This window comes from Streptomyces sp. NPDC085931, assembly GCF_044540565.1.
In the GTDB taxonomy this organism is placed as follows: Bacteria; Actinomycetota; Actinomycetes; order Streptomycetales; family Streptomycetaceae; genus Streptomyces.
This window is the reverse complement of sequence record NZ_JBITSK010000002.1, coordinates 402,492-515,846: the sequence shown is the minus strand read 5'-3', so window position 1 is coordinate 515,846 and position 113,355 is coordinate 402,492. Positions and strand designations below refer to the sequence as shown.

The following is a 113,355-nucleotide window of genomic DNA, read 5'->3' as shown; positions in this document are numbered from 1 at the left end:
ATCCGGAGCCGCTGCCCACCGGCCCGTGCGGGCGGGAGCGGTTCCGTGCGCGCGCCACATCACGGTGAGCGGCACACGAAAGTCCGCGGCCCTCCGTCCGGTGCGGCACGGCCGAGCGCCCCGGCCGGACCGGCTGGTCGACCAGGGCGCTCGGGGGAAGTTCCGGCCGGGGCAGGGCGCCGGCCGGGTGCGCGTCAGCGGGTGGCGAGGAACTCGAGCGTGTCGATCACGCGGTGGGAGAAGCCCCACTCGTTGTCGTACCACGCGACGACCTTGACGTGGCGGCCGTCGACGCGGGTGAGCGCCGAGTCGAAGATCGACGAAGCGGGGTTGCCCACGATGTCGGACGACACCAGCGCATCCTCCGAGTACTCGAGGACACCGGCGAGCGGACCCTCGGCCGCGGCACGGTACGCCGTCAGCACGTCCTCCCGCGTCACGTCCCGCGCGACCGTCGTGTTCAGTTCGACGATCGAGCCCACCGGCACCGGAACGCGGATCGAGTCGCCCGACAGCTTGCCGTCCAGGTTCGGCAGCACCAGCCCGATCGCCTTGGCGGCGCCGGTCGTGGTCGGCACGATGTTGACCCCGGCGGCCCGGGCGCGACGGGCGTCGCGGTGCGGACCGTCCTGCAGGTTCTGCTCCTGCGTGTAGGCGTGCACCGTCGTCATGAACCCGTGCTCGATACCGGCGAGTTCGTCCAGCACCTTGGCCAGCGGCGCGAGCGCGTTGGTGGTGCAGGAGGCGTTCGAGACGATCGTGTGCAGCTCCGGGTCGTAGGCGTCGGTGTTCACGCCGAACGCGAGCGTGACGTCCGCGCCGTCCGACGGTGCGCTGACGAGCACCTTCTTCGCGCCGGCGTCCAGGTGGGCCCGGGCGGCCTTCGCCGAGGTGAAGCGGCCGGTGGCCTCCAGGACGATGTCCACGCCGAGTCCGGCCCACGGCAGCTGCGCCGGCTCGCGCTCGGCCAGCACCTTGATCCGGCGGCCGTCGACGACGAGGGTGTCCCCGTCGACACTCACCGGGCGTCCCAGCCGGCCGGCCGTGCTGTCGAAGGCGAGCAGCCGGGCGAGCGCGGCGGGCTCCGTCAGGTCGTTGACGGCCACGATCTCCAGGGAGCTGTCACGCTCCAGCAGGGCGCGCAGCACATTGCGTCCGATGCGGCCGAATCCGTTGATGGCGATGCGAGTCATGAATGAGGTCCCTTCCCTTCGCACCACCCATGCTCGTCCGCGGCCCGCACCCCGGACAGTGGCGGTATCGCCACGGTTCGCAAGGATCCCGCCACGCCGGGTGGACGGCGTCACACGCCGCGGGTGAAGGTGCGCCGGTACTCGCTCGGTGTGGTGCCGAGGATGCGCTGGAAGTGCAGGCGCAGGTTGGCGCCGGTGCCGAGGCCCACGTCGTCGGCGATCTGCTCGACGCTGCGCTCGGAGCGTTCCAGCAGTTCGCGGGCCAGGTCGATGCGGGCGCGCATCACCCACTGCATCGGCGTGTAGCCGGTCTCCTCGACGAAGCGCCGGGAGAACGTCCGCGCCGACACCCCCGCCTGCTGCGCGAGCACGTCGAGGGTGAGGGGCTCGCCGAGCCGGTGCAGCGCCCACTCGCGGGTGGCGGCGAACCGCTCGCCGAGCGGCTCGGGGACGCTGCGCGGCACGTACTGGGCCTGGCCGCCGCTGCGGTAGGGGGCCGCGACCAGGCGCCGGGCGGCGTGGTTGGAGGCGGCCACTCCGAGATCGCCGCGCAGGATGTGCAGGCACAGGTCGATGCCGGAGGCGGCACCGGCCGAGGTGAGCACGCTGCCCTCGTCGACGAACAGCACGTTCTCGTCGACCCGCACGAGCGGGTGCCGGGCCGCGAGGGCCCGGGTGTAGTGCCAGTGCGTCGTGGCACGCCGGCCGTCGAGCAGGCCCGTGGCGGCGAGCGCGAAGGCGCCCGTGGAGATGGCGGCGAGCCGCGCGCCCCGGCCGTGTGCGGCGATCAGCGCGTCGACGACGGCCCGCGGCGGGTCGTCGCGGTCCGGATGCCGGTAGCCCGGGACGAAGACGAGGTCGGCCCACGCGAGCGCGTCCAGCCCGTGGGCGACGTGATAGGCCAGCCCGTCACCGCCGGTCACCAGACCCGGGGCCGCCCCGCACACCCGCACCTCGTACGGCATGCTCGCGCGGGTCGTGAACACCTGCGCGGGAATCCCGACGTCGAGCGGCTTCGCGCCTTCGAGCACGAGGACGGCGACGCGATGCAGGCGGGAGGCTGACACAGGAAGAGATTACGTGCCGGGCGACGCCGGTACGCCCGCCGCACGCACCGGACGGGGGCGGCGCGCGGAGCTACCGCAGGGCCGCCGCCACCAGCCCGTGGATCTCCCGCTCCGCCACGGCCCCGCCCCCCACCAGGCGGTCGAAGACCAGTCCGTCCACACAGGCCAGCAGGGTGACCGTACGGCCGTCCGGGTCCGCGACGCCCTGCGCGGCCAGGAAGGCGCGGACGAGGTCCCGCCCCGCGTTCCGGCGCGGCAGGAGGATCTCCCGCAGCTCCGGGTGGTGCACGCTCTCGATGGCGCAGGCGTAGCGGGCGAGGGAGCGGCGCCGTCCCTCCCCGGTGAGCCGTCGCTCGGCGAGCACGGCGATGCCCGCCGCGAGTTCCCCGGCGTTCCGCGGCACCGGCATCCGTTCCCCGGCCTCCTGGAGCTCTGCCTGGTCGAGGGTGACCAGACGGCGGACCAGGGCACCGAGCAGCGCCTGACGGGTGCGGAAGTAAGCGGAGGTGGTACCGGACGGCAGCTGCGCGGCCCGGTCCACGGCGCGATGGGTCAGGCCCCGCAGCCCCGCCTCGGCGAGCACGTCGATGGCCGCGTCGGCCAGGACGGTACGTCGGTCTGTGGACATCCCCCCTTTCTACACCTGTAGAGGCACCGACTACTCTTCTACACCTGTAGAAGCAGGCGACGGCGGGGCGGACGGGAGAGGACCGGTATGGGTGGCAGTGCGGTCGTGGTGGGCGGCGGAATCGGCGGAACGGCGGCGGCCATCGGCCTGCGCCGGATCGGCTGGCGGGTGACCGTCCTCGAACGCGCCCCCGTCCTCGCCGACGCGGGCGCCGGCATCTCCCTGCACGCCAACGGCATGCGCGCCCTGGACGCCCTCGGCGTCGGCGCGGCGGTGCGGGCGGCCGCCCGGCCCCAGTACACCGGCGGCACCCGTGTCCCCGGCGGCGGCTGGCTGGCCCGGATGGACGGGACTGCCCTCGAACGGCAGTTGGGGACACCGATCCTCGGGATCCCCCGGGCCGCACTGCACCGGGTGCTGCGCGCGGCGCTGCCCGCCGCGTCCTTGCGGGTCGGGGCCGAGGTGACCTCCGTCGACCGCTCCGACCCCACCCGGCCACGCATATCCCTCGCCGACGGCGACCTGGAAGCGGACCTGGTGGTGGCCGCCGACGGAGTGGGCAGCCGGCTGCGCGCCCGGTTGTTCCCGTGCCACCCCGGCCCGGTCCACAGCGGCTCGACCGTACTGCGGGCCATCACCGAGCGTCCGGTGCGGTTGGACACCGACTTCGAACTGACCTGGGGGAGGGGCGCGGAGTTCGGCCACATCGCGTTCGCCGACGGCCGGGCCGAGTGGCACGCGGTCCTCACCGCACCGCCCGGCGCCCGGCCCGCCGACGCCCTCGCCGCGCTGCGCCGCCGCTTCGGCCACTGGCACGATCCGATCCCGGCGCTGCTGGAGGCGACCCGGCCCGGCGCCGTCCTGCACCACGACATCCACGAACTGGCCACGGTGCTGCCCGCCTTCACCAGCGGCCGGATCGCCCTGCTCGGCGACGCGGCCCACGCCATGACCCCGCATCTCGGCCAAGGCGCCTGCCAGGCACTGGAGGACGCGGTCGTCCTGGCCGCCGCGCTCACCACCGAACCCACCGTCGAGTCGGCCCTGGCCCGCTACGACACGCAGCGCCGTCCCCGCGTCCGGTCCGTCGCCCGTGACGCCCGGCGGGCCGGCCGGCTGGGCCAGCGACTCACCCATCCCCTGGCCGTGGCAGCGCGGAACACCGCCCTGCGACTGGCCCCCTCCCAGGTGACCCTGCGCACGATCCTGCGCCACGCGGCCTGGACACCACCGTCCCTCGGCTGACGCCACCCGGCAGCCTCCGCCCGGCCCGCGGCGACGGCCCGCCAGGTCACGACGGACCCGCCCGCCGTGTGATCGCCACGACCGGCCGGTCGTCGCGTGGCCGTCTCCCGCGGTGTCTCGCGGCGCGCGCAGTGGGCAGGCGTACGAGGAGCAGACGTAACCTCACGATGGAGAGCCGGTGATGACGACTTCCCGTGCCCAGCGGTCCCAGCCCGAGGCCAGGGAGGATGCCGCGCCGACCCGCCTGGAGCGGGAGAACGCCCAGTTGCGGCAGGCGGTCGATTCCCACGCCACGGTCGATCAGGCCATCGGTGTCCTGGTCGCGGTCCACCGGCTGGCGCCGACCGCGGGGTTCGAAGTGCTGCGCGAGGTGTCCCAGCACGCGAACGTCAAACTGCACGCCGTGGCCGAGACGGTGATCGACTGGGCGCTGGGCGACCCGCTGCCGCCACCGGTGGGCCGGCAACTGGACGCGGCCGTGCAGCGGCACCTGCGTCCGCCGGACGACACGGGTGAGCCCGGGTGACCGGCCGGACGCCCCCGACGGCGACCCGGTCCACCGCCGGGCGGAGCGCGCCCGCAGCTCACCCGGAGCCCGCACCGCGACGAACACGCGTTCACCCCGCGGTGGAGACCGCGAGGAGCTTGTGAGGCATAGTGCGGGGGTACGCGCAGGCGGTGAACGGGGGTACGGAAGTGGAACCGGCTGAAGCAGTCCCCGGGGGCGAGGGCCACGTGCAGCCGGGCACCGCCCCTCTCATCCAGGACACGGTCGCCCTCGACGGCGACGGACACGTCATAGCCGAAGCACGCCACCGGGCGGCCGGCTTCCTCACCCGGGTCCAGGCCGAACACGGCATTCCGGTGTCCGCGCGCGCCATGGACCTGACCCGGTTGGTGGTCAGCGAACTGGTCACCAACGCCCGCAAGTACGCTCCCGGTCCCGTACTGATGGACCTGCGCGTCTCCGGCGACGCGGTGCAGGTGAGCGTGTGGGACAGCGACCCGGTCCTGCCGGTGGCCCGGGCCGCCGACGCGGGCCGGGTCGGGCAGCACGGCCTGGAGATCGTCATGGCCGTCGCGCAGGGCTTCGAGGTCCGGCGGGAGCCGGTCGGCAAACGCGTCAGCGTCCGCATCGCCCTGCTGGACGACCCCGGTGGTGACATCGCCGGACGCAATCCGGTGTAGCGCCGGCGGGCGGCCTACTCCCGGCCCGTGTCCGGCCGAAGGAAGTCCGCGAGGGCCAAGGCCAGTGCTTCGGGCGCCTCCTCGGCGACATGGTGGCCGGAGTCGATGCCGTGACCGCGGACATCACGGGCCCAGTCGCGCCAGATCGCCCGGGGGTCCCCGTACAGGTCCTCCAGGTCGTCTCGCAGCGACCACAGGACGAGCGTCGGGCAGTCGATCCGCGCCCCGGCGGCGCGGTCGGCCTCCTCGTGCCGCCGGTCGACGGTGAGACCGGCGCGGTAGTCCTCGAGCATCGCCCGTACGACGTCGGGGTCGCGGATGGCTCGTCGCCACTCCTCGTGGTTCTCCCGGCCCATCGACTCGGGGTCGCCGCTGTACCAGGCGTCGGGATCGGCGGTGATGACGCGCTCGGGGATGTCCGGCTGGGCGAAGAAGAACCAGTGCCACCACTGGGTGGCGAAGTCCACCGTGATCCGCGACAGGTGCTCGGTGAGCGGCACGCAGTCCGCGAAGGCCACCCGGGAGACGCTCTCGGGATGGTCGAGGGCGAGGCGCAGCGCCACATAGCCCCCGCGGTCGTGTCCGAGGAGCGCGAAGCGACGATGGCCCAGGTGGCGCATCACGGCCACCACGTCCCCGGCGACGGCGCGTTTGGAATAGCCGGTGTGATCGGCGGTGAAGCGCGGTCCCCTGGAGCGCCCGTACCCTCTCAGGTCCGGGCACACGACCGTGTGACCGGCTGCCACGAGCAGCGGAGCGACCCGGTGCCACGTCGCGGAGGTACGGGGATGGCCGTGCAGCAGCACCACCGGCGGGCCCTCCCCGCCGTAGCGGACGAAGACGGACGCCGGACCGACATCGATCTGCGCCGTCTCGAACCCCTCGAACACCCCGGCCTCCCCAGGCTCGACCGGCGTACCGCGCGTACCGTCGGCGCGGCGCCGCCCTACCGTCTGCCCGGCCTCGCGGCGACCATGTCCCCGGGGCCGGGCCCGGGTACGGCGCACGCCGCCGTCCCTCCGGGCAGCCGGCCGCGGTTGACGGCCACGAGACGGTAGACGCCGTGGGCGGCCCGGCGTACGAGCGGCAGGGTGAGGATCGCCCCCGGGACGGCCCACACCCCGCCCGCGCTCAGCAGGATCTTCGCCACGGCCTGCGCACCGCCGTACACCCGGCCGGTCGGGGTCACCCACAGGGCCTCGTGCCGGGCCCGCTCCTCGGTGACGCGGAGCGACGCGAGATCCGCGCGCTGCCACGGCACGATCTCGCACCGGGGCCGCACCACACGTCGGACGACACCCACGGACGTGGTGCAGAAGCCGCAGTCCCCGTCGAAGATCAGCACTGGTCGCCTCCGCATCCCTCCATCCTGCCGCACTCGTGCCCGGAGGGCCGGTGGCCACGGCCACCGGCCCTCCGGGCGTCCACCGGGGCGGAGGCCGCTCCCGGTGACGGAGTCCTACAGGGGTCGCACCTCGACAGCGCGGAAGCGGACCTTGTTGCCGTGATCCTGCAGCCGTATCGCTCCCGCCGCCGGCGTCTCGGACCGGCCCGAGGCGGTCGGACCGTCGAGAGCGACGTCGTCGTGGACCGTCCGGCCGTTCCACACGACCGTCACCCGGGCGTCGGCGGTCTTGTTGCCCCGGTCGTCGAAGCGGGCGGCACGGAAGACGATGTCGTAGGTCTGCCAGGTCTCCGGCCGCTTCGCCATGTTGGCGTCCGGCGCCTTCTTCAGATAGATCGCCCCGGCCTCGTTGGTGTCCAGGGTGGTGTCACCGTAGGAGTCGAGGATCTGCAGTTCGTAGCGGTCCTGGAGGAAGATGCCGCTGTTCCCGCGGTCCTGGCCGGTGACGTCCGGCGGCAGCAGGGGCACGCGGTACTCGACGTGCAGGGCGAAGTCCTGGTAGGCGTCCTTGGTGCGGATGTCACCGCAGCACACCTCCATCGACTTCTCGTCCGTCAACGGCCAGGCCACCTTGCGCCCGTCCGTGTGCTGCCACTGCGCCTGCGCGGCGGCGGTGCCGTCGAAGAGCGTCACCTCGGCGCCGTGCGGACGCACGGTGATCAGGTCGAGGTTGACGTGCCCGGTGTCGCCGGCGTCGAACCGGTAGGAGATCTCGTTGCGGCCGGCGCGCAGGGCCAGTTGCTCGGTCCGGGTGGACCACGTGTCCCAGTCCCCGGTGGAGGGCAGCGGGGTCTGCCGGATCTTCTTCCCGTTGGCGTACACGGACAGGGACTTGGTGCCGGCGAACGGGTTCGGGCCGTTGGAGTAGCGGAGGTTCACGTCGTACGTGCCGCTCCTCGGGACGGTCACGTCGAACGTCGTGGCGACCTTGCCCTCGGTGGCGTACCGGTCGACGAAACCGCTGCCGGAGTAACCGGGGTGGTCGGTGTTGATCCCGGCCGTACCGGTCAGCCGTGCCTCCTCCGCCTCGTACAGGGTGGCGGCCGGCGGCTGCTTCCCGGGCAGCTCGTTGAGCGTGTACCAGGCCTCGGTGCTCCACAGTGCCTCCCCGGAGGCCGAGGTGAAGGGGCGCGGGGAGCGCACGTGCACCACGTGACCGGGCTTCAGGCCGTCCGTCCGCAGCCGGACGGTGCGGCCGTCGCCGGAGAGTGTCGCCGAACGCACGGCGAGCCTCTCCTCGCCGATCTTCGGGCCGCCGTAGTCCCTGGTCGGGGTGTAGCGCCACTGCTCGATCCGGTAGCGCGCGGCGAGTTCCGCGGCGGTCTGCTCCGACACCGGCTGGGTGTACGTCAGGTCGAAGCCGCCCGGGACGGCACGCATCGTCTTGATGTCGAACGTGTTGCCGCCGTTGGGTGTCAGCTTCTGCAGACCGAACCGGAGTTTGCCCTCCTGGCCCCAGTTGCCGTCGGCGCCCAGTCCGCCGGCGTAGACGGCGCCGTCGGGGCCGAGGGTGATGCGGTTGACCCCGGCCTCCAGGCCCTGGGTGTAGCGGAACACCGCGCCCTGGTACTGGCCCTTCACCTTCTCCAGGTAGGCGCGCTGGAGCCCGCCGTAGGTCACGTCGCCGATGAGCATCTGGCCCGCGAACCGCCCCTTCTTCAAGTACAGCGGTGTCGAGGGGGAGTTGGCGATCTCGTTCTGCGGCAGCCAGAGCACCGGCGCGGTGACGGGGGAGGACTCGAAGGGGCCGGCGGGCTCGGTGTAGTGGTTGAAGAAGCGGTCCTGCTTGATCTGGACCAGCTTCGACGAGGGGAGCCAGCCGCCCTGGTTGTCGGTGGTGAACAGGCCGCCGTCCGGGCCCCAGCCGATCCCGTTGGGCGTCCGCAGCCCGCCCGCGACCGGGCTGATCCGGCCGGTCTTCTTGCTGATCTTGTAGGTGGTGCCGCGGCCCGGAGCGGGTTGCGGAGTGGTGGTCGCGCCGCCGTAGTCGATGGCGACGGACAGGTTCACGTAGAAGTACCCGTCGCGGTAGAGCAGACCGAAGGCGAACTCGTGGAAGTTGCCGCCGTAGGGCCAGGTGGCGACCGTGCGGTAGGTGTCGGTGACGTCGTCGCCGTCGTCGTCCACCAGCCGGGTCAGCTCGTGCTTCTGCGAGACGTACAGGGAGCCGTCGACGTACTTGATCCCCATGGGCTCGCGCAGCCCTTCGGCGACCTTCTTGACGGTGACCTTGTCGCGACTGGTTTCGCCGGTGACGTTGTCGAGCAGGTACACCTCCCCGGCAACGTTGTCACTGCCGCCCCAGGTGCTGATGGCCAGGCGTCCGTCGGGCAGCCAGTCCATGCCGCTGACCTGCGGCTCGAAACCCTCGGGGCGCAGGTCCGTCAGGTCGAGGTCGGGACGTACGGAGGTGAGGGGCAGCCCGTCGCCGGGGGAGTCGCCGCTCGCCTCGCACTCCTTGCGGCCCGGCGCCGTCACCCGGACCACGCCGGCGTCGGTGCTCAGCGCCTCGCGGGGCACGACGGTGAACTCGCTCTCGCCCGGCGGCTTCCAGGACAGCTGCACCTGCTGCCCGCCGTCGCGTTCGAAGTGGTCGACGCGCAAGGGGTGGGACCCGGCGGTGAGATGCACGGTGCCGTCCTTCGGCTCGGCGCCGTGCAGACCGTCGTGGTCGATCACCGTGGAACCGTCCAGCGACAGCCGGGAGCCGTCGTCGCTGGTGAGGCGGAACACGTACGAACCGTCGCGGGGGGCGATCAGATAGCCGGTCGCCTCGGAGACGAAGCGGTCCTCCAGCCCGCCGAAGTCGGCGGCCGAGGACCAGTCCACGGTGGGCATGAGCCTGTCGTGGTTGGGGGTCTGCCCCGGCTTGAGGGTGCACAGCTTGCTGAGCGGGGTCTGGACGTCGTACACGCGCAGGGTGACGCCGGGTTCCTGCGGCGGTATGTCGGCGGCTGCCGCCGGGGCGGGGCTCGCGGGCGCCGGGGCGGGATCGGCTGCCGCCGCCGGCGTGGCCAGGGCACCGCCGGCCAGGACGGTGGACGTGAGCACGGCGACGAGGTGTCTTCGGGCTCGGGGGAAGGGTCGTTGGCGCATTGGTCCTCCTGTGCTGGGGACCGGACCGTGCCGGATCGTTCCGGTCGTTCACGGGGGTGGAGCGCGGGGTTGCGCCGCAAAGGTAAGAGACTTTCGCTTGTCATGTCCATACTTTGTCATCAGTGTGTTCAAAGTCGGTGGCACGTGGCGCGGGTTCGGGGCGTGCCGGAGTGTTCACGACCGCCCGAATGGTGGAACTGATCATGGGTGGGCCCTTCCGGAAACGGGCCCGGGGGAGAGGCGGTGACGAAAGGTGAGTGAACAGGGCGGCCGCGACTGGGTGCGCATGACTCCCGACGACTTCGACCGTGAGGCGCCGCCACCCCCGGAGGTGGACGGACGGATCCCGGCCGAGCTGGACGAGTGCGGTACGGCTCCGCTCTTCGGCGACGACCCGGCTCCGGCAGGCACGTGCCGCTCGTCCCCGCACCCCGCCCGACGAGGCTCGCAGGGGCGGCTGTTCTGATCCTGCCCGGGCCGGGGCGGGCGGTGCCCGGCGGTTCCGGGGCGGAGGCGACCGCCGGGACGCGGCGCCCCGGTTCGCGCCGGTGACGCCGTGTCGGCAGGATGGGGGCATGACCGAGATCCGCACGCCCCGCCTCCTGCTGCGCCGATGGTTCGACGACGACCTCGTCGCCCTGGCCGAGATCCACGCCGACCCGGCGGTGATGCGGTACGTCGGGGACGGAAAGCCGCGCTCCCTCGAACAGACCGCCCAGGACATCGAGGCATGGGAGGAGGAGTGGGACGAGGAGGGCTTCGGGACGTTCGCGGTCGAACTGCTGGGCTCCGGTGAGCTGGCCGGCGCCGTCGGCCTGACCGTGGCCGCCGCCCCCGACGCGATCGCCGGCCAGGTGGCGATCGGGTGGCGTCTGGGACGGGTGTTCTGGGGGCAGGGGTACGCGTCCGAAGCCGCGCACGCCACCCTGGAGTTCGCGCTGCAGGACCGAGGGCTGGACCGGGTTGTCGCGGTCTGCCGCGCGGACGACCGGGCCTCGGCGAACGTACTCGGGAAACTCGGCATGCACCCGGAGGGCGTCGCGCAGGACCCGCTCGACGGCCACGACCTGCGGCTGTACGGCATCGACCTGACGCAGTACCAGGACTAGGGCCTGTCGTCCGGACCCGTCAGTCCTTCCTCAGTTCCTGCGCGAGCATGACGAGGATGCCGCTGGGGCCGCGCAGATACGTGAGCTTGTAGAGGTCCTGGTAGGTCGCCACTCCGCGCAGCGGACGGCATCCGTGCCTCGCGGCCGTTTCGAGGGCCGCGTCGAGGTCGTCGACCGCGAAGGCGACGCGGTGCATGCCGATCTCGTTGGGCAGCGTGGGCTCCGTCTCGATCGCCTCGGGGTGGATGTACTCGAAGAGCTCCAGGCGCCCCTGCCCGTCCGGCGTCTGGAGCATCGCGATCCTGGCGTGGTTGCCGTCCAGGCCGACGGCGGTGTCGGTCCACTCCCCGCTGACCGTGTCACGGCCGACGACCGTCAGACCGAGGTCGGTGAAGAAGGAGATCGTCGCTTCGAGGTCGCGCACCGCGATGCCGACGTTCTCGAGTCTGATGGCCATGCGCCGCATGCTAGCGAGCCGGCGCCCGGCCGGGCGCCGGCCCGAGGGGCATGTCCGGCGACGGGATGCGGCCGTCACGCCGGCCACACCCCGTCGCGCACGACGACTCGCCCCCGCAGCGCCCCTTCACCCCGCCGGGCACGCCCCACACGTCGCTCCGGTGACGTCAGCCCACCCTCCGCTGGACGTACGGCACCAGGCGCACCGGCCCGGTCAGGCCGTGCGCCTGGCGGGCCGCGGTGCCGAAGACGGACGGCTGGACGACGCGCAGGCGGTTGATCAGCGGGGTCGCCACCTCCACCTCGATGACGTTGTCACCGGGGCGCAGGTGCCCGCCGAGGTCGACGACCGGGTGCAGCCGGTCGGCGGGGGCCAGGCGGGTGCCGTTGACGGTGACCCGGAAGGTGTCGCTGACTGTGCCGAGTTCGAGGTAGGCGCCGTGGGACGCGGTCCACTCGGCGGGCAGCGACACCGTGGTGCGGTAGCGGCCGACGCCGGCGGAGTCGGCCAGTTCCGGTATCTGCGACCACGGCAGCAGGGCGTCCAGCGTCACGGTCTGCCGGACGACGGTGGTGCTGGTCGCGTCGGCGCCGGGGCGGAAGTCCTCGACGTCGAGCCGCCAGCGGGACGGGGTGACGGGCGGGGGAACGGCGGCCACGGTGGTCGTCGCCGTGCTGCCGTCGGAGAGCCGCGTGGTGTACGTCCCCGCGCTGGAGACGCGCACGGCCGTGCCCCGGCCGGTGAACACCACCCGGTCGGCGTCGCTGTCCACGGCGTGCGGGCGGTTGCCGTCGCGGTCACCGAAGAGTCCGGGCCGGCCGAGCGCGACGACGGTGGCCTGGCCGGGCTGGAGGGCGACGCGCACGGTGATGCCGTCGCCGGTCTCGGTGTACCGGGCGATGCGGGTGACCTCGCCCGTCCACGGGTCGAGCCGGTAGGGGACGGTGGCACCGCGCCGGGTGCGGCGCAGGGTGACCTCGTGGTCGACGGCGGTCACGGGCGGCTTGACGGTCTCGGCGTGCTTGCCGTTGCAGAGGTAGTAGAAGTCCGTGTCGCCGCTGACCCGGTGGAAGTTCAGCAGCGTGGAGGCGGTGGCGTAGCGGGCGTCGGGGCGGACGCCGAGGGACGCGAGGGCGTCGCCGACGGCCGCCTTGTCGGTGACGCGTCGGACGCTCGGCAGGGCCAGCAGGCTCGCCATGACCGTGCGCAGCCGCTCGGTCTCGCCCGGCTCCGGCACGCCCGGGGTGAGCGCCTGGTCGAAGGCGCCGAGCAGGACGACGGGCAGTCCCTCCCGGGCCAGCCGCAGCAGCTTCCGCGCGTCGTCGAGGGCGAGGGTGGGGGTGGAGCCGTAGAAGAAGTCGCCCTCGACGAACAGGGCCTTGTACGCGGGCCCGTCGGGTGCGAGCCGTCCCTCGGAGACGCGGGCGGAGGGCAGGTCGAGGAGGGGTCCGCTGAGGAACTGGTGGGTCCAGCCGAGCGGCACTCCGGTCGCGGTGAACCAGGAGGCGCCGATGCCGGTCGCGGTGTAGCCGGTCTGCCGGAAGACGGCCACGTCGGCACGCGGGGTACCGGTCTGCAGGACCTGGTGGACGCGGCCGAGGTAGCCGGCGATGTCCGCCATGTGCCGCCAGGTGGGCTGCCTCGGCCCCCAGGACTCCCCGTAGCCGGAAGCGCCGTTGTACGGGCTGAACGCGGCGAAGCCGGGCCAGGCCACACCGGGGGCTGTGGCGTAGGAGAAGCCGTGCACCACCGTCTGGTTGACACCGGCCGCGTAGGCGCCGCCCATGGTGCGCAGGAAACGGTCCCAGGTGGTGCTGTAGGCGGAGCCGTTGTAGGCGCCCGACTCGCAGGACAGGACCGTGTGCCCGGCCATGTCGCGGCCGCCGGCCAGGCAGCGGTAGTCGTCGAGGTTCTTGAAGCCGAGCGACTCGCCCTCGGGGATGTCGAGGAGCGCGGCGGAGGCGATGGAGTCGGTCTGCAGCCCGTAGGGCTGGGAGCGCAGCCGCATGCCCAGCGCGTGCGCCCAGTCGCGCAGGGCGGTGACGTGGTGGGTGTGGAACAGGTGGGAGACGGTGGCCCAGAAGTCGTGGCGGATCTGCCGGGTGAGCTGGGCGTCGAAGGCGAAGACCTGGTTGCTGTCGTCCAGGACGAGGACGGGCAGGTACGGCAGCAGGGGGCGGCCGGTGCGCTCCTCGAAGGTCGCCGGCAGGGCGGACGTCCACACCAGGGCCTCGGTCTCCAGCTCGATGGAGTCCTCGAAGAAGGCGCCTCCGGCGGCCCTGAGCAGGCGGCGCACGGTGCCCGTCAGGACGGTGCGCTCCCAGAATGCCGTGACGGCCTTGGTGCCGGCGGGGCTGAAGTGGTCGACGACGTAAGCGGCGGGGGAGGAGTGCGGGCCGGACTCCGGCTGCTGTGCGCTGCCGCGCTGCCAGTAGGACAGGAGCACCCAGTCGCCGTCCTCGGGCGCGGTCCAGGTCAGGGTGCCGTCGCGAACGTCGGAGGTGAGGTCCCGGACGCCGGCGGGGTCGAGGCCGGTCTCCTTGCGGGTGGCGTTGGCCGGTTCGACACGGGCGGCCTGGACGGCGAGCAGGGTGCGCCGGGTGACGCCGGGGGCGGCCGCGTGCACGGGCTCGGGGACCGGGCCCCGGTAGGTGGTGCCGGCCGCCACGGAGACGCGGCCGTAGGCGAGTTCCTGGGCGGCGGCCTCGTCGTCGGGGGTGACGCCCGGGACGGCGACGGGCCAGCTGGGGCCGAGCGTGAGGTCGACGGTCAGACCGCGGCGGGCGGCCTGGCGCAGGGCCGCCTCGACGCCGTCGCGCCAGGGGGCGCTGCCCCAGCCGTGGTGCGCGGTGTCCAGGACGGACTTGTCCTTGACGCTGTGGTGGACGGCGGCGATCTCGGCGCCGCCGAAACCGGCGTCGGCGATCTGGTCGATCTCGCGGGCGATCTCCGCCGGATCGACCAGGCCGTCCGGCCACCACCAGCGGAACTTGGGGCGCACCGCGCGCGGCGGCGTCGCGAACCAGTCGCCGGACAGGTTCCGGGGACCGGTCGGCGCGGTGGCGGAGGCCGCCGGGCCCGCCGCGGTGAGGGCGGCGGCGGTGCCGGCGGCCAGGGAGGCGGCCAGGACCGCGCGCCGGGTCATCCCGTCGGGCCGGGGTATGGGCTTGTGCATGTCGTGCCCCAGATTCTGGTTCGCGGAATTGAATCGTTTCAATCTGCTGTAAACGCCGGAACGTTAAGCCGGAGATCGCGGGAGGGTCAAGGGTGGTGCGCCACTTACCGGAATGAGCCGACCGGAAACCGCGACGGACACCTGCCCGGCCCACGCGGGCCGGCGGCCCGGCCCCGCGAGCAGCGCGCGGGCGTGACGCGTCGGTAGGCTGCGGCGGTGCGCACGGTCGAGCTGTTGGTGGACGAGGTGGCGGAGCGGGCTGTGCGGGAGGCCTGGCGGCGGCTCGCGGACGCGGGGCTGCCCAGTCAGGCGCGCCACCGCTCACCGACCAACGCCCCGCACCTCACCCTCGCCGTCTGCCCGGAGCTGACCGCCCCGATCCGCTGGGAGCTCGCGGAGGTGGCCGCCGCCCTGCCGCTGCCGGTGCGGTGCACCGGCCTGGTCCGTTTCGAGCGCCCCACCTCCGTCCTGGCCTGGGCGCTGGATCCCGACTCGGCGCTGGCCGGGCTGCACCGCCGGGTGTGGGAGGCGGTGGCCTCGGACAGCCCGCCGGAGACCCTCAACCCCTTCCACGAACCCGGGCGTTGGGCCCCGCACATCACCCTGGGCCGGACCCGGCGGGCCGGTGCCTTCGCCGACCGGCGGATCCCCGGCCTGCTGCCGGCGCCACCGCCGTCGGTCCGGCTCACCACCCTGCGCAGCTACGACACCCGGACCGGCGCGCTGGAGGTGCTGGACCCGCGCCCCTGAGCCGCCCGCTGCCGGTGCGGGCGAACCGCGTTTCCTGGGCAGGCCGTTCAGCGCCGGGCCGGCGGCCGGGCAGCGCACGGCGCGAGGGGCGCTCCCCGCGCGGTGAGCCGGCTCGTACCCGTCTGACCAGGCAACACGGGCAGATGAGGTGATGTCCCGGAAACTCGGGGAAAAAGGTGCGGCAGCCGACGGGAGGTTGTCGTGGAACGTGGAGATCTGGAACTGGGCCATGTGCTCGCCGCCGCGGAGGCGGCGCCGCCCGGCGAGTCCGTGAACGTCGTCGCACGGGACCTGCAGAAGCGGTTCGGCGCGACACGCGTGTCCTTCCTGTTCGCGGATCTCATCGGCCAGCGACTGGTACGCCTCGCCGCGGCCGGCGGCGACCCGGCCGACCACCCGGGGCCGATCGATCTGCGGGGCAGCGTCTACGACAGCGTGCTGCAGAGTCAGCGCCAGCACGCGGAACCGGACGGCCAGGGCGGACTGCGCGTCATCACGCCGGTCACCAACCGCGGCGACTGCATCGGCGTTCTGGAGGCGACCCTGCAGTCCGCCGACGACACCGTGCTCCGGCAGGTCCGCGACGCGGCACACGCGCTGGCGTACATCATCGTCACGGACCGCCGCTTCACGGACCTGTACCACCTGGGGCGGCGCACCACCGAGACCAGCCTGGCCGCGGAGATCCAGCACCAGTTGCTTCCCTCGGCCTCCTGCTGCGAGGCACCCCAGTTCACCCTCGCCGCCGGTCTGGTCCCGGCCGACGACATCGGGGGCGACACCTACGACTACACCCTCGACCACGACACCCTGCACCTGTCCGTCACCGATGCCATGGGCCACGACACGAACTCCGCTCTGCTGGCGACGTTGCTGGTCAGCGCGTTGCGCCGGGCGCGCCGCAGCGGCTGCGACGCCCTGAAGCAGGCCCACCACGCCCACCAGGCCCTGCTCAGCCACAGCCGGGGCCTGGCCACCGGGCAGCTGCTGTGCGTCGATCTGCGCACGGGGCTGTGCGAGTTGGTCAACGCGGGCCATCCGTGGCCCCTGCGGCTGCGCGACGGCGTCGTGGAGGAGGTCAGGCTCGCGGTCAACCTGCCGTTCGGCGTGGCGGCACCCACCTCCTACCGCGTGCAGGAACTGCCCCTGCTCCCGGGCGACCGCCTGATCCTGCTCACCGACGGGATGCAGGACCGCGGTGCCGCGGCGGTCGACCTGGCCTCGGTCGTGCACGACACCCGGGCGCTGCATCCGCGCGAGGCCGTCCGGGGCCTGACCTCGGCGGTGCTCGCCGCCTGCCACGGCAACCTGCGCGACGACGCCACGGCCGTGATCCTCGACTGGCACGGCAGCCGAGGCCGTCCGGCGGAGAGGGGACCGGACGCGGAGTGACGAGGAGGATGCCCAAGCCGCCGACAGGGACGACGCGTTCGCCGGGCAGGACCGGCCCGCCGGGGGCGAGGAAGCCGGGTCGAGCCCCCGTGGTCGCGGTCACGACGCGGGACGGGCGGCTTCCCTCCCGGTCAGGGCGCGGCCGGGGCCGCCCCGGTGCACGAGGGGATGCGGCGGTGGACGTCCGCCCAGAGGTCCCGCATCGCCATGCGGTAGATCTCGGCCTGGTGCTCGCCGATGAAGGACGTGTGGCCGAAGGCCTCCAGGACGACCATGCCGTGCATATGGCCCCAGGCGCTCATGAGGAGCGCCGCAGCGGGGGCCGGCAGGGTCTGCCGGCCGTGCGGGAACTGCGTGGCGAGGTGCGCCTGGAGCGCCGGTGACAGCGTGCGGGTGTCGGCGGCGGCCAGTTGTGCGGTGGTGAACCCGTCGAACAGCTCGCGCTGGAAGGCCTCGCCCATCCGCCGCATGGCCCGCGTGGTCGGCCCCTCGGCGGGCGCCGCGTAGTGCCGCAGGGGCGCTCCGTACAGCAGCTGGAATCGCTCGGGATGGGTGACGGCCCATCGGCGATAGCCGTCGGTGGCGGCCAGGAACCGCAGCTCGGCCGGTTCGCCCGCCGCGTCCCCGACGGCTGCCGTCACGGCATCGGCCAGCTCCTCGTAGGCCTTGGCGACGAGCACCGTGACGAGGGCGTCCCGGTTCGGAAAGTAGTGGTAGAGGGCCTGCACGGTCATGCCGAGGCCGCGGGCGACCGCTCTCAGCGACAGGGCGTGCAGTCCGTTCTCGGCGAGGTGGCCCTCGGCGGCGTCCACGATCTCCTGGGTGGCGACGGCACGCCGGCGCTGGCGCAGGGACGGCGGGACCGTCGCGTACTGGTGTGCGGACATGCGCCGATCCTAGGGCGAGCGATCCGGGCCGGGCACCCGTCGACCGCGTCTCGTTCGAAAAATCTGACAGTGTCAGATAAATCTTCCGCTACTCAAACAGCCGCCGTCTCCGTAGCGTCGTGCCCGGCGGCGAAGAGTCCGGGCCCGCGCCCCGCCTGACCCGGCGAAGGGGCTCCGCCGCGCCTCGGCACCGGCCTCCTTCCGGCCGGAACGTCCTTGCCTTTTCCGCAGCCCTCGAAGGAGATCACCTCGTGTTCGAACGTATGGCCGAATTGGCGATCCGCCGGTCCCGGCTGGTCCTGATCGTCGCCGGTCTCGCCGTGGCCCTCATGGCCGTGGTGGGCGCCGGCGCCTTCGACAAGCTGAAAGGGGGCGGCTTCGACGACCCCGCCTCCCCGTCCACCCGAGCCGCGCGGATCATCGACGAGAAGTTCGGCGGAGAGACCAACCTCGTCCTGCTGGTCCGCTCACCCGGTGGCCGCGTCGACACCCCGGCCGCCCGGAGCAGCGGCCGAGACCTGGTCACCGACCTCAAGCGGGACGAGCGACTCGGCAACGTCGTGTCGTACTGGGAGACCAACAGCCCCGACCTGCGCTCCGAGGACGGCCGTCAGGCCATGGTGCTCGCCCATGTGAAGGGCGACACCACCCAGCAGCGGGAGAACGCCCGCGGCATCCTCGACACCTACACCGGCACCTACCGGGGCGACCTCACCGTGCAGGCCGGGGGAGGGGCCGCCGTGGGCGCCGACCTGTCCAACCAGGTGGTCGACGACCTGATCCTGGCCGAAGCGATCGCCATACCCCTGACCCTCGTCCTGCTCCTGATCGTCTTCGGCAGCGTGGTCGCGGCCCTCCTGCCGCTGATCATCGCGATCATCGCCATCATGGGCTCCTTCGCCCAGCTCTTCCTGCTCGGCAGCGTCACCGACGTCGCCGACACCGCCACCAACCTCACCACCGCCCTGGGCCTCGGACTGGGCATCGACTACGCCCTGTTGATGGTCAGCCGCTTCCGCGAGCAGCTCGCCGCCGGGGCGAGCGTCGACGACGCCGTACGGCGCACGGTGCACACCGCCGGCCGCACCGTCGCCTTCTCCGCCGCGACCGTGGCGGCAGCCCTGGCGGCGCTGCTGGTCTTCCCGCAGTACTTCCTGCGCTCCTTCGGCTTCGCCGGAGTCGGGGTCGTCGCCATCGCCGCCCTGAGCACCCTGTTCGTGATGCCGGCCCTGCTGAAGGTCCTCGGACACCGGGTCAACAGCGGCCGACTGCCGTGGGCGAAGGCGAGGAGCGCGGCGAAGCCGGCGAACGCCCAGGCCCGCACCCCCCTGTGGGGACGGCTGGCGCGCACCGTCATGCGGCGGCCCGCCCTCACGGCGCTGCCGGTCCTCGCCGTGCTGCTGTTCGCGGCGAGCCCGCTGCTGAACATCAGCTTCGGCACACCCGACGAGCGCGTGCTGCCGAAGGACGCCCAGAGCCGCCAGGTCTCGCAGGTGCTGCGCGAGGAGTTCGGCGGCAGCGCGGACTCCGCCCTGCACATCGTCATCGACCAGCCCGTGGACCGGGCGTCCCTCGTGTCGTACGCCGACCGGCTGTCCGCGCTCCGGGGCGTCGAGCGGGTCGAGACCAGCGCGGGGACCCGCAGCGCCGGGCAGCCCGTGACGACCGGCCGGGCCGACGCCGCCCTCGGCCGCCCCGACGCACAGCGGATCACCCTGGTGAGCGGCCTGACGCCCAAGTCGGACGCGGCCCAGGACCTCGTCGGGCAGGTGCGCTCGCTCGCCCCGCCCGAGGGGACGCGTCCCCTGGTCGGCGGCACGGACGCGGTACTCGTCGACGCCAAGCAGTCCATCGCCGACCGGCTGCCCCTGGCCGTGGCCCTGGTCGTCCTCACCACCTTCCTGCTGCTCTTCCTGTTCACCGGCAGCGTCGTGCAGCCGGTGCGCGCACTGCTGCTGAACCTGATCAGCCTGGTGGCCACCCTCGGCGTGATGACGTGGATCTTCCAGGACGGCAACCTCTCCTCGCTGCTCGGCTTCACCGCCCAGCCGATGGAGGTGTCGATGACCGTGCTGATGTTCTGCATCGCCTTCGGCCTGTCCATGGACTACGAGGTCTTCGTCACCAGCCGCATCAAGGAACTCCACGACCGGGGAGCGGACAACGAGACCGCCGTGGTCGACGGCCTCGGCCACACCGGACGCATCGTCAGCGCCGCCGCCCTCCTCCTCGCGGTGAGCTTCTTCGCCTTCGGCACCGCCCAGCTCAGCTTCATGCAGATGTTCGGCCTCGGCAGCGGACTGGCCGTCCTCCTCGACGCCCTCGCCGTGCGCGGTGTCCTCGTCCCCGCTGCGATGCGCCTGCTCGGCCGCTCGGCCTGGTACGCCCCCGGCTTCCTGCGCAGGCTCCACACGCGCTACGGCCTGAGCGAGAGCGGCCCGGAGCCGGCGCCCGGGACGGCCGCGGCGGTCCCGGTGGACGCGGAGCGCGCGACCCGGGTGTGACCGCGGCACCGGGGCGGGGACCGGCGCGGTGGCTGAGGCTCCGCGCACGTCCCCGCCCGGCGGCGGGAATCAGGGCCTCCATCCGACCGGGAGGGCGGGGGGAACGGCTTGCGTCCGACCCGTTTACATCGATGTACATCCGGCTCTAGCCTGACGCGCGTCTCCCCACCCCGGAAGGAACACCATGGTGATCCTGCGACTTCGGCATGCCCTGCGACGGCACCGACTCCTCGCGCTCGCGCTGGCCGGCATCCTGAGCATCTCCGCGGCCGCCCCGGCCGCCACCTCCCCCACGACGAACGCCACGACGCCCTCCGCGCCCACCCCCACGGCGACCGGAACGCCCCTGCGCGACGGAACGGGGCTGTATCCGCGGGCCGTCCGGCTCGCGCACAACGGCACCGCCAACGGCCGGATCCTCGCCGGCGTCGTCACCTTCGACGGCGACAACGGCATCGGGGCCATCCACGAGAGCACGGACTCCGGGGCGACCTTCCGCGAGGTCGGCAGGATCGCCGACCCCGAGTCCGCGACGGGCCAGGGCCTCTGCTGCGCCACCCTGTTCGAACTGCCCCGCCCGGTGGGAGGGTTGCGGGCCGGCACCCTGCTGTGGGCCTCCTCCGCCGGACAGGACGAGCCGGACCGCCGTATGGCGCTGCGGATCTGGCGGAGCGACGACGTGGGCCGCACCTGGTCCTACCTGTCGTCCTGCGCCGTCGCGAGCGGCACGGGCGGGCTGTGGGAACCGGAGTTCTCCGTGGCCGCCGACGGCGCCCTGGTCTGCCACTACTCCGACGAGACCGACCCCGCGCACAGCCAGAAGCTCGTCGCGGCGCGCAGCTACGACGGAGTGCGCTGGCAGGACCACCACGACACCGTGGCCGGCACCTGGGCACCCGACCGGCCCGGCATGCCGGTGGTGCGGCGCCTGCCGAACGGCACCTACTTCATGAGCTACGAGATCTGCAACCCCGGCGGCCAGTACCAGTGCGTCGTGCACTACCGCACCTCCGCCGACGGCTGGAACTGGGGCGACCCGGCCGACCTCGGCATCCGCCCCGAGACGGCGGACGGCAGGTACTTCCGCGCCGCGCCGACCGTCGCGTGGGCGCCCACCCCGGGCGGGGGCGACGGGCGCCTCCTGCTGATCGGGCAGCGCCTGCTCAACCGGGACGGCACGGTCGCCGCCGGGAGCGGACGGACGATCCTCACCAACACGCGCAACGGCAGCGGACCCTGGTCGGCGATCACCTCACCGGTGGCCGTGCCGAACCCCGAAGTGAACTACTGCCAGAACTACAGCTCACCGCTGCTGCCGTCGGCGGACGGCAGGCGGCTGCTGCAGCTGGCCACCGACTTCGAGGGGTCGGTGTGCCGTGCGTACTACGCCACGGCCTCCCTGCCCTAGCCGGTGACCGTGCCGCGCGGGGGCCCCCGTCCCGATCCTCGGCCGGGTCGCCGTCGAGGTGGGGCAAGGGCTCCCGCGCCGGGCCGGGCCCCGGCGGTCAGTCCTGTGCCGCCTCCTCGATCGCCGCCGGGCGCAGCTGCGCGGCGCGGACGCGGCCGATGTCCAGCTTGGCACTGCGGTCGAAGCGGTAGACGCCGTTGCGTTCCTGGAAGACGTCGGTCAGCTGGGTGTAGCAGTAGCCGAACATGTCCCGGTCGCCGAGGAGCACACCGGTGAGGCCGGCGAAGCGGGCGTGGAACTCCTCCTCGTCACGGACGCGTTCGCCGTAGCCCCAGGACTCGGTGCGGTCGTCGCCGGACTGGGCGGCGGCCGCCTCGGGGTCCCACCAGATGCCGCCGAACTCGCTGACGAAGTAGGGCTGTCCGCGGTACGGCACCGACCAGGGGGCGCCGCTCTCATGGGCGTTGACGAACGGGGCGTCCTTCGCCAGGCCCGACATCAGCTCGCGGAACGCCTCGGGGTCCTGTTCGTAGTGGTGGGAGTCGTAGACGTCGGTCTCGGCGACGCGATGGGAGTAGCCGGAGGCGTCGATCACCGGGCGGGTGGTGTCCAGCGCCTTCGTGGCCAGGAACATCGCCCGGGTCACGGCGTCGAGCTGGGTGAGGCGGTCGTGCAGCTTCTGGTAGGTCTCGTTGAGGGGGCACCAGCCGATGATCGAGGGGTGGGAGTAGTCGCGCTCGACGGCTTCCAGCCACTGGGCCACGTAACTGGCGTCGGGCTGCTGGTTGTCGCCCGAGGAGCCGCCCACCTCGCAGCCCCAGTCGCCGAACTCGCCCCACACGAGGTAGCCGAGACGGTCGGCGTGGTGGAGGAAGCGCTCCTCGAACACCTTCTGGTGCAGCCTGGCCCCGTTGAATCCGGCTTCCAGGGCCAGTTCGATGTCCCGGACCAGGGCCTCGTCGGTCGGGGCGGTCATCAGCCCGTCCGGGTACCAGCCCTGGTCCAGGACCAGACGCTGGAAGACCGGCCGGCCGTTGAGCAGGACGGCCTTTCCGCTCACGGCGACGGCACGCAGGCCCGCGTAGCTCTCCAATGCGTCGACGACCCGGCCGTCCGCGTCGAGGAGTTCCAGCCGCAGGTCGTACAGGTACGGGTCCTGCGGGCTCCACTCCCGGCGCCGCCCGTCGGGGACCGGCAGGTACAGGCGCGGGGCCAGGTCCAGGTCGGCGCGTGCCTCGGCGCGGCTCACCTCGCCGGCGCCGTCGCCGAGAACCCCGCGCACCCGGTGGCCGGGACGGTTGCCGGACAGCGGCAGTTCGACGTGGAAGGCCGAACCGGCCAGGTCGGGGGTGATGCGCGGGCGCCGCAGGTGCGTCTCGGGGACGGGCTCCAGCCATACGGTCTGCCAGATGCCGGTCACCCGCGTGTAATTGCAGTCGTGGTTGGCGTACTGGATCGCCTGCTTGCCGCGTGCCTGCGGGCCGGACTTCGGGTCGCGGGCCCGGACAGTGAGGACGACCTGCTCGCCGCTGCCCGCGATGTCGCCGAGGTCGGCGGTGAAGGGGGTGAAGCCGCCGCGGTGCCGGGCGACCTCCTTGCCGTCGGCCCACACGGTGGTGTCGTGGTCGACGGCGCCGAAGTGCAGCAGCACCCGCCGTCCGGCCCATGCGGGGGGCAGGGTGACGGCGCGCCGGTACCAGACGGCGTTCAGGAAGTCGGTGTCGCCGATGCCCGACAGCTCGGACTCGGGCGGGAACGGCACGAGGATCTCGTCACGCAACTCGCGTTCCAGCAGACCGCGTTCGAGCCCGCTGTCCCCGCGGTCGGTCTCGAACTGCCAGACGCCGTTGAGGTTGAGCCAGTCGCGCCGCACGAACTGCGGTCGCGGATACTCCGGGCGCGGTACGGAGTGAGTGGGCACACATGCTCCTGTCATCGAGGGCCGGCGCGATGTCGCCGGCTGGGTGCGAAAAGCCGGGGGAGGGAGGTCAGGAGCCGCCGAGGCCGGTGGTGGCGACCGAGTCGACGATGCGGCGCTGGAAGAAGAGAAACACCACGATCAGCGGCAGCGCCGCCAGCAGCGCGGAGGCCATCGACTGGGCGTACTGGATGCCGAAGGCGTCCTTGACGGTGGCCAGGCCGACGGGGAGGGTCATCAGGTCCGGGTCGTTGGTGACGATGAACGGCCACAGGAAGTTGTTCCACGCCCCGATGAAGACGAAGATCGCCACGGCGGCGACGATCGGCCGGGACAGCGGCAGCACGATCGACAGGAAGACCCGCAGCTCGGAGGCGCCGTCCATCCGCGCCGCGTCCTGAAGCTCCCGGGGGACGGCGTCGAAGAAGCGCTTGAGGATGAAGACCATCATGGGGGCGACGACCTGCGGCAGGACGACCGCCGCGTAGGTGTCCACCAGGCCGAACAGCAGCATCTGCTCGAACAGCGGCACGATGAGCAGTTGCGGTGGGACGAGGATCGCGGCGAGGGTCGCCGCCAGCAGGACCCGGCGACCGCGGAACGTGCCGCGCGAGAAGCCGTAGGCCGCCAGCGTCGAGACCACGACCGTGATCAGTGTGACGAGCCCGGCGATCAGGAAGCTGTTGAAGGCCCAGACGGTGACGTTCCCGCGTTCCAGGATCTGCCGGTACGCCTCCGTCGTGAACGCGCCCTTGACCGGGGACAGTCCGGGTGAGGCCGCGTCCTGCTCGCTCTGCAGCGAGGTCGCGACCGCCCAGACGAACGGCAGCAGCCACACGGCGGTCAGGACGGCCAGTGCGCCGCCGGCCAGGACGCGCGGCAGCCGGCCGGCCCCGAGGAGGAGGGAGGGGGCGCCGGCTGCCCGGGGGACACGGCGCCGCGGACGAAGGGGGGTTGCGGTGGCGGACACGGTCAGTCCTCCTGGCGGAAGAGGCGCAGTTGCACGAGCGAGACGACGATCACGAGGGCGAAGAAGAGGTAGGAGACGGCGGAGGCGTAGCCGAGCCGGTAGCCGGTGAACCCGACGTCGTAGACGTACTCCAGGACCGGGCGCGTCGAACCGTTGGGGCCGCCCTTGGTGAGGATGTAGATCTGGTCGAACACCTTGAGCGAGGCGAGGATCTGGAGCATCGCCACCAGCGCGGTGGTGCGGCGCAGCTGCGGCAGGGTGATGGACCACAGGCGCCGCCAGGCCCCGGCGCCGTCCAGCGCGGCGGCCTCGTGGTAGGTGGAGGGCAGGCACTGGAGCGCGGCGAGGTAGAGCAGGAAGTTGAAACCGACCGTCCACCAGACGGTGAGGGCGGCGATCGACCACATGGCGACGGACTCGTCGGAGAGCCAGCCGACCGGTCCCATGCCGAGGGTGTCGAGGAACTGGTTCGCCAGTCCCAGCTCCGGCTGGTAGAGCCAGGTCCAGATCAGCGTCACCACGGTCACGGGCAGCAGATAGGGGGCGAAGAAGGCCAGTCGCCACACCCACTGCCCGGCGATCCCGGTGTGCACCAGCAGGGCCATCGCCAGGGCGAGCAGCACCAGCGGGACACTGGACAGGGCGGTGAAGACCATCGTGTTGCCGAGGCTGCTCCAGACGTCCGGATCGCCGAACGCCTCGGCGTAGTTGTCGAAGCCGACGAAGGCCGTGTCGCGCAGCGCCAGCGAACTGTCGGTGAAACTCAGCCAGAAGCCGTGCACGACGGGCCACACCAGGAACACGACGAAGACGAGCAGGAACGGCAGGACGAAGACGAGGCCCGGGCCGTGGGACGGCCGGCCGCCTGCGCGGCCGCTGCGGCCGAGGCTCAGGCGGCGGAGGCCGCCGGGGCGGTCGGCGGCCGGGCCGGTCGCGGCATCGGCCCCGGGGGGTGCGGTGGTGGTCACGTGGGTCACTTCCTCTGCTCGTCAGGCGACCGGGTTGGGCTGCCGGAGCAGCGCGTCCGCCTCGCGGACCATCTGGCGCACCGCCTTCTCGGCGGACGTGTTGCCGAGCAGCGCCGACTGGAGCGGCTGGCACATCCGGTTCTGGAAGTTCGAACCGGCCCCGGCGAACCAGTTCGGCGGGTCGAGGACCGAGACCTCGGCCGCCTTCGCGTACGAGGACTGCGGGTCGAGTGCGGCGTACTCGGGTTCGGCGAGCACGGGCTGGTAGGCGGGGATGTGGCCGGCGCTCGCCCAGGTCAGGCTCTGCTTGACCATCTCCGCGACGTACCGGTGGGCCTGGCGGCGCCGGGCCGGGTCGGGGTTCTGCTGGTGCGGCAGGACGAAAGCGTGGCTGTCCGTGTAGACGGCCGGTTCGCCGAATACCTGCGGGAACGGCGCGGCGCCGAGGGGGATGCCGGACTTCTTCAGCGTCGGCAGTTCCCACTCGCCGAGCATCACCATGCCGCCGCGGCCACCGAGGAATCCGGCCAGGGCGCCGTTGTAGTCCAGGTTGTTGGGGTTGGTGCGGCCGTCGAACAGCTGCTGCATGAAGGTGACCACGCGGACGGCGGCGTCGACGTCGATCCGCGGCGGGCCGCCGTCTGGCAGGGTGAAGGCGGCGCCGGTCTGGGCGTAGAGGGCGGCGAACTGCCGCCAGCTCTGGGCCGTGTCGGTGACGTGGCCGAACAGGATGCCTTTCTGCCCGGTCGCCCCGGCGAGCGCCCTGCCGGCGTCGAGCAGCGCGTCCGGGGAGCCCATCGGGGCCAGCTCGCCCGAGGAATCGAGGAGGCCGGCCTTGTCCGCGGCCTCCTTGTCGTAGAAGACGATGAAGGGGTGCACGTCGAGCGGGATGGCGTAGACGGTCCCGTCGTGCTGCGTCCGCGACCAGACGGCCGGGGCGAAGTCCCGCTGCCCGACGCCGAATTCGGCGAGCAGATCCAGGTCGAAGGGGTCGAGGAGGCCGCCGGGCGCGTAACCGGCCAGCCGCGAGAGGTGCATGATCGCCACGTCCGAGGCCCGGCCGCCGGCGGCCGACATGGCCAGCTTGGTGTAGTACGACGGCCCCCAGTCCAGGATCGTGCGCTGCACCTCGAACCCGCGCGGGCCCGTGGAGACGGCCTCGATCATGTCGTTCATGAGCATGCCGTCGCCGCCTTGGAACAGGTCCCAGACGCTCAGTGCCGAGGCGTCCGCCGCGGCCGGTGACGCACAGCCGGACAGCGGACCGGCCGCGAGCAGCGCGCCGGCCGCGGCCGTGCCGTGACGCAGGAGCCGGCGGCGGGTGAGAGCGGCGCCCGCACCGGGGGCGGGCGCCGGGGGTGAGGCAGAGGAGCGGGTGAACATCGCGGACCTTCCGACGGCCGGACACGCATGCCGGACCGGCGGGAGGCGCCCGGAGGGGTGCCGCACCGCACGGGTCAGGCGTGGGGCGCACCGGACGCGCCGATGCGATGGCTCGTTTTTACATCGATGTACATGGGCTGTAAAGAGCCACGATGCGCGCCGAAATCGAGGAGGCCGGGTCGCGGAGTTCGCCGGGGGAGCCGTGACCGGCCGGAACATATACTCGGCAGCCCGGTGGGGCAGGGAGGTTCCGGTGGCACGACCCAGGATCAAGGACGTCGCGCGTCTGGCAGGCGTGTCGGAGAAGACGGTGTCCAACGTCATCAACGACTACGCCCATGTCTCCGACCGGACCAGGCGCGTCGTCCGCGACGCCATCGAGGAACTCGGCTACAAGGTGAACCTGGCAGGCCGCCATCTGCGCCAGGGCCGCACCGGCATCATCGCTCTCGTCGTCCCGGAACTGGACGTGCCGTACTTCGCCGAACTCGCCCGGCACGTCATCCGCGAGGCGGAGCGGCGCTCCCTCACGGTGCTGATCCACCAGACATCCGCGGACCGCGATCACGAACTGGCGGCGCTGACCGGGTTCGGCTCCAGTTTCGTCGACGGGGTGATCCTCAGTCCGCTCGCCCTGACCGCCGACGATCTGCGCGAGCGCGCCGGTGCCCCGCCCACCGTGCTCATCGGCGAACTGCTGGAGGAAGGCGCCGATCACGTCGCCATCGACAACGAGAAGGCGGCGCGCGAAGCCACCGAGCACCTGCTCCGCATGGGACGCCGCTCCCTCCTCGTCGTCGGCGGACGCGACGACGAGGGTCTGGGCACGGCCGAGGCCCGCACCCGCGGCTACCGGGCCGCGCTGGCGGCGGCGGGCATCGCCCACGACCCGGCCGCCCTCCTGCCGGTCGCGTCGTTCCGCATGCCCGACGGTGCCGAGGCGGTGGCCCGCGTGCTGCGCGCGGGCGGCCGGCCCGACGCCCTGCTGTGCCTCAACGACCAACTGGCGCTGGGCGCGTTGCGCGCCCTGCACGAACACGGCGTCCGCGTTCCGGAGGAGGTCGCCGTCATCGGCTTCGACGATGTCGAGGCCGGACGCTTCAGCGTCCCCACGCTGAGCACCGTGGCCCCCGACAAGGCCGCGGTCGCCCGGGTCGCCGTCGCGCTGCTCCAACGCCGGATGGACGAGGCGGCGGGCACCGCCGCTGCGGACGCCGGTGCGGCCGACGTGCGCTCACCGCAGGACCTGGTGGTGGCGCATCGGCTGGTCCTGCGCGAGAGCACGGAGGGCACCGGCGGGGCGCTGCCGGCGGACTCCCGGCCGACGCCGGCCTGAGCACAGCCCCGGCGTCGGCCGGCGACGGCACCGGCCCTGAGGAGGCAGGTTCTGAGGGGGCCGGGCCCTGAGAGGGCCGGGTCCTGAGGGGGCCGGGCCCTGGCATGCCGGGCCGGAAGAGGCCGGGATCCGAAGAGGCCGGCCCAGGTGAAGTCAGGCTTCGAAGGAGTCGCGTGACGTCCCTCGCGCGGCGTCCGGTCGGCCCGGCTCCCGGCGTGGGGTGGTCAGCCGGACGAGACCGGGAAGAGCATGCAGCTGCTGGTGGCGTGGGCCAGCAACCGGTCGTCGGAGTCGAGGAGTTCGGCCTGGGCGAGCGCCGTGCGGCGACCGAGGTTGAGGATCGTGCCGACCGCGCGGACCTTGCCGGTGTCGACGGTGACCGGACGGAGGAACTTCAGCGTCAGGTCGAGCGAGGTGTATCCCGTGCCACGGGGCAGCGCGGACTGCACCGCGCAGCCGGCCGCCGAGTCCAGGAGCGTGGCGTAGACACCGCCGTGGACGCTGCCGATCGGGTTGTAGTGCTCCTCGCCCGGTACCAGGGCGAAGACCGCCCGGCCGGGCTCGGCCTCTTCGAGGGTGAACCCCAGAGCGGCGGCGATCGGCGGAGCGGGCAGCCGGCCGTCCAGGATCTCCCAGAGGAATTCGATGCCGCTGTGGTGCGCGACGGCGCCGGCGGAGACACGGGGGTCTTCCCATTCGAACGTGCGTGACCTGCCCATTCCGCTCCCTGATGCATCTGGCTTCTTTCTGCGAAGCTAGCTGTGCCGGATCTGGCTGTCAATGCTGAAGTCAGCCTAGGATGGGCGCATGAGGTGGTTGGAGACGAGCACGGCGAACTGCACGGTCCAGCGAACCCTGGACCTGGTCGGTGAGAAATGGTCGCTGCTGCTGTTGCGCGACGCCATGAACGGCGTCCGGCGCTTCGACGACTTCCGCCGGCATGTCGGGCTGTCCGAGGCCGTCCTGGCGGACCGGCTGCGCAAGCTCGTCGCCGCCGGGATCCTGGAGACCGTCGCCTATCGTGAACCGGGCAGCCGCACGCGGCACGAGTACCGCCTCACCCGCAAGGGCTGGGACCTGTGGCCCGCGATGATCGCGCTCAAGCAGTGGGGCGACCAGTACACCGCGGACCCCGAGGGCCCGCCCCTGGCGGTCCACCACGCGGAGTGCGGAGAAGACGTGCGAGCGGTCGTCGTCTGCGGGGAGGGGCACGGGCCCCTGACCCCCCGTCAAGCCGGCATCAGCCCGGGCCCGTCCGCACGGCGGGCCGACTGACCCGCGGGCGCCGCCCGAGCGCGATCCGTGTGCGGACGTCAACCGGCCGCTCTAGGACGGTGGTTGGCCGGGAGCCGCTGATCTCACCTTGCCGACAAGTGCACAGGTCTTACGCGCTCCTGCCAGCCGTGCCGCGAGGCCACCGTTCGGTCCTACGACCGTCGGCTATGGCCGTCAACCGGCCGCCGACAGAAGCAATTGGCCCGCACCCGCTCCTGCCGGCCGCGCCGCGAGGCCACCGGCCGGACCTGCGACCTCCGACTATGCCCGTCAACCAGCCACCAGCTAAAGGCGCTTGACCCGCACCCGCTCCAGCTCGCCGCGCCCGCGAAAGCATCGCGCGGTCCTGCGGCCCCGGCAGCGCGCCCGTCCGGCGCGCTGTCCCACCCCCGCCACAACGGAACCCCACCCCCGCCACAACGAACCCCACCCGCGACTCGGCGGGCCCGGCCGGTCAGGAGGACTCGCGTACCACCAGCTCCGTCGGCAGCGTGACCTGCTGCCGGGCGGCGCCGTGCTGCGTGATGTCGGTGAGGATGCGCGCCATGGTCCGGCCGAGTTCCTCCACCGGCTGACGCACCGTCGTCAGCGGCGGGTTGGTGTGGCGGGCGAGGAGGGAGTCCTCGAAGCCGACGACGGCGACATCGCCGGGCACCTGCCGCTTCTGCCGCCGCAGTTCGGCCAGGGCGCCGACCGCCATCAGGTCGGACGCGACGAAGACGGCGTCCAGGTCCGGGGCGCGTTCAAGAAGCAAACGCATGGCCCGCGCCCCGCCCTCCTCGGTGAAGTCGCCTCCTTCGATCATGCGGTCGGAGACGGCAACACCGGCCTCCTCGTGCGCGGTGCGCCAGCCGGCGAGCCGGCTGCGGCCGACGTCCATGTCCAGCGGACCGGTGATCGTGGCGATCCGCCGCCGTCCGCGCTCCAGCAGATGCCGCACCGCCGCCGCGGCGCCGCCGGCGTTGTCGGAGTTGACGTAGCTCAGGCGCTCGCCGGCGTCACGGCGGCCGGCCAGCACGGTGGGCAGCCCCATCTCCTCCAGCATCCCCGGCAGCCGGTCCTCGGAGTGCACCGAGACGAGCAGCACACCGTCCACCCGGCGGGTCGCCACCGACTCCGTCAGCTGGTCCCGCTCGGCCTGGTCCCGGACGAGCATCAGCTGCAACTGGATGCTGCTGTCGGCGAACGCGCTGCTGACACCCCGGATGAGGGCCGCGAAGAACGGCTCGGAACCGAGTCGGCTCTCCGACTCGGGGATCACCAGCGCCACGGAGTCGGTGCGGCTGGTCACCAGCCCGCGGGCGACCGAGTTGGGAACGTAGTTCAGTTCCTTGATCGCCGCCAGAACCCTGGCGCGGGCGTCCGCGCTGACCAGGGCCGAGCCGTTGACGACACGGGACACCGTGGTCCGGCCGACACCGGCGCGGGCGGCGACCGTTTTGATCGTGGGACGGCGGTTGCCGCTCATGTGCTCCCCCCTCGGCGCCGCGGAGGCAGGACCTGCCGCGGAGGTGACCTGCGGCAATTCTTGCAGACTCGGCGGTCGGCGCAGCACCCCCCGGCTCCGGGGCAGCGGGGCGCCGACCGGAACGGCTGCGACGAGTTGCGTTCAAGTCATTGACAGATCCGCCCCCTCCTACGAGTCTTCGATGCGCGATGGGAACGTGCCCACCCACAAATGGGCACGTTCCCAATCTGTGGAGCCGTTATGGAACGTCATCGCTGTAGCCATCGCAGTAGTGCGCAGAACTCGTCACTCCGATGTGTCAGCGCGGTCGCTAGGAGGAGATCAATGGGCACTTCCGGTTCGTTGCGCAGGAGGGCGGTGGCGGCGGCCGCGACCGTCGGCGCGCTGGCGCTCGTCGTCGGCTGCGGCGGCAGCGACAGCTCCGCCACCGGGGGCGGCAAGAAGGACGGCAAGGTCACCATCACCATGGGCCTGTACGGAGTGATGGGCATCAAGGAGACGGGCCTCCTCGAGCAGTACGAGAAGGAGAACCCCGGGGTCGACATCAAAGCGGAGATCGCCGGCGACGAGCAGACCTACTACACCGCGCTGCAGACCAGGCTCGCCGCCGGCAAGGGCCTGAAGGACATCCAGGGCATCGAGATCGGCCGGGCCAAGGAGATCACCGACACCCAGGCGGACAAGTTCGCCGACTTCAGCGATGTGTCGGGCACCGACCACTTCCTGCCGTGGAAGGAGTCGCAGATCAGTACCGGGGACGGCAAGGTGCTCGGCCTGGGCACCGACATCGGCCCCATGGCGGTCTGTTACCGCAAGGACTACTTCGAGAAGGCCGGCCTGCCCACCGACCGTGAGGAGGTCGCGAAGCTCTGGGAGGGCGACTGGAAGAAGTACGTCGAGGTCGGCCGCACCTTCAAGAAGGACTTCAAGGGTGACGGCGTCGCCTACATGGACGCGGCCAGCGGCCTGTTCAACGCCATGATCTACGGCCACCCCGAGCAGTTCTACGACGAGAAGGGCGAGCTGATCTACGACAGCAACCCCGTCGTCAAGGAGGCCTGGGGTCTCGCCGCCGACGCGGCGGAGGACGGCCTGACGGCCAAGCTCCGCCAGTTCCAGCCCGGTTGGGACCCCGGCCTGGCCAACGGCACGTTCGCCACGGCCGTGTGCCCCGCGTGGATGCTCAGCCACATCAGCGAGAAGGCCGGCCCGGCGAACAAGGGCAAGTGGGACGTGGCCAAGGCCCCCAAGGGCGCCAACTGGGGCGGCTCCTTCCTCGGCGTGGTGGAGCAGAGCCCGGTCAAGGAGGAGGCCAAGAAGCTCGTCGCCTGGCTGACCGCCCCGGCGCAGCAGACCCACATCTTCAAGGAGATCGGCAACATCCCCTCCTCGCGCCAGGCCCTGGACAGCGCGGATGTGAAGGGTGCCAAGTCGGAGTACTTCAGCGACGCGCCGATCGGCCAGATCTTCGGTGCCGCCGCCCAGGAGATACCGGACAAGCAGGTCCTCGGCCGCAAGGACGGCACGATCAAGGACACCTTCTCCCAGGGCCTGACCCTGATCGAGCAGCAGGGCACCGCGCGTGACAAGGCGTGGGAGACCACCGCGGAGCGCATCGAGAAGGCGGTCGGCTGACCGTCCTCCCCGCGGCCGTGGGGGGCCCCCCCCCCCCCCCCCCCGGGGGGCGGGGCGGCCCCCGCCCCCCCCCCCCCCCCGGCGGGGGGGGGCGGGGGGCCCCCCCCCCCCCCCCCCCCCCCCCGCCCCCCCCCCCCCCCCCCCCCCCCCCCCCCCCCCCCCCCCCCCCGGCTCCACCATCCGCTCTCAGGAAGGATTTCCGGTGGCCACCTCCACCACCAAGGCCCTGACCGGGGACGCGCCCCGGGGGCCTTCCCCGGACGACCGCACCGCCCGGCGGCGCGGGGCGCTGCTGCACCGGCTCGACATCAAGGGCGCCCCGTACGTGTTCGTCGCGCCGTTCTTCGTGATCTTCGCCGCGTTCAGCTTCTACCCGCTCGTGTACACGTCGTGGATCTCCCTGCACGACGTGGAACTGGCCACCCTCGACGTCATGGAGTGGGTGGCGTTCGACAACTACGTCGAGCTGTGGGGCGACTCCAGGTTCTGGAACGCGCTGCAGAACACCATCACCATCGGTGTCATCTCCACGGTGCCGCAGCTGCTGATGGCCCTGGGGCTGGCGCACCTGCTCAACTACCGCATGCGCGCCTCGCTGTTCTTCCGCGTCGCCTCGCTCGTGCCGTACGCGACCTCCGTCGCCGCGGCCGCCCTCGTCTTCACGATGATCTTCGAGCGGGACTTCGGGATGATCAACTGGGCGCTCGGCTCGGTCGGTGTCGACCCCGTCGACTGGGAGGCCGACAAGTGGCCCGCCCAGGTCGCCATCTCCACCATCGTCATCTGGCGCTGGACCGGCTACAACGCGCTGCTGTACCTCGCCGCGATGCAGGCCATTCCCGCGGAACGCTACGAGGCGGCCTCCCTCGACGGGGCCTCCCGGTGGCAGCAGTTCACCCACGTCACCGTCCCCGGCATCCGCTCCACCATCGTGTTCACCATCGTGCTCTCCACGATCGGCGCCACCCAGCTCTTCGGCGAGCCGCTGATCTTCGGCCAGGGCCCCAACGGCGTCAGCGGCGGCGCGGACAACCAGTACCAGACGCTGGGCCTGCTGCTGTACGAGGAGGGCTGGAAGAACTACCAGATGGGCCGCTCGGCGACCGTGGCCTGGGCGATGTTCCTGCTGCTCGTCGCTGTCTTCCTCGTGCAGCGCCTCGTCAAGCGCGCACGCTCGCGTACGTCCTGACCTGGAGTCACCATGACCACCAACAGCCTCCCGGTCCGGACGGACACCCCGGCCCGGACCCCCGCGGAGAAGCCGGCCGCCCCCGGCCGGCGCCGGCTGCTGCGCCAGCGCGCCGGCCGCCAGCACCACGCCGGCCCCCTCTCCTACGTCCTGCTCGGCATCATGGCGCTGCTGTCGATCTTCCCGCTGTACTGGACGATGGTGGCCGCCTCCACCGACAACACCCGGGTCAGCCAGACACCGCCGCCCTTCCTGCCCGGCCCCAACCTGTTCAGCAATCTCGCCCGCGCCTGGGACGAGGCGGCGATGGGCAAGGCCATGATCAACAGCCTGATCGTGGCCGGAGTGATCGCCCTGTCCACGGTGCTGTTCGCGACGCTCGCCGGCTTCGCCTTCGCCAAGCTGCGGTTCAAGGGACGCAACGTGCTGCTCATGCTGGTGATCGGCACCATGATGGTGCCGCCGCAGCTCGGCGTCGTACCGCTGTTCATGATGATGGCGGAGCTGGGCTGGTCGCAGCAGCTGCCCGCCGTCATCTTCCCGACGCTGGTGAGCGCGGTGGGCGTGTTCTTCATGCGGCAGTACCTGTCGGAGGCGCTGCCGGACGAACTCGTCGAGGCCGGACGCGTGGACGGGGCGCACTCGCTGCGGATCTTCTGGAGCATCGTGCTGCCCGTGGCCCGGCCCGCGATGGCCGTCCTGTTCATGATCACGTTCGTGCACGCCTGGAACGACTTCTTCTGGCCCTTCGTGGTCCTCGACATGACCAATCCGACCGTCCCCGTCGCCCTCACCCAGCTCAGCGCGGGGTACGTCCGCGACCAGTCGCTGATCATGGCCGGCGCCCTGCTCGGCACCCTGCCGCTGCTGGCGATGTTCATCGTCTTCGGCCGGCAGATCGTCAGCGGCATCATGGCCGGCGCCGTCAAGGGCTGACCCGCCGCCCCGCAGAGCAGGCCGCACCGCCACCCCGCCGTGAGGGCAGCACCACCTCCCTCACCCCCGCCGCAGCACTCCGCACCCCCCTTCCCGAAAGGACTTACGTGGTCACCGCAGCACAGCAGGCCGCCGCATCCACGCCGGACGCACCGCGCACCTTCCCCAAGGGCTTCCTCTGGGGCTCCGCCACCGCCGCCTACCAGATCGAGGGCGCCGCCACGGAGGACGGCCGCACGCCGTCCATCTGGGACACCTACGCGCGCACCCCCGGCCGGGTCCGCAACGGCGACACCGGTGACATCGCCACCGACCACTACCACCGCCGCAGCGAGGACGTCGCCCTCATGGCCGAACTCGGCCTGGGCGCCTACCGCTTCTCCCTCGCCTGGCCCCGCATCCAGCCCACCGGCCGCGGCCCCGCCGTGCAGAAGGGCCTGGACTTCTACCGCCGCCTCGTCGACGAGCTGCTGGAGAAGGGCATCCAGCCCGTCGCCACCCTCTACCACTGGGACCTCCCGCAGGAGCTGGAGGACGCCGGCGGCTGGCCCGAGCGGGCCACGGCCGAGCGCTTCGCCGAGTACGCGGCCCTCGCTGCGGACGCCCTCGGTGACCGGGTGAAGACCTGGACCACGCTCAACGAGCCGTGGTGCAGCGCCTTCCTCGGCTACGGCTCCGGTGTGCACGCCCCCGGCCGCACCGACCCGGTCGCCGCCCTGCGCGCGGCGCATCACCTCAACCTGGGCCACGGTCTCGCCGTCCGGGCGCTGCGCGACCGCCTCCGCGCCGACGCCCAGGTCTCGGTCACCCTCAACATCCACCACGTCCGCCCGCTCACCGGCTCGGAGGGCGACGCCGACGCCGTCCGCCGCATCGACGCGCTCGCCAACCGGGTCTTCACCGGCCCGATGCTGAACGGCGTTTACCCCGAGGACCTGTTCAAGGACACCGCCGAGCTGACCGACTGGTCCTTCGTCCAGGACGGCGACCTGCCGCTGATCAACCAGCCGCTGGACTTCCTCGGCATCAACTACTACGCCCCCACGGTGGTCTCCGAGACCGACGGCACCGGCACGCACACCTCCGACGGGCACGGCAACAGCCCGCACAGCCCCTGGCCGGGTGCCGACCGGGTCGCCTTCCACCAGCCGCCCGGCGACACCACGGCCATGGGCTGGGCCATCGACCCCAGCGGCCTCTACGACCTGCTGCGCCGGCTCTCCTCCGACCACCCCGGCCTGCCGCTGGTCATCACCGAGAACGGCGCCGCCTTCGACGACTACGCCGACCCCTCCGGACAGGTCAACGACCCGGCCCGGATCGCCTATGTGCGCGGCCACCTGGCCGCCGTCCACCAGGCGATCCTGGACGGCGCGGACGTGCGCGGCTACTTCCTGTGGTCCCTGCTGGACAACTTCGAATGGGCCCACGGCTACAGCAAGCGCTTCGGCGCGGTGTACGTCGACTACCCGACCGGCACCCGCATCCCCAAGGCCAGTGCCCGGTGGTACTCCGAGGTCGCCCGCACCGGCGTACTCCCCGGCGCCTGACCACCCCGGTGCGGCACACCCGTCGCCCGGCGGGGTGCCGCACCAGGTGTCTGCGGACGGACCGCATCCCGCAGTATCGTCCAGACGGCACCCGGCCGACGCGGGACGTTCGAGGGGGGAACGCATGGACGACTCGGTGAGACCCTCCGCACCGCGCTTCGTCATCGACGTCCACCAGAACGAGTTCCTCCCGGAAGGCGGCCGGGAGGTCGACGCGATCGTCACGGTCACGGCGACCGGTGCCGGCGGCCGCGCCACCGCGGCGCACCCGCACGCGCCGGTGCCCGCCGGGCGCACGGCGGTGGTGATCATGGTCGACTGCTCCGGGTCCATGGCCCGTCCGCCGGCCAAGCTGCAGGCCGCCCGGGCGGCGACGGCCGCCGCGATCGACGCCCTGCGCGACGGCGCCCACTTCGCCGTCGTGGGCGGTACGCACCAGGCCACGCAGGTGTACCCGGGCGGTGACACGCTCGCGGTGGCGGACGCCCGCACCCGGGACGAGGCCAAAGGGGCGCTGCACACGCTCGCCGCGGACGGCGGCACGGCGATCGGCACCTGGTTGCGGCTCGCCGACCGGCTGCTGCACTCCGCCGACGTCGACATCCGGCACGGGATCCTGCTCACGGACGGGCGGGACGAGCACGAGTCGCCCGAGGAGCTGCGGGCCGCCCTGGACGCCTGCTCGGGCCGGTTCACCTGCGATGTGCGCGGGGTGGGCACGGACTGGGCGGTGCCCGAGGCCAGGAGCATCGCCGCGGCTCTGCTGGGCAGCGCCGACATCGTGGCCGATCCGGCCGGTCTGGTCGACGACTTCAGCCGGCTGGTGGCACAGGCGATGGGCAAGGCGGTCGGCGATGTCGCCCTGCGCCTGCGCACGCCCGTCGGCACCCGGATCGTGTTCGTCAGACAGGTCTCACCCACGGTCGTGGACCTCACCGGCCGGCGCACCGAGGTGGGCCCGCGCACCGGCGACTATCCCACGGGATCCTGGGGGTACGAATCCCGCGACTATCACATCCGGGTCCGCGTTCCCGCGGCGGACATCGGCCAGGAGATGCTGGCCGCCCGCATCTCGCTGGCCGTCCGCACGGGCGACGGCAGCGCGCACCCCACGGGCCAGGGGCTGATCCGTGCGGTGTGGACCGACGAGCCCACGGCCTTCACCGCCATCAGCCCGACGGTCGCCCACTACACCGGGCAGGAGGAGCTGGCCACGGCCATCCAGCAGGGCCTCGACGCCCGCAGGGCCGGTGACAGCGACGGAGCCGTCACCAAGCTGGGCCGCGCCGTGCAGCTCGCCGGGGCGCTGGGCCACGAGGACACGGCCCGGCTCCTGGCCAGGGTGGTGGACGTGGTCGATGCCGCGACGGGCACGGTCCGGCTGAAGACGCAGGTCACGGACGCGGACGAGATGACCCTGGAGACCCGGTCGACCAAGTCGGTCGCCATGATCCGGCACTCCGGGACACCGGCTCCCGCCGGCACCCCCGCCCAGCACGGCCCGCCCAGCCACGGATCACCCGGCCACGGCCCGCCCGGCCACGGCCCGCCCGGCCACGAACCGCCCGGGCGACGGGACGGGGGTGGAGACGGAGACGGGGACGGGATCAGCCGGGAACCGCGTTTCCTGGAGGCCGAGTTGGTGGAGCAGGCGCCTCCCGGGCGGGAGGTGCCCCTGCATGTGCGGGTCACCAGGGACTCCGCCGGCCCCGGCGTCGCCCTGCGCGGTTTTCCCCTCCCGGCGCAGGGGGCGCGGCTCCTCATCACCGTGCACGCTCCCGGGCTGCTGGCCCTGGGGGACCTGCAGCAAGTGCTGACCGTTCCGCCCGGCCGGGACTCGCACTGGCTGCAGTTCGGCCTGCGCACCATGACTCCCGGCCTGCACACCGTCACCGTGCGGGCCTTCCACCAAGGCACCTTCCTCGGCGAACTGCGCGCGCAGATCTCCGTACAGCCCGGCACTCCCGCGCGGGACGGCCCGCCGCGCACGGCGCCCCTCACCTCGCTCGCGTTCGACCCGGGGGAGGTGACGTTGCAGGTCCTCAAGGGCGCGGACGGCGCCTACAGCTTCCAGCTCCTCAGCGAGACCACCTACGCTCCCGAGTCCTTCCGCCTCCTGGCAGGCGACTCCCACGCCGCACGGGAACGGATCTACGACGAGCTGCGGCGCATGGCGGCCGCCGCCGGGCAGGCGGGTGGCGGCGAGCAGCACAGGGCCCGCCGCCGGCTGGTCAACCTCGGGGTGCAGCTGTGGGCGACGGCGGTGCCCGACGCCGTGCGGCAGCAGTTCTGGGAGGAGGTCGGGCACGTCACCGCCCTGACCGTCCTCGGTGACCACGACGTCGTTCCCTGGGAGCTGTTGTACCCCCTCGACGGGCGGCGGGAGGGTGACGGCTTCCTCGCCGAGTGGCTGCCCGTGGTCCGCCGGGTCTTCGGACAGGACCGCGTGCGCGAACTGCCCCTGGACTCCGCCGCCTTCGTGGTCCCGCCGGGTTCGCCTCCCGAGGCGGAACGTGAAGTGCTCGCGCTGCGGGCCAGACTCGGCGCCTCCGTGACCGACGGCGGCACCCTCACCCACCGCGCCGCCGTGAGCGACCTGATCGACGCAGGGCTCCACGGGGTGCTGCACTTCGCCTGCCACAACTCCTTCACCGGCGCCGGCTCCCACGTCACCATGGCGGACGGCCCCTTCGACCCGATCGACCTCGCCTACGCCACCCACTCCGGAGCCCTGCGCTCCACCCATCCGCTGGTCTTCTTCAACGCCTGCCGCAGCGCCGGCCAGATCGACTGGTTCTCGACCAGCCTCGGCTGGGCACCGCAGTTCCTCCAGGCCGGGGCGGGCGCGTTCATCGGCACCCTGTGGCCCGTGCGGTCCGACTCCGCGCTCCTGTTCGCCGACACTTTCTACGACCACCTGGTCACCGGGGGACAGAGCCTGGGACAGGCCTCCCTGCACGCACGCCGGGCACTGCGCGACCACGGCGGCGACCCCACCTGGCTGGCCTACGCCGTGTACGGCAGCCCCGCGGCCCGCACCGCGCCCCCATGACCTCGCCACGGACGGCCACGCCACCGGCGATCACAGTTTCGCGTGACGAAAGAAGCAGGCCCGATGGACCCCCGCATACCCCGCGTGCGACGCAAGCTGGCCGCCGTGCCGTTCGAGCCGCTGCGCAGCCACTCCTTCGGAGAGGAGCACCACCGGTTCCGCCTCGGCCCGCGGTCGAGCGAGGCGCGCATCGCGGCGTTCGAGTCCGAGCACCGCGTGGCCCTTCCGGAGCCGTACCGTCAGTTCCTCCTGCACATCGGCGGGTCCGGAGCGGGACCCTTCTACGGCCTTCGCGGCCTGAGCGCCGCCCTGTTCACCCTGCGCGAGCGCAGGGCTCCGGGCGTGCCGCGCGGGTTCGACCGGGCGAGCGGCACGGAGGAGGGGGACCTGTATCTGCACATCGTCGAGATGGGCTGCGCAGACGTCTGCCTCCTGGCCCTCACCGGCTCCCTCGCCGGCCGCGTCGTCATCGGGAACAAGGACGGCTACTGGGGACCCAACGTCTCCTCGGCCCGGGACTTCCTGGCCTGGTACGAACGCTGGCTCGACCACATGGCCCGAGGCTGGGACAACCGGGCCCTCGAACTCACCTCGCCGCGCCTCCACTGCCATCCGAACAGTCATCGGCTGGCACCGAGGATCTGAGCCGCCCGGTGGCCCGGCCGATGAGTTCGGCCTCCTCGAACGGTCCGCGGCGCGCAGACGGTTTTCCGGGAACCGGTGCCGCGCCACGGACCCTGCTCGGCATCGAGGTTGACGACGTCGACGAGACGCCCGGCCGCCTGCCGCGCAGGCCATGTGCCGCCCGTGGCCGGATCGTTCTCACCCCTTCACCGATCCCGATGTGAGTCCCTGGACGATGTGACGGCTGGCGAAGGCGAACAGGAGCATCGTGGGGGCGATCGTCAACACGGCCGCCGCGGACATCGAACCCCAGTCGATGTTGAAGCTGGAGATGAAGCCGTTCAGGGCGGTGGGGACGGTCTTGTTGCTGTCGCTGTTCATGAGCGTCACCGACAGGAACAGCTCGTTCCAGCAGTTGACGAAGTTGAAGATGAACGCGGCGATGATGCCCGGACGCATCACCGGCAGCAGCACCCGGAACAGCGCCGCGAAGCGCGACAGGCCGTCGATCATGGCGGCCTCCTCCAGCGCGTCCGGGATGTTCTCGAAGAACCCGCGGAGCATGACCGTGCAGAAGGGGATGCACACCGCGATGTAGACGAGGATCAGACCGAAGCGGTTGTCGACCAGCTTCAGGTCGGTCATCAGCAGGTAGAGCGGCCCCAGCGCGATGAAGGACGGGATCATCTGAGTGACCAGCGCCGCCATGAGCAGCGCGGACTTGGTGCGGAACTCGAAGCGGGCCAGCACGTACGCCGAGAGCATCGAGATCGCCGTGGCGGTCACGCCGGCCACGGCCGAGACGACAAGGCTGTTGGTGAGGTACGTCCCGAAGTCGGCCGTGCCGAACAGGCCGCGGTAGTTCTCCAGCGAGAAGCGCTCGGGCCAGTACGCCAGGGGGAAGTGGAAGATGTCCCCGGGCGCCTTCAGCGAGGTGATGGTGATCCAGTAGAGCGGGAAGACGGTGAAGAGCAGCCACACGCCGAGGAAGGTGAACTTCACGGCCCGGCCGGCCGCGGACCCCTTGCCGGTCACGACCTCACCCCTTTCCTCTCGCGCGTGGCCATGAGGAAGAACACCGCGAACACCAGCAGCGCGGCCACCACCAGCAGACCGAGCGCGGACGCCCTGCCGTAGTCGCCCTGCTGAGTGATCTTGATCATCCACGTGGTCACGATGTGCGTCTCGTTGTTGGGTCCGCCTCCGGTCATGCCGAAGATCAGATCCGGGAAGTTGAAGATCCAGATGACCCGGAGCAGCACGGTCAGGGCCAGCGTGGTGCGGATGTAGGGGATGGTGATCTGGAAGAGCGTGCGGGTCCTGCCCGCGCCGTCCAGCGCCGCCGCCTCGTAGAGCTCGTCGGGGATCGACTGGAGCGCGGCCAGGATCATGATCGTGAAGAAGGTGACGCCGTACCAGATGTTGGCGATGAGCACGGCCACCATCGCGGTCTTCGGATCGGCCAGCCAGGCGATCGGCTCGTCGATCAGACCGGCCTTCTGCAGCAGGTCGTTGACGACGCCGAACTCGCTGTTGAACAGCCAGCGGAAGAGGATGCCGATGAGGAATCCGGAGATCGCCCAGGGGAAGAAGATCAGCGCCTGGTAGAGGCCGCGGAGGCGGAAGCGCCGGCGCAGCCACAGCGCGAGAGCGAAGCCGATCACCAGCTGCGGGACGATCGAGCCGACGACCCACACCGCCGTGTTGCCCAGCACGGTGCCCCAGGCGGGGTCGGCGAAGACGTCGCCGAAGTTCCTCAGGCCGACCCAGGAGGTGTCGGTCAGGTCGGTCAGCTTCCAGTTGCGGAAGGCCATCTGGCCGCCCGCGATCACGGGGTAGTACGTGAAGATCGCCACGAAGACCGCGGCCGGCGCCATGAAGGCGGCGATGGTGAGGCCGTGCCGCGTGGTGAACTCGCGCTTGCGCCTGCCCCGGTGGGGGAGGCCCCTCCTGCCGGAGGCCTCCCCCGCGCCGGGCGCCGTCGTCTTCGACGTGGTCGTGGAGGTGACGGACATGCCTACTGCTCCTGCTGCCACTTCTCGGACCAGTACGCGTCCCAGCCCGCGAGCAGCTTCTTCGGCGTCGTCTTGCCGAGGATCAGCTTCTGCACGTCGGTGTCCGCCCTCTGCTGCCACTCGGCCCACCAGCTCACGCCGCGCGGCTGGGTGACGACCAGGTACTTGTCCGGCTGCTCGGTCATGGTGACGTAGCTCGACCAGGGACCGGTCTGGTAGAAGGGGTCGCTGACCGCGGACTTGAGGATGGGCACCAGGCTGTTCTTCTTCGTGAACGACGTCGACGCCTCGCCCTGGGAGAGGAACTGGACCAGCTTCACGGCCTCGGGCTTGTGTCCGCTGCCCTGGGCGACGCCCCACCCGGCGGTGGCCAGCGGCTGCACGGTCTTGCCGCCGGGTCCGGCCACCAGCGGAGCGGTGGACCACTGCTCCTTCGACACCGACTTCGACTCCGAGACGGTGGCGATCACTTCGGGGTCCTGGAGCAGGAACGCCGTGGAGCCGTTGGAGAAGGCCTCCACCATCTCCGGGTAGCCCCAGGAGACGGACGACTTCGGGGACGCCTGCCTGAAGAGCTTCAGGTAGGTCTCGATCGCGTCCTCGGCCTCGGGGGCGGAGAAGATCGTACGGCCGTTCTTCAGCTTGAAGCCGTTGGCCGGGTCGACCTGGTCGGCGAGGTAGGCCTCGATGGCGGCGGTGGCGTTGCTGTGGGAGTTGGCGCCGCCGCGGAAGGCGTAGCCGTAACGGCGTGCGGCCGGGTCGTGGACGGCGGACGCCTGCTCCAGCAGTTCCTGCCAGGTCGCCGGCGGCTTGTCGAAGCCCGCCTTCTCGATGAGGTCGGTGCGGTAGAAGAGGCTCAGGCCGTAGAAGCCGTACGGGACGAAGTAGGTGCGGCCCTTCGCGTCCTTGGCGGCGTCGACGGCGTTCTCCGTCATCGCCTGCCAGCCCTTCCAGCCGTCCAGGTCCTTCCTCATGTCGTACAGCCAGCCGTTGTTGGACCAGGGCCCGACGGTGATGTCCCGCACCTCCAGGACGTCCACGCCGCTGCCGGACTGGAGCATCTGCTGGAGCTTCTGGTCGGCCTGCTCGGTGGGCGGGGAGACCAGGTTGACCTTGATCTTGGGGTTCTGCTGTTCGAAGTCGGCTATGAGGTCCTTGAGCAGGTCGGTACGGGTCGGGTTCGTCAGGCTCTCGACCATGTTGAGGGTGACCGTTCCGCTCGCCTCGGGGCTCATGGTGGAACAGCCGGTGAGGAGCGTCGCGGCGGCGGTGCCGAGCGCGAGAACTGCCGTCCTTCTTCTCATTGTGCTGACCTCTTTCCTGAGTTCGCGCGTGCCCATGTGCTGAGGACCGGGACGCAGTCCTCGGCGAAGTACTCGTAGTCGGCGGCGGTGTTGTAGACATGGGCGGACAAGCGCATGTAGCCGGTGCCGCCGAAGCTGGTGAAGGCCGCCTCCACGCCCAGTTCGCGGGCCACGCGGTCCCGCAGGGCGTCGGCCTCGATCCGGTCGGCGGCCAGTCCGTCCGGCAGGCGCACCAGGCGCATGCCGGGCACGGGCATCCCGACGTCGACCGAGGGGTTCACCCCGGTCGCCTCGGCGAGCGCGGTGCCGATGACACGGGCGCCGTAGCCGACCAGGTCGTCCATGTAGCGGCGGGCGGCCGGCCAGCCCCAGGTGCGCTCGACGAAGGCGAGGGACGTCGGCGCGGTCAGATGGGCGGTGGCGTCGACGGTGCCCTGCTGGTCGAAGCGGTCGGGGAAGGGGTCGGCCGCGGCCCAGGAGTCGATCAGGGGGTACAGGCGCTCGCGCAGCGGACCCCGGGCGACCAGCGCCGCGGTGCCGCGCGGGGCGCATCCCCACTTGTGCAGGTTCCCGGTCCAGAAGTCGTACGTGGCGCCGGCGAGGGGAGCTTCGAGCAGCCCGGGCGCGTGTGCGCCGTCGACGAGGACGGGGACGCCCCGCCGCCGGGCCTCCGCGCCGATGCGCTCCACGGGGAGCCGGCGCGCTGTCGCCGAGGTGATCTGGTCGACGACGACGAGCCCGGTGGCGTCGCCGAGCTCGGCGACGACCGCTTCGTAGGCCTGGTCCTCGTCCGCGTCCAGGGGCACCCGGGCGGTACGGACCCGGCCGCCCCACCGGCGGGCCAGCCGCTCGGCCCCCATCGTCACGGCGCCGTAGCCGTGGTCGGTGACGAGGATCTCGCCGCCGGGCGGGAGGGTGAGGGCGGCGTAGACGACACTCGCGCCGGCGCTGGCGTTCGGCACGAGGGCGAGATCGCCGGCGTCGACCCGCAGGAAGTCGGCGAGCTCCACGCGGGTGGCGGCCAGGCGCTGGGGCAGCGCTGGGAACCACACGACGGGCGAGCGCTCCATCTCCGCGCGCAGCAGTTCCTGTCGCTCCTGGGCCACCAGCGGAACGGCCCCGAAGGAGCCGTGGTTCAGGTGCTTGAGGGCAGGGTCCAGCGACCAGGCCCGGTCGGCCGGCCTGCCGTCCGCCAGCAGCAGGGGGCACGGTGCGGTGGTCACCTCGGTCTCGCTCACATGACTCCACATCTGGGCAGGGCGGGTCTGCGGAGGATCAGACTCCGCCAGACACATCTGATGACTGGGCATCCTGCCCACGTTCTGGAGCGGAAACAAGGGTCGTACAGTGAAAGTCATCAGATGACTTTCCGTCGATACGTACCCGACACGATCGACGACTCGGCGGGCCTCGCTACAGTGCTCCCAGGGACGCGCCCCGGTCGCGGCCCGGCAGAGCGGGAAGAAGGGGACGGATGTCCGCAGTCGAGAAGGCCTTCCACGGCCTGCGGCACATGATCGGGACGGGGCGCCTCGGCCCGGGCGAGCGCATCCCGCCCGAGGGCGACCTGTGCGAGGAACTGGGCGTCTCGCGGGGGTCGCTGCGCGAGGCGGTACGGATGCTCGCGGCCCTGGGCGTCATCGAACCGCGGCACGGCTCGGGCACGTACGTCTCCCAGCTGAGGCCCCAGGACGTGATCGGCAGCCTCTCCCTGACCCTCGAACTGCTGCCGCTGTCAGGCCTGTTGGAGGTCTACGAGATCCGCCGCGTACTGGAGGCGCACGTCGCGGCCCAGGCGGCGGCCCGCTGCACGCCCGAGACGGTGGACACGCTCTTCTCCCTCATCGACGACATGGAGGCCACGAGCGACCCCACCAAGGCGTCGGAACTGGACCACCGCTTCCACGCGGAGATCGCCCGCGTGGGCGGCAACCCGACCCTCGCCACGCTCTTGGAGGTCTTCCGCTCCCGGTCCCGCAAGTACCAGGTCTTCACCCTGCCCGAAGGACCCGAACTGCGCAGGAAGAGCGACGACGACCACCGCGTCCTGGCCACCGCCATCGCCGACCACGACCCGGTCGCGGCGGCCGGTGCGGCGCAGGCCCATGTCGCCCAGACGGAACGGTGGCTGCGGGCGTTCATGCCACCGGTGGAGGAGACGAACGGGGCGGACTGAGCGTCTCTCGCAGCGCGCGTCCGCCACGCGGCTTCAAGGAACGCAAGACTCCCGCGGGACTCCCGCAGGACACCCGTCCTGCCTCGGCCGCGAACCGTCCGTTCCGGTCCGCGCCGGAGGGTGCCGCGCGGGTGTCTTCACCCGACCGGGCCGGGTGTTGGTGACCCGGTCGCCGGGTCCGTCGCGTGAAGATGGAGCCCGGCTCACCAGCAAGGACGGGCGAACGTGCACGACCATCCCGAGACGGCCGGTGACGGCCAGGACGCACCCCCGGCAGCAGGGGGCCGCTGGGGCCGCTTCCGCGGCACGCCGTGGTGGCCGGCGACCGTGCTGGTGTTCATCCTCGCCGCGGCGGCCGGACTGTTCGCCTGGTCGTACACGTACACCATGGCCGATCCGACGCCGCACCAGCTCCCGACGGCCGTCGTCGGGTCGTACGACGAGAAGCAGGGACGGGCGTTCCTGGCGGGGCTGGGCGCGGCGCTCAACTCCTCGATGAGCACCCGGGCCTACGACTCGCGGGCGGCGGCCCTGGAGGCCGTCGAGGAGCAGCGGGTCTTCGCGGTGTTCGAACTGCGCGACGACGGGCGGCGCGTGCTGCTGGACGTGTCGGCGGCCTCCGGTGCCTCGGTCGCGGAGCTGCTGGCGCAGGCCGCGCCCGCGGTGGGGCGGTCGGCCGGGGTGGCGGTGACCGTCCGGGACGTCAATCCGCTGCAGAAGGGCGATCCGCGCGGTCTGGCCCTCTTCTACATCTCCCTCGCCGCGGTGATCATCGGCTTCGTGGGCGCCATCCAGCTCAGCGTGCACGCGCGCTCGCTCACCCCACTGGAGCGCATCGCCTTCACCGCCGCCTACGCGCTGCTCGGCGGCTTCGCCATCGCGGCCGCCGTGGACTGGCTGCTAGGTGCGCTCGATCTGCCGTTCGTGGAGTCGTGGCTGATCCTGGCGCTCACGATGTTCGCCGCCGGCATGACCTTCACCATGTTCAACACCCTGGTGGGCCGCTGGGCGATGCTGCCGACCTGGGGCGTGATGGTCCTGCTGGGCAACCCCTCCTCGGGCGGGGCGGTCTCCTGGCCGCTGCTGCCGTCGGCGCTGGGCGTCATCGGACGGTGGCTGCCGCCCGGCGCGTCGGTCAACGCCCAGCACACGGCGGTGTACTTCCCCCGGCACCAGCACGCCTTCCCGTTCCTGGTGCTGGCCGGCTGGGCCCTGGTGTCCTGCGCGGTGTTCTGGATCTGGCGGCACCGCCACCCGGGCGGGAGGGAACGGCAGCCGGCCGACGAGCCGGCACCCGACGGCGGCGGGGCGTGATCGATCCGTGGCGGTGGGGCGTGAAGCCGGTCCACGCCCCACGTGGCGGGGCCTGAGACGCGTGCGCCCCCGACCGGCACCGTCACCCGGCCGGCACCGTCATCCGGCCGGCACCGTCACCTCGCCGACGCCCTCCGCGCGCGCCCCGCCGGCCACCTGGACGGTGAACGGCCGGTCCGTCCCCGCGGCCGTCACCCGCAGGGTGTCGCCCTCACGGTGTACCCGGAAGGTCGCGGCCGGGTCGCCCGCCAGGTCGGGCACGATGACCTCCGCGGTGTACGCGGCCGAGGCCGGCGGATGGACGAGCAGGGTCGGACGGTCCAGCCAGTCCGCGTCGGGCCGCTGGTCGTCCGCGGCCAGCGGCAGGACGGCGCCCTCCCGGACGTACAGCGGCAGACTGTCGTAGCCGTGCCGTTCGGTGCGCCAGGCCGGGCCGCTGACGCGCTCCCCGGTGAGGAGGTGGGTCCATGTGCCCGCGGGGAGATAGACCTCCACCTCGCCGTCCTCGGTGAGGACCGGTGCGACCAGCAGGTCGGGGCCGAGCATGTACTGGCGGTCCAGCGGACGGCAGGCCGGGTCGCCGGGGAACTCCAGGACCATCGGCCGCATCATCGGCACGCCGGTGCGGTGGGCCTCGGCGGCGACGCCGTAGAGGTAGGGCATCAGCCGGTGCTTGAGCAGGGTGAACCGGCGGGCGACGTCGACGGCCTCCTCGCCGAACTCCCAGGGCACGCGGTAGGACGACGAGCCGTGCAGGCGGCTGTGCGAGGAGAGCAGGCCGAAGGCGAGCCAGCGCTTGAAGACGGACGGCTCGGGGGTGCCCTCGAAACCGCCGATGTCGTGGCTCCAGAAGCCGAAGCCGCTCAGCGACAGGGACAGACCGCCGCGCAGCGACTCGGCCATGGCCTCGAAGGAGGACCAGCAGTCGCCGCCCCAGTGGACCGGGAACTGCTGGCCGCCGGCGGTCGCCGACCGGGCGAACACCACGGCCTCGCCCTGGCCGCGCTCCTTCTCCAGGAGTTCGAAGACGGTCCGGTTGTACAGGTGGCTGTAGTAGTTGTGCATCCGCTCGGGGTCGGAACCGTCGTGCCACACCACGTCGGTGGGGATCCGCTCGCCGAAGTCGGTCTTGAAGCAGTCCACGCCCTGGTCGAGCAGTGGCTTGAGCTTCGACTGGAACCAGGCGCGGGCCTCGGGGCTGGTGAAGTCGACCAGCGCCATGCCGGCCTGCCACAGGTCCCACTGCCAGATGTCGCCGTTCGGGCGGCGCACCAGGTGCCCCCGTTCCGCGGCCTCCTCGAACAGCGGGGACTTCTGGCCGATGTAGGGGTTGATCCAGACGCTGACCCTGAGGCCCTTGTCCTTCAGCCGGGCGAGCATGCCCTCCGGGTCGGGGAACACGTCCGGGTCCCACGCGAAGTCGCACCACTGGTACTCGCGCATCCAGAAGCAGTCGAAGTGGAAGACGGACAGCGGGATGCCGCGCTCGGCCATGCCGTCCACGAACGAGGTCACGGTCGCCTCGTCGTAGTCGGTGGTGAACGAGGTGCTCAGCCACAGGCCGAACGACCAGGCGGGCGGCAGGGCGGGGCGGCCGGTGAGGGCCGTGTAGCGGGCCAGGACGTCCTTGGGGGTGGGCCCGGCGACGACGAAGTACTCCAGCGTCTGGTCCTCGACGCTGAACTGCACCTGCCCCACCGACTCGGAGCCGATCTCGAAGGAGACCTTGCCGGGATGGTTGACGAAGACGCCGTAGCCGCGTGAGGTCAGGTAGAAGGGGATGTTCTTGTACGCCTGCTCGCTGCTGGTGCCGCCGTCGGCCTGCCAGACGTCCACGACCTGGCCGTTCTTGACGAACGGAGTGAAGCGCTCGCCCAGGCCGTAGATCTGCTCGCCGACGCCGAGCGAGAGCCGGGAGAGCATGTGGTGGGCGCCGTCGCCGGTGGTGGCGAAGGCGGTGCTCTTGGCGTTCGCCCGGGTCAGCTCGCGCCCGCCGGCGTCGTGGAAGGTGAGGGTCCAGGGGCCGGACCGGTCCAGGCGCACGGTGAGCGGGCCGCTGGTCAGCTCCGTGACCGGGCCCTGCTGGCGCACCTCGCCGGTGCCGCCGTCGGGGCCCGTGAGGGCGAAGTCGGGGCCGGGTCGCCGCTTGCCGGCGTGGTGGGTGACCCGGACGCCGATCACGCCCTCGGCGGGGGAGAAGCACTCGGTCGTGATCAGCGGCGCGTTGAGGGTGTCGCCCCGGTGGGCCACCCGCTTGACGGAGGCATGAGTGGTGAAGCGCTTCGATAGAACGCGCACGTCACGCACCTCAGTGGCGTAGGAGAGCTGCACACCGTCGCGGACGAGCCAGAAGCCGTCGGTGAACTTCATGATCTTCCTTGGGTGGGGGCGAGGGCGGTCGGATGGGGAGGGCGGACGTCTCGGATGCTTTTTGATCGTACACAAAACACCTGCGTCCGCCAGGGGTCGTGCCATCGATTTTCCTGCTCTGAACAGCGGTTATGGCGGGCCGGGATGACGTCTTCGGATGGTGGGCGGCGGAGTCGCGAGACGTCGGGGGCTAGCGCGGGGACCGGATCGTGGCGTATTAGTCATCCCGTCAAACAAAACCGACCGGCGAAGGAGCCGGCAGTGCACCAGCAAGAGCCGCAGGGTGTTGAAGCGCTTCAACAACGACGTCACGGACGGCGCCGCCACGCCGTCACCTCGCTCGCCGCCGTCACCGTCCTGGTCGCCGGGACGGCGCTGACGGGCTGCGGACAGCAACGCGACGCCGGCGTGTACACGGTGATGAACTCCTCGACCGACGAGTCGTACCACCGGTGGGACGCGGAGGCGATGGACCGCTGCGGCAAGCGGCTGGGCGTCACCATCGAGCAGCAGAGCGTCCCCGCGGCGCAGGTGATGACCAAGGCGCTGCGCATGGCGTCCTCGAAGTCGCTCCCGGACATCGTCCAGTTCGACGCGTCCGAGATGCCGACCTTCGCCGAGGCCGGCGGCCTCGTCGACCTCAGGACCCTCGGCCTGAGCACCGAGAACATCCCCGAGGGCATCGTCGACTTCGGCTCCTACCGGGGCACCTACTACGGTGCCGCGCGGTCCGTGAACACCCTCGCGCTCTTCTACGACAAGGACGTCCTCGACCGGGCGGGCGTGCAGGTGCCCACCACCTGGGCGGAGCTGCGCCGGGCGGCGAAGAAGCTCACCCAGGGCAAGCGCTACGGCCTCGCCCTCAGCGCGGGCGGTGCCGAGGACGGCGTCTTCCAGTTCACGCCCTTCATGTGGTCCAACGGCGGCGACGAGACCAAGCTCGACGGCCCCCGGGTCGTCGAGGCGCTGGACTACTGGAAGGACCTGCTGGCGGACGGCTCCCTGTCGAAGTCGACCGTCAACTGGACGCAGGCGGACGTCAACGACCAGTTCATGGCCGGCAACGCGGCGATGATGATCAACGGCCCGTGGCAGGTCGAGACGCTCAACACCAAGAAGTCGCTGCACTGGGGTATCGCACGGATCCCGGTGCCCCGGCCGGGCGCGGACTCGGTCGGCCCGCTCGGCGGAGCGGTGCTCACCGTCCCCAACACGGGCGACCGGACGCGGGAGAGGACGGCCGGCCGGATCGTCGCCTGCCTGGCCGGGGAGAAGGAGCAGCTCACCTACGCGCTCAACAGCTGGATGGTGCCCGCCGACTCCGAGGCCGCCGCCGTGTGGCGCGAGCGGGTGCCGGAACTGGACGCGCTGGCCGGCCAGGTGGCCGCCGCCCGGTCACGGACCGCGAAGCTCGGCGCCGGCTGGTCGAGCGTGTCGCTCGCCCTGCAGAGCGCCTTCCAGTCCGCCCTGACCGGGCAGTCCAGCAGGGCCGCCCTCACGCGCGCCCAGCAGCGGGCGACGAGCGGGAACTGAGGTACGCGCACATGACCACGTCCACCGTCACCGCCCCGGCCGCCGGCGAGACCCCCAAGCCGGCCACCGCACCCGACCCCGCCCGGCTGCGGCGCAGGCGCCGGCTCGCCCAGTGGGGGTTCGTCGCCCCCGCGGTCGTCTTCATGCTGCTGTTCTTCGGCTACCCGCTCGTCCGCAACGTCGTGATGAGCTTCCAGGAGTACACACCGAAGACGTTCTTCACCGGCGAAGCGCCGTTCAACGGCACCGACAACTGGGCCGACGTCTTCCAGGACGCCCTGTTCGGCAAGGCGCTGTGGCACACGCTGGTGTTCACCGCCGGGTCGCTGCTCGGCCAGTTCTGCATCGGCCTGGCCCTCGCGGTGTTCTTCAGCCGCCGCTTCCCCCTCAACGGGGTGCTGCGGTCGCTGATCCTGCTGCCCTGGCTGGTGCCCATGGTGGTGTCGGGCATGGTGTGGCGCCGCATCCTCGACCAGGACACGGGCGTGCTGAACTCGTTCCTGGACACGCTGGGCCTGGGCGGTCACACGCCCTGGCTGACCGACCCGCAGACGGCCCTGCTGTCGGTGATCCTGGTCAACATCTGGATCGGCATCCCGTTCAACATGGTCATCCTCTACGGCGGCCTCCAGGAGATCCCGAAGGAGCTGTACGAGGCGGCCTCCCTGGACGGGGCGTCCGCCTGGCGGGCGTTCCGCTCCGTCACCCTGCCGATGCTCAGGCCGGTCATCACGGTCGTGCTGGTGCTGGGCTTCATGTCGACGGTGAAGATCCTCGACCTGATCCTCGCCCTCACCGACGGCGGCCCGGCCGACGCCACCCAGACCCTGGGCACGCTCACCTACCAGAACTCCTTCGTCCAACTGGACTTCGGGGCGGGCGCGGTCGTCGGCAACGTACTCATCCTGATCTCCGCGGTGTTCGCGGTGTTCTACCTGCGGGCCAACCGCACCGAGGGGAAGTGACGTCCATGGCCTCCCACACGCCCACCGCCGCACGGCGCCGCTGGGGCTCCACCGTCGCCGGTGCGCTGATCCTGTGCGTCATGCTCTTCCCGCTGTACTGGATGCTCAACACCGCGCTCCAGCCCGAGTCGGGCCTGCTGGAGGTCGACCCGGTGCCCGGCGGCCTCGATCTGTCCGGCTTCTCCAAGGCCCTCGGCGACCAGGGCGGCAACCTGCTGACCTCACTGACGGTGTCGCTCGGGGCGGTCGCGATCTGCCTGGCGATCGCGGCGCCGGCGGCGTACGGGCTGGCGCGCTTCGGGCTGCGCGGCTCGCGGACCATCGTGTTCGGCACGCTGATCACCCAGATGGTGCCGGGCATCGTCATCGCCAACGCGCTGTACAACTCCTACGTCGACCTGGGCCTGGTCAACTCCTACTTCGGCCTGATGCTGGCCGACGCCTCGCTCGGCATTCCGTTCTCCATCGTGCTGATGCGCTCCTTCATGGTGTCCATCCCCGGCGAGGTGATCGAGGCGGCGCAGATGGACGGGGCCGGACCGCTGCGCACCTTCCTCACGGTGGTGCTGCCGATGAGCCGCAACGCGCTGATCACCTCCGGGCTGTTCGCGTTCCTGTTCTCCTGGAGCGACTTCATGTTCGCGCTCACCCTGAACACCACCGACGACGTCAAACCCGTCACGCTGGGCATCTACCAGTACATCGGCGCGCACGTCGGGGACTGGGGCTCGGTGATGGCCGCGTCCGTGCTGTCCGCGGTGCCGGCGGCCGTCCTGCTCGTCCTCGCCCAGAAGTACATCGCCGCCGGCATCACCGGCGGCTCCGTCAAGTGACCCGCACCGGACAGAAGATGGGCCTTTCCCGCATGACCGACTTCCCCTCCTTCCCGCCCGGGTTCGTCTTCGGCGCAGCGACGGCCTCGTACCAGATCGAGGGCGCGGTGCACGAGGACGGCCGCGGCCCGTCGATCTGGGACACCTACAGCCACACCCCGGGACGGACGGCGGGCGGCGACACCGGTGACGTGGCCTGCGACCACTACCACCGCTACCCGGAGGACGTGGCACTGCTGCGGGACCTGGGCGTGGACTCGTACCGCTTCTCGATCGCGTGGCCGCGCGTCCTGCCGGGCGGCGGCGGCCCGGTGAACCAAAAAGGGCTCGACTTCTATGCGCGGCTCGTCGACGAGCTGCTCGCGGCGGGCATCGAGCCGGCCGTCACCCTCTACCACTGGGACCTGCCCCAGGCGCTGGAGGACCGCGGCGGCTGGCGCGTGCGGGAGACGGCCGAACGGTTCGCCGCGTACACGGCCGTCGTCGCCGAGCACCTCGGGGACCGGGTGCCGCGCTGGATCACCCTGAACGAACCGTGGTGCAGCGCCTTCCTCGGCTACTCCGTCGGCCGGCACGCACCCGGCGCCCGCGAGGGGCGGGGCGCGCTGGCCGCCGCCCACCACCTGCTGGTCGGTCACGGCCTCGCCGTCCAGGCCCTGCGCGCGGCCGGGGCGCGCGAGGTCGGCATCACGCTCAACCTGGACCGCAACCTGCCCGCCACCGCATCCGGCGCGGACCGCGCGGCCGTCGTCCGCGCGGACACCCGGCACAACCTGGTGTGGACCGAGCCGATCCTCGCCGGCCGCTACCCGGCGACGGAGGAGGAGACCTGGGGCGAGCTGATCACCGGCCAGGACTTCCGGCGGGACGGCGACCTGGAACTGATCTCCCGGCCGCTGGACTTCCTCGGCGTCAACTACTACCGGCCGATCGTGGTAGCCGACGCCCCGTACCGCGAGACCGATCCCGCGCGCCGGGTGGCCACGGACAACCGCTACGAGGAGGTGCCGCTGCCCGGCGTGCGGCACACCGCGATGGGGTGGCCGGTGGTGCCCGAGTCCCTCACGGACCTGCTGGTACGGCTCAAGGAGCAGTACGGCGACGCCCTGCCGCCCCTCCACATCACCGAGAACGGCTCGGCGGAGGAGGACGCGGTCGCCGCCGACGGGTCGGTGCACGACACCGACCGGGTGGCCTACCTGCGCGACCACCTCACCGCGCTGCGGGCGGCGATGGACGCGGGCGTGGACGTGCGCGGCTACTACGTGTGGTCGCTGCTGGACAACTTCGAGTGGGCCTTCGGCTACGGCAAGCGGTTCGGCATCGTCCGGGTCGACTACGCCACGCAGCGGCGCACCCCGAAGGACAGCTACCACTGGTACCGGGAGCTGATCGCCGCCCACCGGGGCTGACGGGCACGGCTCCGCCGGCCGCACCGCCCGAGCGGTGACCCGCGACGGCAGGCGGCCGCCTCACCCGGTCAGGTGGGCGACCACCGAGCGCATCGCCCGCCGCATGGCGGGGCGCGTCTCCTCCGGCGCGTCGAGGGTCTCGAACCCGTGGTGCCCGCGGGGCACGTCGACCAGCTCCAGCCGGGCCGCGCCCGCGCCGGCCGCGGCCACGAACGCCTCGACGGTCGCGGCGATCTCGGGCGACTCCAGCCCGGCGCGGAGGAGGACCACGGGCAGGCCACCCGCCCCGGCGACCGCGCGGGCCGGGTGGAAGCGGCTCCCGGCCATCCCCCAGACCGGCAGGGGCGCCAGGACGGGGTAGGCGGCGGCCAGGCAGCGCAGCCAGGCCGGCGGCCGCGCCAGCCAGTCGGTGGCGAGCAGTCCGCCGCCGGAGAAGAACCACAGGGCGATCCGGTCCGCGTCCACCCGGGGATCGGCCCGGACGAGTTCCACCCCGGCGGCCACGTCCTCGGCGGCGCGCTCGTAGTCCGTGATGTCGTGCAGGCGGTGCTCGACGGTGGCACCGACGAGGCCCTCGGCGGCGGCCAGACGGGCGTAGCCCACCAGGGTCGGCCACTCCCGCGGACCCGGCCGGGCCCCGGCGGGCACCGGTCCACCGTGCACGAACACCACGGCCGGTCGCGGGCCCTCCCCGTCCGGGACGTACAGATCGACATGGTCCCGGCGGTCGCGCGGCAGCTCGGGCACGTCCCAGGGGAACGGGCGCAGGTGGGCGGGCAGCGGCGCGTCGTCGCCGGGCGCCCGCAGGCGGTGCCCCGCACCGGACGCGGCCCGCAGCAGCACCTCCGCGAGGCCGGCGGGACAGGACAGCATCGGCCAGTGCCCGGTGGGGAGCTCGAAGAAGGTGACCTGGGGCCGGGTCAGGGCGGCGAGCGCGGGATCGCCGAAGTCGACGAGCCGCTGCACCGCGTCGATGCCCGCCCCGTTCCGGGTGCACAGCACGCCGCTGACCGGCACCGCGGCGACCGGCCCGGCCAGCCGCAACGGCTGGAGCAGGGTGCCCAGCGGCTGCGGCGCCGCGAGGGCGGTCAGGCGCTCCAGCGCCGCCTCGCCGAGGCCGGCCGTGCTGCCCCAGCGCTCCCACTCGCCGCGGGCCGGTGGCGCCAGGACGCCCGCGCGCTCGCCCGCCGCGGCACGCTCGGCCAGCTGCGCGCGCAGCGCCTGGTCCGGCACGGCGGCCAGCGCCGGGACACCGTTTCGCGGCATCCCGCAGTCCAGGTACACCACGCGGGCCACGCGACCGGCCCGCCGGTCGGCGGCACCGAGCACCGGGTGGATGCCGTAGTCGTGGCCGACCAGCACGATCTCCCGCCCGGACGCCGGGTCCACCGCGTCGATCGCCGCGATCACGTCCTCGATGTGCGTCTCCAGACCGACGCGCTCCGCCGGCGCGGGCCGGGCCGCGTCGACCCCCGTCAGCGGCACCGCGTGCGCCTCACCGCCCGCGGCGACCAGCCGCCGGGCCGTCTCCTCCCACACCTGGGCGCCGGTGAACACACCCGCCACCAGGATGAACACATGCACGACAAACCCCTCCCCGGACATGTCACAGGACGCCGCGCCGGTCGCGTACGCCCTCGATCCGCGGCCCGGACCGACCGCCCGGACCACGTGCCGGTACCGTAGGAACTCCCCCTGAGGGAGGTTCAACTGTCCGCGCCGCACGAGCCGTTGTGGAGCATCGGGGAGCTCGCCGAGCGAGCCGGTGCCACCGTGAAGACCGTCCGCTTCTACTCGGACCGGGGCCTGCTCCCCGAAGCCGCCCGCAGCAGCGGCGGACACCGCCGCTACGGCCCCCCTGCGCTGGAGCGTCTGCGGCTGATCCGCTCCCTGCGCGGCCTCGGCCTGCCCCTGCCCGCCGTACGCCGCGTCCTGGAGGACGAGGACGCGGCCGGCCCGGTCCTGGAGACCGCGGTCGACAGCCGGCTGCGCGAGCTGGGCGACGAGCTGAGGACCCTGCGCTGGCGGGCAGCGGCACTCGAACTGGTACGGGACTGCCCACCGGACCGGCGCGCCGGCCGGCTGAGGCTGCTCGGCGCGCTGAGCACCCCGCCGAGCACCGCGCCCCTGGCCAGGTTCTGGCGCGCCTGGCTGCCGGCCCGGATGCCGGCGCGCGCGACCGCCGCCTTCCTGGAGGTCGCCGTCCCCCAGCCGCCCGACGCACCGCGCCCGGACCAGGTGCTCGCCTTCGCCCGGCTGCACGCGATGACGACGGCTCCCTGCCCGGACGGCCGCCGCCCCCAGCCGGACGTGCACCGCGTGGCGGGGGCGCGCGGCGCGGCCCTGCTCTACGCGGGCCTCGCCGAGGCCTTCGCCCTCGCGGCCGCACCGGTGCGCCGGGCGCAGGGCCCGCGTCCGGGCGAGGCCCTGGATGCCTACGTCGCGGCGTACGCGAGCGCCTACGGCAGCCGCGACACCCGCGGCTTCCGCCGTCTGCTGGCCGACCGGCTCGCGGCCGAGGCGCGTCTGGACCGGTACTGGGAACTCGCCGCCGTCGTCCTGAGCGAGCCGGGCGGCCCCGCGCAGCCGACCCCGGGCTCGGCGGACGACTGGCTGCGCGCGGCCCTGCGCCAGGACAACGCCGCAGCGGCATGAGCCGCCTCCCACCAGCACGGTCCGGACGGCGGCGACCGGCCCGGCGGCCCGGGGGCGCGCGGCCCGGGCGTGTCGCTCGCATCACCGCCGCGGACAGGGTTAGGTGCGCGACAAGGGGTTACACGCGTGCGTGTTCGTGTGGGAACGGCCTGGGGGGCGGTCGTACGAGGGGGCGGGGAGCGCGTGGAGGAAACAGACGTGACTGAGCCGGGACCGCGGCTCGCGACGGCCGGCGGTGACGTGTTCGCCGCCGACCGCGAGGTGGGCGGCGATCTCGCCCTGGTGGACTGGGCGGCCACGCCGCTCGGGCCGCCGGCGCAGTGGCCGCAGAGCCTGCAGACGGCCGTCAGCATCCTGCTGTCCTCCCGTTTCCCCATGTGGATGGCCTGGGGCGAGCAGCTCACGTTCTTCTGCAACGCCGCCTACCGGCGCGACACCCTCGGCCGGAAGTACCCCTGGGCGCTGGGACGGCCCGCCAACGAGGTCTGGGCCGAGATCTGGGACGACATCGGCCCGCGCATCGAGACCGTGCTCCGCACCGGCGAGGCCACGTGGGACGAGGGCCTGCTGCTCTTCCTGGAGCGCTCCGGCTACAGCGAGGAGACGTACCACACCTTCTCCTACAGCCCGCTGCGCGACGACTCCGGAGCCGTGGTGGGCATGCTGTGCGTCGTCAGCGAGGACACCGACCGGGTGATCGGGGAGCGGCGCATGGCCACGCTGCGCGACCTGGGCTCCGACCCGAGCGTGATCCGCACCGAGCAGGAGGTGCTGTCCTTCACCGGCCGGCAACTGGAGCGCAACCGCAAGGACCTGCCCTTCACCCTGACCTACCTCTTCGACGAGGGCACCGCCCGGCTGTCCGCCGCCACCGGCCTGCCCGCGGGCCACCCCGCCGCGCCCGCCGTCCTCCCGGTCGACGACCCGGACGGGGTGTGGCCGGTCGCGGCCCCCGCCCGGGGCGAGACGGTCCTGGTGCCGCTGGAGGGCGGTGCCTTCGCCGACCTGCCCGCCGGGGACTGGCCGAGACCGCCCCGGCAGGCCCTCGTCGTCCCGCTCGTGCAGCAGGGCAGCGCCCCCTACGGCTTCTGCGTGGCGGCGCTGAACCGCTACCGCGTGCTCGACGAGGGGTACCGGGGGTTCATCGAGCTGACCGCCGGATACATCGCCTCCGGCATCGGCAGCGCCCGCAGCTACCAGGCCCAGCAGCGGCGGGCCGAGGAACTCGCGGAGCTGGACCGGGCCAAGACGACCTTCTTCTCCAACATCAGCCACGAGTTCCGGACCCCGCTGACGCTGATCATGGGTCCCGTCGAGGAGCTGCGCGGCCGGTTCTCCGACGCCGACGAGGCCGTTCGCCAGGACCTGGACGTCGTGCACCGCAACGGGCTGCGGCTGGGCAAGCTGGTCAACACGCTGCTGGACTTCTCCCGCATCGAGGCCGGCCGCATGCAGGCCCGCCACGAGCCGGTCGACCTGGCCGTGGTGACCGCGGAGCTCGCCAGCGTCTTCCGCTCGGCCGTGGAACGGGCCGGGCTCGCCTTCGACGTGGACTGCCCGCCCCTGGACGAGCCCGTGTACGTCGACCGCGGCATGTGGGAGAAGGTGGTGCTCAACCTGCTGAGCAACGCCCTGAAGTTCACCTTCGACGGCGCGGTGTCCGTGCGCGTGCGCCGCACGGACACCCATGCCGTCGTGACCGTCTCCGACACCGGTGTCGGCGTGCCGGAGGCGGAGATGCCCCGGCTGTTCGAGCGCTTCCACCGCATCGAGAACGCCCGCTCCCGCTCGAACGAGGGCAGCGGCATCGGCCTGGCCCTGGTGCGCGAGCTGGTCGGCCTGCACGGCGGTTCGATCACCGCGGAGAGCCGGCTGGGCGAGGGCACCGCCTTCACCATCCGGATTCCCTTCGGGACCGCCCATCTGCCGCCGGACTCCGTGGCGTCCGAGGCCGGCGGCTCCGCCGTCTCCGCGACCGCCGACCCCTACGTCCAGGAGGCACTGCGCTGGCTGCCGGGGCCCGGTGGCTCCGCGTCCGGCGGCGGCCGGGTGCCGGAGGCGGTGGGCCCGGCCGTCGTGCCGGGTTCCCCCGCCGGCGGCCGCGTGCTGGTGGCCGACGACAACGCCGACATGCGCGAGTACCTCTCGCGCACGCTCGCCGGAGCGGGATACGAGGTGACCGCCGTCGCCGACGGCGTCGAGGCCCTGCAGGCCGTCCGCCGCGACGTTCCCGACCTTGTCGTCAGCGACGTCATGATGCCCCGGCTGGACGGGCTGGGGCTGGTGTCGAGACTGCGCGCGGACACGCGCACCGCCGCGGTGCCCGTGGTGCTGCTGTCGGCGCGGGCCGGGCAGGAGGCCTCCATCGAGGGCCTCCAGGCGGGTGCGGACGACTACCTGGTCAAGCCCTTCGCCGCCGCCGAACTGCTCGCCCGGGTCCGGGCCAACGTGGAGCTGGCCCGGCTGCGCGGCCATCACCTGCGGTGGCGCACCGCGCTGATCGACTCGCTGCAGGAGGCGTTCTTCGTCTGCGACGAGGCAGGAGCCGTCGTGGAGATCAACACCGCCTTCACCCGCATCCTCGGCTACGGCCCCGAGCATCTGCCCTACGAGCCGGTCCACCCCTGGTGGCCGGACGCCGCCGCCGATCCCGAGGCCCACCGCCGGGTCGGCGCGGCCTTCACCGATCTGCTGGAGCGCGACCAGGGCTCGACCACGGTCCCCGTCACCCACCGGGACGGCCAGCGCCGGTGGGTCGCCGTCACCTGGAACAAGGCCCAGGACCCGGACACCGGGCGCCGGGTCACCGTCGGGACGTTCCGCGACGTCACCGCCGAGCACTACGCCGTCCAGCGCACGACGGCACTGGCGGCGCTGAACACCGTGCTGTCCCAGGCCGCCAGTCTCCCCGAGGCGCTCACCAGCGCTCTGGCGGAACTGAAAGCCCTGTGGCGGGCGCGGTGCGTGCTGGCCGTCGTCTTCCGCCCCGGCGACGTGCCGGCCCTCACCGCCACGGAACCCGGAGCCGACTGGGACCGGCTCGCCCCCGCGTCACGGGACTTCCTCAGCGGACTGCGCGACCGGCCGCCGCTCACCCCGGTCACCGACGGCACCGGCGCGGGCGTGCTGCTGGAACACCCCGACGGACCGCTGGCCGTCTGGATCGACCTGGGCGAACACCGGCCCTTCACCGCCGAGGACCAGGTCCTGCTGTCGCTGCTGGCGGGACGCCTCGCACAGGGGCTGGTACGGGCGCACCAGATCGACCAGCAACGCGAGACCGCCATCGCGCTGCAGCGCGCCATCCTGGGCCCGGCACGGCTCCCGGACGGCTTCGCCGTGCGGTACGAGCCCGCCACCCGCCCGCTGGAAGTGGGCGGCGACTGGTACGACACCGTCGCCCTGCCGGACGGCCGTATCGGCATCGTCGTCGGCGACTGCGTCGGACGGGGCCTGGAGGCGGCCAGCGTCATGGGCCAACTGCGCAGCGCCTGCCGGGCGTTGCTGCTGCAGGAGCCCAGTCCGGCCCGGGCGCTGATGGCACTCGACCAGTTCGCCGCGAGCGTCCCCGGCGCGCTGTGCACGACCGTCTTCTGCGGTGTCTTCGATCCCGGCACGGGGGAGTTGACCTACTCCACCGCCGGGCACCCGCCGGGGATCCTCGCGCACGCCGACGGCTCGGTCCGGCTCTTGGAGGAGGGGCGCTCCCTGCCGCTGGCCGTCCGCCCGGGCAACCGGCGTCCCGAAGCGCACTGCACCCTGCCCGCACGCTCCACGCTGCTGCTGTACACCGACGGGCTCGTGGAACGCCGCCGCCGCTCGCTCGGCGCCGGCATCGAGGAAGCGGGCAGGGCCGTCCGGAAAGGCCGCGACCTGCCGGTCGACGACCTCGCCACCGAGGTGATGACCCGGCTCGCGCCCGACGGCGGCTACGACGACGACGTGGCGCTGCTCCTCTACCGCCACCCGGCGCCGTTCGACGTCACCTTCCCGGCCGAGGCCGCGCAACTGGCCCCGGTCCGCAACGCGCTGCGCGCCTGGCTCGCCCGGTGCGACCTGGACCGGTTCGAGGTGCAGAACGTGCTCGTCGCGGCGGGCGAGGCGTGCGCCAACGCGATCGAGCACGGGCACCGGCACGCACCGGGCGAGGCCGTGCGCCTGAGCGTCCAGGCCTTCGCCGACCGTCTGCGCCTGACGGTTGCCGACTCCGGCCGGTGGAAGACCCCGCAGCCCGAGCCCCATGCCAACCGCGGCCGGGGCGTGGCCCTCATGCGGGCCATGATGGAGCAGGTGACCATCACCCCCGGCCCCCACGGCACCACTGTCGACATGCAGATGAGGATCGCCCGATGACCACTCCGCTCACCCTCACCACCGGTAGGCGTGCGGACGGCACCCCGCGCCTCTCGGTCAGCGGCGAGATCGACATGAGCAACGCCCCGGCCCTGGCCGAGGCCCTCGACGACGGGTCCGGCCCCCTCGTGGTGGACCTGACCGCGGTGGAGTACCTGGACAGCGCCGGCCTGAGCGTGCTCTTCGCCCACGCCGACCGGCTGGAGCTGATCGTCCCGCCCCTGCTGGAGCCGGTCCTCGCCGTCTCCGGTATCGCCGACCTGGCCACCGTGCACCACCTGGGCGGCGACGGTGCGCAGTAGTCCCCGGCCGGCGCCACCCGACGCACCCGACGCACCCGTCGACGAGTCCCCGCCCTCGCCAGGAGTGATGACCACCGTGTCCGACGCGCTCGACCTGACCGTCCAGCACATCGACGACCGCACCGCGGTCGTCGCCGTCCTGGGAGACGTGGACCTGCACACGGCCGTCTCGCTGCGCGCGAACGTCTCGGCGCTGCTGGCCGAGGGCGTACGGCACCTGGTGCTGGACCTGTCGCGCACGGAGTACATCGACTCGACCGGCCTCAGCACCTTCATCCGGCTCCTGCACGCGGCCCAGCGCAACGACGGCTCCCTGCGCCTCGCCGCCGTCCCCGAACGACTGGAGCGCATGGTGACCATGACCGGCATCGCCCAGCTGCTCCCGGTCCACACGACGGTCGACGAGGCGCTGAACGCCGGCCCGGCCGACTCCGCGACGGGCGAGCCGGGGCGCACCCCCGGCTGACGCGGCTCGCCCGCCGGCGGTGCGCCGGGGATCAGACCCGGGTGAGGCGGACGGCCACCGTCTCGCCGGCCGTCACCGGCTGGTCGTAGTCCGGGTCCGTCGCCGTCGCGCGGCCCTCGACCTCGACGTCGCCCCTCTGGAAGGGGACCGCGCCGGTGGGTACGGCCGTACCCGTCCAGGCGACCGGCGAGCCCGGGGTGCAGGCCACCGACGTGGCGAAGGAACCGCGGATGAGGTCCCGCTTCTTCACCTGCGTGACGTCGCCCGCCACGGTCACCTGCACCGGCTTGTTGCAGCTCACCGTGCCGTGCACGGTGGCCTTGCCGTTGAGGGAGCTGGCGGTGCCGTCCAGGGCGATGCCGAGGTCGAGACCGAGTTCGGCCGGCGGGGCCGGATTCTCGATGTGGACCTCGCCGCGCGCCGCGGGAGCGGCTCCCTCGCAGTGCTGCTCGAACGAGGCGTCGAGCTTCTTCACGTAGCCCTGGGGCCCGAACTCCACGGCGGAGACGGTGAAGGTGCCGGTGAGCCGGTTGCAGCCGCGGCCGTTGCCGCTGAGGTCCAGCCCGGGTTCGGTCGGCTCGTTGAACGGGTGGCGGGTGGCGCCGGTGTAGGTGCCCGGCGTGAGGACCTTGCCGGCGGGCGCCGCGAGGTCCAGGGACCACCAGTCCCCGTTCGCCCCGTCGACCCAGAGGCGGACCGCGTTGTTGGCGGTGTCGGCGGAGATGCTCAAGCGGTCCTGGGAGGCCGTGGAGTAGGCGTAGGACCGGCCACCGCTGATGTAGTCGCCCTCGTCGCCGCTGAAGGCGAAGGAGCCCTCGGTGACGGGCAGGGCGTGGGCCTCGGTGCCGGTGAGCAGGCCGGTGGTGCCGGTGGCCATGGCCAGTGCCAGCGCGAGGGTGGCGGTGGCACGGGCCAGGACGCGTCCGGGCAGAGTGAGGTTCAAGGATGTTCCCCCTGATGAGATGAGATGAGACCCCGTCGGCCGACGCGCGGCATCCGCTGCGTGGTCGCACGCCAATTCGCGTGTTCCGTCGGCGAGGCGAGTCTGCCAACCGGAGGGGCGGACGACAACTGTGTTTCAGGAGCGCCGAGTTGATGTTCCGGCCAACTCTCGGTGCGGGGACCGGCGCCGTGGTGGCTAGGGTGCGTCCGTGAACGAGACGACTGATTCCGACCGCCGTTTCCCGCCGGCCCTGGCCGACCTGGCCGGCACGGACATCGACCACGCCGACGGGACGGGCATCGACTTCGAGCCCTACGACGCCTTCGCACCGGCCGAGGAGACGACCGACTGGCTGCGGAGCTGGACCGGGGACGAAGGGCTCGACGGGGCGGCGTACCGGGTGTTCGGGCAGGACGGCACGGGTGGGCTCGCTGCCCTGTGGTGCGTGCGCCCCGGGCGGCCGCTGGAGGAGCAGCCGGTCGTCTTCCTGGGCTCGGAGGGCGCGGCGGGCGTCGTGGCCGGCGGCCTGTCGGACTTCCTGTGGCTGCTGGCGGCCGGGGTGGGGCCGATGGAGGCCGTGGAGTACGGCGCCACCACCGGCCGTCCGGACCCGCAGCTGGTCCGGTTGGCCGAGCGGCACGCGACCACTCCGCGCCGGCCGGCCGGCGAGATCGTCGCCGCCGCACGGGCGGAGTTCCCGGCGTGCGCCGCCGACATCGCGGCCCTGTGCCGCTGAGCGGACCCCCGCGCGGATCACCTTTTCGCGCGAGAGATCAAAATCAGGGAGTGGCAGTCGGATAATCGGCGGCCAGGGGGGTAGAACGGTCAGCGGGCGTCCTCCGGTGACGGCGGGCCCCACCCACAGAGCAGCCGGGACCCCTCGGCAATAGAGAAGGACAGCAGTATGGCCAGCGGCACCGTGAAGTGGTTCAACGCCGAAAAGGGCTTCGGGTTCATCGCCCAGGACGGCGGTGGCCCCGACGTCTTCGCCCACTACTCCAACATCACCGGGAACGGCTACCGGGAACTGGTCGAGGGCGAAGCGGTCACCTTCGACGTGACCCAGGGCCAGAAGGGTCCCCAGGCAGAGAACATCGTGCGCGGCTGACGCGGCAGGTTCGCGTCACCCGTTCCAGGTGGAGGGGCCCGGCATGTGCCGGGCCCCTCGCCGCGTCGGCGTCCGCGGCCGGCACAGCCGGTGTGCCGTCAGGCTCCGCCGTAGTAGGCGATCTTCTCGTCGAGGACCTTCATGGCCCGGTGCAGCGCCGCGACCCTCTCCTCCAGGGCCGTGCGCCGCTCGCGCAGGAACGCCACCCGGTCCTGCGCGGAGTGCTCGGCGCGCAGGACGGCGACGAAGCCGCGCAGGTCCGCGATGCCGAGTCCCGCCTCGCGGAAGCACGTCACCAGACCGATCCAGAAGAGATCGTCCTCCGTGTACTGCCTGCGGCCGCCGGCCGTGCGCCGTATCGGGCCGATGAGCCCTTCGCGTTCGTAGTAGCGCAGCGTGTCGAGGGAGACGCCGGTGCGCTCGGCGGCGGCCGCCGGGGTGAGGGTGGTCATGCAGCTCCTCCGTGATCGCCGCTACCGCGCCTGCGCGAAGCGCGCGACGTGCTCGTCTGCGAGCCGCACGTCGCGCGCGGCCAGCGCCTCCTCGATCTGCTCCACCCGGCTCGCACCGACGAGGGGCGCGATGCCCTGCCGCATCAGCCAGGCGAGGACGACCTGGTTCGGTGTGGCCGAGAGCTCGGCGGCGACCTCGCCCAGCACCGCGAGCACCCGCGTGGTCCCGGGGTGATCATAGGTGTCCGGCAGCGGCTTGTCCGCACGCACGTACGAACCCCACAGCAGTGCGCTGTAGGACCACACGGAGAGCCCTTCCGACCGCGCGAGGTCGAGGTCCTCGGCGGTGAGCATCCGGTGGCCGGCCTCCGCGAGGGGCGTGAGCGGACGCGGCTGCACCAGCGAGTGGCGCAACTGCAGGGCCGACCACGGCTCCACGCCCTGTTCCCGGGCGAGAGCCCGGGCTCGCTCGACGCGCCAGGCGGCATGGTTGGCGGCCCCGACGCGCAGGACCGTTCCCTTGGTGACCAGCTCGCCGAAGGCGCCGACCGTCTCCTCCAACGGCACGGAACGGTCCTCGGCATGCGCCCACAGCAGATCCACGTGGTCGACGCCGAGCCGGCCCAAGCTCTCCTCCACACCGGCGTGGACGGCGCGGGCGGACAGGCCTTCGGCGCTGTCCGGCCAGGAGTGCGGCACCAGCGGGTTGTGCCGGACCTTGGTCGCGATCCGCACCCGGTCCCGCAGGCCCGGGCGGGCCCGCAGCCAGGCGCCGATGAGGCGCTCGCTCGCGCCGCCGGTGCCCCTGGGGTCGTTCCAGAAGGAGTAGCAGTTGGCCGTGTCCAGCCAGACACCGCCGGAGGCGACGAAGGAGTCGAGGATCGCGAAGGCACGGCCGGGCTCGACGCGCGTGCCGAAGTCCATGGTCCCGAGGACGATCTCGGGTGCGGTGGTGTTCATGCCGCCCATGCTCGGATCTGGAGCGCGCTCCAGGTCAAGAGCGGGGACGGACGCCTCCTGACGGACTTCACCGGGTCAGCGGTGTCCCGGACGGGTGGGGTCGGCCGATCGGGCTTGCCCGGGGCGGGGTGCAGGCCGGCGGGAGGAACACGCGGGTCACCGGCTCAGGTCGGCCGCCAGGGCCTGGGCCTCTTCCGTCTTGGGGTGGCTCGCGCCGAGCTGGCCGCGCAGGATGTCCGCGCCCCGGCGCGCGGGTTCCCCGGCGGACGGGTCGTGCAGGGCGTGCCGGACCCTGGCTTCGAACAGCAGGGCATAGCCGATGTACAGGTGGTCCGGCGGATAGTGGGCCTCGCGGATCCGCAGCGCCCGCCGGATGTGCGGCAGGGCCGTCTCCGGGTCGCCCAGCTCGTGGTGGACCGTCGCCAGGGCGATCAGATCGAAGCTCACATACGGGTCGTCCGGCCCGTGCGCGGCTTCGTCGATCCGCAGCGCCCGCTCGGCCAGGGGCAGCGCCGCCCGGTGCTCGGCGAGCATGCACAGCGTCCTTGCGAGGGTCGCCAGATCCGTGGCGATGGCCGGGCTGCCGGCGGGCAGACAGGACTCGTGCACCCGCAGCGCCCGCTCGGCCAGGGGACGTGCGGTCCCCGGCGCCCCGAGGTCCCGGTGGATCTGTGCCAGGGTGATCAGGTCGAAGCCGACCTCGGCGTCCCGGCCGTCGAGGGACTCGTCGAGCGCGAGGGCGCGTTCGCACAGGGGCAGCGCCCCCGCGCGGTCGCCGATCGCGAGGAGGAACTCGGACGCCAGCCGCAGCAGTGAGGCCGTCGCGGGAGCGTGCGCGGGGGACGGGTCCTCCTTGGTGACGGCCAGCACGTGGGGGAGCAGCCGGTGCCAGCGCGGCCGGGCGTCCGCGTCCCCGTGGACATCGTGCGGCACGGCCTCCAGCAGGGCACGGCCGAGCCGGGCCCGGGCCGTGGCGATCGCCTCGGGCGTCATCGTCGCCCGGACGGCCGCCTGCACCAGCCGGTGCAGCACCAGGGCGGAGTCCTCGCGCCGCGCCAGGCCGAGACCGGCCAGCGAACCGACCGTCGTGTCCCACGTCAGCGGGTCCCGCGCCGCCGTGAGCAACGGCTCCGGTCCGTCGGTGAAGAGGGTGAGCGGGACGGGCTCCGGGGCCAGCAGGGCACACAGCTCCAACAGCTCCACGGCTTCCGGCCGTTGCTCCTGGAGCCTGCGCACACTCAACTGCCACAGGGTCGCCACGACCACCGTCGGCCGGTCGGCCGTCTCGCCCCGCGCGATCATGTCCTCCAAGCGCGTCGCCAGCAGCGCCGCATACGCGTCGGGAGCCGTCCCGTTGAAGTCCATGTACCCCGCGGCCTGCTCCAACGCCAATGGCAGATCGCCTAGTTGCTCCGCGATCCGGTCCGCCGTGCCGGCGCTCGTGCCGGGCACGCGCCGCATGAGCAGGTCGACGGACTCCTTCCGCGTGAACACCTCCAGGTCCATCACCTCGGCCACGCCCGACCATGTGTTCAGCCGGGTCGTGACGAGAACGTGGCCGTTCCTCGCCAGGTCGCCGGACGGCAGGGCGTGCAGCAGCGTTCCCGGCTTCTCGGCGTTGTCGAAGACGATCAGCCACGGCCGGCGGTCCCGCAGCGTGGCGTACACCCCTGACACGACCTGCTCCGAGCCCGCGTCCACCACCCCCAACTCGCGGGCCAGCGCCGCGAACTGCGCGGCCAGCAGGTCGGGTTCCTCCGCGTCGACGAACGCCACGAACCGGTACTTCGACAGATGACGGTAGGCGTACTCGACGGCGAGCTGCGTCTTGCCCACGCCGCCCAGCCCGCGCACGGCCACCGTCGTGACCTCACCCGCCGAACCGAGCCGCCGCCGCAGCTCCCGCAGCGCGGCGTCGCGGCCGGTGAAACGGGTGTTGCGGGGCGGCAGTCGGTACGTCGCCGGCGGGGCCGGGCGGTGGCGGGGCCGGTCACCGCGCGGGTCGGGCCGCACCCCCAGCCAGGCGAGCGGAACCAGCAGCAGGAGCACCACCCAGGGGTGCAGCCGCACGAAGTCCAGCGGGCCCGGCCAACGACTCTGCCCCGAGGCGGCGTTGAAGGCCAGACTGCCGACGAACAACACCAGCAGACCGGCCACCGAGCCGACCAGCCTGCGCCACATGGGCTTCCTCCCGGTCGCGACGACGACGGCCGACGTGATCGTAGCCGAGGAGCGGCCCGCCGGGGCCGCCGTGCCCGGAGTTCCCCGGGGCCGTGCCCGAGGGCGGATCGGCGGCTACGACAGCACGATCTCCAACTCGGGCCGGTCCCACGCCACGGCGGGCGGGTTCGCCAGGACGGTCCCGGTGCGCACCGCGCCCACACTGCGGTAGAAACCCTCGGCCGGGGGATGCGACACCACCCGGACCCGGTCCAGCCGCGCCGCGCGCGCCTCGGCCTTCATGTGCTCGACGAGCAGGCGGCCGATCCCGCGCCCCTGCGACCCGTCCTGGACGAAGAGCAGGTCCAGTTCCGGCGGCTCGAGGATCAGCGCGTAGAAGCCGAGCACCCGGCCCGCGCACTCACCGGCGTCGACGGCCACGAAGACGCGATGCGTCGCGATGTAGTCGGCGCCCACGCGGTAGTCCGAGACCATCGACGCGTACGGGCCCTCGTAGGCGCGCGAGCCGCGCACCAGTCGGGTGAGCCGCTTGGCGTCCCGGGCGACAGCCCGCCGTACGACGGTCTCGCCGCGCCGGGATGTCATGGGTGCACGCATGCAGGGCATGTTACGCAACCGCGCGTCCCCCGCACCGGACAGCCGTACCCGCCGTGCCCGCACCCGGCCGTTCCGCGGCGGGCGGGGGAGTAGCCTCGGCGGTACGCGGAGATCGGTTCCCGGGAGCCCGTCAGCGCGAGGCTCCCTCGGTTCTACCACGAGCTGGGGGAGCTGCCCCGGGCGAGGACGGCGCCGCGTCATCCGCCGGGCGCCTCACGGGAGCGGCTCCGCGCATTCCGGCCGGCCGCCACCGGCTGGCGTCGCGGCCTGTAGTGTGCTTGTCCGACACGGTACGTCCAGGCGGACGCATCCGGTCGGGACAGAGAGGCGGAGTGGTTCCGATGAACGACACATCCGTCTCCGCGGGCGCGGAAGCGGCGGGGGACAGGCATTCGAGTGTGGTGTTCTCCACCGACGCCGAGTGGGCCGACCACATGGTCGGCTTCGTCCGGACGGGGCTGCGGCGCGACGAGCAGGTGCAGTACTTCGCCGACACCACCGACCCCGGGCTCGTCATGCGCACCCTGACCGACCGCGGCATCGACGCCGACTCCGCCGTGCGCCGGGGCCGCCTGGTGGTGACGACCGCCGCCGAGACCTACCTGGCGGGGGCCGCCTTCGATCCGGACGCGATGGTGGGGCTGTGGCACGAGGCCGTCGCGGCCGCCACGGCACACGGACACGCGGGCCTGCGGGCCATCGGCGAGATGTCCTGGGGCGCCCGTGACGTGGCCGGTGCCGAACGGCTGCTGGAATACGAGTTGCGGATCCACGACGAGGTCTTCGCCCGGCTGCCCTTGACCGCCTGGTGCTTCTACGACCGGCGTCTGCTGCCCCACGATCTCCTCGACGTGCTGGCGGGAGCCCATGTGACCCGGCGCGGGGCGCACGCGCGCCCGGACCGGAAGCCGGGCCTGGCGGTCGTTCCCCTGGCCGACCGCCCCGGACTGCGGCTCGCCGGATCGGCCGGATACGAGAACCGGCAGGTCACCGCCTCCGCGGCGGCCGCCCTCGCCCGGACTCCGGCCCGGCGCGTGACCCTGGACCTGACGGACCTCGACCACCTCGACGCCGCGGCGCTGGCCGACCTCGCCCACGCGGCGCTACGGCGCTCCTCCGACGCGCCCGTTCAGGTCCTCGGGGCGCCCCTGGCGCTGACGCGCATCCTGGAGCTCTTCCCCGAGTTCGGCAGCGGTCTGGAGTTGGCCGGCTGATGACGACGCTGACACGGCCGTCGCCAGGCCGGGACCACGACGCCGCCTTCCACCACCCCGCCGTCTTCTACTCCACGCGGGAGGAGTACCTGGAGGGCGTCGGGGAGTTCATCCGTGCCGAGGCGTCCCGAGGCCGCCCCGTGCTGGTGGCCGTGCCCGGCGAGCGCCTGACCCTGCTGCAGGAGGCGCTCGGCGCCGATCACCCGCAGATCACCTGGGTCGACATGCGGCAGGCCGGCCGCAACCCCGGGCGGATCCTGTCGATGCTGCAGGACTTCGCCGACCGCAACCGCACCGGACACCCGTCCCTCGTGGGCGAGCCGATCTGGGTGGGGCGCACCGCCGAGGAGGCCCGGGAGGCCACCCGGCACGAGGCACTGATCAACCTGGCTTTCGCCCACCGCGACGCCACGATCCTGTGCCCGTACGAGACCGCGCTGCCCGAGCCGGTGCTGGCCCAGGCGGGCCGCACCCATCCCGTCATCGCCGGTTCCGGCGGCTACCGGCCGAGCCCGGCGCACACGGACCCGCACGAGGTCTGCCGGGACTGTGACACGCCCCTGCCCGAACCCGCGGACGCCACCGTTGTCCACTTCGGGGAGCAGGAGCTGGCGAGCGTCCGGGACACCGCACGGGAGTGGGCCGAGAGGGAGGGCCTGTCCCCGCGCCGCGGCACCGACTGGCTGCTGGCCGTCAGCGAGGCGACCAGCAACTCCGTCCGGCACGGTGGCGGCAAGGGCACGCTGCGGCTCTGGCGCGACGCGCGGTCGGTGATCGCCGAGGTCCGCGACCGCGGCCGGATGACCGATCCGCTGATCGGCAGGCAGCGCCCCGACCCGTTCTCGGCGGCCGGCGGCCGGGGCGTGTGGATGATGCACCAGCTCTGCGACCTGGTGGAGATGCGCACGCTCCCCACCGGTCTCACGGTGCGCCTGCGCATGACGGTCGACTGACCGGCCCGTCGCGTCGTGTCAGGCGCCGGCCTGCGGCGCTGCGGCCCGCGGGGCGGGGCCGTGCCAGTCGAGGCACAGGACGGTGGCGTCGTCCCGCACCTGGCCCTGGCAGGCGTCGGTGACCGCGGCGACCATGGCGCGCACGGCCTCGCGGGGGTGCTCGTCGGCGGTGTCACGGAGGAGGCCGGCCAGATCCACGGCCTTCGCTTGGCGTTCCTGCATGCCGTCGGTGTACAGCACGAGGCGGTCGCCGGGGCGCAGGTCGAGGTCCTGCACCCGGTAGGGGCCCTGCATGGCGAGCCCGAAGGGGAGATTGATGTGCAGCTTGATCTCCTCGACCGCGCCGTCGCGCAGCCGCAGCGGCCACGGGTGGCCGGCGTTCACGAGCTGGGCACCGGTCCCGTCCAGGGCGATGCGCAGCAACTGCCCGGTGGCGAAGGTGCGGCGGCCGTGTCGGAGCAGGGCCTGGTGCGTCCGGCGCGCCTGCTCGGCGAGGTCGGCGCCGGCGCGGCGGGCGCCGCGTGAGGCGTTGACCAGGAGGGTGGCCATGAGGGAGGCGTCGACGTCGTGCCCCATGGCGTCGGTGATGGACAGGTGCAGGGTGTCCTCGTCGAGGCTGTAGTCGTAGGTGTCACCGGCGATGTCGGAGGCCGGGACCAGTGCTCCGGCCAGGGAGAACTCGGAGGCATCGCACGAGGGCGCGGACGGCAGCAGCTGGCGCTGGATCTCCGCGGCGAGAGTGACCTCGGCGGTGCGGTTGCCCCAGTGGTAGAGGTCGGTGAAGCGGCGGTCGGTGACGATGATGTACGCCAGGGCGTGCGCGGCCTCCTCGACCTGCTCCAGCACGTCCTGTGAGGCATGGGAGAGGCGCAGCTCCAGCACCCCGATGGCGTCGCCGCGGTTGGTGACGGGGGCCAGCACCCGCTGCCCCTGGGCGCCCTCCGGCACCTGGACCGTCTTCTGGGTGCGCAGGACCTCGTCGTACGCGCTGCCGGCCAGGAGGACCTGGTCCGCGTCGCGTTCCTGCGGGCTCGCCCGCTCCTCGTGGACCCGCAGCAGGCGCCGGCCGACCACGTCCACGAACAGGAACGACACATAGCGGGCATCGAACCGTTCGCGGAGATTGTGCGCCACCACATCGAGTGAACGCACCGGCGGGGCGGCCTCCGCCGCCGTCAGCACCTCGCCGAGCCCCATCCGATCCCGCTCCACACCAGCCTCCTCAAGGTTACGAATCCTCCTTCCCCGCCCACGACTCCTACACCTGGCATCGGCATATGCATGGTCGATTGGTGGCGATTGAGGCCGTTCAAGCCGGTTTTATCCCGCTTTTACGGGTACGCGGCGGCATGTCAGGGAACATCTCGCTGCTGGAGGCGGTCGTGAGCTACAACCAACCCACCATGGAGTCCCACCCCGACATCCTCGAGATGCGGGCCCGGCACGAGCGGGCGGCGACCACGCCGCGCGCGCAGGCGATCGAGGCCCTGGGTGTGATCACCGGACTGTATCTGGCGGCGTCGCCCTGGATAGCGGGCTTCAACGGCTTCTCCACCCTGGCCGTGACCAACCTGATCGTCGGCATCTCCTACGCGCTGCTGATGGGCGGTTTCGGGCACGCTTTCGAGCGCACGCACAGCATGGCGTGGGCCGCCGCGGCGCTCGGCGCGTGGACGATCGTCGCGCCGTGGGTGGTGGCGGGCGAGGTGGACACGACCCGGACCATCACCAACAACGTGATCGTCGGAGTGATCGCCTGTCTGCTGGCCCTCGCGGCAGCCGCCGGCGCGAACATGCCCTCCGGCCGTCGTGCACGCGGCGCCTCCGGCTACGGCAGCCACGACTCAGGCCCCGCCGAGCGGTGACCGACCGGCCGCGTGCGGGCGTCAGGCCCGCAGCGGCCCGGCCGGAGTGGGCCGGTGGCCGCGGCTACTCGGCCTGCTCTGCAGCGGCCGCTCCCGGTGTCGTGCTCGCGCGCGGATCAAATCATGGCCGCGGCGGGACCGTGCGCCGCGAGGGCGGCCCGCCGCCGGTCGGCACCGGTGCCGATTCGCGGCCGCCGGTGCGCGAGGGTCGTGACCAGCCGGGTGCCACCGGGAGCGCTCCTCGTCGCGCCCGGGTCGTCCGGTGCGACGCGCCGCCCGGAACCCGGCCGGGCGTCTCCTCCGTTTCCCGGTACTGCCGGTCCTAGCGGGCCAGCTGGGGATACAGCCCGGTCAGGTCGCCGGCCAGGCCCGCCTTGACCTGACGTGAGACGTCGTCGGCGAGCACCTCGTACGCGCCCTTCTCGACGCCGTCGAGGGCGAGGGCGGCGACGTCGCGGGGGTCGGACTTGGGTGCGTCGACGTGTGCCGCCAAGTCCGTGTCCACGTAGCCCACGTGCAGTCCGGTGACGGCGATGCCGCGCGGCCGCAGTTCCAGGCGCAGGGAGTTGGTCTGCGACCACAGGGCGGCCTTGGAGGCGCTGTAGGAGCCGCTGATGGCCAGCCAGGAGAGGACGGAGTGCACCGTGAGGACGTGGCCGCCGCCGTTGCGTTCGATGATCGGCGCGAAGGCGCGGGTCACGAGCAGCGGGCCGTAGAAGTTGGTCTCGAACTCCCGGCGCACGTCGTCCACGGGGGAGTCGAGGAAGGAGGCGCCGACCACGGCGCCGGCGTTGTTGATCAGCACGGTGACGTCGTCCGCCCGTGCGGCGGCCGCCGCGACGGAGGCCGGGTCGGTGACCTCCAGGGCCACGGGGACCGCGTCGGGGTGTGTGACCGAACGCGGGTCGCGGGCCGTGGCGTAGACCTTGGCGGCGCCGCGTGCGTACAGCTCCTCCACCAGTGCCTTGCCGATGCCCCGGCTGCCGCCGGTGACGAAGACGTTGACGCCCTTGAGAGCGGTCATGACTGCCTCCACGCAGTGAGAAACCGATCGGTTTCCTCGTACGGTAAACCGATCGGTTTCCGGACTGCAAGCGGGGGTGGGGCCGGGGTGCCTCAGGGGAAACCGGTGGAAACCGATCAGTTTTCATTCCGTCCGGAATCGCGTTAACCTCGCGCCATGACGACCGATGTGAGACCCAGCCCCCGGGAGCGGCTGCTGGAGGCGGCGGCCACGCTCACCTACCGAGACGGCGTCGGCATCGGCGTCGAGGCGCTCTGCAAGGCGGCGGGGGTCTCGAAGCGCTCCATGTACCAGTTGTTCGAGAGCAAGGACGAACTGCTCGCGGCGAGTCTGGAGCGGCGTACGTCTGTCTACGTGGACGCACTCCTGCCCGCTGCGGACGACGGCCGCTCTCCCCGGGAGCGGATCCTGCACGTCTTCGAGCGGGTGGAGGAGCAGTCGGGCGCGCCCGAGTTCCACGGCTGCCCGTTCCTGGCCGCGCAGATCGAGCTCAAGGACCGGAACCACCCCGCGAGCCGGGTCGCCCATCAGGTCAAGGAGCGCCTGACCGCCTTCTTCCGGGACGAGGCCGCACAGGGCGAGGCGGGCGATCCCGCTCTGCTGGCCCGGCAGCTCAGCCTGGTCTTCGACGGGGCCAGCGCCCGGGCCGGCATCGGAGCCGACACGCTGCGCGGACTCGTCGCCCCCACGGTGACCACGCTGCTCGACGCGGCGGGCGTGCGCTGAGGCGGGTGACCGACCGCGTACTCCGGCGGGCCGGTCGTCGTCCCCGGTCGTGCCGCAGTGGCGCGGGTCAGATCCACGGGGGCAGGGCGGGCAGGCCGTCGGGGGCGTCCAGGGCGTCGCCGGTGCCGCGGCCGCTGCACCAGGCGAGGAGATCCGCTCGTGTCCCGGACACCACACGTGTGCCGTCACCGAACCGGGCCAGTTCCACGCCGTCGGCATCGCGCACGATGAACGAGGGCACACCGGCGGCTCGGGCGTAGTGGCCGAGGACGTCGTCCAGGACGATGTCGCGCGCCGCCGGCGGGATGTCCGCCACCTCGTGCCCGACGTCCAGATCGACCAGGTGCAGGGTGAGTTCGCGCAGCCGGATGACGAGGATGCGGCGGGCTGTGCACACCTCGCCGGTGAACGGTACGACGACGGCGTCCCAGGCGGCGTCGGGCAGCGTCTCGACCGCGCGCTGCCAGTGCGCGGCGCTGGTGCGCACCCGGGCGGCGAGCTCGGTGGCGGGCAGACGGGCCCCCGCCTCGATCTCCGCATCCCGGGCCTCGCGGCCGGCGTACTGCTCGGTCCTGACGCCGGTGCGCGCCCAGGCGAGGAGGCGTTCGAGGGCGGGTGCCTGGGCGGCGAGATGACTGAGCACATGGGCCCGGGTCCAGCCCGGCAGCCGGGACGGCGCGCGTACGCCCGGGTCGTCGAGGCCGTCCACCGCCGCCAGGAGCCGGCCGACGGCACCGCTGAGCAGGTGGAAGGCGGCCGGGCCGGGGGTGATCTCCGTCATGGGGCTGCCTCCGGGAAGTGGTGAGGACGGCGTGACCCTGATTTCCGCATTTCGGAATACAATTTCCGTTTCCCTCGAAGCTGCCACACTCGGCCGATGTCTGTCCAGGGCGTCGTGCCGTCGGCGCCGGTCGGCGGTTCCCCCGAGTGGGCCGTTCGGAGCGGGCCGGGCCGGGCACCTGGAGTCCATGACCGACGACGCAAGCCGCCTGCGGCTGGTGCAGACCGTGATCGACAGCACCGACGCCCGCACCCTCGCCGAGTTCTACCGGTCCCTGCTGGGCCTCGTGTACGCGGAAGGGGACGAACCGCCCCCGGCCGGCCAGCCGGACGAGCACGGCAGGGACTGGCTCGTCCTGCGCAACCCCGGCGGCGGACCGCAGCTCGCCTTCCAGCAGGTGGAGCGACTGCGCGCACCGGACTGGCCCGACGGCGCGGTGCCCCAGCAGATGCATCTCGACCTGAGCGTCGCCTCGCTGGAGGAACTGCGCGACCAGCACGAGCGCGTGCTCGCCCTCGGCGGCAGCCTGCTCAGCAACCGCGACCGGCCCGACCCCGACGACGAGGAGCGTTTCCGCGTCTACCGGGACCCCGAGGGCCACCCGTTCTGCATCTTCGTCGCCGAGCGGGACACCTAGGGAGCCCTCCGGAGGACGCCGCCGGGGGACTCGCCCGGCGGCGCACGGGTAACCGGGGCCCATGACCATCGGACACCTGCTCGTGATCACGCCCGGCATCCGCGCCTACCGCGAGTACCTGCTGCGGTCGATCAGCCGCGACTTCCGCGTCCACCTGGTGCTGGCCCAACCCCCCACCTGGGAACGGGCGTACATCGCCGGCCACACCGTGGTCGCCGACCTGGCCGACGTCGACGGCCTCGTGCGGGTCGCCCGGGCGGTCGACGCCGAGCGGGCGCTGGACGGCGTCATCTGCTGGGACGAGACCTGGATCGAGCAGACCGCGCACGTGGCCGCCGCGTTAGGACTGCCGGGAGGCGACCCGCGGTGCGTCGAGCGCTGCCGGGACAAGCACCGCACGCGTGCGGCCCTCGACGCCGGCGGGGTGCCGCAGCCGCGCTCGGTGCTCGTCTCCGGGCGCGAGGAGGCCCTCGCGGTGGCCGCGGACATCGGCTACCCGGTCGTCGTCAAGCCGCGGGCCCTGGCCGGAAGCTTCGGGGTGGTACGGGCCGACACCCCGGCCGGCCTGGCGGAGGCCGTCGCGTTCACGGACGCCAGCGGCGCGTGGGCGCCCGACCTTCCGACACACGAACGGAACATCCTGGTCGAGGAGTTCGCCCGGGGGCCGGAGATCAGCGTCGACAGCGTGATCCACCGCGGCACCGTGACCCCGGTCTGCCTCGCCCGCAAGCAGGTCGGTTTCGAGCCCTACTTCGAGGAGACCGGGCACGTCGTCGACCCGGACGACCCGCTGTGGTCCGACCCGACGCTGGCGGACGTGGTCGTGCGGACGCACGCCGCGCTGGGCTTCGGCGACGGCGTGACCCACACGGAGATCAGGCTGACGCCGACCGGGCCGAAGGTCATCGAGGTCAACGCCCGGATCGGCGGGGGCATGATCCCCCTGCTGAACCTCATGGGCGGTGGCCCCGACCTCGCGCTCGCCGCGGCCGACATCGCCTGCGGCAGACCGCCCGGGCTGCGGACGGCCGACGCAGCGCGCCGGGTCGCCGCCATCCGCTTCTACTACCCGCCCGAGGACGACTGCGTCATCGCGGACGTCCGCTTCGAGAAGCCGGGGCTGCCGGAGCAGGTGGTGCGCTGCGGGCCGCTGGCGGCGGCGGGGGAGGTCAAGTCGCCCCCGCCCCGCGGTCTGATGGACGGCCGGGTCGCCTACGCGATCGCCCTGGGCGCCGACGCCGACACCTGCCGTGCCGCGCTGGACAAGGCGGGGCACGCCCTGCGGGTGGACGTGGCCTGAGACCGCGCGGGCCGGAGCCGGCCCCCGGCCCGCCGGTCCGTCAGGACGTGCTGGTCGGTGCGGTGGCCCGGGCCTCCTCGGGAGGCTCGGGCCGGATGCTCTCCAGGGTGCGGACCGTGCGCAGCGGCGACAGGATCAGGAAGAGACTGGTGCTCAGCAGCCCCACGGTCCCCACCACCAGCGCCCCGCGCAGCCCCAGGTGGGTGCCCAGCCAGCCCCCGAGCAGCGAGCCGACCGGCTTCATGCCCAGGGCGACGAACAGGTACGCGGCGTTGGTGCGCCCCAGCAGCCGCTCCGGGGTCACCGTCTGACGGATCGTCATGGTGTGCACGTTGCAGGCGGTGATGCCGAAGCCCTGCACGAAGAAGGCGACGGCCAGGAGGGGAGCCGCCCAGGTGCCGCGGTGCGCCGCCGGCAGCAGCAGCGGGGCCAGGTCGCCGATCACCGCGGCGATCACCAGCGTGCGGCCCAGGCCCACCCGGTGCGCGAGACGGTCGGTGAACGCCGCGCCCAGCAGTGCGCCCACGGCGCCGACGGACAGCACCAGGCCCAGCGTCCCCGGGCTCATGTCGAGTTCCTTCACCGCGAACAGGGTGAGGATCGTCAGGACGATCTGCCAGCACAGGTTGTAACTTGCGGCCTCGCCGAGGGTGGCCCGCAGGTAGGGGCTGGAGAAGGTGAAGCGGAAACCCTCGGTCACCTGGGACCATAACGGCGCCGGGTCGACGCGCACGGGCTTCTCGCGCTTGCGCACGGCCGAGACGCCCAGCGCGGAGGCGAGGTACGAGACCGCGTCGACGAGCAGGGCGAACGGCGCCCCGACCACCTGCACCAGCGCGCCGCCCAGCCCCGGGCCGCCGATCTCCGCCACCGACTCGCTCGCCGTGAGGCGGGAGTTGGCGCCGGTCAGGTGCTCCGCTGGCACGATCGCCGGCAGGTACGAGCGGTAGGCGATGGTGAAGAACACCCGCGCGGTCCCGGCCGCGCAGGCCAGCGCCAGCAGCCGGCCGAACGTCAGCTGGTCCAGCGCCGCCAGCAGGGGGATGGCGCCGATCGACACCGCCTGCCCCAGACTGGAGAGGATCAGCACGCCGCGCCGCTGCCACCGGTCGACCAGGACGCCGACGGGCAGACCGAGGACGACGTACGGGGCGAACGTCAGCGCGCCCAGCAGCCCCAGTTGTGCCGGATCGGCGTCGAGGGTGAGCACCGCGGTCAGCGGCATGGCCAGCTGGTACACCTGGGTGCCGACCAGCGAGGCGGTCTCGCCCGCCCAGACGAAGTTGAAGTCCCTGCGCCAGCCTTCGGCCACGATGCTCCCCTAGGTGTCGGTCCTGTCGCCGGTACCGTGCGGCACCGGCGCCGCCGCCCCCGGGAGGACAGGCCCGGGAACGGCGGTGAGACTTCTCAGTGCCCCGGTTCCACGTCGTAAAAGCCGAAGCCGTCCAGATAGCAGACAGTGGCGAAATCCTGCAGGAGGACGGAGCGGTCGGGGTGGATCAGCCCCACGGTGACCGGTTCGCTCTCGTCGTCGATCGTGCGCACCAGACGTTCGCCGGGCTTGAACCGCTGGGTGACGCCCCGGCAGCTCTCCAGCTCCTCGATCAGGCCGATGCGCGGATAGCCCCGCAGGACGCCCTCGTACGGCGAGGCGAAGAACGCCATGGCGCCGTGGTTCTCCACCGCGTACGGGGCGTCGGCCTCCTCGAGGAACAACTCCGGGTCGGCGTACGCCTGCACCGTGCGGTCGATCTGCGACTCGCCGGTCAGTAGCACGGCGTACCGGGCGACGTCCGCCCCGCACAGCCGCGCGCCGGCCTCGACCAGGCGCGGTCCCGCCCCGGTGAGCATGACCTCCAGGTGCACCGGGCCCCAGCGGATGCCGAGGGCGTCGAGGACGCGGTAGGAGTAGGCGGTGACGGCATGCCACCGCGGGTCGTCGCTCGGCACCGACGTCATGCCGTTGATCCGGTCGCGCATGCCGTTGACCGTGATCTTCTGGTAGCACCAGACGTCCGTGACCCGGTGCCGGCCCCGGCAGCTGACGGTGTTCACCACGAACTCCTCGCCCCGCAGGTACTCCTGGGCGACCACACCCTCGTTGGGGACGTCGAAGACGCTGTCCCGGGACATGATCCGGTGGTACGCGGCGACCGACTGCTCGGGCGTGTCGCAGAACGACACCCCGTCGTTGCGGGCGCTGCGCACCGGCTTGACGACGATCCGGCCGCCCATGGACCGGTGCCACGCCGCCAGCTCCTGCGGGGAGCCGGCGCGTTCCTGCCGGGTGGCCGGCACCCCGGCCGCCCTGAGCGCCTCGATCTGGACGTACTTGTCGCGGCGGGCCTCGCTCAGCGCGGTTCCGTTGCCCGGCAGGCCCAGGGTCTCGTTGAGCCGGTCGGTGAACTCCACCCCCAGTTCGCTGCCCACCACGACGGCCTCCGGGCGGAGCCTCGCCAGCCGCTCGGCCATGTGCGGGAAGGTCCCGTCGTGGACGAGGTTGTCGAGGTAGCCGGTCAGGTCCGCCGGTCCGTAGGAGGGCGGCACCTCCGGGGTCGACTGGACGCGGACGCAGTCGAGCCCCGCCTCGCGGAACGCCTGGCCCACCTTGTTGACGGCGCCGTAGGGATCGACGAGGGCGATCGTGCGCGGATCAGCCATGGGGTTCCCGTTCCACTTCGTAGAAGCCGTGGCCGTCGAGGTAGCAGACGGTCTGGAAGTCCTTCTCGACGGTCGCGGCCTCGGCGTGCGCCAGACCGATCGCGAGGGGCTCGGTGCCGTCGTCGACCGTCCGGCGCAGCCGCTGCCCGGGCGTGACCCGCAGCGCCATGCCCCGGTAGCTGGCGAGCCGCTCCACCTCGCCGAGCAGCGGATACGACCTGAGGCGGCCCTCCAGCGGAGAGGCGAGGAACGCCATCGCGGCGTGCCCGTCCGCGCGGTAGGGCGTGTCGACGTCGGCGAGGAAGCCCTCCGGGTCCGTGTACGCCTGCACCGTGCGGTCGATCTGCGACTCACCGGTGACGTGGACCGCGTAACGGGCCACGTCCGCACCGCACAGCCGCGCGCCGAGCTCCACCAGACGGGGACCGCCGGAGGTCAGGATGATCTCCAGATGGGCCGGTCCGTGGGCGATGCCGAGGGCGTCGAGCACCGCACGGGCGTAGTCGCGCAGCAGGCTCCAGCGCGGGTCCGACGGCGGCAGCGACAGGATGCCGTTGATGCGGTCCCGGACGCCGTTGACGTCGATCTTCTGGTAGCGCCAGGTGTCGGTGACACGATGACGCCCGTCCCGGCTGACGGTGTTGACCACGAACTCGGTGCCGGACAGGTACTCCTGCGCCACCACCCCCTCGTTGCGCACCCCGAAGTCGTTGACGGCGCTGCGGATCCGCTCGTAGGCGGCGACGGACTCGGCCGGGCTGTCGCACACGCTCACCCCGTCGTTGCGGGCGCTGCGGACCGGTTTGACCACGACCCGCCCGCCCAGCCGCGCGTGCCAGGCCTCGAGTTGCCCGGCGTTGCCGACCGTCAGCTGACGTGCCGTGGGCAGGCCGGCCGCCGCCACGGTCCGCGTCTGCACGTCCTTGGTGCGCCGCGCGTGGCTGAGTGCCGTGCCGTTGCCCGGCAGACCCGTGGCCTCGCACAGGGCGTCGGCGAGTTCGACGCCCTGCTCGGCCCCGGCGATCACGGCGACCGTCCGGTGTTCGGCCAGCCGCGCGGCGGTGGCTTCGACGTCGCCGGTGTGCACGACATTGTCGGCGTACAGGCCGAGGTCCAGTTCGCTGCGGTAGTGGTCGGGCATGTCGACGGTGCTCTGCACCCGCACGCAGTCGTGCCCGGCGGCGTCGAACGCCTTCGCCAGACGGGCGGCCGACCCGAAGCCGTCGACGACCGCGACGGCCGGACGCCGGGTCACGACAGGTGCCCGACGACGGTGCGCAGCGCGGCCGTCAGCCGCTCCACCAGCTCGTCGGCCTCCTCCTGCGCCAGCACCAGCGGAGGCATCAGCACGAGCGTGTTGTTGGTGCTGGTCAGCAGCAGACCGGCGGCCTTGCAGGCATCGCGCACCCGCGCCATCTCGCTCGCACCCAACCGGCCCGACCCCCGGCGCAGTTCCACGCCGATCATCAGGCCTTCGCCGCGCACCTCGTGGATCAGCGGTATCTCCTCGGCCGCCTCTCGCAGCCCGCGGCGGATCCGCGCCCCGGTCGTGCGCACCCGCTCCAGCAGCGCGCCGTCCGCCAGTTCGTCCAGCACCGCCAGTCCGGCGGCCATGGCGGCGGGGTGGCCGTCGGCGGTGCAGCCGTGCGGGAAGACGTACTCCGCACGGGAGACGGCCTCGTCGAAGACGGTGTCCGAGCAGACCAGGGCGGCCAGCGGGAAATAGCCGGAGGTGATGCCCTTGCCCAGCACCAGCATGTCGGGCAGGACGCCCTGCGCGGCCATCACCGACAGCGCGCCCGTCCGGCCGAACCCCGTGGTGACCTCGTCGGCGATGAGGTGGAAGCCGTGTCGGTCGCACAGCTCCCGGATCGAGGCGAGGGCGCCCTCGGGGGCGGGTACGACATCGGTGCCCATGATCGGCTCCACAATCACGGCGGTGATGTTCTCGGGGCCGTGCCGCCGCACGGCCCGTTCGAGGGCGTCCGGATCCCACGGCCGCACGTGGTGCACCTCGGGGGCGAGCGGGGCCTGCAGCGCGTGCATCTGCCGCTCTCCGGTGAGCGCGCCGGCCAGGCCTCCGGTGCCGTGGTAGCCGTTGGTGAAGGCCAGGACCTTGACGCGCTGCGCCTCGCCGCGCACCTTGCGCACGAAGCGCGACATGAGCACCGCGGCGCTGGTCATCTGGGAGCCGGTGCTGCCGAAACGCACGTGGTTGAGCGGGTCGGGCAGTTCGGCCACCAGCCGGCGGGCATAGCGCAGGGAGACCTCGGCGGGCTCCGCGTAGCGGATGATCTGGGCCACCGGCAGCCGGCGGAGCTGGTCGGTGACGGCGTCCACGATCCGTTCGCAGCTGTAGCCGAGGGTCGTGTTCCACATGGCCGCCCGGGCGTCCAGGTACCAGGTGCCGGTGGCGTCCTGGAGGCGGCAGCCCTTGCCGTGCACGACGGCGGTGTCGTCGAACCCGCCGTCCCGCACGGTCTGCGGCGTGAGGGAGTTGTGCCAGAGTGCGTCGTGGTCGTTCCTCAGCATGCCAGCGTCTCCAGCTTCTTGCGGTCGAGCTTGCCGTTGTCGTTGAGCGGGAAGCGGTCCACCCGCAGGAACCGGCCCGGGACCATGTAGGCCGGCAGCCGGGCCGCCACCCATCCGGCCAGGTCCGCCACCGGCACCGAGGCGCCCACGTACAGGGCCCTGAGGTCGGTGCCGTCGAAGAGGACGGCGGCGTCCTCGACGCCGGGGTGACCGCCGAGGGCCGCCTCGACCTCCCCCAGCTCCACGCGGTAGCCGTGGACCTGGACCTGGGCGTCCAGCCGGCCGAGGTGCGTGAGCACCCCGTCCTCCTCCACGACGCGGTCGCCGGTGCGGTACCACAGGCGCGCCGCCGGGGCGTCGTGCGTGTCGTGGACGCGCGCCGCGGTGCCGGGCTCCCAGTCGAGGAAGCGGCCCGCGTTGTTCTCCGGGTCCAGGTAGCCCGCGAAGCGCTGTACGCCGCGTACGCACAGCTCGCCCTCGGCCGCGGGACTGCCCGTGCCGTCCAGGACGACGTGTTCCAGGTGCGGCAGGCGGTGGCCGATCGGCACGGAGGCGTTGCGGGTCCGCGGCCAGTCGGCCGGATCCGGGGGCAGCCGGTGGGCGGTGCAGGTGACGGTGAGTTCGGTGGGGCCGTACAGGTTCTCGATGACCGCGCCCGGTGCCGCCCGGTGCCAGGCGGCCGCCTGCTTGAGCGTCAGCTGTTCTCCCGCGAACAGCCCCCACCGCAGTTCGGGCAGGCACCCGGCCGGCAACCTGCGCATCCGCGCGGCCAGCGAGACCACCGACGGCACGGAGAACCAGTGCGTGAGCCGGTGCGCCCGGGCGAAGGCGGCCGGGTCGGCCAGGTCCTCCCGCTGCGGCACGACCAGGGTGGCGCCGCCGGCCCACGTCACGAACATGTCGAACACGGACGGGTCGAAGGTCAGGTCGAACGTTTGGCTCAGCCGGTCGCCCGGGGCGACCTCGTAGCGCTCCACCTGGTGGGCGACGTAGGGGAGCACGTTGCCGTGCGCGATCGGCAGGCCCTTGGGGACGCCCGTCGAACCCGACGTGAAGAGGATGTACGCCGGGGCCTCGCCGTCCGGCGGCGACGCCTCCGGGCCGCCCGGGGAGGCCGGGGCACCGCTGGCCGGGGCGGCCGGGGTGTGGTGCCCCGACGGCGTGCCGTCCGCCGCCGCCAGGGCGAGCGGGACCGCGCTCTCGCGCATCAGGTCCCGCAGCGCCACGTCGGTGAGGACCGTCCGCAGGCCGGCCCGGGCGGCGATCGCGGCGTTGCGCTGCGCGGGGAAGATCGGGTTGAGCGGCACCACGGTCGCCCCGGCGCGCAGGACGGCCAGGTACCCGGCGTACGCCAGGGGCGAGCGGGAGGCCAGCAGCCCGACGCGCGCGCCCGGTGGCAGCGGGCCGAGGTGGGCCGCGAGGCGGTCGGCGGCGCGCGCCAGCTCCCCGTAGCTGAGGGTGGCCCCGGCCACGCACAGGGCGGGCCGGTCCGTGTGCCGCCGCGCGCTCGCGGAGAACAGGGCGAACAGCGAGTCAGACATGGCGGACCTCCCGGTCCATGAGGGCCAGCACGCCGTCCGCCGCGTGCAGCCGGTCGTTGCTGTAGTTCAGCGGGGCGGACCGCAGGTCGCGCAGCGTCCGCTCCAGGCCGGTCGGCGAGTCGCGCAGATAGCCGTGGCGCATGCCCATCAGGTCCGTCAACTCGTCGGCCGCCGCCGGGCACAGCTCCGACGCGGTCAGCTTCACCGCGTTGACGAGGAGCTGCACCGGCGCGGCCGTGGTGTCCTCCGCCGAGGCGAGGACCGACGCGGCGTGCGTGATCAGCGCGTGGACGGTGTCCAGGCGCTGGCGCACCCGCGACAGGCGGGTGAGCAGCAGGGGGGAGTCCAGGTCGTAGCGGCGCCGCTCGGCCCGCAGCAGGGTCACCACGCGCTGCAGCGCGCCGTCGGCCGCGCCCTGCCAGCACGCCGCCCAGCCGAGGTGGGCGAGCGGGGCGAAGGTGCGCACCGCGATGTCCCGGAACGCCCCGTGCTCCCCGATGACCTGGTCGCGGGGGATCTCGCCGGACAGGTGCAGGGGCGCGCTGTGGGTCGCGCGCATGCCCATCGGGTTCCAGCCGCCGCGCACCGTGACGGTGAGCTGGTCGCGCTCGGCGTAGACCAGCGACAGCCGGGACGGGGACGTGGCGTCCGGGGCCAGGGCCGTGATCAGGAACGCGTCGGCGTGACTGCCCCCGGTCACCACGGGGGCGAAGCGGTCCACGCCGACGGTGGAGCCGTCGCCGGCCGCCAGCCGGGACCCCGAGGACAGCAGATGCCCGCCGGTGCCGGCTTCGGTGGTCACCGACGCCAGATACAGCTCGCCGCGCACGATGCGGGGCAGCAGCCGCTCCCGCAGGGGGCCGCCGTCCCGGACGACGGCGGCCACCTGCTGGCAGTGCATGGTGAAGATCATGCCGACCGACATGCAGGTGCGGGACAGGCGGCTGCTGACGGCCAGCAGGTCGGCCAGGTCACCGCCGGGGCCGCCGTCCTCGGCGGGCACCAGGAGCCCGAGGAGTCCGGTGCGGCGCATCGCCTCCAGCGCCTCGGCGGGGAAGCGGGCCTCGCGGTCGCAGGCCTCGACGTGCCGGGCGGCCTCTGCCTCGACCTCGGACACGGCCCGTTCGAGGTCGGCGGGCCGCCACGCCGTGCGGGGGAGGTCGGTGACGGTCATCCGGGCACCCCGCTGGTGCTCAGGGTCCGCTCGAACAGGGCGATGAGCGTGTCCAGGCGGCTGAGGTTGTCCGGGGTGAGTTCGCTCGCCTCGACCTCGGTGTCGAGTTCCTCCTCGACCCGCTCGACGATCTCCACGATGCGGAAGGAGCTGAACGTGGGCAGGCCGGTCAGCGTGGTGGTGCTGTGCAGGTCGGCCTCGTCGACGCCGAGGACCTCGGCGGTGATGCCGGTGACGACCGCGCGGACGTCGGGTGTCTCCATGGTGTCTCCCGGGTGGGGTCAGGCGCCGAGTTTGGCGAAGCCTTCTGCGACGCGGATGAGGGCGTCGGCGACGTGTGGCAGGGCGAGCGGGTCGGGAGCCGCGAGGGCGGCCTCCTGCTCCTCGTCGGTGTCGCCGTAGAGCATGCTGGTGGCGGCCTTGAAGCGCAGCGCGCCAGGATCGTCCCCGAGGTGGTGTCCGGCGAGGACGGCCAGGCCGTGCTCGTCCAGCAGATGGCGGGCCAGCGCCGCCGATCCGGTCACCCCGCGCTGCGCCAGCGCCTCGCGCCGCGGCTCGAAGTCGGGGTAGACGTAGAACGCCCCGGTGGGCGGCCGGCAGGTGGCTCCGGCGGCGATCGCCGCGCCGTGCACGGCACGGGCCACGGCTCCGTGCAGCCGTGCGCTCGCCGCCAGCCGCTGCCGGATCTCGGGCGGGTCGCCGAAGGCGTACGCGGCGACCTGCTGCATCGGGCCGGACAGCGTGGACCACAGGTCGCTGGCCACGGCGACCAGCCGCTCGCGCAGATCGCGTCCCCACGCACCGGGGGGCACGCGCAGGCCGCCGACGCGCCAGCCGCCGAGCGCCAGGGACTTGGACAGCCCGGTGGTCACCACCGTGCGGCCGGGGGCCACTTCGGCGGGGCTGCGGAAGGGGGCGCCGGGCCGGTGCATGACGTCGCGGTAGATCTCGTCCGAGACGACGACCAGGTCCTCGGCCTCGGCGATCCGGCACACCCGCTCGACCAGCCCGGCGCCGGCGAGCGTGCCGGTCGGGTTGTCGGGCAGCGTGAGCACGACGATGCGCGGGTCGCCGCCCGACCGGCGGGCCCGCTCGATGGTCTCCGGCAGGGCGTCCGGGTCGGGGATGCCGCCGCACGCGGCGGGGATCGGGACGCCGTACACCTGCTTGCCGGCCATGCGGGCCTGCGGTTCGTAGGAGTTCCAGCTGGGACGCGGCAGGAGCACGTCCCCGGGCAGGACCAGGTTCAGCGCCATGAGCAGGGGTTTGCTGCCGGGGCCGAGCAGGACGTCTCGCGGGCCGGTGGGCAGGCCGCGGCGCTCGAAGTAGCCGGCAAGCGAGGCGAGCGCGTCGGGCGCTCCGGCCACGGGCCCGTAGGCGTTGCGACGGGCGCCGGCGCACAGTTGCTCCACCAGGGGCGCGAAGGCCGGCAGCCGGGACTCGCCGAAGCCGAGGTGGACGACGGACCGGCCCTGGGCCCGCAGCCGCGCGACCTCCTCGTTGAGGGCGAGGTTGGGCGACATCGAGGCGTTCACGGCCGCAGCGCCTCCCGGATGTCCTGCGGCGTGTCCGCCGCGATCTCCAGATCGTCGAGCCAGGTGGCACTGGGGTCGTAGTGCGCCCGGAACGGGCGGCCGACCAGGGCCGGGTTGCGGGCCTGGGCCAGCCGCAGCTGGAAGTACCGCTCCCCGCCGGCGCTCTCGACGCCGTCCACCACGACCTTGCCGGGCGTGGTGGACATGACCGGGCCGCGCACGGTGCGGGCGAGTCCCGGCAGGGTGCGGTAGGCGGTGTGGAAGATCTCCATCGCGCGGGCCAGCGGCACCTTGAAGTAGTCGTAGGGGCCGGTGTCGCGCTCGACGAACATGTAGTAGGGGACCGCGCCGAGCGCGAGTTCCGCCTTCCACAGGGCGGCCCAGGTCCGGGCGTCGTCGTTGATGTGCGCGACCATCGGGGCCTGGCAGTAGACCACGGCCCCCGTGGCCCTGATGCGCCGCACCGCCTCGGTCACCCCGTCGGTGTGCAGCTCACGGGGATGGGTGAAGTGGGCCATGACGGCGACCTGTTTGCCCGCGGCCGCGATCCGCTCGAAGAGCCGCAGCAGCGGGTCGGCGTCCGCGTCGCTCACGAAGCGCTGCGGCCAGTAGGCCAGGGACTTGGTGCCGATGCGGACGGTGTCGACGCTCTCCACGCCGAGCAGCGGCTCCAGGTGCCCGGTGAGGCGGTCGGTGCTCATCACCATCGGGTCGCCGCCCGTCACCAGGACGTCGCTGACCTCGGGGTGGTCGTGCAGGTAGCGGACGAGCCGGTCCGGGCCGGGGGCGGCGAAGCGCAGGGAGGGGTCTCCCACGAACTGCGCCCACCGGAAGCAGTAGGTGCAGAAGGAGTGGCAGGACTGCCCCTGCGTGGGGAAGTACAGCACCGTCTCGCGGTACTTGTGCTGCAGGCCGGCCAGCCGTTCGCCTTCGTGCACCGGCACGTTGTACTCGCGCTGCCCGGAGGGGTGCGGGTTGAGTCCGGCGCGGATCCGCGCGACCTCGGCGGCCATCTCGCGCTTGGTGGCACCGGAGCGCACGAGCGCCTCCAGGGAACGCTCGTCGGCCTCGGGGAGCATGCCGCGCTGGGGGAAGACCAGGCGGAAGAGCGGGTCCTGGGCCGGGTCCGTCCAGTCGATCAGCTGGTCGAGCACGTACTCGTTGACGCGGAACGGCAGGACGTGCGCCAGCAGGGCGATGCCGTCCCGTATCTCCGGGGAGAGCCCGTAGCGCCGGGCGATGTCGTCGATCTGCCGCGGGCCGAAGGCACGGAAGCGGGTAGCGCCGACCGGTTGGTCGAGCATCAGTGTCATGCGGGGTCCCTCTGAATTCGGCGGAATGACTGGGCGACGGCAGGCCTGCCCTTGTCGGCGGTCGTGGCGTCGAGCGCCGATTACCCCGCTGGGAATCGTTGATTCGAGTTCTTTCCCGAAGCCATAAAGGCTTCGCATGGCGTCGATAAGAGTGCCGAATTCCGACCCCTGACCTGCCCTCATAATTCCCGTGGCCGGGGCCGATAAGAGCCCTCTATGGGGTGGGGACGTATTTCGTTTGAAAGGTGGGTGGCGCGGAAGTCGCTTCTCGTCAATGCCGTTGAGTGCGGAAGGAAAGACCCTTGATGATCGATTGCCCGCAGCGCGGACGCACCCCGTGAGCCGCGCGGATGCCGTCCAGCCGGTGCTCATGCCGATGGGCCGGCCCCGGCCCGGGACGTGCAGCGTCCTCGTCCACGCCGCCGGCGGTGGTGTCGGGGCCTACACGGGCGTCGGGTTCGCCCTGCGCCGCTCCGGCCCGGTCTTCGCCCTGCGCGGGTACGGGCTCGCCCCGCGGGAGGAGCCGGACCGCAGCGTCGCCGCCATGACCGACCGCTACTGGCCGCTGCTGGCCGGACTCCCCGAGCCGCCGGGGCTGTTGTTCGGCTGGTCGCTCGGCGGCGTCGTCGCCTGGGAACTGGCCGCCCGGCTCGCCGCCGAGGGACGGCGGCCACGGGTCGTGATGGTCGACAGCCCCGCCGCCCGCATCGACCGGGATCCGGCCGCCGCACGCCGGTGGCGCGCGCGTGTGCACGCCTGCCTCGCCGCCGACGACAGCGGCCTGCCCGCCGACCGGGTCGCCGCGACCGCCGACGCCCACCTGGACGCCGTCGTCTCCTACCGGGCCGAGACGCGCCACGACTGCCCCGCCCTGCTCCTGCCGTGCGCCGACGAGGACAACGACGCCCACCTGGCGGCCTGGCGCGAGGTGGCCCCGCGGCTGACCGTACGGCCGCTGCCCGGCGACCACTTCACCGCGTTCGACAGCGAGCGACTGCCCCTGCTCCTGGACCACCTCGGGACCTTCCTCACGGCAACGGAGGAGCAGCATGCCTGACGTACTCCTGAGCCGCGCCCGCGCGGCGTTCGACACGGCCCCGCCCGTGGGCGACCCCGCCTACGACACGTACTGCCGCGCCCTGGGCGAGGAACTCACCGCCCACTGGCCGCAGATCGCCCGGGCCAACGCGGCGGACGTCGCCGCGGCCCGGCGGCTGGGCATGCCGCCCACACTCGTGGAGCGGCTGCGGCTGACCGACGTCCACCGGGACCGGATGGTCGAACTCACCGCGATGACCCGGGACGAACTGCGCGAGGTGCGCGAGAGCGAGGTGCCCGTCACCGGTGCGGCCCGGCACGTCCACCGCGTCCCGCGGCCCCTCGGCGTCGTCCTGATGGTCTACGAGGCCCGGCCCACCGTCACCGTGGACGGCGCCCTGCTCCCGGTCGCCGTCGGCAACGCCGTGCTGCTGCGCGGCGGCAAGGAGACGGCCGCCACCAACGCCGCCCTCGAACGGGCCGTGCACGCCGCGCTCACCCGGGCCGGCCTGCCCACGGGCCTCGTCACGGTGCTGGACGACCCGCAGCGCCGCCTGCTGCGCGCCCTGCTGAAGCGGCCCGACGAGGTGGACGTGCTCATCCCGCGGGGCAGCCCCGCGCTCGTCGAGTACTGCCGCACCAGCGCCATCCCGCTGATCGCCAGTGGCGGCGGCGTCAACCACCTCTACGTCCACCGCAGCGCCGACCTGGACCTCGCGGTGCGCGCCACGCTGGACAGCAAGCTGCCCGAGCCGGCCGGCTGCACCTCCGTGGAGACCCTGCTGCTCGACCGCGCCGTCGCCCGGGACTACCTGCGGGCCCTGGCGCGCGGGCTGGCGGGCCGTGAGACGGAGCTGACCCTGCACACCGCCCCCGAACTGGACGCCCTCGTCCCCGCCGCGCTCAAGACCGAACCCCTCGCCGCGCACGACCTGGGCCGGGAGTTCCTCGACCCGGTCGTCGCCGTCGTGCCGGTCGACGACGAGAACGCGGCACTGGACCACGTCCGCCGCCACGGCTCCGGGCACACCGAGGGCGTCATCGCCCGGGACCGGCACGTCGTCGACGCCTTCCGCCGCCGCTGCGACGCCGCGATGGTCGTGGTCAACGGCTCGCTGCGGCTGCACGACGGTCCCACCCTCGGCCTGGGCACCGAGATCGCCATCGCCACCGGCCGGCTGCACGTGCGCGGTCCCGTGACGCTCGGCGCGCTGGTCACCCACAGCTACGTCACCGACGGCGCCGGCGCGCTGCGCGGCTGACGGCCGGCCTTCCCCTCTCCCCGAAAGGCGTGCCATGCCCCAGGAACTGTCCCTCGACCGGGACGCCGTCGCCACCGTCGTCAAGAAGGTGGTCATCGCCGAGTCACGGCTGTCCCTTCCGCCCGGCAGCGTCAGCGACGACGAACCGCTCGTCGGGGACCTGCTGAACGTGAACTCGCTCGGCTTCGTCGGCATGCTCGTGCGGATCGAGGACGAGCTGGACGTCACCCTCCCCGACGACCTCTTCGTCGGGCGCAGCTTCCGCACCGTCCGGGACCTGATCGACGTCGTGACGGCCGCGGAGGTGCGGCCGTGACGGACGGGATCCCGACCCGCTGGCGCAGCGTCCTGCCCCATCTGTCCGAGCCCCTGCCGCCGGACCGCACCCCGCCCCGCTCCGGGGACGGCGAGCTGAAGATCAACCTGCCGACCGAGCTGATCCGGCACAGCGTCTCCGACCGCGAGTACTGGGACATCCCCGCCCCGGTCGTCGAACGCTACCGCCAGTACCGCCCGACCCCGCTGTGGCGTGCCCGCGGTTTCGAGGAGGCCGTCGGCGCCCGCGTCCCCGTCTACGTCAAGAACGAGGGCGTCAACATCTCGGGCAGCCACAAACTCAACACCGCGCTCGCGCAGGCCCACTACTACCGCAAGGCCGGGGTGCGGGAACTGGTCACGGGCACGGGCGCGGGCCAGTGGGGCACCGCCATGGCCGCCGCCTGCGCCCTGTTCGGACTGCGCTGCCGGGTCTTCATGGTCGAGTCCAGCCTGCGGCGCAAGCCCTACCGCGGGGTGCTCATGCGCATGCTGGGCGCCGAGGTGCACGCCAGCCCCAGCGGCCTGACCAAGGTCTCCGCCACGGAGGCGCCGGCCGCCGGCAACAGCCTCTCGCTCGCCATCGGGGAGGCCGTCGAGTACGCCGCCGCACACGACCGGGTCGCCTTCTGCATCGGCAGCGGGGAGACGTACAGCATCCTGCACCAGTCCGTGATCGGCCTGGAGGCGGAGGAGCAACTCGCCCACCTCGACGCCGAGATCGGCGCGGTCGTCGGCTGCGTGGGCGCCGGATCCAACTTCGGGGGCATCGCGCTGCCCTTCCACGCCACGGCCCGCGCGGCAGGCAGGCGGGGGCCGCGGCTGGTCGCCGCCGAGTCCAGCAGCACACCGAAGCTGACCCGCGGCGTCTACGCCTACGACAAGACCGACGCCACCGGCAGCGGCCCGATGGAGGCCATGTACACCATCGGCAGCGACTACCGGATCCCGGACGCGCACACCGCGGGCCTGCGCTTCCACGGCGCGGCGAAACTCATCTCCGCGATGCGGCACAGCGGCGACGTCGACGCCGTGGCGGTCAGCCAGGCGGACGCCCTGGACGCGGGCCGGCTGCTCGCCCGCCACGAGAGCGTCCTGCCGGCGCCCGAGTCCGGCCACGCCCTGGCGGCCGCCGCCCGCATCGCCGCCTCGCCCGACGCCACCGGCGGGGTCCTGGTGTGCGTCAGCGGCCACGGCTACCTGGACCTCGGGGCCTACGAGCACTTCCTCGACGGCGGGGTCGAGGACCAGTCCCCGCCCGACGAGGCGCTCGCCCGTGCGGTGGCCGGGCTGACGCGGGTGGAGGCCCACCCGTGACGGCCGTCGCGGCCCCGTCCGTGCGGACCGGGATCCTCGACTGCGTCCAGGTCAACCTGGCGGTCCTCGCGGACCGCCGGCACGGGCCGGGACGGCACCTCGCGCTGGGCGCGAAACTGCGCTTCCGGCCGCGGCCCGGTCCCGACGGCCTGCCCACGGTGGACCCCCCGCCGGAGGACCAGCTGCGCGAGGGAGCCGCCCTCGTGGGCCTGCGGCCGGACGCCTTCGCCCGCCGCGTCCCCGCCGACGGGCTGCGCGCCCTGGCCGAACGGGCGCCGGTGGTCTACGCCGTGGCCGACTCCTACGACATGCCGTGGCTGCCCTACGCGGGCCGGGCGCACATGGACCACAGCTTCCTGGCCGGCACGCACCCCGACGGAGCCGAGGTCGAGGACGCGTACGACAACGAGACGGCGTGGGGCCCGGCCCGCCCCGGCCGGTGGACCTACCCCTGGGAGCGCCTGCCCACCGCCTCCTTCGCGTGCGTCCTGACCCCGGTGCCCGCACACCGCGCGCCCCGGCCGGAGCTGTCCCTGGACGATCCGGCCGCCTACGTCGAGGCCTACACCGCCCACCCCGACCGGCTCGCCGCCGCGCGCCGGCTGACCGCGGAGACCTGGCTGCTGACGCGGGCCCGGCACCTGCACGCCGCCTACCGCGAGCACCTCGGCGAGCGGCTGGACGCGGCGGAGCACCTGCGCCGCTGGGACCGGCTCACCGCGACCGCGTTCATCGCCCAGCGGCGCGCCGAACGGGGCCGGCCGGTGCCCGGGGGCCTGCTGCCCGAACTGGCCTTTCTGCTCACCGCCGACCGCGAGGTGTTCGCCGTGCGGCCCCACCGACCCCGACCGATCCGCACCACCACCCAAGCGACGGAGAAGCCGTGAACCAGCCCTTCATCGACCTGCTGACGCCCTTCCTGCCCAACCTCGGGGACCGCCCCCTCACCGAGGACAGCCGTCTGCACGACCTCGGGATGAACTCCATGAAGGCCATCGACCTGCTCTTCGCCATCGAGGACGGGCTCGGGGTCTCCCTGCCGGACGAGGACCTCAACGACGCCACCTTCGCCACCGCCGGCAGCCTGTGGGCCGCGGTGCGGCGGGCGCAGGGCGCCGTCGAGTCGGACGACAGGGCGGCGGCATGAGCGTCTCCGCGGTGCGGGAGCCCGCCACCGGGGCCGGCTCCCGCCTCGCCGCACTGCCCGCCGACGCGAGCGGAGCAGACCTCTGGCGGGTCCTCGGCGCGCAGAACCGGCTCGCCGGGGTCTACCGCGGCGGCGATCCGCGCGGCGGCGTCGACGCGGCCGCGCTGGGCGCGCTGCTGACGGACCTGGACCGCCGCTTCGGCGTCGGCGCGACGCTGGCCGTGACCGTGCCGCTGGCCACCTGCCTGCCGCTGCTGGCCGGGGGGAGCGGCCCGGCCGCCCGGACGCTCGCCGACAGCCTCGACGGACGCACCGTCGTGGCCCTCGCCGCCACCGACGAAGCGTCCGGCTGCGACCTGGCGGCACTGGACACGCGTGTCTCCTTCGACGGGGACCACGTCCGGCTCGACGGCACCAAGCGCTGGATCACCAACGCGACGACGTGCGGTGCCGCCCTGGTCCTCGCCCGCCACCGGCCCGGCCCCCACTTCACCAACTTCACCTGGGTGCTGGTGCCGGCCGACGCGCCGGGCGTGCGCGCCGAACCCGCCGAGACCGGGCTGTTCGACGGCTCCGGGACCGGTCACCTCACCTTCGACGGCGTCCGGCTGACCCGCGACCACGTCGTGGGCGGGACCGGCCGGGGACTGAGCGCGTTCGCCGCCCACATCGCCACCGAGCGGCTGGCCGGGGCCCTGTGGGCGGTCGCGCTGTGCGAGCGGGTGCTGCGCGAGACCGCCCGCTACCTGGGGCGGCGCCGCCACGGCGGCGGCGTCCTGTGGGAGCGGGACGGCGTACGCCAGCGCTGGGCGGGCGCCCTGCTGCGCTCCCGTCAGCACCGCGCCCTGACCGAGAGCCTCACCGAGGCGGTCGCCGCCCGCCGCGACACCTCGGCCGCGGCGCTGCTCAAGGCCAGCGCCGCCGAGACCGTCGAGCACGTCCTCGACGTGTGCGCCCACCTCCAGGGCGCGCACGGCTTCCGCACCGGCGGCCCGCAGCAACTGCGGGCGCAGGGCGCCCTGTTCGGGATCGGCGGCGGCACGACCGAGGTCGTGCTGGACATCGTGGCCGAGACGGCCCCGCACAGCGATCCCGGGGACCTGCCGTGAGGGTCCTGGAGGCCGGCCCGGGGGTGTGGGTGGCCACCGGTGAGGCCCCCGCCGGCCGCCTCACCCCCGCGGACCTGGCCACGGCCCGCGGCCTGCCCGCCTGGCGCGCCCGGGAGGTCCTGGCGGGACGCGCGCTCCTGCGCGGGCTGCTCGCCCGGGTGGCGCCCGACGCCGCCGGGGAACCGGTCGTGCCCGGCCCCAACGGCAAACCGCTCCTGGCGGGCCGGCCGCGGCCCGGCATCAGCATCTCCCACGACGGCGAGCACACCGTGGTGGCCGTCGCGCCCGGCCGCCGCGTCGGGGTCGACGTGCAGGTGCCGCCGCGCCACGTCGGCCACGCCATGGTCCGGCGGTGCGCCGCCCCGTACGCCACGCACCTGGCCCGTATGCCGGAGCCCCTGCGGCACACCGTCTTCACGGAGATCTGGACGGTCCAGGAGGCCTGCGTGAAGACCGACGGCACCGGCATCGGAGGGCGCCCCTGGAGCATCGACGTGCCCCCGCATCTCGACCACGGCGACTGGCGCCAACTGCGCTGGCGCAAGGTGCGAGACCTCATCGACGTACCCGTGGCCTGCGCCTGGGAGGCGACACCATGACACCTGCCCTGTCCTGCTACACCACCGCGCTGGTGGAGTACCTGGGAGGCGCGGCGGCCGCCCGGCTGGCGTCGGCGGTGCACCTGTGGGTGCGCACCGACGCACCGGACGGCACGCTCGCCTTCTCCCACCACGACCGCATCGACGGCGGCACCCTGGTCCACGACCACCGCCCCGACTGGCCGTCGGCCCGTGCCGCGCTCACCGCCCTGCTCGCCGAGCAGGGCCGGGTGATCGTATCGGGCAACGCCTTCCACCTGCCCTGGTCCCCGCACCACGGGGTGCGGACCGTCCCCCACTGGTTCCTGCTGCGCGCCCACGACGGCGAGGGGTGGCTCGTGGCCGACCCGTTCCACGCCCTGATGCCCGGCGGGGAGCAACTGCCCTACACCGGCGTGCTCGACGACGACGCACTGCGCCGCGCGCTGACGCCGGTGGGCCCGCTCGACCCGGCCGTCCGCAACCGGGACGGGCACGCCCTCGGCGAACCCGTGGACAGCGGCCCGGTCGACGCCTACCGCTGGCTGCGCCGGACCGCCACGCCCCCGGCCGGCGCCCCGGCGCGGTGGCCGGGCACCTGGCTGCGCGAGCCGCGCGAGGTGTTCGCGCACCTGCGGGACCGCCTCGCCTCCGACGGGGACCTGCTGGAGCGGCACCTCGACGACCTGTGGGCGGCGTCCCGCCACCAGCTGCACCGCCTGGGGCCGCGCGCGGACCCGGATCTGGCCGACGCCTGGACGCAGTTGCCCAAGGCACTGCGCTTCGCCGCCGACTCCGCACGGCGCGGACGCCCCCGCACCGCCGTGGTCGAGCGGGCACTCGACACCCTCGCCGGGCTGACGACCGGCAGGGAGGTGAGCCGTGCTCGGGGCTGAGACGACGACGGTCCAGACGGCCCAGACGGCCCAGACGGTCCAGACGGTCCAGACGGCCCAGACGGTCCAGACGGCCCCGCCGGACGCGGCGGGCGTGGACGAAGCGCTGTTCCGCGCGGCGATGACGGGTCTGGCCAAGTGCGTCGCGGTCACCACCGCCCTCGGGCCGGACGGGCCCGTGGGCTGCACCACGACCTCGCTGATGTCGCTGTCCGTGGCGCCGCCGAGCGTGCTGCTGGCCTTCGGCGCGGGCGGGCGCACCCTGGACGACCTGCTCGGCGCCGGCCGCTTCGCCGTCAACGTGCTGTCCCACACGCAGGGACCGCTGGTGCGGCGCTTCGCCACCGGCACCCCCGCCCAGCGCTTCCGGGACACCCCGCACGCCGTGCTGCGGGGCGTGCCCGTCCTGCACGGCGCCGCCCTCGTGCTGACCTGCGACGTCGCCGAGACCTTCACCTCCGTCGACCACGTCCTGGTCGTCGGCACCGTACGGCACCTGAGCACGACCCCCGGCTCCCCGCTGGTGCTCGTCACCGGCGAACCGCACATCGCCACCCCCGTACCGCCCGCCCCGGCCGCGACCGACCACCCGCGCTGACCTGGAGAGACCATGCCCGCGAATGCCGCACCCGCGGTGACCCACCGGCCCGACGAACGCTTCGACGAGTTCCTCCTGGCGGCCGCGGCCACCCACCCCGGCCATCCCGCCGTGGTGGAGTACGCGGACGGCGCGGAACGGGTGACCACCTTCGCCGGCCTGCGGGAGGCCGCCGAGCGGTACGCCGCCGCACTGGACCGCTTCGGTCTGCGGATCGGCGACCGCGTCATGATCGTGTCCGACACGTCCGCCGACGCCGTCGCCCTCGTGCTGGCGTGCTCGTCGCGCGGCCTGCCCTTCGTCCCGGTCAGTCCGGAGACCCCCGCCGAACGGCGGGAGACGATCCAGCGGCTGGCCGAGCCCGCACTGTGCCTGACCGCCGGCGGGGAACCCGAACCGGCCGTGGGCCACGGCCGGTTCGGCGGGGGCACCATCGAGGTGCCCCGTCCGCCGGCGCCCCGTGAGCGGCTCAGGCGCGCCGTCACCCCGACCGACACCGCCTACATCATCTTCACGTCGGGCACCACGGGCCGGCCCAAGGGCGTGGTGATGAGCCACCGTTCCGTCGTCTCCTTCTACCGGGGCATGCTCGCCGAGGGGTTCGTGTCGGCGGGCGACCGGGTGGCGTCGACCTCCCCGCTGCAGTTCGACTTCTCGCTGCTGGACATCGGCATGGCGCTGGGCAGCGGAGCGGCGGTGGCCCCCGTCCCGCGGGCCCTGCTGCGCTGGCCGACCCGGTTCCTCAAGGTGCTGCGCGTCACCCGGGCCACCCACGTCAACGGAGTGCCGTCCATCTGGCGGCAGTCGCTGCGGCACATCCCGGACCAGCTGGCCGACCTGCCCGACCTGCGCTCAGTGCTGTTCTGCGGGGAGGAGTTCCCGCTCGGCGAACTGCGCCGGCTCCAGCGTCTGCGGCCCGGCATCCGCCTGATCAACTGCTACGGCGCGACGGAGTCCATGGCGGCCAGCTTCGCCGAGGTCCCCGACCCGCTGCCCGAGGACGTGACGCACCTGTCCATCGGCGACGGGCACCGGGGCACCGACATCCTCCTGCTGGACGCCGAGGGGGCGCCCGTGCGCGAGGAGGGCGTCGTCGGCGAGATGTACCTGCGCAGCCCGGCCCTGATGACCGGCTACTGGGGGGACGCCGAGGCCACGGACGCCGTCCTGGTCACCGACCCGCTGGAGCCCCGCTCCGGGCAGCGCCTGCTGCGGACCGGCGACCTGGCCTACCGGGACGCCGACGGCACCCTGCGCTTCTGCGGGCGCCGGGACTCCCAGGTGCAGATCCGCGGCAACCGCGTGGAACCGGCCGAGGTGCAGCGCCGGCTGCTGGCCCACCCCGAGGTCTGCGAGGCGGCCGTCGTGGTGTACGAAGACCCGGGCGGCAACACCGAGTTGAGCGCCTTCGTCGTCCTGGCCGACGACGCGTCCGGCACGGCCGAGAGCGATCTGCTCGCGTTCTGCCTGCGTTCGATGCCGGCGTACATGGCGCCCGGCGTGGTGCGCATCGTGGAGAGTCTGCCGGTCAACCAGCACGGCAAGACCGATCACCGGCGTCTGCGCGCCCAGCTCCTCACCGACGCCGCCTGACCGGGCCACGGGCTTCGGGGCTGCACCACGGGACCCGGAGCCCGTTCAGCCCGCGCTGACCACGTCGGAGGCGGCCTTCAGCACGGCGTCGAGGGCCGGATGCCCGATGTCGCCGCGCCGCCACAGGGCCTGCGTGTAGGTGGGGGTGGCGGGCCGCCAGTCCACGACCCTGCGGAGCCGGCCGTCGGCGATGTCCTCGGCCACGGTCACCTCGGGCAGCAGCCCCACGCCGATGCCGTTCTCGGCCATGCGCTTGACCGCGGTGATGGAATCGAGGTGCAGGGTCCGCCCCGCCCGCAGGGTCGACTCGACCTCGTCCAGGAGCCCGCCGCAGTGACGGACGCCGAGGTCGGCGCTGACGAGGATCGACGACACCGGCTCCGCGCGGCCCTGGTGGCCGGAGCCCAGTCGTGCTCCGGCCACCAGCGCGAACGGCTCGGGGCACAGATCGCAGTGCTCCAGGTCCTCGTCCGAGGTTCCGCTCCCTATCATGAACACGCAGTCCACCTGCCCGTTGCGCAGCAGGGTGACGGCCTCCTGGGGAGGGGACAGCCGGAGCGACACGTCCATCTCCGGATAGCGCAGGAGCAGGTATTCGATGAGCGGGAGCAGCCGGTGGTTGACGAGGCTTTCCGGCGCCCCGACGCAGATTTTCCCCTGCGGTGTGAGCGACGCGTCCGCGATGCGCCGGACATGACCGCTGAGCCGTACGATCTCGCGGGCCTGTTTCAGGATGGAGCGACCGGCTCTCGTGGGCCGGACTCCGCCCGGTAAGCGTTCCAGCAGGATCGCACCGAGCGAGCGTTCCAGTGCCTTGATGCGGTTGGTCACCGTCGGCTGGGTCACCCGGAGCACGCCCGCCGCCCGTGTCACACTTCCCGCGTCGACGGCGCCGAGAAATGCCTCGAGTTGACGCGTATCCAATATTTCCCCCGTGTGAGTCGACCCGTCGAAATTCAAGCCGGCGCTGCGTCGGCTTTCTTCCTCCGCTGCGTCGCCCTCCCATTCCGGTCACGAATGGCATACGAGCGGTCACGATGTCTGCGAGCGTAGCGTCACCCTTCACCCTCATCAACACGTTTGGTATAGCCATTTATGGGGAGGCGGCTTTTCCCGGACGGATGATTTCACGTCATTCCGGTGGACCCCGTCGACCGCTCCCGCGGTCGAGTGGCACGGGACGCCCGGTCGGGCAACGCGGGCGATCGGTGGCCGACTCCGAGGAGTCGGCCACGCGGAGCGTCAGCGCCGCGCCCCATCCCGCTCCTGCGCGTGCGGGAGGTCGCGCTCGCGGCGCATCGGGCCCAGGGCGAGGACGAGCCAGGAGGGCGCGACCACACCCGTCATGATCCACATGGCCGGCCGGTGTCCGACGGCGTCACCGAGCAGGCCGCCGAGCAGCGAACCGAGCGGGATGGTGCTGTGGTTGATCACCATGGCCGTCGAGACGACCCGCCCGAGCAGGTTCGGCGGGCAGTAGGTCTGCCGGAAGCTGCCGAGCACGACGTTGGCCACGGTGACGCCGGCCCCGACGAGGAAGGCTCCCAGCGCGAACAGCAGCAGCCCCGGCCCTGCCGTCGTCATCGGCAGCAACAGCACGAACGGCGAGGTGGTGGCCTGCACGAGAAGGAGCCCGCGCGCGGTGCCGAACCGCCGGCCGACCCGCGCGGCCACCAGCGCGCCCACGATGCCGCCTGCGCTGCCGCCGGTCAGGAGCAGCCCCACCATGCCCGGGCTCAGCCCGACGGTGCGGACCAGGAACACCACCTGGACCGCCTGGTAGCCCATCAGCGCCATGTTGATCACGGCGCCCCACACGACCATCGGACGCAGATACGGATCCCGGCCCACGAAGCGGAGCCCTTCCCTCATCTCCCCTCGTAGGGAAGGGCGTTCGGCATGAGCAGGGCCGTCCGGCTCGACGACACCGATCCGCTGCAGACAACACGCGGAGACCAGGAACGTCACCGCGTCCGCCACGAGCGCGCTGACCGCGCCGAACGCCTGGGCCAGGAGCCCTGCCACCCCCGGCCCCGCGACCTGCGTGGCGGCCTCGCTGCCCTGCAGCCTGGCGTTGCCCTCCAGCAGGTCCCGGCCGTCGAGCACGACCGGGACGAACGCGTGATAGGCGGTGTTGAAGCACACCGCCGCCGTGCCGCAGACCAGTGCGACGACGACCAGCTGCGCAAAGGTGAGCGCGTCGAGCCACGCCGCCACCGGGATGCTCACCAGCGCCGCGGCGGCCACCAGATCACACACGATCATCAGGGGCCGTTTGCGTACCCGGTCCACCCATGCGCCCACGGGCAGGCCCACCAGCAGCCACGGCAGCCACACGGCCGCGGTGAGCAGCCCGACGGCGGTCGATCCGGCGTCCAACACCACGACCGCGATCAGTGGCAGGGCCACGACGGTGGCGCTGTTGCCCAGCCCGCTCACCGTCTCGCCCACCCAGAGCAACCGGAAAGGCGCACCGCGGTGGCCGCCGTTACGGGCGATGCCCTTCCGGCGGCTTGACGCGCCGCGCCCGCTCTCACTCCCCATGCGACACACCGAGGTCCTGCCGCATCGCGGTGCGCATGGTGCGGAGCATCTCCCAGATCTCGTGCTGGGCCCGGGCCGCGGTCTCCATCGTCTCTCCTGGTCCGGGCGCACCGCGTTCGAGCCGCTTGACCTGGCCGTAGACCTCGTTCAGGGCCTGGTTGACGGCACCCGCCCGCCTGAGCACCTCTTCGGGGGCGATCATCTGTGCCGCGGAATACCGGTCCCGGTGCGCGTTCTTCGCCTCCTCGAGCGCATCGCTGTCGGCCTCGGCGGTGCCGCGTTCCCGCACGATGAGCAGGTGGCGGTTGAGCGCGGTCATATGGCGGCTGCGCCTTCGTGCCGGCTGCCTTCCCCTAGTGATCTTTTCTCGCACAAGTGAGCGGATGCTATCAGCGAGTCGACGGTCGTGCCCGCGGTCCGCGGCGGCAAGGCCCGGGCGGGCAGGGCGGGTTCGGGTGGGTGCGGGGCGGTCAGGCCCGGCGGTGCTGCTCGATGGCCGGTCAGCCGGGGACGCCCGCCCGGTCCAGGACGGCGGCCATGTCGTCGTGGGGGAGTGCGGGGTTGCCGCCCGCGCTGGAGGCCAGTTCCGGGAGGTGGAGCGCCTCGCGGAGGCGGTGGAGCGGGAGGCGCGGGTCGCCGGCCGCCGCCTGGCGTGTCCGGACCGCGGGGTCATGGCTGAGCCGTTCGATCAACGCGGGTGTGGCGGCTGGGTCTCGCACGGCCAGTCGGCGGAAGGTGCCGTCCGGGTGGTCCGCGAAGCGCTCGGCGAGACCCTCGCGAGGGAAGCGGGGGTGCGTCTCCGCCATCCAGGCGGAGAACGTCCCGCCGAGCCGTGCGTACACCCGCATCAGCACCTCCTCCGGAGTGTCCGGGTGGTGCGTGCTCAAAAGGTCCTCCACCAAGGGGTCCCGGGTGCGTGCGAGCAGGCGCATCAGGTCGGGCGGCAGGTGAGGGCTGCGGGCGGCGGCCCGTCGGAGGAGCGGGTGGGCGGAGGCCGCCGCCCGGCGCAGCACCTCGGGGTCGGCGAGCCCGTGCCGCACCCACTCGACGTCCTCCCTGGCGAAGGGCCCCACCGTGAAGTCGATCGACATGCGTCGTGTCTCGTCCAGTTCCGGCCTGAGGGAGACCGCGAGCCGTACCGCCTCGTCGGGGTCGACGGCGAGTCGCTCCACGAGGTCGGCGGGCAGCGACGGGTTCCCGGCCAGGGCGGGCAGGTGCGTCCGCTCGGCGACACACCGTTCGGCGTCGGCGCGCCGAAGGCGCCCATGGCGCAGTGCCTCGGCGGCGGACTCCTCATCGCGCAGGAGTTCGGCGGTGAGGCGTGCGTCGCGCCGGCACTCCCGCAGCGCGGCGGCCCGCCGCACCTCGGGTTCCGGGTCGGCCAGCAGCGCCGTACGCTCGTCCGGCGTCAGCCTCTCCCACACGCGCGTCGCGCTCCGGCGCGCTGCCGGATCCCAATGCCTGGCCAGGGAGCCCGTGAACGACGGTGCGAGACAGGGCGAGTCCAGCAGGGCCGCCCGTACGGAGGGATCGGGGTCGCCGAGCAGCCGGGCGCACACGTCGTCCGGCAGCGGCTCGGCCTTCGTACGCGGCTCGCGCCACTCGGGTCCGTACGCGAGGGCGGCCCGCACCGTGGGGATCGTCCACGAGCCGGGCCCGGTGTGCGGGTTCGGCCCGGGCGCTCATCGCGAAGTCGATACGAGCGCCCGGGTTCGGGTGAGCCAGGATCACGGCCACGGCCGGCTCGGGGAGGCCGGCCCGCCGCACGGCATGACGGGGCGGTCCGTCCCCTCCGTGGTCGAAGGCGAGCAAGCGCAGCAGCAGAGCTGTCGGCAGCGCCGGGTTACGAGCGACGCCGTCCAGCGCGGACGCGTGGAACGCGACCATGATTCCCCACCCCCGTGTGGTTCCGCCGACCGCCGACCGCCGACCCCCCGACTGTTCGAGACCAAGGTCCGCGTTCGAGAGAGAGTAGTGCCCCGGCCAGGGGCTTCGGTCGCGCCCGCGAAGATCGACGGCGTGCCCACGTGCTGGCGCCTGCCTCCGCTCGGACCTCCGGGTGCCTCCGAGTGCCGCTGTGACCTGCCGTATCGCCGCCGGCGCGCGTCCGTGGTGCGATGGAAGCGGGGGCGGAAAGGAGACCGGTCATGCCCTCAGCGAAGCGAACGAGTGCCGCCGCCTCGGTCCGGGTCCGCCCGCTGGTCGAGCCGGATCTGGACCGGGCCGACGAGATCTTCAGGGTCGCTTTCGGGACCTTCCTCGGGGCCCCCGAGCCGGAGAAGTTCTTCGGCACCGCCGACTACGTCCACACCCGCTGGGCGGCCGATCCGCACGCGGCCTTCGCGGCGACCGTCGACGGCGAGGTCGTCGGATCGAACTTCGCCGCCGACTGGGGCAGCGTCGGGTTCTTCGGCCCGCTGACGATCCATCCGGACCGATGGGACCAGGGCATCGGCAGGCGTCTCATGGAACCGGTCATGGCCTGCTTCGACACCTGGGGGAGCCGCCACCGCGGCCTGTTCACCTTCTCGCACAGCCCCAAGCACCTGGAGCTCTACCGCCGGTACGGTTTCTGGCCGCGATTCCTGACCGCCGTCATGAGGAAGCAGGTCACCGCCGGCGCCGCGGTCCCCGGTCGAGTGCTGTACGGCGCGCTGACCGCCGCAGAACGGCCCGACGCGCTCGGCCTCGGCCGGGCTCTGACGGGAGCCGTGTACGAGGGCCTGAGCCTGGACCGCGAGATCGTGGCCGTACAGGAGCAGGGGCTCGGTGACACCCTCCTGCTGGAGGGCGCCGGCTCCGGCCTCGACGGTCTGGCCGTCTGCCACTGCGGAGCGGGGTCGGAGGCGGGCGAGGACGTCTGCTTCGTCAAGTTCGGCGCGGTACGCCCCGGCCCGGGCGCGGCGGACCGGTTCGAACGACTGCTGGATGCGTGCGAGCAACTGGCCGCCGAGAAAGGGCTGGGGCAACTGGACGCCGGAGTGAACCTGGCCCGCCGGGACGCCTACGAGCGCATGGCCGCCCGCGGCTTCCGCACGGGACTGCAGGGCGTGGCCATGCACCAACCCGACGAGCCCGGCTACAGCCACCCCGACGCCTACGTGATCGACGACTGGCGCTGACCCCGCCGCAGCACGCGCCCGTGCGGGCTACGGCCGTTCGTCCTCGGGGTCCGGCTCCCGGTACCGGTGGCGGTGGTCAACTCCGGGCGGCGTCCGGTGGGTTCACGCCGGCTGCCAGACCTGGGACAGGGCCGTGGTGGTGAGCACCTCCTCCGGTGGGCCCTGCCCGATCAGCCGTCCGTCGCCGAGCAGCAGGCAGGTGTCGGCCGAGCGGGCGGCCTCCAGGTCGTGCGTGGCCTGGACGACGGTCGTGCCGTCGGCGATCAGGTCCGCCAGCAGGGCCGTGATCCGTTCCCGGGCCTCGGGATCGAGTCCGGTGGTCGGCTCGTCCAGGAGCAGCAGGTCGGACTGCTGGGCGAGGCCCTGGGCGATCAGGACGCGCTGGCGCTGACCACCGGAGAGCTCGCCGAGCTGGCGGGCCGCCAGGCCGGCGACGCCCAGTCGTTCCATGGCGGAGTCGACGACCGCCCGGTCGTGGCGGGTCAGCCGCCGCCACAGCCCGCGCTCCCCCCAGCGGCCCATCTCCACGGTCTGCCGAGCCGTGAGGGGGAGTGCGTCACCGACGGCGCCGCGCTGCGGGACGAACGCCGGCGGGCGGCCCGGCGCGTACCGGACCTGTCCGGACGTGGTGCGGATCACGCCGGCGAGGACGCCGAGCAGGGTGGACTTCCCGCTGCCGTTCGGCCCGACGAGCGCCGTCATGGCCAACGCCGGTATGTCGGCCGTGAGTTGACGCAGGACGGGCCTGCCCGGGTAGCCGGCGTCCAGGTCGGTGATCCGGACGCGCTGATCGTCCGTCCCGGTCCGGGGGACCTCCGGGCGGTGTTTAGTGAACATGATTGTCATTGTAGTGTCGCCGTATGGAGTGGTTGACGGCCCCCTTCGAGGTGGCCTTCGTGCAGCGTGCCCTGTGGGCCGGGATCCTGGTGTCGGCGATCTGCGCCCTCGCGGGCACATGGGTCGTGCTGAGGGGCATGGCCTTCCTCGGTGACGCCATGTCCCACGGTCTGCTGCCGGGTGTCGCCCTCGCCGCGCTGCTGGGCGGCAACCTGCTGGTGGGGGCGGTGGTGAGCGCGGCCGTCATGACCGCCGGTGTCACCGTCCTCGGCCGCGCGCCGAGGCTGTCCCAGGACACCTCGATCGGCCTGCTGTTCGTCGGCATGCTGTCGCTGGGCGTCATCATCGTCTCGCGCTCGCAGTCCTTCGCCGTGGACCTCACGGGGTTCCTCTTCGGCGACGTCCTCGCGGTCCGCGAGAGCGACCTGGCCCTCCTCGGGGTCGCGCTGGTGCTGGCGCTGACCGTCTCGGTGCTCGGTCACCGCGCCTTCCTGGCGCTGGCGTTCGACGCGCGCAAGGCCGAGACGCTCGGGCTGCGTCCCCGGCCGGCCCACGCCGTGCTGCTCGGTCTGCTGGCCCTGGCCATCGTCGCGTCCTTCCACATCGTGGGAACGCTGCTCGTCCTCGGTCTGCTCATCGCGCCACCGGCGGCAGCCCTGCCCTGGGCGCGCGGCGTGCGCGGCGTCATGGTCCTCGCCGCGGTCCTCGGCGCGACCGCCACCTTCGGCGGACTGCTGCTCTCCTGGCATCTGAGCACCGCGGCCGGCGCGACCGTGTCGGCCCTCGCCGTCGCCCTCTTCTTCGTGTCCCACCTGGCGTCCGGGATCCTGCACCGCCGCCGCACGGGCCGCCCCCGCGCCGTCACCCTCCCCGCGAAAGCCGCCCCCACGACCCGACCGAACGAAACCTGAGGCGATCTCCTTGCTCGTCCGAAGAAACGTCACCTCCCTGGCGCCGGCACTCCTCGCGGCGGTCCTTGTGACCGCGGGGTGCGCCGCCCGGGACGAAGACCCCGAGCCCGCCTCCGGGCGCGCTTCCTCCTCCGCCACCCCCCACGGCTACGTCGAAGGCGCCACCGAGGCGGCCGAACAGCAGTCCCGGCTCCTCCTCGGCGACCACACCACCGGCGAGTTCCGGGTACTGGACCTGATCACCGGCGACGTCCACCGGACGGCGCGCAGAACGGGAGTCACCCGCCTCACCACGGACGGCCGCTTCGGCTACCTCCACGCCACCGACGGCACGCACGTCCTCGACAGCGGCGCGTGGACGGTCGACCACGGCGACCACGTGCACTACTACCGCGCGAAGATCCAGGACGTGGGCGAACTGCCCGGCGGCACCGGCACGAGCGTGCGCAGCGACCCGGGCGTGACCGTCGTGACCGGCGCCGACGGGAAGGCGGGCGTCCACCCCCGCGCCGACCTCGAGAAAGGCCACACGGGCACCCCCGTACGGCTTCCCGGCCGCTACGCGGCACCGGTCGTCCCGTACGCGGAACACCTGGTCGCCCTCACCCGCGTCGGTGACGGCCCCGCGCGGGTCGTCGTGCTCGACCGGGCGGGCCGGCGCGTCGCCTCCCCGGAGTCCGAGTGCGAGGACCCGAAGGGCGACGCGGTCACCCGGCGGGGGATCGTCCTCGGCTGCGCCGACGGCGCCCTGCTCGTCCACGAGCACGACGGCACCTTCGGCGCCGAGAAGATCCCGTACGGCGAGGCCGTGCCGCAGAACGAGCGCGCGGCGCAGTTCCGGCACCGTCCGGGCAGCACCACGCTCACCGCCCCCGCGGGCCGGGACGCCGTCTGGGTCCTGGACGTGACCGAGCGTGCCTGGAGCCGGGTGGAGACCGGCCCGGTGATCGCCGCGAACACCGCGGGCGAGGGCGCGCCGCTCATCGTCCTGGAGAACGACGGCGCCCTCCACGGCTACGACATCTCCAGCGGCAAGGAGACCACGGTCACCGCGCCCCTGCTGGCGGACGTCCCCGCGGCCGCCTCCGGCAGGACCGGGGCGCCGGTGATCGAGGTCGACCGCAGCCGGGCCTACCTCAACGACCCGAAGGGCAAGCGGGTGTACGAGATCGACTACAACGACAGCCTGCGCGTCGCCCGCACGTTCGACGTCGAGGTCCGGCCGTCGCTGATGGTGGAGACGGGCCGATGAGCATACGGGTGGGAGCGGCGCGCGTGCGCGCCCTGGTACGGACCCTGGTCGGCCTCTTCGTCCTCGCCGGTGCGGTGACCGGCTGCGCGGGCGGCGGCGACGACCGTCCCCGGGTCGTGGTGACGACCAACATCCTCGGTGACATCACCCGGGAGGTCGTCGGGGACGAGGCGGGCGTCAGCGTGCTGATGAAGCCCAACGCCGACCCGCACTCCTTCGGCCTGTCGGCCGTGCAGGCCGCCGAGTTGGAGAACGCCGACCTGGTCGTCCACAACGGGCTGGGGCTGGAGGAGAACGTGGCGCGGCACGTGGAGGCCGCCCGCGCGTCGGGTGTGGCCACCTTCGCGGCCGGCGAGGCAGCCGACCCCCTCACGTTCCGCACCGGGGACGAGGGCGGCCCCGCCGACGAGGCCGGCGAGCCCGACCCGCACTTCTGGACCGACCCCGACCGGGTGCGCAAGGTGGCCGGCCTGATCGCCGACCAGGTCGTCGAGCACGTCGAAGGCGTGGACGAGAAGGCCGTGCGGGACAACGCCGAGCGCTACGACGCACAACTCGCCGACCTCACCGCCTGGATGGAGAGGTCCTTCGCCGCCGTCCCCGAGGACCGGCGCGCTCTTGTCACCAACCACCACGTCTTCGGCTACCTCGCCGACCGCTTCGGCTTCCGCGTGATCGGCGCGGTCGTCCCCAGCGGCACCACCCTCGCCTCCCCGAGCTCCTCCGACCTGCGCTCGCTGACACGGGCCATGGAGCAGGCCGGGGTGCGCACCGTATTCGCCGACTCGTCCCAGCCCACCCGGCTGGCGCAGGTCCTGCGCCAGGAGATGGGCGGCGACGTGGACGTCGTCCCGCTGTACTCCGAGTCGCTGACCGAGAAGGGCAAGGGCGCCGGCACCTACCTGGAGATGATGCGCGCCAACACCTCGGCCATGGCCGAGGGCCTCACCGGCGCCTGAACGACCCCGTCCCGCGGCCGGCCGACCAGAGGCCGGCCGCTCCACCCCCGAAACCCGCCCCGATCAGGGGCCGGAGAGGAAAAACCCACCATGAACAAGCCGACGCGCGCCAGAACGCTCACGGGCACGGCCCTCGCCCTGGCGGCATCGATGGCGCTGACCGCCTGCGGCGCAAGCGATGACGCCGCGACCGAAGCCGAGCCGAAGCGGGCGAAGAGCAGCGGGGCGGTCGCGGTCGACAACCCGCTGGTCGCCTCCTTCGACGGAGGGCTCTACGTCCTTGACGGCGAGTCCTTGAAGCTGGCGAAGACGGTCGAACTGCCGGGCTTCAACCGGATCAACCCGGCCGGCGACGAGGACCACGTCGTCATCTCCACCGACAGCGGTTTCCGCGTCTTCGACGCCGCCCGGCAGACCTTCACGGGCACCGCGTTCAAGGGCCCGAAGCCCGGCCACGTCGTGCGGCACGCCGGCAGGACGGTGCTGTTCACCGACGGCACGGGCGAGGTGAACGTGTTCGACCCCGCCGAGCTCGGCGACGGCGCCAAGCCGCGGACCCGCACCTACACCTCCGCCGAGCCCCACCACGGAGTCGCCATCGAACTGTCCGACGGGCACCTCGTCAGCACTCTCGGCACCGAGGAGAAGCGCACCGGCGCCCTCGTCCTCGACAAGAACGGCAAGGAGATCGCCCGCGCGGAGAACTGCCCGGGCGTGCACGGCGAGGCCGCCGCCAAGGACGAGGTCGTCGCCCTCGGCTGCGAGGACGGCGTCCTGCTCTACAAGGACGGGAAGTTCACCAAGGTCGACGCCCCCGACGACTACGCCCGCACCGGCAACCAGGCGGGCAGCGACGTCTCCCCGATCCTCCTGGGCGACTACAAGACCGACCCCGACGCGGAGTTGGAACGGCCCACCCGGATCTCGCTGATCGACACCCGCACCGCGAAGATGAAGCTGGTCGACCTCGGCACCAGCTACTCCTTCCGCTCGCTCGGCCGCGGCCCCGGCGGCGAGGCACTCGTGCTCGGCACCAACGGCGTCCTCCACGTCATCGACCCGGAGACCGGCAAGGTGACCAGGAAGATCGACGCGGTCGGTGACTGGACGGAGCCCCTGGACTGGCAGCAGCCCCGGCCCACCCTGTTCGTCCGGGACGACACGGCCTACGTCTCGGAGCCGGGCAAGCGTCAACTGCACGCCTTCGACCTGGACTCCGGTGAGAAGGTCGCGTCCGTGACGCTGCCGAAGAGCACGAACGAACTGTCCGGCACGGTCGCCGGTCACTGACCGGACCGTGCGGAACTCCGCGACGCCCGCCGGCCTACAGCCGGCGGGCGTCGCGCGTCCCCGGCCGTCGCAGGCCGGTCAGGCGGGCCGGTCGGTGAGGGCCGGCGAGCCGGACCGGGCGCGGCGGCAGCGGTCGCACACGCCAGTCAGTTCGACCGTGTGCTCCACCTCCGCGAAGCCCGTCGCCTCGGCCACCTCCTCCGCCCAGCGCTCGACCACCTCCGCCTCCACCTCGGTGCTGAGGCCGCAGTCGCGGCAGACGAGGTAGTGGCGGTGCCCGTCGGCGGGCCGGGGACGGTAGAGCCGTTCCCCGCTCCTCTCCCGCACGACGTCGACCTGCCCGGAGCGGTCCAGGGCGTGCAGGGTCCGATACACCGTGGTCAGGCCGATGGTGATGCCGTCGGCCTCCAGCGCCTCGTGCAGTTCCTGGGCGGAGGTGAAGTCGGCCCGCCGGTGCAGGGCGTTCAGGACGGCCGTCCGCTGCCGAGTCGTACGCAACGGTGCCGGCAGCCGTGTGACTGACGTTTCGCGCAGGACTGCTCACCTCCCGAGGACGCCACACATGGTAATCATTTTCATGATTGGTTCGACGGTGCCGCTCCGGCCGCACGGGAAGCGGATGGCGAGGTGACGATCCGCGCACCGGGCCGGGCGGTGCCGTGGCCGCGACCACCGCCCGGCCCGGAGTCTCAGTGCCCCGTGGGGGCGGTGAGCGGGTCGTGCTCGTGCGCGCAGGTCTCGTCGAGCCCGTACGTGTCCCAGGCGGGGAAGGGGTCGGTGGCGGGCGGTGTCTCACCTTCCCGCATCAGGCAGCCGGACAGGGCCGCCCGCAGGGACTCCGCGTCCAACTGTGTGCCGATGAAGACCAGTTCCTGGGCGTGCGGGCTGTCCGGGTCGACAGCGGAGGACGGCTCGAACCGGGCCACCGAACCGGCCTGCGACCACAGTCCCGTGACGCGCGGCCGGCTGGCGAGCGTGAAGAAGCCCTTGGACCGGAGCACGTGCCCGAAGGCGCCGCTGTCCAGGGCCTCCGTGACGAACGTCCACAGCCGCCCGGGGTGGAACGGCACTGGGGAGCGGAAGACGGTCGAGGAGATGCCGTACTCCTCCGTCTCGGGGACGTGGTCGCCGTTGAGCTCCCTGACCCACCCCGGAGCCTGCTGTGCGCGCTCCAGGTCGAAGCGGCCGGTGCCCAGGACCTCGCCGGCCGGTACGCGGCCCCGCACGGCCGGCACGATGCGGGCGGCGGGGTTCAGCCGGGCCAGGGCGGCCCGCAGCCGGTCGGCGGACGCGGAGTCGACGAGGTCGAGCTTGTTGAGGACGATGACGTCGGCGAACTCGATCTGGTCCATCAGCAGATCGCTGACCGTGCGTTCGTCGTTCTCGTACTGGTCCAGGCCCCGCTCGGTCAGTTCGTCGCCGCCGGCCAGCTCGGGCAGGAAGTTGGCGGCGTCCACCACCGTGACCATGGTGTCGAGGCGGGCCAGGTCGTCGAGGGTGGCGCCGTCGTCCCGGGCGAAGGCGAAGGTGGCGGCCACCGGCATGGGTTCGGAGATGCCGGACGACTCGATGAGGAGGTAGTCGAAGCGCCCCTCGCGCGCCAGCCGGTCCACTTCCTCCAGCAGGTCGTCGCGCAGGGTGCAGCAGATGCAGCCGTTGGTCATCTCGACCAGGCGTTCCTCGGTACGCGACAGCGCCGCCTCACCGCCGCGCACCAGGGCGGCGTCGATGTTGACCTCGCTCATGTCGTTGACGATGACGGCGACGCGCAGGCCCTCGCGATTGGTGAGGACGTGGTTGAGCAGGGTGGTCTTGCCGGCGCCGAGGAAGCCCGAGAGAACGGTGACGGGAAGGCGCGGCGAGGGGGCCTGCGTCGTCATGGGGGATCAGCCTCCTGGGGTGAACGGTGAGAGGGGGTAGACCCTATATGAAAACGAATGTCGTTGTTATATCGAAGCCGTGCGGGGCCTTCGGGGCCGTTCCGGTCCGGCCGTCACCGGCCCACGGGGTCGCCCTCGGCGCCGTCGCCGGGGCTGCGCAGGGCCAGGTGGCCGCCGTGGTGCAGCGGTGTGCCGGGCCGCAGGCGGGCCGCCTCATGACCCGTTCGCGCGTCGACGATGTGGACCTCGCCGTGGCCGCCCCGGGTGACGGCGATCCAGTCGGACCCGGGTGAGGCGGCCACCGCCCGGCGCTGGACGCCCTCCCAGGGAGTGCCGCCGCGGCGCGGGGCGCCGTCCATGGCCGGCAGGGGACTCCGGCGGACGGTCCCGCCGGAGTCCAGAAGGAGGAGTTCGTCGCCGTCGGGGTGGATGCGGCTGAAGGCGGTGTGCTGCCGGGCGAGGGCCAGCCGGAAGACGAGTCCCGGGCCGAGTTCCGTCAGGAGCGTGCGGCCCGTCGGCAGGTCGTGGTGCCATGCCTGGTTGGTCCACTCCGGCCAGCGCAGCGGATCCGGGTCGCCGCCGCGCAGCGTGCTCCACAGCGCCTGGCGGCGGGTGTCGAGCCGGAGGTACCACCCCCGGGCGGGTGCCCCCCAGGGGATGACCGTCTCGGCGGTGAGTGCGTCGCCCTTCCTCCGGGCCCGGTGCACCCCGGCGCCCGTGGCCGCGAACACCAGTCCCGTACCGGGCGCTTGGGCGTCCCCGTGCCCGTCGTCCGGCAGGGGCAGGACCGCGTGCGGCGTCACCGGAGGGCAGCCGGGTGGCGTCGCGAGCAGGTCCGCGAACCGGTGGACGGCCAGCTCGCCGGGTTCCCGGTGCCGCAGCACGACGAGCGGGTCGTCGCCGCCCAGCACCGTCACTCCCGGTTCGCCGACGCGGGTGCGCACCCGCGCCGTGTCGCCGGTGGCCAGGTCGACGACGGTCAACAGGTCCGACCAGGGCGCGGTGTTCTCGCCCAGGCCGGTGGTGACGGCCAGCCGGCGCCCTTCCGGGTCGCAGGCGAGGTGCTCGCCCGGCACGGCCACCGGGACCGCGTGCTCCACGAGGTGCTCCGCGAACGGATCGAGCACGAGCAGCTCCCCCCGGCGGTCGTCGACGCAGGCCACCCGCCCGCCGGGCAGGGCCAGGAACCCGGCGTGCTCGGACAGGTGACGGCCGGTGAGGCGTCCCACGACGGTGCCGTCCGGCACGGTCAGGGCGTGGACGGTGCCGTCCACGTGGTCGGAGACGAGCAGGACGGGAGTGTCGGCGGGCATGGGTCCTCCGGAAGCGGTCTGGTGAAAACGATTATCATGTATCTTCAGTGCGTTCCCGGTACCTGAGAAGAGCGAGGGCATCGATGCTGCGCGCACCGTCGAGATTCGTCCGTAGTTGGATCACCGCAGCGGTGGTGGGTTCCGTCCTGGCCGGCTGCGGATCGTCGTCCGGAGAACCCGCGAGCGACAAGGCCCGGCCGGCGGCGAAGACCGACGTCACCGTCGAACCCATCAAGGCGGCCACGGAGTTGACCGACACCAAGGGCGTCAAGGTCTCCCTGAAGAAGGAACCCGAGCGGATCGTCTGCCTGTTCGCGCTCTGCGACGACATCCTGACCGAACTGGGCATCGTCCCGACGGCCACCAACAGCGCGTTGCTCGCCCATCCCGACTTCCTGGGCGAGGAGAAGGCCGAGGAGGTCGACGTCATCCCCGGCGGATTCATCGCCCCGGAGGTGGAGGCGATCCTCTCCCACAAGCCCGACCTCGTCATCGGCCTGGGCGACACGCACGGCAAGCTCGCCCCGGCGCTCAAGGGCGCCACGACGTTCTGGGCCATGCAGCCCGAGACGTGGCAGGACAGCGTCGGATACCTGCGCGATCTGGCCGCGCTGACCGGGCGCACCGCCGAGGGGGAGAAGGCCGAGAAGACCTTCCGGACCAAGCTCGCCGCCGCCGAGAAGACGCCCAGCGACAAGACCGCTCTCATCATCTACGGCAGCGACGAGAACTTCGGCGTCGCGACCCCGGAGTCCGACGTCGCCGCCAGCCTCTTCCCCAAGATCGCCGACTACCCGTGGAAGTCCCGTGGCGTGGAGGGCAGTTACAGCCTGGAAGAGATCCTCGCCCAGGACGTCGACGTCTTGTTCGTCGAGACGCTGAGCTTCGGCGACGCGGACGGCAAGCTGTCGGAGAAGCTGGCCCGCAACCCCCTCTGGAGCAAGATCCCGGCGGTGCGGAACGGCGACGTCCACGAGGTGAACCCGGAGGTGTGGGCCAAGGGCCGCGGCACCCGCTCGCTGGGCATCGTCCTCGACGAGGCCACGGCCGCGCTGCGGTGAGGACGCCCCGCTCGGCGCCCGCCGCGGCGGACACCGTCACGGCGGGCGGACAACCGCCGTCGCTCGGCGCACGCAGGGGCCAGCCGCTCCTGGTGGCCGTCCTGCTGGCCGTCTTCTCGGTCTGCGCGCTCAGCCTCGGCACCCCCTACGTCCCACCGCACCGGCTGGCCGCCGCGGTGCTCGACGGGGACACCACGCTCGCCGGGGTCGTCGTCACCGAACTCCGCGTGCCCCGCCTGGTCCTGGCCCTCGTCGCCGGAGCCTGTCTGGGCGCGGCCGGACTGGTGCTCCAGGAGGCGCTGCGCAACCCCCTGGCGGTGCCGGAGATGCTGGGCGTGTCGTCCGGTGCCGCGCTGGGGGTGGCCGCGCCGCTGGTGCTGAGCCTGTCCCTGCCCGCCGTCGCCCAGCCCGTGCTGGCCATCGGCGGGGCGGCGCTCGGCGGCGGGCTCACGCTCCTGGCCGCCGGGCTCGGCCGCAGTCCGTCCGCGGTGCTGCTGACCGGTGCCGCTGTGGCGGCCGCGCTGCAGGCCGCGCTGCTGGTGCTGATGGTCATGGCCGACCAGCTGGACCTCCAGCTGATCTACCGTTACCTGCTCGGCTCGCTGTCCGCCCGTACCTGGGACGACGTGGTGGGCCTGTGGCCGTGGCTGCTCGTCGCGGCCCCCGCCCTCGTGCTGTGCGCGCCGGTGCTGTCGGTGTTGCGGCTGGGCGACGAGGACGCCGAGGCGCTGGGTGTGCGCGCCCAGCGTGCCCGGCTGGCGGCACTGGCCATCGCGGTGGTGCTGATCGCCCCGGTGACGGCCGTGTGCGGGCCGGTGGCGTGGGTGGGCTTCCTCGCCCCGCACCTGGCCCGGTGGTTCGCCCCCGCTGCCGGAGCGGTGCGCTGGCTCGGCTGGTCCGCCGCCTGGGGCGCGGTCGTCGTGATCGTCGCCGACGTCCCGGCCCGTCTGGCGCTGGCGCCGGTGGAGACACCGGCCGGCGCGTGGACGGCTCTGCTGGGAGTGCCCGCCGGGGTCGCGCTGATGCGGTCGGGCGGACGCGGCCGGACGGTCCGCCGCCGGTCCGCCCCCTCGGCCGCGCCGCGCGCCGCGCTGCCCGGACCGCGGCGGGCGGCACCCGGCGCGCAGCGCCACGACCCGCTGCGGGCGGCACCCCGCGCGCAGCGCCACGCCCCCGGGGTGCCGGGCGGCACCGACGCAGCCGGGGCCCGGGCCGGTGGCCCCGGTGAGGGCGATCCGTCCGCACCCGGGGCGGCGGCCGGAACGGAGGACGTACGGTGACCCGGCGATTCATAGCTCTGGCGGCCCTGGCCGTCGTGTGCGCCGGCGTG

The 113,355-nt window shown here is 72.9% G+C and carries 101 protein-coding genes and 1 pseudogene (2 of these 102 running past the window's edge); 56 read left to right on the top strand and 46 right to left on the bottom strand.

The window, feature by feature from the left end; all coding sequences use genetic code 11:
* Position 1: a 1-nt sliver of a TetR family transcriptional regulator gene (locus ACIGAN_RS05175; RefSeq protein WP_365088307.1), read on the top strand. It extends 671 nt beyond the left edge of the window; only 1 of the gene's 672 nt is visible here; its start codon lies beyond the left edge, outside the window; the stop codon is cut by the window's left edge — 1 of its three bases falls inside, at position 1.
* Between the two features lie 193 nt (positions 2–194).
* Here the strand turns inward: ACIGAN_RS05175 and gap are convergent, their stop codons facing one another.
* The 3 genes from gap to ACIGAN_RS05160 all read right to left on the bottom strand — a co-directional run bounded on the left by gap (position 195) and on the right by ACIGAN_RS05160 (position 2,888).
* A complete protein-coding gene (gap, locus tag ACIGAN_RS05170) occupies positions 195–1,193 on the bottom strand; it encodes a type I glyceraldehyde-3-phosphate dehydrogenase (protein WP_365088306.1) in 999 nt (332 codons plus the stop codon).
* Between the two features lie 110 nt (positions 1,194–1,303).
* A complete protein-coding gene (locus ACIGAN_RS05165; RefSeq protein WP_365088305.1) occupies positions 1,304–2,260 on the bottom strand; it encodes a GlxA family transcriptional regulator in 957 nt (318 codons plus the stop codon).
* Between the two features lie 70 nt (positions 2,261–2,330).
* Positions 2,331–2,888, bottom strand: coding sequence for a TetR/AcrR family transcriptional regulator (locus ACIGAN_RS05160; RefSeq protein WP_399854959.1), 558 nt, complete (start codon positions 2,886–2,888; stop codon positions 2,331–2,333).
* A gap of 87 nt (positions 2,889–2,975) precedes the next feature.
* Here ACIGAN_RS05160 and ACIGAN_RS05155 point away from each other — a divergent pair, with 87 nt between their 5' ends.
* The 3 genes from ACIGAN_RS05155 (at position 2,976) to ACIGAN_RS05145 (ending at position 5,321) form a co-directional block, all read left to right on the top strand.
* Positions 2,976–4,133: an FAD-dependent monooxygenase gene (locus ACIGAN_RS05155; RefSeq protein ID WP_399854956.1), complete on the top strand. Its 1,158-nt coding sequence runs from the start codon at positions 2,976–2,978 to the stop codon at positions 4,131–4,133.
* Positions 4,134–4,314: 181 nt separating this feature from the next.
* A complete protein-coding gene (locus ACIGAN_RS05150; RefSeq protein ID WP_365088300.1) occupies positions 4,315–4,659 on the top strand; it encodes an ANTAR domain-containing protein in 345 nt (114 codons plus the stop codon).
* A gap of 170 nt (positions 4,660–4,829) precedes the next feature.
* Positions 4,830–5,321, top strand: a complete 492-nt coding sequence (locus tag ACIGAN_RS05145; RefSeq protein ID WP_399854954.1) for an ATP-binding protein — start codon at positions 4,830–4,832, stop codon at positions 5,319–5,321.
* A 14-nt stretch (positions 5,322–5,335) separates the two neighbouring features.
* Here ACIGAN_RS05145 and ACIGAN_RS05140 read toward each other — a convergent pair whose 3' ends face one another.
* From ACIGAN_RS05140 to ACIGAN_RS05130, 3 genes are all read right to left on the bottom strand, one after another.
* The gene (locus ACIGAN_RS05140; protein WP_399854952.1) at positions 5,336–6,211 is read right to left on the bottom strand and encodes an alpha/beta fold hydrolase; all 876 of its coding nucleotides are present in this window, start codon (positions 6,209–6,211) and stop codon (positions 5,336–5,338) included.
* 56 nt (positions 6,212–6,267) lie between these two features.
* Positions 6,268–6,681 (bottom strand): thiol-disulfide oxidoreductase DCC family protein, encoded by a 414-nt coding sequence (locus ACIGAN_RS05135; protein ID WP_399854949.1) that lies wholly within the window; start codon positions 6,679–6,681, stop codon positions 6,268–6,270.
* 99 nt (positions 6,682–6,780) lie between these two features.
* A complete protein-coding gene (locus tag ACIGAN_RS05130; protein WP_399854946.1) occupies positions 6,781–9,822 on the bottom strand; it encodes a family 16 glycoside hydrolase in 3,042 nt (1,013 codons plus the stop codon).
* Between the two features lie 253 nt (positions 9,823–10,075).
* Between ACIGAN_RS05130 and ACIGAN_RS05125 the strand changes: the two genes are divergently transcribed.
* Positions 10,076–10,288, top strand: coding sequence for a hypothetical protein (locus ACIGAN_RS05125; RefSeq protein ID WP_399854943.1), 213 nt, complete (start codon positions 10,076–10,078; stop codon positions 10,286–10,288).
* A gap of 109 nt (positions 10,289–10,397) precedes the next feature.
* Positions 10,398–10,931: a GNAT family N-acetyltransferase gene (locus tag ACIGAN_RS05120; protein WP_365740102.1), complete on the top strand. Its 534-nt coding sequence runs from the start codon at positions 10,398–10,400 to the stop codon at positions 10,929–10,931.
* Between the two features lie 19 nt (positions 10,932–10,950).
* Here the strand turns inward: ACIGAN_RS05120 and ACIGAN_RS05115 are convergent, their stop codons facing one another.
* Both ACIGAN_RS05115 and ACIGAN_RS05110 read right to left on the bottom strand, forming a co-directional pair.
* Positions 10,951–11,388, bottom strand: a complete 438-nt coding sequence (locus ACIGAN_RS05115) for a VOC family protein (protein ID WP_365088292.1) — start codon at positions 11,386–11,388, stop codon at positions 10,951–10,953.
* A 166-nt stretch (positions 11,389–11,554) separates the two neighbouring features.
* Entirely contained in the window at positions 11,555–14,563 is a 3,009-nt protein-coding gene (locus ACIGAN_RS05110; RefSeq protein ID WP_399854940.1) for a glycosyl hydrolase, read from the bottom strand.
* 216 nt (positions 14,564–14,779) lie between these two features.
* Between ACIGAN_RS05110 and ACIGAN_RS05105 the strand changes: the two genes are divergently transcribed.
* Together ACIGAN_RS05105 and ACIGAN_RS05100 are read left to right on the top strand one after the other, a co-directional pair.
* Entirely contained in the window at positions 14,780–15,313 is a 534-nt protein-coding gene (locus ACIGAN_RS05105) for a 2'-5' RNA ligase family protein (protein WP_365088290.1), read from the top strand.
* A 201-nt stretch (positions 15,314–15,514) separates the two neighbouring features.
* Positions 15,515–16,705 (top strand): PP2C family protein-serine/threonine phosphatase, encoded by a 1,191-nt coding sequence (locus ACIGAN_RS05100; protein ID WP_399854937.1) that lies wholly within the window; start codon positions 15,515–15,517, stop codon positions 16,703–16,705.
* Between the two features lie 131 nt (positions 16,706–16,836).
* Here ACIGAN_RS05100 and ACIGAN_RS05095 read toward each other — a convergent pair whose 3' ends face one another.
* On the bottom strand, positions 16,837–17,592 hold the full coding sequence (locus ACIGAN_RS05095; RefSeq protein ID WP_399854934.1) for a TetR/AcrR family transcriptional regulator: 756 nt from the start codon (positions 17,590–17,592) through the stop codon (positions 16,837–16,839).
* 251 nt (positions 17,593–17,843) lie between these two features.
* Between ACIGAN_RS05095 and ACIGAN_RS05090 the strand changes: the two genes are divergently transcribed.
* Positions 17,844–20,096, top strand: coding sequence for an MMPL family transporter (locus tag ACIGAN_RS05090; protein ID WP_399854931.1), 2,253 nt, complete (start codon positions 17,844–17,846; stop codon positions 20,094–20,096).
* 184 nt (positions 20,097–20,280) lie between these two features.
* Complete coding sequence (locus ACIGAN_RS05085; protein ID WP_399854929.1) at positions 20,281–21,504, top strand: exo-alpha-sialidase; 1,224 nt, start codon at positions 20,281–20,283, stop codon at positions 21,502–21,504.
* Between the two features lie 97 nt (positions 21,505–21,601).
* On the opposite strand, the gene ACIGAN_RS05080 is transcribed toward ACIGAN_RS05085, so the two are convergent.
* The 4 genes from ACIGAN_RS05080 to ACIGAN_RS05065 form a co-directional block, all read right to left on the bottom strand.
* Positions 21,602–23,425, bottom strand: coding sequence for a glycoside hydrolase family 2 protein (locus tag ACIGAN_RS05080; RefSeq protein ID WP_399854927.1), 1,824 nt, complete (start codon positions 23,423–23,425; stop codon positions 21,602–21,604).
* A gap of 67 nt (positions 23,426–23,492) precedes the next feature.
* Positions 23,493–24,392, bottom strand: coding sequence for a carbohydrate ABC transporter permease (locus ACIGAN_RS05075; protein ID WP_365740110.1), 900 nt, complete (start codon positions 24,390–24,392; stop codon positions 23,493–23,495).
* A 2-nt stretch (positions 24,393–24,394) separates the two neighbouring features.
* Positions 24,395–25,360, bottom strand: coding sequence for a carbohydrate ABC transporter permease (locus ACIGAN_RS05070; RefSeq protein ID WP_399854925.1), 966 nt, complete (start codon positions 25,358–25,360; stop codon positions 24,395–24,397).
* Positions 25,361–25,381: 21 nt separating this feature from the next.
* The gene (locus tag ACIGAN_RS05065; RefSeq protein WP_399854923.1) at positions 25,382–26,743 is read right to left on the bottom strand and encodes an extracellular solute-binding protein; all 1,362 of its coding nucleotides are present in this window, start codon (positions 26,741–26,743) and stop codon (positions 25,382–25,384) included.
* 253 nt (positions 26,744–26,996) lie between these two features.
* Here ACIGAN_RS05065 and ACIGAN_RS05060 point away from each other — a divergent pair, with 253 nt between their 5' ends.
* The gene (locus tag ACIGAN_RS05060) at positions 26,997–28,079 is read left to right on the top strand and encodes a LacI family DNA-binding transcriptional regulator (protein WP_399854922.1); all 1,083 of its coding nucleotides are present in this window, start codon (positions 26,997–26,999) and stop codon (positions 28,077–28,079) included.
* A 224-nt stretch (positions 28,080–28,303) separates the two neighbouring features.
* On the opposite strand, the gene ACIGAN_RS05055 is transcribed toward ACIGAN_RS05060, so the two are convergent.
* Positions 28,304–28,798: a PaaI family thioesterase gene (locus ACIGAN_RS05055; protein WP_399854920.1), complete on the bottom strand. Its 495-nt coding sequence runs from the start codon at positions 28,796–28,798 to the stop codon at positions 28,304–28,306.
* Between the two features lie 88 nt (positions 28,799–28,886).
* Between ACIGAN_RS05055 and ACIGAN_RS05050 the strand changes: the two genes are divergently transcribed.
* On the top strand, positions 28,887–29,354 hold the full coding sequence (locus ACIGAN_RS05050; protein ID WP_365088284.1) for a winged helix-turn-helix transcriptional regulator: 468 nt from the start codon (positions 28,887–28,889) through the stop codon (positions 29,352–29,354).
* 454 nt (positions 29,355–29,808) lie between these two features.
* On the opposite strand, the gene ACIGAN_RS05045 is transcribed toward ACIGAN_RS05050, so the two are convergent.
* Positions 29,809–30,822, bottom strand: coding sequence for a LacI family DNA-binding transcriptional regulator (locus ACIGAN_RS05045; RefSeq protein ID WP_399854918.1), 1,014 nt, complete (start codon positions 30,820–30,822; stop codon positions 29,809–29,811).
* 324 nt (positions 30,823–31,146) lie between these two features.
* Here ACIGAN_RS05045 and ACIGAN_RS05040 point away from each other — a divergent pair, with 324 nt between their 5' ends.
* The 7 genes and pseudogenes from ACIGAN_RS05040 (at position 31,147) to ACIGAN_RS05010 (ending at position 39,829) form a co-directional block, all read left to right on the top strand.
* Complete coding sequence (locus ACIGAN_RS05040) at positions 31,147–32,457, top strand: ABC transporter substrate-binding protein (RefSeq protein WP_399854917.1); 1,311 nt, start codon at positions 31,147–31,149, stop codon at positions 32,455–32,457.
* Positions 32,458–32,659: 202 nt separating this feature from the next.
* Positions 32,660–33,646 carry a carbohydrate ABC transporter permease gene (locus ACIGAN_RS05035; RefSeq protein WP_365088281.1) on the top strand — a complete coding sequence of 329 codons (987 nt, stop codon included), beginning with the start codon at positions 32,660–32,662 and terminating at the stop codon, positions 33,644–33,646.
* A 12-nt stretch (positions 33,647–33,658) separates the two neighbouring features.
* Positions 33,659–34,582, top strand: coding sequence for a carbohydrate ABC transporter permease (locus tag ACIGAN_RS05030; protein ID WP_365088280.1), 924 nt, complete (start codon positions 33,659–33,661; stop codon positions 34,580–34,582).
* 107 nt (positions 34,583–34,689) lie between these two features.
* Positions 34,690–36,132, top strand: a complete 1,443-nt coding sequence (locus tag ACIGAN_RS05025) for a GH1 family beta-glucosidase (RefSeq protein WP_399854914.1) — start codon at positions 34,690–34,692, stop codon at positions 36,130–36,132.
* 124 nt (positions 36,133–36,256) lie between these two features.
* Positions 36,257–37,576: pseudogene (locus ACIGAN_RS05020) on the top strand (VWA domain-containing protein); the annotation flags it as partial.
* A gap of 3 nt (positions 37,577–37,579) precedes the next feature.
* Positions 37,580–39,184, top strand: a complete 1,605-nt coding sequence (locus ACIGAN_RS05015) for a CHAT domain-containing protein (RefSeq protein WP_399855344.1) — start codon at positions 37,580–37,582, stop codon at positions 39,182–39,184.
* Positions 39,185–39,247: 63 nt separating this feature from the next.
* On the top strand, positions 39,248–39,829 hold the full coding sequence (locus ACIGAN_RS05010) for an SMI1/KNR4 family protein (protein WP_399854913.1): 582 nt from the start codon (positions 39,248–39,250) through the stop codon (positions 39,827–39,829).
* A gap of 177 nt (positions 39,830–40,006) precedes the next feature.
* On the opposite strand, the gene ACIGAN_RS05005 is transcribed toward ACIGAN_RS05010, so the two are convergent.
* Genes ACIGAN_RS05005 through ACIGAN_RS04990 form a run of 4 tightly spaced genes read right to left on the bottom strand, consistent with a single transcriptional unit; the run spans position 40,007 to position 44,365 of the window.
* Positions 40,007–40,843: a carbohydrate ABC transporter permease gene (locus ACIGAN_RS05005; RefSeq protein WP_365088276.1), complete on the bottom strand. Its 837-nt coding sequence runs from the start codon at positions 40,841–40,843 to the stop codon at positions 40,007–40,009.
* On the bottom strand, positions 40,840–41,823 hold the full coding sequence (locus tag ACIGAN_RS05000) for a carbohydrate ABC transporter permease (RefSeq protein WP_399854911.1): 984 nt from the start codon (positions 41,821–41,823) through the stop codon (positions 40,840–40,842). Before ACIGAN_RS05000 ends, ACIGAN_RS05005 begins: the two co-directional genes overlap by 4 nt.
* A 2-nt stretch (positions 41,824–41,825) precedes the next feature.
* Entirely contained in the window at positions 41,826–43,127 is a 1,302-nt protein-coding gene (locus tag ACIGAN_RS04995; RefSeq protein WP_365088274.1) for an ABC transporter substrate-binding protein, read from the bottom strand.
* Positions 43,124–44,365: an aminotransferase class V-fold PLP-dependent enzyme gene (locus ACIGAN_RS04990; protein ID WP_399854909.1), complete on the bottom strand. Its 1,242-nt coding sequence runs from the start codon at positions 44,363–44,365 to the stop codon at positions 43,124–43,126. The genes ACIGAN_RS04995 and ACIGAN_RS04990 overlap by 4 nt, the downstream gene beginning before the upstream one ends.
* A 236-nt stretch (positions 44,366–44,601) precedes the next feature.
* Between ACIGAN_RS04990 and ACIGAN_RS04985 the strand changes: the two genes are divergently transcribed.
* Both ACIGAN_RS04985 and ACIGAN_RS04980 read left to right on the top strand, forming a co-directional pair.
* Complete coding sequence (locus ACIGAN_RS04985; protein WP_365740120.1) at positions 44,602–45,303, top strand: FadR/GntR family transcriptional regulator; 702 nt, start codon at positions 44,602–44,604, stop codon at positions 45,301–45,303.
* Between the two features lie 225 nt (positions 45,304–45,528).
* Positions 45,529–46,617, top strand: coding sequence for an ABC transporter permease (locus ACIGAN_RS04980; RefSeq protein ID WP_399854908.1), 1,089 nt, complete (start codon positions 45,529–45,531; stop codon positions 46,615–46,617).
* A 99-nt stretch (positions 46,618–46,716) separates the two neighbouring features.
* Here the strand turns inward: ACIGAN_RS04980 and yicI are convergent, their stop codons facing one another.
* Positions 46,717–48,987 (bottom strand): alpha-xylosidase, encoded by a 2,271-nt coding sequence (gene yicI / locus ACIGAN_RS04975; protein ID WP_399854906.1) that lies wholly within the window; start codon positions 48,985–48,987, stop codon positions 46,717–46,719.
* A 357-nt stretch (positions 48,988–49,344) separates the two neighbouring features.
* On the opposite strand from yicI, the gene ACIGAN_RS04970 reads away from it, so the two are divergent.
* Genes ACIGAN_RS04970 through ACIGAN_RS04955 form a run of 4 tightly spaced genes read left to right on the top strand, consistent with a single transcriptional unit; the run spans position 49,345 to position 53,730 of the window.
* Entirely contained in the window at positions 49,345–50,520 is a 1,176-nt protein-coding gene (locus tag ACIGAN_RS04970) for an ABC transporter substrate-binding protein (protein WP_399855342.1), read from the top strand.
* 11 nt (positions 50,521–50,531) lie between these two features.
* Complete coding sequence (locus ACIGAN_RS04965; protein ID WP_399854904.1) at positions 50,532–51,485, top strand: carbohydrate ABC transporter permease; 954 nt, start codon at positions 50,532–50,534, stop codon at positions 51,483–51,485.
* A 5-nt stretch (positions 51,486–51,490) separates the two neighbouring features.
* Positions 51,491–52,318, top strand: a complete 828-nt coding sequence (locus ACIGAN_RS04960; protein WP_399854903.1) for a carbohydrate ABC transporter permease — start codon at positions 51,491–51,493, stop codon at positions 52,316–52,318.
* Between the two features lie 32 nt (positions 52,319–52,350).
* The gene (locus ACIGAN_RS04955; RefSeq protein ID WP_399854901.1) at positions 52,351–53,730 is read left to right on the top strand and encodes a GH1 family beta-glucosidase; all 1,380 of its coding nucleotides are present in this window, start codon (positions 52,351–52,353) and stop codon (positions 53,728–53,730) included.
* Between the two features lie 60 nt (positions 53,731–53,790).
* On the opposite strand, the gene ACIGAN_RS04950 is transcribed toward ACIGAN_RS04955, so the two are convergent.
* Positions 53,791–55,314, bottom strand: coding sequence for an alpha/beta hydrolase (locus ACIGAN_RS04950; protein WP_365740126.1), 1,524 nt, complete (start codon positions 55,312–55,314; stop codon positions 53,791–53,793).
* Positions 55,315–55,440: 126 nt separating this feature from the next.
* Here ACIGAN_RS04950 and ACIGAN_RS04945 point away from each other — a divergent pair, with 126 nt between their 5' ends.
* The 4 genes from ACIGAN_RS04945 to ACIGAN_RS04930 all read left to right on the top strand — a co-directional run bounded on the left by ACIGAN_RS04945 (position 55,441) and on the right by ACIGAN_RS04930 (position 61,506).
* Positions 55,441–56,385 (top strand): MerR family transcriptional regulator, encoded by a 945-nt coding sequence (locus tag ACIGAN_RS04945; RefSeq protein WP_399855340.1) that lies wholly within the window; start codon positions 55,441–55,443, stop codon positions 56,383–56,385.
* A 198-nt stretch (positions 56,386–56,583) separates the two neighbouring features.
* Positions 56,584–60,738, top strand: a complete 4,155-nt coding sequence (locus ACIGAN_RS04940) for a SpoIIE family protein phosphatase (RefSeq protein ID WP_399854899.1) — start codon at positions 56,584–56,586, stop codon at positions 60,736–60,738.
* Positions 60,735–61,040, top strand: coding sequence for an STAS domain-containing protein (locus ACIGAN_RS04935; RefSeq protein ID WP_365088263.1), 306 nt, complete (start codon positions 60,735–60,737; stop codon positions 61,038–61,040). Before ACIGAN_RS04940 ends, ACIGAN_RS04935 begins: the two co-directional genes overlap by 4 nt.
* A gap of 67 nt (positions 61,041–61,107) precedes the next feature.
* Positions 61,108–61,506 (top strand): STAS domain-containing protein, encoded by a 399-nt coding sequence (locus tag ACIGAN_RS04930; RefSeq protein WP_365740127.1) that lies wholly within the window; start codon positions 61,108–61,110, stop codon positions 61,504–61,506.
* A gap of 31 nt (positions 61,507–61,537) precedes the next feature.
* Here the strand turns inward: ACIGAN_RS04930 and ACIGAN_RS04925 are convergent, their stop codons facing one another.
* Entirely contained in the window at positions 61,538–62,449 is a 912-nt protein-coding gene (locus ACIGAN_RS04925; RefSeq protein ID WP_399854897.1) for a hypothetical protein, read from the bottom strand.
* A gap of 208 nt (positions 62,450–62,657) precedes the next feature.
* Between ACIGAN_RS04925 and ACIGAN_RS04920 the strand changes: the two genes are divergently transcribed.
* Entirely contained in the window at positions 62,658–63,185 is a 528-nt protein-coding gene (locus tag ACIGAN_RS04920; protein ID WP_399854896.1) for an SMI1/KNR4 family protein, read from the top strand.
* 168 nt (positions 63,186–63,353) lie between these two features.
* Positions 63,354–63,557 (top strand): cold-shock protein, encoded by a 204-nt coding sequence (locus ACIGAN_RS04915; protein ID WP_201836437.1) that lies wholly within the window; start codon positions 63,354–63,356, stop codon positions 63,555–63,557.
* A 98-nt stretch (positions 63,558–63,655) separates the two neighbouring features.
* On the opposite strand, the gene ACIGAN_RS04910 is transcribed toward ACIGAN_RS04915, so the two are convergent.
* From ACIGAN_RS04910 to ACIGAN_RS04895, 4 genes are all read right to left on the bottom strand, one after another.
* On the bottom strand, positions 63,656–64,009 hold the full coding sequence (locus tag ACIGAN_RS04910; protein WP_365088258.1) for a MerR family transcriptional regulator: 354 nt from the start codon (positions 64,007–64,009) through the stop codon (positions 63,656–63,658).
* A gap of 21 nt (positions 64,010–64,030) precedes the next feature.
* Positions 64,031–64,969, bottom strand: a complete 939-nt coding sequence (locus ACIGAN_RS04905) for an aldo/keto reductase (protein ID WP_399854894.1) — start codon at positions 64,967–64,969, stop codon at positions 64,031–64,033.
* A 156-nt stretch (positions 64,970–65,125) separates the two neighbouring features.
* A complete protein-coding gene (fxsT, locus tag ACIGAN_RS04900) occupies positions 65,126–67,150 on the bottom strand; it encodes an FxSxx-COOH system tetratricopeptide repeat protein (protein WP_399854892.1) in 2,025 nt (674 codons plus the stop codon).
* 114 nt (positions 67,151–67,264) lie between these two features.
* Positions 67,265–67,747 (bottom strand): GNAT family N-acetyltransferase, encoded by a 483-nt coding sequence (locus tag ACIGAN_RS04895; RefSeq protein WP_399854890.1) that lies wholly within the window; start codon positions 67,745–67,747, stop codon positions 67,265–67,267.
* A gap of 341 nt (positions 67,748–68,088) precedes the next feature.
* Between ACIGAN_RS04895 and ACIGAN_RS04890 the strand changes: the two genes are divergently transcribed.
* Together ACIGAN_RS04890 and ACIGAN_RS04885 are read left to right on the top strand one after the other, a co-directional pair.
* Positions 68,089–68,961 (top strand): MEDS domain-containing protein, encoded by an 873-nt coding sequence (locus tag ACIGAN_RS04890; RefSeq protein ID WP_399854889.1) that lies wholly within the window; start codon positions 68,089–68,091, stop codon positions 68,959–68,961.
* Positions 68,961–69,914: an anti-sigma factor RsbA family regulatory protein gene (locus ACIGAN_RS04885; RefSeq protein WP_399854887.1), complete on the top strand. Its 954-nt coding sequence runs from the start codon at positions 68,961–68,963 to the stop codon at positions 69,912–69,914. Before ACIGAN_RS04890 ends, ACIGAN_RS04885 begins: the two co-directional genes overlap by 1 nt.
* 18 nt (positions 69,915–69,932) lie before the next feature.
* On the opposite strand, the gene ACIGAN_RS04880 is transcribed toward ACIGAN_RS04885, so the two are convergent.
* Positions 69,933–71,126 (bottom strand): PP2C family protein-serine/threonine phosphatase, encoded by a 1,194-nt coding sequence (locus ACIGAN_RS04880; protein WP_399854886.1) that lies wholly within the window; start codon positions 71,124–71,126, stop codon positions 69,933–69,935.
* Positions 71,127–71,263: 137 nt separating this feature from the next.
* Here ACIGAN_RS04880 and ACIGAN_RS04875 point away from each other — a divergent pair, with 137 nt between their 5' ends.
* The gene (locus ACIGAN_RS04875; RefSeq protein ID WP_399854885.1) at positions 71,264–71,779 is read left to right on the top strand and encodes an SPW repeat protein; all 516 of its coding nucleotides are present in this window, start codon (positions 71,264–71,266) and stop codon (positions 71,777–71,779) included.
* Positions 71,780–72,101: 322 nt separating this feature from the next.
* On the opposite strand, the gene ACIGAN_RS04870 is transcribed toward ACIGAN_RS04875, so the two are convergent.
* Positions 72,102–72,803, bottom strand: a complete 702-nt coding sequence (locus tag ACIGAN_RS04870) for an SDR family oxidoreductase (RefSeq protein WP_399854884.1) — start codon at positions 72,801–72,803, stop codon at positions 72,102–72,104.
* Positions 72,804–72,959: 156 nt separating this feature from the next.
* On the opposite strand from ACIGAN_RS04870, the gene ACIGAN_RS04865 reads away from it, so the two are divergent.
* On the top strand, positions 72,960–73,529 hold the full coding sequence (locus ACIGAN_RS04865; RefSeq protein WP_399854883.1) for a TetR/AcrR family transcriptional regulator: 570 nt from the start codon (positions 72,960–72,962) through the stop codon (positions 73,527–73,529).
* A gap of 67 nt (positions 73,530–73,596) precedes the next feature.
* Here the strand turns inward: ACIGAN_RS04865 and ACIGAN_RS04860 are convergent, their stop codons facing one another.
* Positions 73,597–74,310 (bottom strand): maleylpyruvate isomerase N-terminal domain-containing protein, encoded by a 714-nt coding sequence (locus ACIGAN_RS04860; RefSeq protein ID WP_399854881.1) that lies wholly within the window; start codon positions 74,308–74,310, stop codon positions 73,597–73,599.
* 187 nt (positions 74,311–74,497) lie between these two features.
* Here ACIGAN_RS04860 and ACIGAN_RS04855 point away from each other — a divergent pair, with 187 nt between their 5' ends.
* Positions 74,498–74,947, top strand: coding sequence for a VOC family protein (locus ACIGAN_RS04855; protein WP_399854879.1), 450 nt, complete (start codon positions 74,498–74,500; stop codon positions 74,945–74,947).
* Positions 74,948–75,008: 61 nt separating this feature from the next.
* Positions 75,009–76,247, top strand: a complete 1,239-nt coding sequence (locus ACIGAN_RS04850) for an ATP-grasp domain-containing protein (protein ID WP_365744033.1) — start codon at positions 75,009–75,011, stop codon at positions 76,245–76,247.
* A gap of 40 nt (positions 76,248–76,287) precedes the next feature.
* On the opposite strand, the gene ACIGAN_RS04845 is transcribed toward ACIGAN_RS04850, so the two are convergent.
* The 9 genes from ACIGAN_RS04845 to ACIGAN_RS04805 form a co-directional block, all read right to left on the bottom strand.
* A complete protein-coding gene (locus ACIGAN_RS04845) occupies positions 76,288–77,559 on the bottom strand; it encodes an MFS transporter (RefSeq protein WP_399854878.1) in 1,272 nt (423 codons plus the stop codon).
* Between the two features lie 95 nt (positions 77,560–77,654).
* Complete coding sequence (locus tag ACIGAN_RS04840) at positions 77,655–78,908, bottom strand: ATP-grasp domain-containing protein (protein ID WP_399854876.1); 1,254 nt, start codon at positions 78,906–78,908, stop codon at positions 77,655–77,657.
* Positions 78,901–80,163, bottom strand: a complete 1,263-nt coding sequence (locus ACIGAN_RS04835) for an ATP-grasp domain-containing protein (RefSeq protein ID WP_399854875.1) — start codon at positions 80,161–80,163, stop codon at positions 78,901–78,903. Before ACIGAN_RS04835 ends, ACIGAN_RS04840 begins: the two co-directional genes overlap by 8 nt.
* A complete protein-coding gene (locus ACIGAN_RS04830; RefSeq protein WP_399854873.1) occupies positions 80,160–81,440 on the bottom strand; it encodes an aspartate aminotransferase family protein in 1,281 nt (426 codons plus the stop codon). Before ACIGAN_RS04830 ends, ACIGAN_RS04835 begins: the two co-directional genes overlap by 4 nt.
* Positions 81,434–82,981, bottom strand: a complete 1,548-nt coding sequence (locus tag ACIGAN_RS04825; RefSeq protein ID WP_399854871.1) for an amino acid adenylation domain-containing protein — start codon at positions 82,979–82,981, stop codon at positions 81,434–81,436. The genes ACIGAN_RS04830 and ACIGAN_RS04825 overlap by 7 nt, the downstream gene beginning before the upstream one ends.
* A complete protein-coding gene (locus ACIGAN_RS04820; RefSeq protein ID WP_399854869.1) occupies positions 82,974–84,155 on the bottom strand; it encodes an acyl-CoA dehydrogenase family protein in 1,182 nt (393 codons plus the stop codon). Before ACIGAN_RS04820 ends, ACIGAN_RS04825 begins: the two co-directional genes overlap by 8 nt.
* Entirely contained in the window at positions 84,152–84,418 is a 267-nt protein-coding gene (locus ACIGAN_RS04815; RefSeq protein WP_365744046.1) for a phosphopantetheine-binding protein, read from the bottom strand. Before ACIGAN_RS04815 ends, ACIGAN_RS04820 begins: the two co-directional genes overlap by 4 nt.
* 18 nt (positions 84,419–84,436) lie before the next feature.
* Positions 84,437–85,678, bottom strand: a complete 1,242-nt coding sequence (locus ACIGAN_RS04810) for a pyridoxal phosphate-dependent aminotransferase (protein ID WP_365744090.1) — start codon at positions 85,676–85,678, stop codon at positions 84,437–84,439.
* A gap of 8 nt (positions 85,679–85,686) precedes the next feature.
* The gene (locus ACIGAN_RS04805) at positions 85,687–87,003 is read right to left on the bottom strand and encodes a KamA family radical SAM protein (protein ID WP_365744048.1); all 1,317 of its coding nucleotides are present in this window, start codon (positions 87,001–87,003) and stop codon (positions 85,687–85,689) included.
* A gap of 337 nt (positions 87,004–87,340) precedes the next feature.
* Here ACIGAN_RS04805 and ACIGAN_RS04800 point away from each other — a divergent pair, with 337 nt between their 5' ends.
* The 11 genes from ACIGAN_RS04800 to ACIGAN_RS04750 are packed head-to-tail and all read left to right on the top strand — an operon-like array spanning position 87,341 to position 96,856.
* Positions 87,341–88,060 (top strand): thioesterase domain-containing protein, encoded by a 720-nt coding sequence (locus tag ACIGAN_RS04800; protein ID WP_399854867.1) that lies wholly within the window; start codon positions 87,341–87,343, stop codon positions 88,058–88,060.
* Positions 88,053–89,303 (top strand): glutamate-5-semialdehyde dehydrogenase, encoded by a 1,251-nt coding sequence (locus ACIGAN_RS04795; protein WP_365744052.1) that lies wholly within the window; start codon positions 88,053–88,055, stop codon positions 89,301–89,303. Before ACIGAN_RS04800 ends, ACIGAN_RS04795 begins: the two co-directional genes overlap by 8 nt.
* Before the next feature lie 34 nt (positions 89,304–89,337).
* Entirely contained in the window at positions 89,338–89,619 is a 282-nt protein-coding gene (locus ACIGAN_RS04790) for an acyl carrier protein (RefSeq protein ID WP_351352307.1), read from the top strand.
* A complete protein-coding gene (locus tag ACIGAN_RS04785; protein WP_399854865.1) occupies positions 89,616–90,935 on the top strand; it encodes a TrpB-like pyridoxal phosphate-dependent enzyme in 1,320 nt (439 codons plus the stop codon). The genes ACIGAN_RS04790 and ACIGAN_RS04785 overlap by 4 nt, the downstream gene beginning before the upstream one ends.
* Positions 90,932–91,822: a hypothetical protein gene (locus ACIGAN_RS04780; protein WP_399854864.1), complete on the top strand. Its 891-nt coding sequence runs from the start codon at positions 90,932–90,934 to the stop codon at positions 91,820–91,822. The genes ACIGAN_RS04785 and ACIGAN_RS04780 overlap by 4 nt, the downstream gene beginning before the upstream one ends.
* On the top strand, positions 91,819–92,082 hold the full coding sequence (locus tag ACIGAN_RS04775; protein WP_399854863.1) for an acyl carrier protein: 264 nt from the start codon (positions 91,819–91,821) through the stop codon (positions 92,080–92,082). Before ACIGAN_RS04780 ends, ACIGAN_RS04775 begins: the two co-directional genes overlap by 4 nt.
* Entirely contained in the window at positions 92,079–93,191 is a 1,113-nt protein-coding gene (locus tag ACIGAN_RS04770) for an acyl-CoA dehydrogenase family protein (protein WP_399854861.1), read from the top strand. The genes ACIGAN_RS04775 and ACIGAN_RS04770 overlap by 4 nt, the downstream gene beginning before the upstream one ends.
* Positions 93,188–93,790, top strand: coding sequence for a 4'-phosphopantetheinyl transferase family protein (locus ACIGAN_RS04765; protein ID WP_399854859.1), 603 nt, complete (start codon positions 93,188–93,190; stop codon positions 93,788–93,790). The genes ACIGAN_RS04770 and ACIGAN_RS04765 overlap by 4 nt, the downstream gene beginning before the upstream one ends.
* Positions 93,787–94,665 carry a hypothetical protein gene (locus tag ACIGAN_RS04760; protein WP_399854858.1) on the top strand — a complete coding sequence of 293 codons (879 nt, stop codon included), beginning with the start codon at positions 93,787–93,789 and terminating at the stop codon, positions 94,663–94,665. The genes ACIGAN_RS04765 and ACIGAN_RS04760 overlap by 4 nt, the downstream gene beginning before the upstream one ends.
* Complete coding sequence (locus tag ACIGAN_RS04755) at positions 94,652–95,263, top strand: flavin reductase family protein (protein ID WP_399854857.1); 612 nt, start codon at positions 94,652–94,654, stop codon at positions 95,261–95,263. Before ACIGAN_RS04760 ends, ACIGAN_RS04755 begins: the two co-directional genes overlap by 14 nt.
* 12 nt (positions 95,264–95,275) lie before the next feature.
* Positions 95,276–96,856, top strand: coding sequence for an AMP-binding protein (locus ACIGAN_RS04750; RefSeq protein ID WP_399854855.1), 1,581 nt, complete (start codon positions 95,276–95,278; stop codon positions 96,854–96,856).
* 45 nt (positions 96,857–96,901) lie between these two features.
* On the opposite strand, the gene ACIGAN_RS04745 is transcribed toward ACIGAN_RS04750, so the two are convergent.
* The 4 genes from ACIGAN_RS04745 to ACIGAN_RS04730 all read right to left on the bottom strand — a co-directional run bounded on the left by ACIGAN_RS04745 (position 96,902) and on the right by ACIGAN_RS04730 (position 101,031).
* Positions 96,902–97,780: a LysR family transcriptional regulator gene (locus ACIGAN_RS04745; protein ID WP_365744070.1), complete on the bottom strand. Its 879-nt coding sequence runs from the start codon at positions 97,778–97,780 to the stop codon at positions 96,902–96,904.
* 318 nt (positions 97,781–98,098) lie between these two features.
* The gene (locus tag ACIGAN_RS04740; protein ID WP_399854854.1) at positions 98,099–99,400 is read right to left on the bottom strand and encodes an MFS transporter; all 1,302 of its coding nucleotides are present in this window, start codon (positions 99,398–99,400) and stop codon (positions 98,099–98,101) included.
* Positions 99,390–99,719 carry a hypothetical protein gene (locus ACIGAN_RS04735; protein WP_399854852.1) on the bottom strand — a complete coding sequence of 110 codons (330 nt, stop codon included), beginning with the start codon at positions 99,717–99,719 and terminating at the stop codon, positions 99,390–99,392. The genes ACIGAN_RS04740 and ACIGAN_RS04735 overlap by 11 nt, the downstream gene beginning before the upstream one ends.
* Before the next feature lie 181 nt (positions 99,720–99,900).
* Positions 99,901–101,031: a Mucin-2 gene (locus tag ACIGAN_RS04730; protein ID WP_399854850.1), complete on the bottom strand. Its 1,131-nt coding sequence runs from the start codon at positions 101,029–101,031 to the stop codon at positions 99,901–99,903.
* A 516-nt stretch (positions 101,032–101,547) separates the two neighbouring features.
* Between ACIGAN_RS04730 and ACIGAN_RS04725 the strand changes: the two genes are divergently transcribed.
* Positions 101,548–102,522 (top strand): GNAT family N-acetyltransferase, encoded by a 975-nt coding sequence (locus ACIGAN_RS04725; RefSeq protein ID WP_399854849.1) that lies wholly within the window; start codon positions 101,548–101,550, stop codon positions 102,520–102,522.
* 102 nt (positions 102,523–102,624) lie between these two features.
* Here ACIGAN_RS04725 and aztA read toward each other — a convergent pair whose 3' ends face one another.
* A complete protein-coding gene (gene aztA, locus ACIGAN_RS04720; RefSeq protein WP_399854848.1) occupies positions 102,625–103,368 on the bottom strand; it encodes a zinc ABC transporter ATP-binding protein AztA in 744 nt (247 codons plus the stop codon).
* Between the two features lie 14 nt (positions 103,369–103,382).
* Here aztA and aztB point away from each other — a divergent pair, with 14 nt between their 5' ends.
* The 4 genes from aztB (at position 103,383) to aztD (ending at position 107,771) form a co-directional block, all read left to right on the top strand.
* A complete protein-coding gene (gene aztB, locus ACIGAN_RS04715) occupies positions 103,383–104,270 on the top strand; it encodes a zinc ABC transporter permease AztB (protein ID WP_399854847.1) in 888 nt (295 codons plus the stop codon).
* Positions 104,271–104,280: 10 nt separating this feature from the next.
* The gene (locus ACIGAN_RS04710; RefSeq protein ID WP_399854846.1) at positions 104,281–105,522 is read left to right on the top strand and encodes a hypothetical protein; all 1,242 of its coding nucleotides are present in this window, start codon (positions 104,281–104,283) and stop codon (positions 105,520–105,522) included.
* Positions 105,519–106,481 (top strand): zinc ABC transporter substrate-binding protein AztC, encoded by a 963-nt coding sequence (gene aztC / locus ACIGAN_RS04705; RefSeq protein WP_399854844.1) that lies wholly within the window; start codon positions 105,519–105,521, stop codon positions 106,479–106,481. Before ACIGAN_RS04710 ends, aztC begins: the two co-directional genes overlap by 4 nt.
* Before the next feature lie 90 nt (positions 106,482–106,571).
* Positions 106,572–107,771, top strand: coding sequence for a zinc metallochaperone AztD (aztD, locus tag ACIGAN_RS04700; protein ID WP_399854842.1), 1,200 nt, complete (start codon positions 106,572–106,574; stop codon positions 107,769–107,771).
* Positions 107,772–107,849: 78 nt separating this feature from the next.
* Here the strand turns inward: aztD and ACIGAN_RS04695 are convergent, their stop codons facing one another.
* The 3 genes from ACIGAN_RS04695 to ACIGAN_RS04685 form a co-directional block, all read right to left on the bottom strand.
* A complete protein-coding gene (locus tag ACIGAN_RS04695; protein WP_399854840.1) occupies positions 107,850–108,269 on the bottom strand; it encodes a Fur family transcriptional regulator in 420 nt (139 codons plus the stop codon).
* 191 nt (positions 108,270–108,460) lie between these two features.
* Positions 108,461–109,651, bottom strand: coding sequence for a GTP-binding protein (locus tag ACIGAN_RS04690; RefSeq protein ID WP_365743184.1), 1,191 nt, complete (start codon positions 109,649–109,651; stop codon positions 108,461–108,463).
* Between the two features lie 113 nt (positions 109,652–109,764).
* Positions 109,765–110,964 carry a YncE family protein gene (locus ACIGAN_RS04685; protein ID WP_399854838.1) on the bottom strand — a complete coding sequence of 400 codons (1,200 nt, stop codon included), beginning with the start codon at positions 110,962–110,964 and terminating at the stop codon, positions 109,765–109,767.
* An 83-nt stretch (positions 110,965–111,047) separates the two neighbouring features.
* Between ACIGAN_RS04685 and ACIGAN_RS04680 the strand changes: the two genes are divergently transcribed.
* The 3 genes from ACIGAN_RS04680 to ACIGAN_RS04670 form a co-directional block, all read left to right on the top strand.
* Complete coding sequence (locus ACIGAN_RS04680; protein ID WP_399854837.1) at positions 111,048–112,025, top strand: ABC transporter substrate-binding protein; 978 nt, start codon at positions 111,048–111,050, stop codon at positions 112,023–112,025.
* 104 nt (positions 112,026–112,129) lie between these two features.
* A complete protein-coding gene (locus ACIGAN_RS04675) occupies positions 112,130–113,305 on the top strand; it encodes a FecCD family ABC transporter permease (protein ID WP_399855337.1) in 1,176 nt (391 codons plus the stop codon).
* Positions 113,302–113,355 carry the beginning of a FecCD family ABC transporter permease gene (locus ACIGAN_RS04670; protein WP_399854836.1) on the top strand. It continues 954 nt past the right edge of the window, so the window shows 54 of its 1,008 coding nt (coding positions 1–54); it begins with the start codon at positions 113,302–113,304; its stop codon lies beyond the right edge, outside the window. Before ACIGAN_RS04675 ends, ACIGAN_RS04670 begins: the two co-directional genes overlap by 4 nt.

What these genes read in the sequence shown, in the direction of transcription:
- gap (WP_365088306.1), bottom strand. Translation starts at nt 1,193, where the DNA reads ATGACTCGCATCGCCATCAACGGATTCGGCCGCATCGGACGCAATGTG.
- ACIGAN_RS05160 (WP_399854959.1), bottom strand. Translation starts at nt 2,888, where the DNA reads ATGTCCACAGACCGACGTACCGTCCTGGCCGACGCGGCCATCGACGTG.
- ACIGAN_RS05155 (WP_399854956.1), top strand. Translation starts at nt 2,976, where the DNA reads ATGGGTGGCAGTGCGGTCGTGGTGGGCGGCGGAATCGGCGGAACGGCG.
- ACIGAN_RS05150 (WP_365088300.1), top strand. Translation starts at nt 4,315, where the DNA reads ATGACGACTTCCCGTGCCCAGCGGTCCCAGCCCGAGGCCAGGGAGGAT.
- ACIGAN_RS05135 (WP_399854949.1), bottom strand. Translation starts at nt 6,681, where the DNA reads ATGCGGAGGCGACCAGTGCTGATCTTCGACGGGGACTGCGGCTTCTGC.
- ACIGAN_RS05130 (WP_399854946.1), bottom strand. Translation starts at nt 9,822, where the DNA reads ATGCGCCAACGACCCTTCCCCCGAGCCCGAAGACACCTCGTCGCCGTG.
- ACIGAN_RS05120 (WP_365740102.1), top strand. Translation starts at nt 10,398, where the DNA reads ATGACCGAGATCCGCACGCCCCGCCTCCTGCTGCGCCGATGGTTCGAC.
- ACIGAN_RS05115 (WP_365088292.1), bottom strand. Translation starts at nt 11,388, where the DNA reads ATGGCCATCAGACTCGAGAACGTCGGCATCGCGGTGCGCGACCTCGAA.
- ACIGAN_RS05110 (WP_399854940.1), bottom strand. Translation starts at nt 14,563, where the DNA reads ATGCACAAGCCCATACCCCGGCCCGACGGGATGACCCGGCGCGCGGTC.
- ACIGAN_RS05095 (WP_399854934.1), bottom strand. Translation starts at nt 17,592, where the DNA reads ATGTCCGCACACCAGTACGCGACGGTCCCGCCGTCCCTGCGCCAGCGC.
- ACIGAN_RS05085 (WP_399854929.1), top strand. Translation starts at nt 20,281, where the DNA reads ATGGTGATCCTGCGACTTCGGCATGCCCTGCGACGGCACCGACTCCTC.
- ACIGAN_RS05065 (WP_399854923.1), bottom strand. Translation starts at nt 26,743, where the DNA reads ATGTTCACCCGCTCCTCTGCCTCACCCCCGGCGCCCGCCCCCGGTGCG.
- ACIGAN_RS05055 (WP_399854920.1), bottom strand. Translation starts at nt 28,798, where the DNA reads ATGGGCAGGTCACGCACGTTCGAATGGGAAGACCCCCGTGTCTCCGCC.
- ACIGAN_RS05050 (WP_365088284.1), top strand. Translation starts at nt 28,887, where the DNA reads ATGAGGTGGTTGGAGACGAGCACGGCGAACTGCACGGTCCAGCGAACC.
- ACIGAN_RS05045 (WP_399854918.1), bottom strand. Translation starts at nt 30,822, where the DNA reads ATGAGCGGCAACCGCCGTCCCACGATCAAAACGGTCGCCGCCCGCGCC.
- ACIGAN_RS05040 (WP_399854917.1), top strand. Translation starts at nt 31,147, where the DNA reads ATGGGCACTTCCGGTTCGTTGCGCAGGAGGGCGGTGGCGGCGGCCGCG.
- ACIGAN_RS05030 (WP_365088280.1), top strand. Translation starts at nt 33,659, where the DNA reads ATGACCACCAACAGCCTCCCGGTCCGGACGGACACCCCGGCCCGGACC.
- ACIGAN_RS05015 (WP_399855344.1), top strand. Translation starts at nt 37,580, where the DNA reads ATGATCCGGCACTCCGGGACACCGGCTCCCGCCGGCACCCCCGCCCAG.
- ACIGAN_RS05010 (WP_399854913.1), top strand. Translation starts at nt 39,248, where the DNA reads ATGGACCCCCGCATACCCCGCGTGCGACGCAAGCTGGCCGCCGTGCCG.
- ACIGAN_RS05000 (WP_399854911.1), bottom strand. Translation starts at nt 41,823, where the DNA reads ATGTCCGTCACCTCCACGACCACGTCGAAGACGACGGCGCCCGGCGCG.
- ACIGAN_RS04995 (WP_365088274.1), bottom strand. Translation starts at nt 43,127, where the DNA reads ATGAGAAGAAGGACGGCAGTTCTCGCGCTCGGCACCGCCGCCGCGACG.
- ACIGAN_RS04985 (WP_365740120.1), top strand. Translation starts at nt 44,602, where the DNA reads ATGTCCGCAGTCGAGAAGGCCTTCCACGGCCTGCGGCACATGATCGGG.
- yicI (WP_399854906.1), bottom strand. Translation starts at nt 48,987, where the DNA reads ATGAAGTTCACCGACGGCTTCTGGCTCGTCCGCGACGGTGTGCAGCTC.
- ACIGAN_RS04965 (WP_399854904.1), top strand. Translation starts at nt 50,532, where the DNA reads ATGACCACGTCCACCGTCACCGCCCCGGCCGCCGGCGAGACCCCCAAG.
- ACIGAN_RS04960 (WP_399854903.1), top strand. Translation starts at nt 51,491, where the DNA reads ATGGCCTCCCACACGCCCACCGCCGCACGGCGCCGCTGGGGCTCCACC.
- ACIGAN_RS04955 (WP_399854901.1), top strand. Translation starts at nt 52,351, where the DNA reads ATGACCGACTTCCCCTCCTTCCCGCCCGGGTTCGTCTTCGGCGCAGCG.
- ACIGAN_RS04935 (WP_365088263.1), top strand. Translation starts at nt 60,735, where the DNA reads ATGACCACTCCGCTCACCCTCACCACCGGTAGGCGTGCGGACGGCACC.
- ACIGAN_RS04930 (WP_365740127.1), top strand. Translation starts at nt 61,108, where the DNA reads ATGACCACCGTGTCCGACGCGCTCGACCTGACCGTCCAGCACATCGAC.
- ACIGAN_RS04915 (WP_201836437.1), top strand. Translation starts at nt 63,354, where the DNA reads ATGGCCAGCGGCACCGTGAAGTGGTTCAACGCCGAAAAGGGCTTCGGG.
- ACIGAN_RS04910 (WP_365088258.1), bottom strand. Translation starts at nt 64,009, where the DNA reads ATGACCACCCTCACCCCGGCGGCCGCCGCCGAGCGCACCGGCGTCTCC.
- ACIGAN_RS04905 (WP_399854894.1), bottom strand. Translation starts at nt 64,969, where the DNA reads ATGAACACCACCGCACCCGAGATCGTCCTCGGGACCATGGACTTCGGC.
- fxsT (WP_399854892.1), bottom strand. Translation starts at nt 67,150, where the DNA reads ATGTGGCGCAGGCTGGTCGGCTCGGTGGCCGGTCTGCTGGTGTTGTTC.
- ACIGAN_RS04895 (WP_399854890.1), bottom strand. Translation starts at nt 67,747, where the DNA reads ATGCGTGCACCCATGACATCCCGGCGCGGCGAGACCGTCGTACGGCGG.
- ACIGAN_RS04890 (WP_399854889.1), top strand. Translation starts at nt 68,089, where the DNA reads ATGAACGACACATCCGTCTCCGCGGGCGCGGAAGCGGCGGGGGACAGG.
- ACIGAN_RS04885 (WP_399854887.1), top strand. Translation starts at nt 68,961, where the DNA reads ATGACGACGCTGACACGGCCGTCGCCAGGCCGGGACCACGACGCCGCC.
- ACIGAN_RS04875 (WP_399854885.1), top strand. Translation starts at nt 71,264, where the DNA reads ATGTCAGGGAACATCTCGCTGCTGGAGGCGGTCGTGAGCTACAACCAA.
- ACIGAN_RS04870 (WP_399854884.1), bottom strand. Translation starts at nt 72,803, where the DNA reads ATGACCGCTCTCAAGGGCGTCAACGTCTTCGTCACCGGCGGCAGCCGG.
- ACIGAN_RS04865 (WP_399854883.1), top strand. Translation starts at nt 72,960, where the DNA reads ATGACGACCGATGTGAGACCCAGCCCCCGGGAGCGGCTGCTGGAGGCG.
- ACIGAN_RS04860 (WP_399854881.1), bottom strand. Translation starts at nt 74,310, where the DNA reads ATGACGGAGATCACCCCCGGCCCGGCCGCCTTCCACCTGCTCAGCGGT.
- ACIGAN_RS04855 (WP_399854879.1), top strand. Translation starts at nt 74,498, where the DNA reads ATGACCGACGACGCAAGCCGCCTGCGGCTGGTGCAGACCGTGATCGAC.
- ACIGAN_RS04850 (WP_365744033.1), top strand. Translation starts at nt 75,009, where the DNA reads ATGACCATCGGACACCTGCTCGTGATCACGCCCGGCATCCGCGCCTAC.
- ACIGAN_RS04840 (WP_399854876.1), bottom strand. Translation starts at nt 78,908, where the DNA reads ATGGCTGATCCGCGCACGATCGCCCTCGTCGATCCCTACGGCGCCGTC.
- ACIGAN_RS04830 (WP_399854873.1), bottom strand. Translation starts at nt 81,440, where the DNA reads ATGCTGAGGAACGACCACGACGCACTCTGGCACAACTCCCTCACGCCG.
- ACIGAN_RS04825 (WP_399854871.1), bottom strand. Translation starts at nt 82,981, where the DNA reads ATGTCTGACTCGCTGTTCGCCCTGTTCTCCGCGAGCGCGCGGCGGCAC.
- ACIGAN_RS04820 (WP_399854869.1), bottom strand. Translation starts at nt 84,155, where the DNA reads ATGACCGTCACCGACCTCCCCCGCACGGCGTGGCGGCCCGCCGACCTC.
- ACIGAN_RS04815 (WP_365744046.1), bottom strand. Translation starts at nt 84,418, where the DNA reads ATGGAGACACCCGACGTCCGCGCGGTCGTCACCGGCATCACCGCCGAG.
- ACIGAN_RS04810 (WP_365744090.1), bottom strand. Translation starts at nt 85,678, where the DNA reads ATGTCGCCCAACCTCGCCCTCAACGAGGAGGTCGCGCGGCTGCGGGCC.
- ACIGAN_RS04805 (WP_365744048.1), bottom strand. Translation starts at nt 87,003, where the DNA reads ATGACACTGATGCTCGACCAACCGGTCGGCGCTACCCGCTTCCGTGCC.
- ACIGAN_RS04795 (WP_365744052.1), top strand. Translation starts at nt 88,053, where the DNA reads ATGCCTGACGTACTCCTGAGCCGCGCCCGCGCGGCGTTCGACACGGCC.
- ACIGAN_RS04790 (WP_351352307.1), top strand. Translation starts at nt 89,338, where the DNA reads ATGCCCCAGGAACTGTCCCTCGACCGGGACGCCGTCGCCACCGTCGTC.
- ACIGAN_RS04770 (WP_399854861.1), top strand. Translation starts at nt 92,079, where the DNA reads ATGAGCGTCTCCGCGGTGCGGGAGCCCGCCACCGGGGCCGGCTCCCGC.
- ACIGAN_RS04760 (WP_399854858.1), top strand. Translation starts at nt 93,787, where the DNA reads ATGACACCTGCCCTGTCCTGCTACACCACCGCGCTGGTGGAGTACCTG.
- ACIGAN_RS04750 (WP_399854855.1), top strand. Translation starts at nt 95,276, where the DNA reads ATGCCCGCGAATGCCGCACCCGCGGTGACCCACCGGCCCGACGAACGC.
- ACIGAN_RS04740 (WP_399854854.1), bottom strand. Translation starts at nt 99,400, where the DNA reads ATGGGGAGTGAGAGCGGGCGCGGCGCGTCAAGCCGCCGGAAGGGCATC.
- ACIGAN_RS04735 (WP_399854852.1), bottom strand. Translation starts at nt 99,719, where the DNA reads ATGACCGCGCTCAACCGCCACCTGCTCATCGTGCGGGAACGCGGCACC.
- ACIGAN_RS04725 (WP_399854849.1), top strand. Translation starts at nt 101,548, where the DNA reads ATGCCCTCAGCGAAGCGAACGAGTGCCGCCGCCTCGGTCCGGGTCCGC.
- aztA (WP_399854848.1), bottom strand. Translation starts at nt 103,368, where the DNA reads ATGACAATCATGTTCACTAAACACCGCCCGGAGGTCCCCCGGACCGGG.
- aztB (WP_399854847.1), top strand. Translation starts at nt 103,383, where the DNA reads ATGGAGTGGTTGACGGCCCCCTTCGAGGTGGCCTTCGTGCAGCGTGCC.
- aztC (WP_399854844.1), top strand. Translation starts at nt 105,519, where the DNA reads ATGAGCATACGGGTGGGAGCGGCGCGCGTGCGCGCCCTGGTACGGACC.
- aztD (WP_399854842.1), top strand. Translation starts at nt 106,572, where the DNA reads ATGAACAAGCCGACGCGCGCCAGAACGCTCACGGGCACGGCCCTCGCC.
- ACIGAN_RS04690 (WP_365743184.1), bottom strand. Translation starts at nt 109,651, where the DNA reads ATGACGACGCAGGCCCCCTCGCCGCGCCTTCCCGTCACCGTTCTCTCG.
- ACIGAN_RS04685 (WP_399854838.1), bottom strand. Translation starts at nt 110,964, where the DNA reads ATGCCCGCCGACACTCCCGTCCTGCTCGTCTCCGACCACGTGGACGGC.
- ACIGAN_RS04680 (WP_399854837.1), top strand. Translation starts at nt 111,048, where the DNA reads ATGCTGCGCGCACCGTCGAGATTCGTCCGTAGTTGGATCACCGCAGCG.